The 115,343-nt window shown below is 63.7% G+C and carries 98 protein-coding genes, 1 tRNA gene, 1 other RNA gene and 1 riboswitch (1 of these 101 running past the window's edge); of the genes, 63 read left to right on the forward strand and 37 right to left on the reverse strand.

Features of this window, described 5'->3' with window-relative positions; translation table 11 throughout:
* Nucleotides 1–153: 153 nt before the first annotated feature.
* Both OU02_RS02230 and OU02_RS02235 read right to left on the reverse strand, forming a co-directional pair.
* Nucleotides 154–729 carry a 3'-5' exonuclease gene (locus OU02_RS02230; RefSeq protein ID WP_033488595.1) on the reverse strand — a complete coding sequence of 192 codons (576 nt, stop codon included), beginning with the start codon at nt 727–729 and terminating at the stop codon, nt 154–156.
* 169 nt (nt 730–898) lie between these two features.
* Nucleotides 899–1,543 (reverse strand): GNAT family N-acetyltransferase, encoded by a 645-nt coding sequence (locus OU02_RS02235; RefSeq protein WP_033488872.1) that lies wholly within the window; start codon nt 1,541–1,543, stop codon nt 899–901.
* A 229-nt stretch (nt 1,544–1,772) separates the two neighbouring features.
* Between OU02_RS02235 and OU02_RS02240 the strand changes: the two genes are divergently transcribed.
* The 11 genes from OU02_RS02240 (at nt 1,773) to OU02_RS02290 (ending at nt 12,642) form a co-directional block, all read left to right on the forward strand.
* Complete coding sequence (locus tag OU02_RS02240) at nt 1,773–3,179, forward strand: APC family permease (RefSeq protein ID WP_033488596.1); 1,407 nt, start codon at nt 1,773–1,775, stop codon at nt 3,177–3,179.
* Between the two features lie 271 nt (nt 3,180–3,450).
* Entirely contained in the window at nt 3,451–4,428 is a 978-nt protein-coding gene (locus OU02_RS02245) for a ketopantoate reductase family protein (protein ID WP_033488597.1), read from the forward strand.
* An 83-nt stretch (nt 4,429–4,511) separates the two neighbouring features.
* Nucleotides 4,512–5,384 (forward strand): MetQ/NlpA family ABC transporter substrate-binding protein, encoded by an 873-nt coding sequence (locus OU02_RS02250; protein WP_033488598.1) that lies wholly within the window; start codon nt 4,512–4,514, stop codon nt 5,382–5,384.
* Between the two features lie 3 nt (nt 5,385–5,387).
* The gene (locus OU02_RS02255) at nt 5,388–6,512 is read left to right on the forward strand and encodes a methionine ABC transporter ATP-binding protein (protein ID WP_080720498.1); all 1,125 of its coding nucleotides are present in this window, start codon (nt 5,388–5,390) and stop codon (nt 6,510–6,512) included.
* Nucleotides 6,509–7,168 carry a methionine ABC transporter permease gene (locus OU02_RS02260; RefSeq protein WP_033488599.1) on the forward strand — a complete coding sequence of 220 codons (660 nt, stop codon included), beginning with the start codon at nt 6,509–6,511 and terminating at the stop codon, nt 7,166–7,168. Before OU02_RS02255 ends, OU02_RS02260 begins: the two co-directional genes overlap by 4 nt.
* 48 nt (nt 7,169–7,216) lie before the next feature.
* The gene (locus tag OU02_RS02265; RefSeq protein WP_033488600.1) at nt 7,217–8,401 is read left to right on the forward strand and encodes a pyridoxal phosphate-dependent aminotransferase; all 1,185 of its coding nucleotides are present in this window, start codon (nt 7,217–7,219) and stop codon (nt 8,399–8,401) included.
* A 96-nt stretch (nt 8,402–8,497) separates the two neighbouring features.
* Complete coding sequence (locus tag OU02_RS02270; protein WP_026644171.1) at nt 8,498–9,154, forward strand: amino acid ABC transporter permease; 657 nt, start codon at nt 8,498–8,500, stop codon at nt 9,152–9,154.
* Nucleotides 9,141–9,815 (forward strand): amino acid ABC transporter permease, encoded by a 675-nt coding sequence (locus OU02_RS02275; RefSeq protein ID WP_033488601.1) that lies wholly within the window; start codon nt 9,141–9,143, stop codon nt 9,813–9,815. The genes OU02_RS02270 and OU02_RS02275 overlap by 14 nt, the downstream gene beginning before the upstream one ends.
* Nucleotides 9,808–10,629 (forward strand): amino acid ABC transporter ATP-binding protein, encoded by an 822-nt coding sequence (locus tag OU02_RS02280; RefSeq protein ID WP_033488602.1) that lies wholly within the window; start codon nt 9,808–9,810, stop codon nt 10,627–10,629. Before OU02_RS02275 ends, OU02_RS02280 begins: the two co-directional genes overlap by 8 nt.
* 37 nt (nt 10,630–10,666) lie before the next feature.
* On the forward strand, nt 10,667–11,596 hold the full coding sequence (locus OU02_RS02285) for a cysteine ABC transporter substrate-binding protein (RefSeq protein ID WP_033488603.1): 930 nt from the start codon (nt 10,667–10,669) through the stop codon (nt 11,594–11,596).
* A gap of 152 nt (nt 11,597–11,748) precedes the next feature.
* Entirely contained in the window at nt 11,749–12,642 is an 894-nt protein-coding gene (locus tag OU02_RS02290) for an SPFH domain-containing protein (RefSeq protein WP_033488604.1), read from the forward strand.
* A 4-nt stretch (nt 12,643–12,646) separates the two neighbouring features.
* Here the strand turns inward: OU02_RS02290 and OU02_RS02295 are convergent, their stop codons facing one another.
* Both OU02_RS02295 and murI read right to left on the reverse strand, forming a co-directional pair.
* Nucleotides 12,647–13,507: a patatin-like phospholipase family protein gene (locus OU02_RS02295; protein WP_033488605.1), complete on the reverse strand. Its 861-nt coding sequence runs from the start codon at nt 13,505–13,507 to the stop codon at nt 12,647–12,649.
* 52 nt (nt 13,508–13,559) lie between these two features.
* The gene (gene murI, locus OU02_RS02300; protein ID WP_033488606.1) at nt 13,560–14,351 is read right to left on the reverse strand and encodes a glutamate racemase; all 792 of its coding nucleotides are present in this window, start codon (nt 14,349–14,351) and stop codon (nt 13,560–13,562) included.
* A 122-nt stretch (nt 14,352–14,473) separates the two neighbouring features.
* Here murI and dapF point away from each other — a divergent pair, with 122 nt between their 5' ends.
* Nucleotides 14,474–15,382, forward strand: a complete 909-nt coding sequence (gene dapF, locus OU02_RS02305; RefSeq protein ID WP_033488874.1) for a diaminopimelate epimerase — start codon at nt 14,474–14,476, stop codon at nt 15,380–15,382.
* 13 nt (nt 15,383–15,395) lie between these two features.
* Here the strand turns inward: dapF and OU02_RS02310 are convergent, their stop codons facing one another.
* Nucleotides 15,396–16,061, reverse strand: a complete 666-nt coding sequence (locus OU02_RS02310; protein WP_152593130.1) for a vitamin K epoxide reductase family protein — start codon at nt 16,059–16,061, stop codon at nt 15,396–15,398.
* Nucleotides 16,062–16,227: 166 nt separating this feature from the next.
* On the opposite strand from OU02_RS02310, the gene OU02_RS02315 reads away from it, so the two are divergent.
* Nucleotides 16,228–17,133, forward strand: a complete 906-nt coding sequence (locus OU02_RS02315; protein ID WP_033488607.1) for a PHP domain-containing protein — start codon at nt 16,228–16,230, stop codon at nt 17,131–17,133.
* A gap of 9 nt (nt 17,134–17,142) precedes the next feature.
* On the opposite strand, the gene OU02_RS02320 is transcribed toward OU02_RS02315, so the two are convergent.
* Together OU02_RS02320 and OU02_RS02325 are read right to left on the reverse strand one after the other, a co-directional pair.
* Entirely contained in the window at nt 17,143–17,370 is a 228-nt protein-coding gene (locus OU02_RS02320; RefSeq protein WP_033488608.1) for a DUF3107 domain-containing protein, read from the reverse strand.
* Nucleotides 17,371–17,428: 58 nt separating this feature from the next.
* Entirely contained in the window at nt 17,429–18,853 is a 1,425-nt protein-coding gene (locus OU02_RS02325) for a phosphotransferase (RefSeq protein ID WP_129990165.1), read from the reverse strand.
* A gap of 101 nt (nt 18,854–18,954) precedes the next feature.
* Between OU02_RS02325 and OU02_RS08820 the strand changes: the two genes are divergently transcribed.
* Both OU02_RS08820 and OU02_RS02330 read left to right on the forward strand, forming a co-directional pair.
* Nucleotides 18,955–19,095, forward strand: coding sequence for a hypothetical protein (locus OU02_RS08820; RefSeq protein ID WP_155270060.1), 141 nt, complete (start codon nt 18,955–18,957; stop codon nt 19,093–19,095).
* Nucleotides 19,076–20,566: an ATP-dependent helicase gene (locus OU02_RS02330; protein ID WP_033488609.1), complete on the forward strand. Its 1,491-nt coding sequence runs from the start codon at nt 19,076–19,078 to the stop codon at nt 20,564–20,566. Before OU02_RS08820 ends, OU02_RS02330 begins: the two co-directional genes overlap by 20 nt.
* A gap of 14 nt (nt 20,567–20,580) precedes the next feature.
* On the opposite strand, the gene OU02_RS02335 is transcribed toward OU02_RS02330, so the two are convergent.
* A complete protein-coding gene (locus OU02_RS02335) occupies nt 20,581–22,044 on the reverse strand; it encodes a zinc-dependent metalloprotease (protein WP_033488610.1) in 1,464 nt (487 codons plus the stop codon).
* Nucleotides 22,045–22,205: 161 nt separating this feature from the next.
* On the opposite strand from OU02_RS02335, the gene OU02_RS02340 reads away from it, so the two are divergent.
* Nucleotides 22,206–23,063 carry a YlbL family protein gene (locus tag OU02_RS02340; protein WP_051918282.1) on the forward strand — a complete coding sequence of 286 codons (858 nt, stop codon included), beginning with the start codon at nt 22,206–22,208 and terminating at the stop codon, nt 23,061–23,063.
* Between the two features lie 89 nt (nt 23,064–23,152).
* A complete protein-coding gene (locus OU02_RS02345) occupies nt 23,153–23,575 on the forward strand; it encodes a DUF3052 domain-containing protein (protein WP_033488877.1) in 423 nt (140 codons plus the stop codon).
* 39 nt (nt 23,576–23,614) lie between these two features.
* Here the strand turns inward: OU02_RS02345 and OU02_RS08490 are convergent, their stop codons facing one another.
* The gene (locus tag OU02_RS08490; protein WP_051918250.1) at nt 23,615–24,106 is read right to left on the reverse strand and encodes a hypothetical protein; all 492 of its coding nucleotides are present in this window, start codon (nt 24,104–24,106) and stop codon (nt 23,615–23,617) included.
* 91 nt (nt 24,107–24,197) lie between these two features.
* Nucleotides 24,198–24,271 (reverse strand) — tRNA-Val (locus OU02_RS02355).
* 187 nt (nt 24,272–24,458) lie between these two features.
* On the opposite strand from OU02_RS02355, the gene OU02_RS02360 reads away from it, so the two are divergent.
* From OU02_RS02360 to OU02_RS02385, 6 genes are all read left to right on the forward strand, one after another.
* The gene (locus OU02_RS02360; protein WP_051918249.1) at nt 24,459–26,108 is read left to right on the forward strand and encodes a DivIVA domain-containing protein; all 1,650 of its coding nucleotides are present in this window, start codon (nt 24,459–24,461) and stop codon (nt 26,106–26,108) included.
* The gene (gene dxr, locus OU02_RS02365) at nt 26,108–27,289 is read left to right on the forward strand and encodes a 1-deoxy-D-xylulose-5-phosphate reductoisomerase (protein ID WP_033488612.1); all 1,182 of its coding nucleotides are present in this window, start codon (nt 26,108–26,110) and stop codon (nt 27,287–27,289) included. The genes OU02_RS02360 and dxr overlap by 1 nt, the downstream gene beginning before the upstream one ends.
* Nucleotides 27,290–27,391: 102 nt before the next feature.
* The gene (gene ispG / locus OU02_RS02370) at nt 27,392–28,573 is read left to right on the forward strand and encodes a flavodoxin-dependent (E)-4-hydroxy-3-methylbut-2-enyl-diphosphate synthase (protein ID WP_033488613.1); all 1,182 of its coding nucleotides are present in this window, start codon (nt 27,392–27,394) and stop codon (nt 28,571–28,573) included.
* A gap of 101 nt (nt 28,574–28,674) precedes the next feature.
* Nucleotides 28,675–30,297, forward strand: a complete 1,623-nt coding sequence (locus tag OU02_RS02375; RefSeq protein WP_033488614.1) for an alpha/beta hydrolase family protein — start codon at nt 28,675–28,677, stop codon at nt 30,295–30,297.
* 23 nt (nt 30,298–30,320) lie between these two features.
* Complete coding sequence (gene recO, locus OU02_RS02380) at nt 30,321–31,040, forward strand: DNA repair protein RecO (RefSeq protein ID WP_033488615.1); 720 nt, start codon at nt 30,321–30,323, stop codon at nt 31,038–31,040.
* Nucleotides 31,041–31,045: 5 nt separating this feature from the next.
* Nucleotides 31,046–31,840 carry an isoprenyl transferase gene (locus OU02_RS02385; RefSeq protein WP_033488616.1) on the forward strand — a complete coding sequence of 265 codons (795 nt, stop codon included), beginning with the start codon at nt 31,046–31,048 and terminating at the stop codon, nt 31,838–31,840.
* 18 nt (nt 31,841–31,858) lie between these two features.
* On the opposite strand, the gene OU02_RS02390 is transcribed toward OU02_RS02385, so the two are convergent.
* The 9 genes from OU02_RS02390 to thiM all read right to left on the reverse strand — a co-directional run bounded on the left by OU02_RS02390 (nt 31,859) and on the right by thiM (nt 42,466).
* A complete protein-coding gene (locus OU02_RS02390) occupies nt 31,859–33,082 on the reverse strand; it encodes a nucleoside hydrolase (RefSeq protein ID WP_033488617.1) in 1,224 nt (407 codons plus the stop codon).
* A gap of 43 nt (nt 33,083–33,125) precedes the next feature.
* The gene (locus OU02_RS02395) at nt 33,126–34,190 is read right to left on the reverse strand and encodes an ABC transporter substrate-binding protein (RefSeq protein WP_033488618.1); all 1,065 of its coding nucleotides are present in this window, start codon (nt 34,188–34,190) and stop codon (nt 33,126–33,128) included.
* 53 nt (nt 34,191–34,243) lie between these two features.
* Complete coding sequence (locus tag OU02_RS02400) at nt 34,244–35,059, reverse strand: ABC transporter permease (protein WP_051918248.1); 816 nt, start codon at nt 35,057–35,059, stop codon at nt 34,244–34,246.
* A 230-nt stretch (nt 35,060–35,289) separates the two neighbouring features.
* Nucleotides 35,290–36,888, reverse strand: a complete 1,599-nt coding sequence (locus OU02_RS02405; protein ID WP_051918247.1) for a glycoside hydrolase family 32 protein — start codon at nt 36,886–36,888, stop codon at nt 35,290–35,292.
* 36 nt (nt 36,889–36,924) lie between these two features.
* Nucleotides 36,925–38,253, reverse strand: coding sequence for an MFS transporter (locus tag OU02_RS02410; RefSeq protein ID WP_033488619.1), 1,329 nt, complete (start codon nt 38,251–38,253; stop codon nt 36,925–36,927).
* A gap of 219 nt (nt 38,254–38,472) precedes the next feature.
* Entirely contained in the window at nt 38,473–39,528 is a 1,056-nt protein-coding gene (locus OU02_RS02415) for a LacI family DNA-binding transcriptional regulator (RefSeq protein WP_033488620.1), read from the reverse strand.
* A 71-nt stretch (nt 39,529–39,599) separates the two neighbouring features.
* Nucleotides 39,600–39,962: a thiamine-binding protein gene (locus tag OU02_RS02420; protein WP_033488621.1), complete on the reverse strand. Its 363-nt coding sequence runs from the start codon at nt 39,960–39,962 to the stop codon at nt 39,600–39,602.
* Nucleotides 39,963–40,019: 57 nt separating this feature from the next.
* Nucleotides 40,020–41,573 carry a bifunctional hydroxymethylpyrimidine kinase/phosphomethylpyrimidine kinase gene (thiD, locus tag OU02_RS09195; protein WP_238551948.1) on the reverse strand — a complete coding sequence of 518 codons (1,554 nt, stop codon included), beginning with the start codon at nt 41,571–41,573 and terminating at the stop codon, nt 40,020–40,022.
* Between the two features lie 2 nt (nt 41,574–41,575).
* Nucleotides 41,576–42,466 (reverse strand): hydroxyethylthiazole kinase, encoded by an 891-nt coding sequence (gene thiM, locus OU02_RS02430; RefSeq protein ID WP_033488622.1) that lies wholly within the window; start codon nt 42,464–42,466, stop codon nt 41,576–41,578.
* A riboswitch (TPP riboswitch) is annotated at nt 42,458–42,565 on the reverse strand. Its footprint overlaps the gene before it by 9 nt.
* A gap of 139 nt (nt 42,566–42,704) precedes the next feature.
* Here thiM and OU02_RS02435 point away from each other — a divergent pair.
* From OU02_RS02435 to priA, 15 genes are all read left to right on the forward strand, one after another.
* A complete protein-coding gene (locus OU02_RS02435; protein ID WP_033488623.1) occupies nt 42,705–44,180 on the forward strand; it encodes a glycine--tRNA ligase in 1,476 nt (491 codons plus the stop codon).
* 163 nt (nt 44,181–44,343) lie between these two features.
* Entirely contained in the window at nt 44,344–45,573 is a 1,230-nt protein-coding gene (gene dusB, locus OU02_RS02440) for a tRNA dihydrouridine synthase DusB (protein WP_080720496.1), read from the forward strand.
* Nucleotides 45,574–45,727: 154 nt separating this feature from the next.
* Nucleotides 45,728–46,972: a cell division protein FtsZ gene (gene ftsZ, locus OU02_RS02445; protein WP_033488624.1), complete on the forward strand. Its 1,245-nt coding sequence runs from the start codon at nt 45,728–45,730 to the stop codon at nt 46,970–46,972.
* A gap of 34 nt (nt 46,973–47,006) precedes the next feature.
* Nucleotides 47,007–47,477 carry a cell division protein SepF gene (locus tag OU02_RS02450; protein ID WP_033488625.1) on the forward strand — a complete coding sequence of 157 codons (471 nt, stop codon included), beginning with the start codon at nt 47,007–47,009 and terminating at the stop codon, nt 47,475–47,477.
* 53 nt (nt 47,478–47,530) lie between these two features.
* Nucleotides 47,531–47,821, forward strand: a complete 291-nt coding sequence (locus OU02_RS02455; protein WP_033488626.1) for a YggT family protein — start codon at nt 47,531–47,533, stop codon at nt 47,819–47,821.
* A gap of 115 nt (nt 47,822–47,936) precedes the next feature.
* Complete coding sequence (locus OU02_RS02460) at nt 47,937–49,481, forward strand: DivIVA domain-containing protein (protein WP_033488627.1); 1,545 nt, start codon at nt 47,937–47,939, stop codon at nt 49,479–49,481.
* A 20-nt stretch (nt 49,482–49,501) separates the two neighbouring features.
* Nucleotides 49,502–50,026, forward strand: coding sequence for a signal peptidase II (locus OU02_RS02465; protein ID WP_033488884.1), 525 nt, complete (start codon nt 49,502–49,504; stop codon nt 50,024–50,026).
* A 2-nt stretch (nt 50,027–50,028) separates the two neighbouring features.
* Nucleotides 50,029–50,973, forward strand: coding sequence for an RluA family pseudouridine synthase (locus OU02_RS02470; RefSeq protein ID WP_033488628.1), 945 nt, complete (start codon nt 50,029–50,031; stop codon nt 50,971–50,973).
* Nucleotides 50,974–51,484: 511 nt separating this feature from the next.
* Nucleotides 51,485–55,045, forward strand: a complete 3,561-nt coding sequence (dnaE, locus tag OU02_RS02475; RefSeq protein ID WP_033488629.1) for a DNA polymerase III subunit alpha — start codon at nt 51,485–51,487, stop codon at nt 55,043–55,045.
* Between the two features lie 102 nt (nt 55,046–55,147).
* On the forward strand, nt 55,148–56,530 hold the full coding sequence (gene hisD / locus OU02_RS02480; protein WP_180326993.1) for a histidinol dehydrogenase: 1,383 nt from the start codon (nt 55,148–55,150) through the stop codon (nt 56,528–56,530).
* Nucleotides 56,527–57,714, forward strand: a complete 1,188-nt coding sequence (locus tag OU02_RS02485) for a histidinol-phosphate transaminase (RefSeq protein ID WP_033488631.1) — start codon at nt 56,527–56,529, stop codon at nt 57,712–57,714. Before hisD ends, OU02_RS02485 begins: the two co-directional genes overlap by 4 nt.
* A gap of 9 nt (nt 57,715–57,723) precedes the next feature.
* Entirely contained in the window at nt 57,724–58,323 is a 600-nt protein-coding gene (gene hisB / locus OU02_RS02490; protein WP_033488632.1) for an imidazoleglycerol-phosphate dehydratase HisB, read from the forward strand.
* Nucleotides 58,323–58,976, forward strand: coding sequence for a hypothetical protein (locus OU02_RS02495; RefSeq protein WP_033488633.1), 654 nt, complete (start codon nt 58,323–58,325; stop codon nt 58,974–58,976). Before hisB ends, OU02_RS02495 begins: the two co-directional genes overlap by 1 nt.
* 35 nt (nt 58,977–59,011) lie before the next feature.
* On the forward strand, nt 59,012–59,659 hold the full coding sequence (gene hisH, locus OU02_RS02500) for an imidazole glycerol phosphate synthase subunit HisH (protein ID WP_033488634.1): 648 nt from the start codon (nt 59,012–59,014) through the stop codon (nt 59,657–59,659).
* A gap of 51 nt (nt 59,660–59,710) precedes the next feature.
* Complete coding sequence (priA, locus tag OU02_RS02505) at nt 59,711–60,439, forward strand: bifunctional 1-(5-phosphoribosyl)-5-((5-phosphoribosylamino)methylideneamino)imidazole-4-carboxamide isomerase/phosphoribosylanthranilate isomerase PriA (RefSeq protein WP_033488635.1); 729 nt, start codon at nt 59,711–59,713, stop codon at nt 60,437–60,439.
* An 8-nt stretch (nt 60,440–60,447) separates the two neighbouring features.
* Here priA and OU02_RS02510 read toward each other — a convergent pair whose 3' ends face one another.
* Nucleotides 60,448–61,902 (reverse strand): DUF2252 domain-containing protein, encoded by a 1,455-nt coding sequence (locus tag OU02_RS02510; protein ID WP_033488636.1) that lies wholly within the window; start codon nt 61,900–61,902, stop codon nt 60,448–60,450.
* Nucleotides 61,903–62,011: 109 nt separating this feature from the next.
* On the opposite strand from OU02_RS02510, the gene glnA reads away from it, so the two are divergent.
* Together glnA and OU02_RS02520 are read left to right on the forward strand one after the other, a co-directional pair.
* Nucleotides 62,012–63,349: a type I glutamate--ammonia ligase gene (gene glnA / locus OU02_RS02515; RefSeq protein WP_033488637.1), complete on the forward strand. Its 1,338-nt coding sequence runs from the start codon at nt 62,012–62,014 to the stop codon at nt 63,347–63,349.
* Nucleotides 63,350–63,939: 590 nt separating this feature from the next.
* A complete protein-coding gene (locus tag OU02_RS02520; RefSeq protein ID WP_033488638.1) occupies nt 63,940–64,170 on the forward strand; it encodes a hypothetical protein in 231 nt (76 codons plus the stop codon).
* A 222-nt stretch (nt 64,171–64,392) separates the two neighbouring features.
* On the opposite strand, the gene OU02_RS02525 is transcribed toward OU02_RS02520, so the two are convergent.
* The 3 genes from OU02_RS02525 to OU02_RS02535 all read right to left on the reverse strand — a co-directional run bounded on the left by OU02_RS02525 (nt 64,393) and on the right by OU02_RS02535 (nt 70,118).
* Nucleotides 64,393–65,334, reverse strand: a complete 942-nt coding sequence (locus OU02_RS02525; protein ID WP_238551945.1) for a hemagglutinin — start codon at nt 65,332–65,334, stop codon at nt 64,393–64,395.
* 37 nt (nt 65,335–65,371) lie between these two features.
* Entirely contained in the window at nt 65,372–69,421 is a 4,050-nt protein-coding gene (gene hrpA, locus OU02_RS02530) for an ATP-dependent RNA helicase HrpA (protein ID WP_033488639.1), read from the reverse strand.
* A gap of 64 nt (nt 69,422–69,485) precedes the next feature.
* Nucleotides 69,486–70,118 (reverse strand): class I SAM-dependent methyltransferase, encoded by a 633-nt coding sequence (locus tag OU02_RS02535; protein ID WP_033488640.1) that lies wholly within the window; start codon nt 70,116–70,118, stop codon nt 69,486–69,488.
* A gap of 138 nt (nt 70,119–70,256) precedes the next feature.
* Here OU02_RS02535 and hflX point away from each other — a divergent pair, with 138 nt between their 5' ends.
* The 3 genes from hflX (at nt 70,257) to OU02_RS02550 (ending at nt 73,867) form a co-directional block, all read left to right on the forward strand.
* Nucleotides 70,257–71,732 carry a GTPase HflX gene (hflX, locus tag OU02_RS02540; RefSeq protein ID WP_033488887.1) on the forward strand — a complete coding sequence of 492 codons (1,476 nt, stop codon included), beginning with the start codon at nt 70,257–70,259 and terminating at the stop codon, nt 71,730–71,732.
* Nucleotides 71,733–71,880: 148 nt separating this feature from the next.
* Nucleotides 71,881–72,843, forward strand: coding sequence for an L-lactate dehydrogenase (locus OU02_RS02545; protein WP_033488641.1), 963 nt, complete (start codon nt 71,881–71,883; stop codon nt 72,841–72,843).
* Nucleotides 72,844–72,934: 91 nt separating this feature from the next.
* The gene (locus tag OU02_RS02550) at nt 72,935–73,867 is read left to right on the forward strand and encodes a cation diffusion facilitator family transporter (protein ID WP_033488642.1); all 933 of its coding nucleotides are present in this window, start codon (nt 72,935–72,937) and stop codon (nt 73,865–73,867) included.
* Between the two features lie 3 nt (nt 73,868–73,870).
* On the opposite strand, the gene lexA is transcribed toward OU02_RS02550, so the two are convergent.
* Nucleotides 73,871–74,560: a transcriptional repressor LexA gene (lexA, locus tag OU02_RS02555; protein ID WP_033488643.1), complete on the reverse strand. Its 690-nt coding sequence runs from the start codon at nt 74,558–74,560 to the stop codon at nt 73,871–73,873.
* A gap of 151 nt (nt 74,561–74,711) precedes the next feature.
* On the opposite strand from lexA, the gene OU02_RS02560 reads away from it, so the two are divergent.
* Together OU02_RS02560 and nrdR are read left to right on the forward strand one after the other, a co-directional pair.
* Entirely contained in the window at nt 74,712–75,044 is a 333-nt protein-coding gene (locus OU02_RS02560; RefSeq protein WP_241434868.1) for a LysM peptidoglycan-binding domain-containing protein, read from the forward strand.
* Nucleotides 75,045–75,137: 93 nt separating this feature from the next.
* Nucleotides 75,138–75,590, forward strand: coding sequence for a transcriptional regulator NrdR (gene nrdR, locus OU02_RS02565; protein ID WP_033488644.1), 453 nt, complete (start codon nt 75,138–75,140; stop codon nt 75,588–75,590).
* Nucleotides 75,591–75,645: 55 nt separating this feature from the next.
* Here the strand turns inward: nrdR and serA are convergent, their stop codons facing one another.
* Both serA and OU02_RS02575 read right to left on the reverse strand, forming a co-directional pair.
* Complete coding sequence (gene serA / locus OU02_RS02570; protein ID WP_033488645.1) at nt 75,646–76,845, reverse strand: phosphoglycerate dehydrogenase; 1,200 nt, start codon at nt 76,843–76,845, stop codon at nt 75,646–75,648.
* Nucleotides 76,846–76,855: 10 nt separating this feature from the next.
* Entirely contained in the window at nt 76,856–79,117 is a 2,262-nt protein-coding gene (locus OU02_RS02575; RefSeq protein ID WP_033488646.1) for a HelD family protein, read from the reverse strand.
* A gap of 262 nt (nt 79,118–79,379) precedes the next feature.
* On the opposite strand from OU02_RS02575, the gene mraZ reads away from it, so the two are divergent.
* The 12 genes from mraZ (at nt 79,380) to OU02_RS02635 (ending at nt 93,647) form a co-directional block, all read left to right on the forward strand.
* Nucleotides 79,380–79,835 (forward strand): division/cell wall cluster transcriptional repressor MraZ, encoded by a 456-nt coding sequence (gene mraZ, locus OU02_RS02580; protein ID WP_225532120.1) that lies wholly within the window; start codon nt 79,380–79,382, stop codon nt 79,833–79,835.
* Entirely contained in the window at nt 79,836–80,897 is a 1,062-nt protein-coding gene (gene rsmH / locus OU02_RS02585) for a 16S rRNA (cytosine(1402)-N(4))-methyltransferase RsmH (RefSeq protein WP_033488647.1), read from the forward strand. It abuts the gene before it with no gap.
* Nucleotides 80,898–80,900: 3 nt separating this feature from the next.
* Nucleotides 80,901–81,353, forward strand: coding sequence for a cell division protein FtsL (ftsL, locus tag OU02_RS02590; protein WP_033488648.1), 453 nt, complete (start codon nt 80,901–80,903; stop codon nt 81,351–81,353).
* A complete protein-coding gene (locus tag OU02_RS02595) occupies nt 81,353–83,149 on the forward strand; it encodes a peptidoglycan D,D-transpeptidase FtsI family protein (RefSeq protein WP_033488649.1) in 1,797 nt (598 codons plus the stop codon). The genes ftsL and OU02_RS02595 overlap by 1 nt, the downstream gene beginning before the upstream one ends.
* A 40-nt stretch (nt 83,150–83,189) precedes the next feature.
* The gene (locus OU02_RS02600) at nt 83,190–84,071 is read left to right on the forward strand and encodes a hypothetical protein (RefSeq protein WP_033488650.1); all 882 of its coding nucleotides are present in this window, start codon (nt 83,190–83,192) and stop codon (nt 84,069–84,071) included.
* A 39-nt stretch (nt 84,072–84,110) separates the two neighbouring features.
* Nucleotides 84,111–85,589: a UDP-N-acetylmuramoyl-tripeptide--D-alanyl-D-alanine ligase gene (locus tag OU02_RS02605; protein ID WP_033488651.1), complete on the forward strand. Its 1,479-nt coding sequence runs from the start codon at nt 84,111–84,113 to the stop codon at nt 85,587–85,589.
* Between the two features lie 57 nt (nt 85,590–85,646).
* The gene (gene mraY, locus OU02_RS02610) at nt 85,647–86,744 is read left to right on the forward strand and encodes a phospho-N-acetylmuramoyl-pentapeptide-transferase (RefSeq protein ID WP_033488652.1); all 1,098 of its coding nucleotides are present in this window, start codon (nt 85,647–85,649) and stop codon (nt 86,742–86,744) included.
* Between the two features lie 53 nt (nt 86,745–86,797).
* The gene (gene murD / locus OU02_RS02615) at nt 86,798–88,228 is read left to right on the forward strand and encodes a UDP-N-acetylmuramoyl-L-alanine--D-glutamate ligase (protein ID WP_033488653.1); all 1,431 of its coding nucleotides are present in this window, start codon (nt 86,798–86,800) and stop codon (nt 88,226–88,228) included.
* Nucleotides 88,209–89,534: an FtsW/RodA/SpoVE family cell cycle protein gene (locus OU02_RS02620; protein WP_080720494.1), complete on the forward strand. Its 1,326-nt coding sequence runs from the start codon at nt 88,209–88,211 to the stop codon at nt 89,532–89,534. Before murD ends, OU02_RS02620 begins: the two co-directional genes overlap by 20 nt.
* A gap of 36 nt (nt 89,535–89,570) precedes the next feature.
* The gene (murG, locus tag OU02_RS02625; protein ID WP_033488655.1) at nt 89,571–90,755 is read left to right on the forward strand and encodes an undecaprenyldiphospho-muramoylpentapeptide beta-N-acetylglucosaminyltransferase; all 1,185 of its coding nucleotides are present in this window, start codon (nt 89,571–89,573) and stop codon (nt 90,753–90,755) included.
* 85 nt (nt 90,756–90,840) lie between these two features.
* Nucleotides 90,841–92,382 (forward strand): UDP-N-acetylmuramate--L-alanine ligase, encoded by a 1,542-nt coding sequence (gene murC, locus OU02_RS02630; protein ID WP_033488656.1) that lies wholly within the window; start codon nt 90,841–90,843, stop codon nt 92,380–92,382.
* On the forward strand, nt 92,379–93,647 hold the full coding sequence (locus tag OU02_RS02635; protein WP_238551940.1) for a cell division protein FtsQ/DivIB: 1,269 nt from the start codon (nt 92,379–92,381) through the stop codon (nt 93,645–93,647). Before murC ends, OU02_RS02635 begins: the two co-directional genes overlap by 4 nt.
* Nucleotides 93,648–93,662: 15 nt before the next feature.
* Here the strand turns inward: OU02_RS02635 and OU02_RS02640 are convergent, their stop codons facing one another.
* On the reverse strand, nt 93,663–95,138 hold the full coding sequence (locus OU02_RS02640; protein WP_033488657.1) for a glycoside-pentoside-hexuronide (GPH):cation symporter: 1,476 nt from the start codon (nt 95,136–95,138) through the stop codon (nt 93,663–93,665).
* A 389-nt stretch (nt 95,139–95,527) separates the two neighbouring features.
* Here OU02_RS02640 and lacZ point away from each other — a divergent pair, with 389 nt between their 5' ends.
* The gene (lacZ, locus tag OU02_RS02645; protein WP_051918280.1) at nt 95,528–98,710 is read left to right on the forward strand and encodes a beta-galactosidase, LacZ type; all 3,183 of its coding nucleotides are present in this window, start codon (nt 95,528–95,530) and stop codon (nt 98,708–98,710) included.
* A 19-nt stretch (nt 98,711–98,729) separates the two neighbouring features.
* Here the strand turns inward: lacZ and OU02_RS02650 are convergent, their stop codons facing one another.
* Nucleotides 98,730–99,734: a LacI family DNA-binding transcriptional regulator gene (locus OU02_RS02650; protein WP_033488658.1), complete on the reverse strand. Its 1,005-nt coding sequence runs from the start codon at nt 99,732–99,734 to the stop codon at nt 98,730–98,732.
* Nucleotides 99,735–99,899: 165 nt separating this feature from the next.
* Between OU02_RS02650 and ssrA the strand changes: the two genes are divergently transcribed.
* Nucleotides 99,900–100,299: a transfer-messenger RNA gene (gene ssrA, locus OU02_RS08500) on the forward strand.
* A 1,030-nt stretch (nt 100,300–101,329) separates the two neighbouring features.
* Here the strand turns inward: ssrA and dtd are convergent.
* The 6 genes from dtd to OU02_RS02685 form a co-directional block, all read right to left on the reverse strand.
* Nucleotides 101,330–101,809, reverse strand: coding sequence for a D-aminoacyl-tRNA deacylase (dtd, locus tag OU02_RS02660; RefSeq protein ID WP_033488660.1), 480 nt, complete (start codon nt 101,807–101,809; stop codon nt 101,330–101,332).
* Nucleotides 101,810–101,833: 24 nt separating this feature from the next.
* Nucleotides 101,834–102,730, reverse strand: coding sequence for a carbohydrate kinase family protein (locus OU02_RS02665; RefSeq protein WP_033488661.1), 897 nt, complete (start codon nt 102,728–102,730; stop codon nt 101,834–101,836).
* Between the two features lie 5 nt (nt 102,731–102,735).
* Complete coding sequence (locus tag OU02_RS02670) at nt 102,736–103,983, reverse strand: ROK family protein (protein WP_051918245.1); 1,248 nt, start codon at nt 103,981–103,983, stop codon at nt 102,736–102,738.
* 162 nt (nt 103,984–104,145) lie between these two features.
* Entirely contained in the window at nt 104,146–104,835 is a 690-nt protein-coding gene (locus tag OU02_RS02675) for an NAD(P)H-binding protein (RefSeq protein ID WP_033488662.1), read from the reverse strand.
* A gap of 168 nt (nt 104,836–105,003) precedes the next feature.
* Nucleotides 105,004–105,531, reverse strand: coding sequence for an NUDIX hydrolase (locus tag OU02_RS02680; RefSeq protein WP_033488663.1), 528 nt, complete (start codon nt 105,529–105,531; stop codon nt 105,004–105,006).
* Nucleotides 105,528–107,111: an aminopeptidase P family protein gene (locus OU02_RS02685; protein ID WP_033488664.1), complete on the reverse strand. Its 1,584-nt coding sequence runs from the start codon at nt 107,109–107,111 to the stop codon at nt 105,528–105,530. Before OU02_RS02685 ends, OU02_RS02680 begins: the two co-directional genes overlap by 4 nt.
* A gap of 167 nt (nt 107,112–107,278) precedes the next feature.
* Here OU02_RS02685 and OU02_RS02690 point away from each other — a divergent pair, with 167 nt between their 5' ends.
* The 3 genes from OU02_RS02690 (at nt 107,279) to OU02_RS02700 (ending at nt 110,655) form a co-directional block, all read left to right on the forward strand.
* The gene (locus OU02_RS02690) at nt 107,279–107,845 is read left to right on the forward strand and encodes a GNAT family N-acetyltransferase (RefSeq protein WP_033488665.1); all 567 of its coding nucleotides are present in this window, start codon (nt 107,279–107,281) and stop codon (nt 107,843–107,845) included.
* Between the two features lie 585 nt (nt 107,846–108,430).
* Nucleotides 108,431–108,709: a hypothetical protein gene (locus OU02_RS02695; protein WP_130015276.1), complete on the forward strand. Its 279-nt coding sequence runs from the start codon at nt 108,431–108,433 to the stop codon at nt 108,707–108,709.
* A 398-nt stretch (nt 108,710–109,107) separates the two neighbouring features.
* The gene (locus OU02_RS02700; RefSeq protein ID WP_033488667.1) at nt 109,108–110,655 is read left to right on the forward strand and encodes a bifunctional folylpolyglutamate synthase/dihydrofolate synthase; all 1,548 of its coding nucleotides are present in this window, start codon (nt 109,108–109,110) and stop codon (nt 110,653–110,655) included.
* 226 nt (nt 110,656–110,881) lie between these two features.
* Here OU02_RS02700 and OU02_RS02705 read toward each other — a convergent pair whose 3' ends face one another.
* The 3 genes from OU02_RS02705 to OU02_RS02715 all read right to left on the reverse strand — a co-directional run bounded on the left by OU02_RS02705 (nt 110,882) and on the right by OU02_RS02715 (nt 114,817).
* Nucleotides 110,882–111,838: a hypothetical protein gene (locus OU02_RS02705; RefSeq protein WP_033488668.1), complete on the reverse strand. Its 957-nt coding sequence runs from the start codon at nt 111,836–111,838 to the stop codon at nt 110,882–110,884.
* 361 nt (nt 111,839–112,199) lie between these two features.
* Nucleotides 112,200–113,267, reverse strand: coding sequence for a lipid II:glycine glycyltransferase FemX (locus OU02_RS02710; RefSeq protein WP_080720493.1), 1,068 nt, complete (start codon nt 113,265–113,267; stop codon nt 112,200–112,202).
* Between the two features lie 17 nt (nt 113,268–113,284).
* Nucleotides 113,285–114,817 carry a UDP-N-acetylmuramoyl-L-alanyl-D-glutamate--2,6-diaminopimelate ligase gene (locus OU02_RS02715; protein WP_033488669.1) on the reverse strand — a complete coding sequence of 511 codons (1,533 nt, stop codon included), beginning with the start codon at nt 114,815–114,817 and terminating at the stop codon, nt 113,285–113,287.
* Between the two features lie 117 nt (nt 114,818–114,934).
* On the opposite strand from OU02_RS02715, the gene OU02_RS02720 reads away from it, so the two are divergent.
* Nucleotides 114,935–115,343: the 5' portion of a sigma-70 family RNA polymerase sigma factor gene (locus OU02_RS02720; RefSeq protein WP_022857994.1), read on the forward strand. The gene runs 281 nt beyond the window's last position; only the first 409 of its 690 coding nucleotides appear in the window; it begins with the start codon at nt 114,935–114,937; its stop codon lies off the right edge, out of view.

Raw genomic sequence — 115,343 nt, forward strand, 5'->3', positions numbered from 1 at the left:
CCAACCGGTGGGCTTTGCCATATTCTGCCACACACCAACAAACTCCAACTAGATAGAGATATGTAAAGATATGCTGATACCAGCAGAGGGGTGTCTCCTACAGCTGTTCTGGCTGCAGGAGACACCCCTCTTTTTGCATATACGTGAGGTTATTCAGCCCTGCGTGGTGGGCAGGAGCGCCACATCACATGAGATATAGCGGCGCTGCCATTCAAGGCACTGATACGTCTGTGTGGCGTCGGAAAGCGCGCGATGCTCTTCGGTGTCCGCAATGCCGTACCGGCGGATCAGATCCACCAGACGATGGCGTTCGGTGGGGAAGAGGCACTTGTCGATCGTCATCGTGTCGAGCGTGGGGCGCCGGAAATTGCTGACGAACTGCAACGTGCGGTGCTCGGCTTCGACGAGGAAGCCCATATCGAAGCGCACATTGTGTCCGATGATCATATCGTCGCCGATAAAGTCGATGAAATCCTCGAGCACATCCTCGATGGGCGGCTGATGCTCGACCATGGCATTCGTGATGCCGGTTATCTGGGTGATGCGCGGGGAGATGAGCACTCCCGGATTGACGAGCTGCGCATATCGGTCGGTGATACGGCCATCGCGGATTTTCACTGCACCGATTTCGGTGATGCGATCACGTTGCGCGCTCAGACCGGTGGTCTCGAGATCCAAGGCGATGTAATCCTTGGGAAGTTGTTCGGCAGGCCGAGTGACCAGAGGCATAACTGCTCCTTTTCCATAACCGCATCGCCATAGCTCAACCATGGAGCGTGACTGTGGCGTATCGTTGTAAGCTCTATAGACGTCTCTTCAAGTCACGAGTCTAACTCATGCAATGTGGCAAACCGCAATACCAGGGTGCTTCTTCGCAAAGAATTCTCATTGTTTTGCATTACTGCGCAAGTACACGGAACTGTCCAGTACTCGTGCCGTTGTGGTCAAGATAGCTCGTCGTCTCGGCCATCGCCCGGCGGATGCTGTTCGAAGTAGTCTCATCCGCGTTGTCTGCATTGAGCATAAGGCGCATCTGGTGCCACAACGCATTGCCATGGTTCGACGCGCTCACACCCTCGTCGATGAAGCCGAAGGATTCATAGAACCCAACAAGGCGTTCCTTGCACGTCAGCACGATTCCCGAACGGTGGCTGATTGCGGTGTCGAGGATCACGCGGCGCATCAGGTAGGCCGCACATCCACGGTGCTGGTACACCGGCGCGGTCTCGACGCCGAAGAGCATCTGCCACGCCCCGCGCTCGTCATGCAGTTCCGCGCGGCTGTACATGTCGTCACGCAGGTCACGTTCATCGGTCGCCATGCCATTGATGAAACTCACCAGCATGCCGTCTTCGAGTTGGGCGGGGAAACATGTGTCTCCCGCTGCGGAGTCTGGATTGACGAGCAGCCAGAAATGCTTGGGGAAGCGCTCGATGCGGTTGGCGAGGCTTTCGATGTCGGCGGCCTCCTGCGGGGGAAAGCACGCGGCTTCCACACTCGCCAGGGCATCAAGATCATCTAACGTGGCGTGACGCACAAACATGCCCACCATCGTCTCTCAAGGCGTAGTCAAAATGTTGGATGCAATGTATCTGTGAGCGTACAGCGCAACAACGGCTACAAACCTCGGTACGTGGGATTCGTCGGCATCCGTGCAACGACGTATGCAGACGCTTATAGGAAAATGTGCCGTTTTTGCGTCGGGGGTCTGCGCGCGGCGAGCTATATTGCAAGAAGCAAAGGCCTACATAGATGAAGAATCGAGGAGTATCATGGCTGCGAATACCGCCGGATCAGTCAGTGCAGGGAAAGGGGGCGCCGTGCGGACGGCAGCACAAGGCAAGACCCTCCCCAAGCGCACACTTACCACCAAGGACCTCATTGTCTTTGGCATGATCTTCATGGTGCCGATCGCCCCGTTCTCGATCATCGCCTCGGTGGCCGCCGTCTCACACGGCATGCCGGCCATCGCCTACCTGATCGCCATGGTGGCCATGCTGTTCACCGCGCTCTCGTTCGGCATGATGGTGCCGCTGTTCCCCTCGAGCGGCAGCATCTACATCTACGCTTCGCATGAGATGAGCACCGGCGTGGGCTTCGTGGTCGGTTGGCTCATGATCCTGCAATACCTCATCACCCCAGCGCTCATGCTGCTCATGGCGGCCAATGCCTTGCACCAGTATCTGCCCGGCGTGCCCGTATGGGTCTGGTGTGTGGTGTTCCTGGCGCTGATCACGGGCATCGCCATGCGTGGCATGGGCGCCACGGTGCTTGTGGACAAGCTCGCTTTGGCGGCTGAGCTCATCGTGCTCGCGTTGTTCTTCGTCTTCGGTGTCATCTACGTGGTGCGCCACCCCGAGATCGCGCATTTCTCGGGAACCGCCTTCTTCAATCCGTCCAAGTTCGACATGGGTGCGATGATGAGCGCCGTCTCGCTGTGCGCGCTGTCGTACGTGGGATTCGGCTCGATTGTGACGCTTGACGACGAGTGCGTGCAGCCGAAGAAGGGGCCGGGCAAGGCGATGATCGTCATCGTGCTGATCCTCGGCTTCCTGTACATGTCGATGAGCTTCCTGACGATGTGCATGGATCCTTCCGGCGATATCATGATCGCCAACCAGAACAGCGGCTTCTATACGGTGGCCGGACTCGCCGGCAAGTGGCTCGGTGTGTTGTGTGCCGTGGCGAATGCGCTCGCCCTCGGCCTGTTCACCTCGCTTTCGGGCATGACCGCGATTTCGAGCCTCATGTACACGATGGCTCAGGACGGTGGCCTGCCCAAGTTCCTCGGCACCCTGAACAAGAAGACGAACGTGCCCACAGGCGCCACATTGTTCACGGCCGCGGTGAACCTCGTGTTGATCGCCGTGTTCATTTTTGTGGGGCAGAACACCGCGGCCAAAGTGAGCAACTTTGGCGCGTTGTCCACCTACTTCATGCTCAATGTGGTGGTGATCTGGGGTCTGGGCATCAAAGGCCGCCAATACAAGGGACGCACGTTCTGGCGCTCGATCCTGTGCCCATTGATCGGCGCCATCGTGACCTTTGTGATTTTCATTTCGCTCGGCGCCAACGTCTGGATTGTCGGCGTGATCTGGACGGTGCTCGGCATCGTCTATTACCTCGTGTGGACCAAGGGCATGCACCACACGATGGATCTGGAGCGCTCCGTGGCCTAGCGGGCATGATGCCATCGGTGCGCGATATAGCTTCGATGCATCGCCCGGTATAGGGCAGGATTATCAGCGGGCGTGCGCAGTGGGAAAATCCACTGCGCACGCCCGCTTTTTGCATTGCGGCCAGGCCTTGCGCCGCCTCGGTTCTAGCGCAGCGTATCAATTCTTCGTATAGCCACGCCGTGGTGCCGCCGCCGCAGGTCACGTACATTATGAGTCGTCGCGGCCGCCCGTTCGGGCGGGGACTACAAGGAACGCAGAGGATGGGAGACGAATGAAGTATACGGTAATCGGTGCGGGCGGCATGGGCGTGCAGTTCGGCGTACTGCTGCAGGAGGCCGCGGGATGCGATGTGGATTTCATCGACGCCTGGGACGAGAACATCGCGGCGATCCGCGCCCAGAACGGCGCGTATGTCTCGCAGGACGGCCAGGGCCGCCATCTTGTGCCCATCGACATCCATTACCCGGAGGAGTACGACGGGGACCCCGATGTCTGGATCGTGTTCGTCAAACAGCAGCAGCTTCCGGGAATGCTCGAACGGTGCGCGCCGCTGTTCCGCGGCCATCAGTCCGTGTTCTCCGCGATGAACGGCCACGGGCACTTTGAGCAGCTCAACAGGTATTTCCCCGCAGACCGCATCTATGGGGGAACCGCGCTCATCGGCGCATACGTGTATGGCCCGGGCGATTTCAATTTCACGGGCGATGCGCATGCCAAAGCGATGAATCTGTGCGCGTATGACGGCCATACGCCCGAAAGCGACCCGGTGGAACGCGCCATCGTCGAGGATTTTCGTGCGGCGACCTTGAATCCCACCGTGGTTCCGGATTTCGAAGGTATGTGCCTGGCGAAGATCGTGTTCAATTCCGTGCTCAACACGCTGTGCACGATGTATCGGATCCGTTTTGGGGAGTTCGCGGCGCACCCCAGTGCCCAGACGCTCACCGAGCGGTTGGTCGACGAGGCGTACAGCGCCGCCGAGGCCGCGGGCATCACACTGCTGGGCACCCGGGAAAGCGAAGTGGACACGATCATGCGCACCGCTGGTGTGGCACATCCAAAGCACTATCCATCGATGTACCAAGACCTGACACGGTGCCGTCCGACAGAAGTCGACTACATCAACGGCTATCTGGCACAGCTCGGACGCGAGCACGGCAGGCCTTGCCCGCTCCATGCATTCCTCACGGACGAAGTGCATCTGGCGGAACACGCCTATGCGATTCACCATCCGACAACCAGCCGGTGAGCAGACCGCCGGCTGAACCCACGAAACCCCATACACAAGGCCCCGAGGGGCATAGAAATCCATATATAGGGAGGAAACACACCATGACCATCAGCACTCGCCGAACCCCGGTCTCGATCCTCGCTGCGGCGCTCGCGGCATGCACGTTGTTCTCCACGGCGGCGTGCGGCGGGAACGCAGCCGCCTCCACCGGCCAGATCGCGAAACCGCAGGACGGCGCCACCACGGCCATCGAAGTGGGGGTATGCGCCGGACCTTACGGCGACATGGTCGAGGATGTCATTGCGCCACTGCTCGAAGACGACGGCTACACACTCACCACAAAAGAGTTCAATGACTACGTCCAGCCGGACAAGGCCCTCGCCGCCGGAAGCATCGATGCGAACCTCATGCAGCATGGCAACTATCTGGCGAAGTTCAGTGCCGACAACAACCTTGATCTCGTGTCCCTCGGCCAGGTGCCCACGCTTGGCCTGGGGGTGTATTCCAACACATACGACTCAATCGATGAGATCGCCGACGGGGCCAGCATCGGCATCGCGAACGATGCCTCCAACCTGGCGCGCAGCCTCGGCGTGCTCGAGCAGCAGAGGCTCATCACGCTCGATGGCGATGTGGACGCCACGAAGGCCTCGACCGACGACATCGCATCCAATCCGAAGCACCTCACGATCAAGCCGCTGGACGCGGCGCAGCTCGCCCGTTCCCTCGACACCGTCGATGTCGTGCTCGTCCCGGGCAACTACGCGTGGGCGGCCGGCCTCAAGGCCCAGGACGCGCTTGCGTTTGAACAGCAAAGCGACGGCGTGATCAACGTCTTCGCCGTGAGCGGCGCCAACAAGGACTCCGATTTCGCGCAGAAGGTCCATCAGCTGCTCATCAGCGAGGAGTTCAAAGAGGCGATCGCCTCGAGCGAATTCAAGGATTTCGGCAAACCAACGGCGTGGAAGGAGTAGGCCATGGCCGCCATCATCACACTTGACGACGTCTCGGTCACGTTCCATGAGGCGGGCCGCGCCATTGAGGCGGTCAGGCATGTCAGTCTCGAAGTCGAACAGGGCGAGATCTTCGGCATCGTTGGATTTTCCGGCGCGGGGAAAAGCACGCTTGTGCGCACCATCAACCTGCTCGAGCGTCCCACCTCGGGCCGTGTGCTCATCGATGGGCGCGACATCACCGGCTTGAAGGGCGGCGCGTTGCGCGACCTGCGCAAATCGGTCGGCTTCGTGTTCCAAGGATTCAACCTCATCGGCAATGCGACCGTGGGTGCGAACATCGAGTTCGCGCTGCGCGCGGGCGGCGTGCCCAAGGCGCGGCGCCGCGAGCGCACGCGGGAACTGCTCGAGCTCGTCGGTCTCGCCGGCAAGATGGACAGCTATCCATCCAGCCTGTCGGGCGGCCAGAAGCAGCGTGTATCGATAGCGCGCGCCCTGGCGAACAATCCGCGCATACTGCTGTGCGACGAGGCGACAAGCGCGCTCGATCTGGAGACGACCGAAGGCATCCTCGCATTGCTCAAACGGATCAACACGGAACTCGGCGTCACGATCGTCTTCATCACCCACCAACTCGAGGTCGCGCAGCGCGTCTTCGACCGTGTGGCCGTGATGGAGGACGGCGCGATCATCGAACAGGGAACGACATTCGATGTGTTCGCCGAACCGCGGCATGGGACGACGCAGGCGCTCGTGGAACGGTTCCTCGGCGTGGCCATTCCGGAACGCCTCGTGCCGCAGCTGCCTGCCGGCAGACTCGTCGAGCTGCGGTACAAAGGCGACCATGCGTTCGAGCCGCTCATCAGCGCGGTCTCGAACAGGCACGGCGTGGCGGTCAACGTGCTGCACGGCAACGTCGAATATTTCGGCACACAGCCGATCGGCACGCTCGTCGTGCTCGTCTCGGCCATCCGCGAGGGCCAGCGGGGCGCGCGGGACGTCGAGGCGGCGCTTGACGAGTTGCGCGGGAAGGTCTTCGGATTCCAGGAACTGACCGACGCGGCCGTCGAGGACGCGCTCGGCGCGCAGTACAGCGGAGGCGCGCACGGAACAGGACAGGGGACGACACGGCGGGAGGTGCTCGTATGAGCGGCACATGGGAGATTCTGCACGACCATCTGGGCAAGGCGTTGTGGGACACATGCACGATGGTCGGCATCGCCACGGTCGTAGGCGTGGTGTTCGGCACGGCGCTCGCGGTCGTGCTGTATCTGACACAGGCGCGGCTGTTCACGCCGAACCGTCTGGTCAACACGATCGTCGGTTTTGCCGTGAACGCCATCCGGTCGCTGCCCTTCCTCATCCTGCTCGTCGTGCTGATCCCGCTCATCCAGCTGTGCATCGGCGACCCGTATACGCCCGCCGGTGGCGCCATCGCGCTGTCCATCGCGGCGATTCCGTTCTTCGCGCGCATCGCCGAAAGCGCGTTCGCCGAAGTCGACCCGGGACTGCTCGAGGCGGCGGTCTCGACGGGGGCGCCCCTGCGCCAGATCATCTCGGGCGCGGTGTTCCCGCAGGCGTTGCCGAGCTTCATCCGGGGCATAGTGCTCACGGTGATCTCGTTGCTGGGCTATTCGGCGATGGTCGGCACGATCGGCGCCGGAGGCATTGGCGATCTGGCCATCCAATACGGATACAACCGGTACGAAACCGGCGTGCTCATCGCAATCGTCGTGCTGCTCGTGCTGCTCGTCCAGCTCATCCAATGGGCCGGCGACCGCCTCGCGCTCAGGTTCACGCATTGACGGCGCACGGTCCGTTTCCATCATCAAACTGCAGCAAAAGGGGAATCCATGACCATGGCATTGTCGAGAATGGCCCGGTCCATACCGCCGAATGTGTTCGAGCGGATGGACCGCAAGGTCGCCGACGCGCGCGTGCGCGGCATTGATGTGATCGATCTGTCGAAAGGCAATCCCGACGGGTTCCCCGAAGCGCGCATCCGCGCAGAGGCCAAGGCGGCCGTCGACGACCCGGCGAACGCACGCTATACGCCGTTCGACGGCAAGCCGTCGTTCCTGCAGGCCGCAGCAGGCTGGTATGCGCACGAACACGGCGTGACGCTCGACCCCGAACGCGAGCTGTTCGCGGTCGAGGGTGCCGTCGACGGGCTCAGCGCGGCGTTCGCCGTATTGCTCGACCCCGGCGATGTGGTGGCATTCGCCGACCCATACTACCCGTCATACCATTGCATGGCCCAGATGCTCGGCGCACAGGAGCTGCTGCTGCCCGCGCGTGCCGAGCTGGGGTGGCTGCCCGACCTCGATGCAGTGCCAGAAGAGGCATGGGACCGCGTGAAGCTGCTCGTGCTGAACTACCCGAACAATCCCACCGGCGCGCAGGCCCCGCCGCGGTTCTTCGCCCGCGCGGTGGAGCTGGCCACCCGCCATGGGTTTACCATGGTGCATGATTTCGCCTATGCCGGCTTGGGCGTGCATGGGGACCAAGGGAGCCTGCTCGCGGTGCCGGGCGCGCGCGACGTGGGACTCGAGATCGTCTCGCTGTCGAAGATGTACGCGATGGCCGGCTGGCGCGCAGGATTCGTGGCCGGCAACGAACAGCTCGTCTCCGCGGTCAAACGCTACCACTACCAGATGGGCTCCATGGTCACTTCGTTCGTGCAGGACGCTGGTGCCGCCGCGCTCACCGGAGACCAAGGGTTTGTGCGCGAACAAGCCGCACGGTATGCGGCACGGCGTGCGATCGTGGCCAGCGGTCTGCACGCCGCCGGCTACTGCGTGTTCGCGTCACAAGGAGGATTGTATGTATGGGTGCAGGCGCCTGCGGCGATGACGGGCGAGGCGCTCGCGGCGCGCTGGCTCGACGAGGCAGGCGTTGCGGCATTGCCCGGCAGTTGCTTCGGTCGTGCCGGTGAGCAGTATGTGCGACTGAGTCTGCTCCAGCCGGAACAACGGCTGCGCGAGGCCGTGGCGCGCATAGGCACGCTTGCCTCCGGCGTGGAAAATCAGCACGCTTGAAGCGAATATGCTTCACAAAACAGATACAATTGGTTCGCAGTGGCCTGTGCGCCACCAGCCACAAGCCGAGGGTCTTTGAAAGGAGGGGATCGTCGTATGCTCGATTGGGCGTTCGTTTCGCGGTACGCGCCGTTCTTTGTGACCGGCGCGGAAATGACGCTGTTCATATCGGTGTTCGGCATCGCGCTCGCCATACTCACCGGATTGGTGTGTGCGGCGATCGAGACCGCGCGCATACCGGTATTGCGCCAGATCGTCCGCGTGTACATCGAGGTCAGCCGCAATACGCCGCTGCTTGTGCAATTGTATTTCCTGTATTTCGGCTTGCCGAAACTGGGGTTTGTGTGGTCCGCGGAGATGTGCGCAATCATCGGCCTGGGCTTCCTCGGCGGATCCTACATGAGCGAGGCGATGCGCGCCGGACTCGAGGCGGTGCCGCAGATCCAACGTGAGAACGCCTATATGCTGGGCCTCAGTTCGAGGCAGACGATGCTGCACGTGGTGATTCCGCAGGCGATCAGCACGTCGATCCCCGGCGTGGTGGCCAACGTGATCTTCCTGATCAAAGAATCCTCCGTCGTTTCGGCAATCGCCCTCGCTGACGTGATGTACATGGCCAAGGATCTCATCGGCATGTACTACACCACGTATGAGGCACTGTTCCTGCTGATTGTGACGTATTTGATCATTCTGCTGCCGATTTCAATCATCGGTACGTGGTTGGAGCGGAGGTTCGATTATGCAAAGCGCTAGCATCCTGCTCCAGCCGGGCGTTATGCCGCGCCTGTTGCAAGGCCTGTGGGTCACGATATGGCTTGCGGCGGTCTCCGTGGCGTTGAGCGTGCCGGTGGGTCTTGTCACCGGCTGGCTCATGACATTGCGCAATCCGGTGATCCGGGTGATCATGCGGATCTACTTGGATTTCATCCGCATCATGCCGCAGCTCGCGTTGCTGTTCATCGCGTTTTACGGATTGGCGCGCGCATGGAACTGGAACCTCGACGCAACCGGTGCATGTGTGTTTGTGTTCGTGCTGTGGGGAGGCGCCGAACTCGGCGACCTCGTGCGTGGCGCGCTCGAATCGATTCCGGCGATCCAATACGAATCCTCGTACATGCTGGGCCTGAGCAATTGGCAGACCTTCACCCATGTGATCCTGCCGCAGGCCGTGCGCAGGCTGCTGCCGGCCTCGGTGAACCTGGCCACGCGCATCGTCAAGACCACGTCGCTGGCCACACTGCTTGGTGTGGTCGAAGTGATCAAGGTGGGCCAGCAGATCATCGACGCACACCGCTTCGATTACCCGGCCGGCACACTGTGGGTCTACGGCGTGATCTTCGCGATGTATTTTGTGGTGTGTTGGCCACTTTCGATGGCGGCACGGTATCTGGAAAAGAGGTGGGCGAATGAGTGAGCCAATGCTCGCGGTCGACAATCTGCTCAAGCACTATGCGGGGGCGGAGCGCAATGTGTTCGACGGCATATCGTTTGACGTGCCGAAAGGCAAGGTGCTCGTGATCATCGGGCCATCCGGCTCGGGCAAATCCACGCTGTTGCGATGTGTGGGCGGCCTCGAGCCGATTCAGGGCGGCACCATCGCGCTCAACGGCGAGGTGATCGACCGCGGCGAACCCGGCAACGAAAAGTCGGGGCGAGCCAAACGCTCGAGCCAGTTGCGCACCAAAATCGGCATGGTGTTCCAAAGCTATGACCTATTCCCGAACCGCACCGTGCTCGGCAACATCACCATGGCGCCGGTCATGGTGCAGAAACGGCCCAAGCAAGATGTGGAGCGCGAAGCGATGGAACTGCTCAAGCGCGTCGGCCTCGCGGACCGCGCACAGGCCAGGCCGCACGAGCTTTCGGGCGGTCAACGCCAGCGTGTCGCCATCTGCCGTGCACTGATCGAACATCCCGAGCTCATGCTCATGGACGAAGTGACCGCGGCGCTCGACCCCGAGATGGTGCACGAAGTGCTTGACGTGGTGCTCGAATTGGCGGATGCGGGGCAGACGATGCTCATTGTGACGCACGAGATGCAGTTCGCGCGTGCGATCGCCGACGAAATCATCATGATTGAAGGCGGCGGCATAGTGGAGACATCCGACGATCCGGAAGCGTTCTTTGCCCACCCGACCACACAACGCGCGCAGGAGTTCCTGCGCACCTTCGAATTCAGCCGCCACCGCCATACAGAAGAGGACGGCGCCGGCGCACAGACGGCGTGACGCCGCAGGCGCACGCACCAACAGAGAGGAACAACTCATGACAACAGCAGTATGGAAGAATGTGGGCAAGACCCTTGCCGCAGCCGCCGCGAGCGTGCTGCTCGTGCTTGGCGCCGCCGCATGCGGCCCGAACGCGGGCACGCCGAGCGAGGCGGCCGGTACCGACGCCGGTTCGAGCGCGCAGGGCGGTTCGGCCGCCAAGGCGCGCACCCTCGACGAGATCAAGAAGTCGGGGGAGCTGCGCGTGGCGGTGTTCTCCGACAAGGCCCCGTTCGGCTATGTGGACAAGGACGGCAACTACGCGGGCTATGACGTGGTGTTCGCGGAACGCCTTGCCAAGGACTTGGGTGTGAAGCCGGTGTACACGTCGGTCGACCCGGCGGCGCGCGTCGATGTGCTCAGCTCGAACAAGGTGGACGTGACGCTCGCCAACTTCACCGTGACGCCCGAGCGCGCGGAAAAGGTGGACTTCGCGAAGCCGTACATGAAGGTCTCGTTGGGCATCGTTTCGCCTGAGGACGCGCCGATCAAGGATGTGAAGGACCTGGAGGGCAAGACGCTGATCGTGGCCAAGGGCACGACCGCCGAAACGTATTTCGAGAAGAACCACCCCGAAATCAAGCTACTCAAGTTTGACCAGTACGCGGATGCATACAACGCGCTGCTCGACGGCCGCGGCGATGCGATGAGCACCGACAACACCGAGGTGCTCGCGTGGGCCAAGGCGAACAAGGGCTATGTGGTCGATGTGACGAACCTAGGTGATGTGGACACGATCGCGCCAGCGGTGCAGAAGGGCAACACGGAATTGCTCGACTACATCAACGAAGAGATCGAGACGCTCGGCAAGGAGCAGTTCTTCCACAAGGATTACAAGGAGACGCTCGAACCGGTCTACGGTGACGCGGCGAACCCCGACGACATCGTGGTGGAAGGTGGCGTGGTCGAAGAGGCGAACGCCAAGTGACACCGGCTCCCGAAAGCGGGAACGATGACCGTGGTTTGGCCCCTGTCCGGCTCGTGGCCAGGGGGTCAAACCACGCTTGAGGCCATTGTTATGATGGTGGGCGATGCGTCTGTAGGCCGTTGTTGCAGCCGCATCTCAGAAAGGAACTGGCTATGGGTTTGGGAATCACACTTGCAGTCATCGTTGTGCTGATCATCATCGTGGTGGCATGCACTGCATACGTGGTGCCGCAGCAGCAAGCGTACATCATCGAACGGTTCGGCAAGTTCCACGCGGTTAGATTCGCCGGCATCCACTGCAAGCTGCCGCTTATCGACCGCATCGCGATGAAGACGAACATGCGCGTCTCGCAGCTCAATGTGAAGATCGAGACGAAGACGCTCGACAACGTGTTCGTGGAGATCGTGGCCTCCACGCAGTACCGCGTGAACGCCGAGAATGTGGCCAAGGCCTACTACGAGCTGCGTGACCCGCAAGGCCAGCTGCGCTCGTACATGGAGGACGCGTTGCGTTCGGCGATCCCCACACTCACGCTCGATGACGCGTTCGCGCGCAAAGACGACGTGGCGGCCGACGTGCAGCAGACCGTGGGCAACGAGATGGCCCGCTTCGGCTTCACCGTGGTCAAGACGCTGATCACGTCGATCGACCCGAGCCCGCAGGTCAAGACGGCGATGGATTCGATCAATGCCGCCCAGCGCGAAAAGGAAGCCACGCGCCAACGCGCGGAGGCCATGCGCATCCAGATCGAGACGCAGGCCGCCGCGGAAGCGGAGAAAGTGCGTCTGCAGGGCGAAGGCCAGGCCAACTACCGCCGCGAGATCGCCAACGGCATCGTCGACCAGATCAAGAGCCTGCAGGAAGTGGGCATGGACATCACCGCCGTGAATAATGTGGTGTTGTTCAACCAGTACCTCGACGTGCTGCGTGCGCTTTCCGAATCGAACAACGCGAAGACCGTGGTGCTGCCCGCTTCCACGCCCGGTGGCTATAGCGAGGTGTTCGACCAGATGACCAAGGCGATGGTCGCATCGCAGGAATCCTGACGGTTCAGACGGCGAGGAAGTCGGCAATGCGCCCTGCCTGGCCATAGCCGGCACGGTACATGCGCTCAAGGCCCTCATAGGTCTTCGACAGCGTGGACAGGCCATACAGCTCTTCCGGGGCGAGGATCAGCACCTTGCCCTCCGATTCGTACCGCTTGGCCAGATCGACCTCGCTGTTGTACGTTTTGTAGCGTTCCAACAGGCGTTCCGCCGCCTCGGGGTGGCTCCGGCGCAGGATATGCGCTGGGGCCACATCCTTATACTGTTCGCGGATCACATCTTTCGGTCGTGTCAGCACAAGCACGATGCGGTCGCAACCGTCGTCAACCGCCTTCTGCACCGGCACAGGGTCGGCGATGCCACCGTCGAAATACGGCACGCCGTCGATCACATACGGCTGGCAGGCCACCGGCACGGCCGAACTCGCCTTGAGCACATCGTAATCGTCGTAATGCATGTCGTCTTTGGTGAAGTACTTCGTCGAGCCATCGCGCGCGTCGCATGCCACGACGGTGAATTGCGACGGGTTGGCGGCGAAGGCCTCGTAATCGAGTGGGTTTTCGCCGTCATGGTTGCTCAACGTGCCATACACGTAGTCGAGATTCGCGAAATTGTGGTTGTGGATGAACGAATTGACGCTCGCGTATTCTTTACGGAACGCATACTGTGTGTAGAACGTATGGTTGCGCCCATGCTGGTGCGCGAGGAACGATGTGAGGTTCGCGCTGCCGGCCGAAACGCCGTAGCAATGGTCGAACGCAACACCTTCCTCAAGGCAGCGGTCGAGCACACCGGCGCCGAAGATGGCGCGGAATCCGCCGCCGACGTCGATGATTGCAGTGGTATGGGGGGTCTGTTCACTCATAATCGCCTCATGTGTTCTGTGAAGTGTCTGGAGACTCGGCCGGCGTCACGTGTCACGCGGCGCACGGTGGCGCGTCAAGCAGTGTCTGCGCAAGCTGTGTGACGCGCGGGGAGGGGTCGGAGTTGGTCAGTGTGACGGATCCGGTTTGGGCCCGTGGCGCCAATGCGCCGAGGGACTCGAGGATGACGTCGAGATGGTGCACGGTGCCGTGGTTGCCGTCGATGATCGCGGTGGATTCGGGCAGCAACTCACGGAAATAGTCACGGTAGAACACGAAATGCGTGCAGCCGAGCACAACCGAATCCACAGTGGACAGGTCGTATCGGTCGAAATAGCCGTGCAGCGTGCGCATGACGAGGTCGTGGTCTCCGAGCTGGCCGTGTTCCACGATGTCGACGAGCTCCGGGCATGGCTGTGGCCAGATGGTGTTGTCTGATTCGAAGCGGTGCATCAGTGCTGCGAACTTGTGTTCGCGCAACGTGAGCGGTGTGGCCGCCACAATGACCCGTTGCGGAACGCCATGCCCGCGGTCGCATGCCACCTTGAGCGCCGGCTCCATACCGATGATCGGCAGGTTGTATTCGTCACGCAGTTCGTCCACGGCGGCCGACGTGGCGGTGTTGCAGGCGATGACAATCGCTTTGGCACCTTGTTCCACAAGGTGTTCCACGATGGTGCGCGACAATGCGCGCACCTCCTGGGGGGGTTTGGTGCCATAGGGGGCATGCGCTGAATCGCCGAAGAAAAGGATGCGCTCATGGGGTAGCTCCCTGCGGATCTGCCGCACGACGGAGATGCCCCCCAACCCGGAATCGAATACGCCGATCGGTGCCGATGAACTCATCACACTGTCCTTTCCATATGCCCGCATGTCCGGGCATCGAGTGTCATTATATGTCGCGGCGGTGGTGCGCGCCTATGACACAATGGTCGGTTGTGCGGAATACGGGCGAGTACAGTGAAAGCATGACCATTGCACAGACATTGACCAAAGCACAGGCGACCGGCAACGATTTTCTCATGTTCGCCGACGACCATGGTGCCTATGACCCGCAGCCGAAGGAGATCGCGCATGTGTGCAACCGGCACTTCGGCATTGGCGCGGACGGCGTGATCCGCGTCACCCATCCTGAATATGTGGCCGACCTGACCGATGCCCAGCGCGAGGCACTTGCCAAGGCGCACGTCGACTGGTTCATGGACTACCGCAACGCGGACGGCACACTGGCGCAGATGTGTGGCAACGGCGCGCGCGCGACGGCGCTGTTCATCCAGGCGATGCACCTGGCGGTCGTGGCCGACGGCCAGCCGCTGCGGCTGGGCACACGCGCCGGCGTCAAAACACTCACGCCGCTCGCGGACGGTCCCGATCTGGGCACCCAGCTGTTCCGCGTGGACATGGGGCCGTGGTCGGTCGGCGAGGAGGACGCCTATACGGTGACGGTCGACTCGTCGATCGGCGCGGGCAAAGGCACGTTCGTGGACATGGGCAACCCGCATGTGGTGACCGTCGTCGAAGACGCGTTCACGTCGCTGCCGGTGCTCGACAACATCAATCTGAGCGTGCAGCCGGTTGTGGAGCCGGGCATCGACGAAGGCCAGAACGTGGAGTTTGTGCGCATCGACGAGATCGACGCCGCAACCGACATCGGCGAAGCCACGATGCGCGTGTACGAGCGCGGCTGCGGCGAGACGATGTCGTGCGGCACCGGCCTATGCGCCACGGCGATCGTGCTGCGCGCCAAGACCGACATCAGCCACTGGCATATCAAGGTGAAGGGCGGCACGCTGCGCGTGGACGTGACCGACGACAATGTGATGTTGACGGGTTCCGCCGCGCTTGTGGCCACCGTGCAGATGATGCAGGCGTGCTGACGGAGCGGATCTGCTAGAACGTGAACAGGTAGGCGCCGTCTTTGACGAGGATGAGCGTGATGAGCGCGACGATCCACACCGCGTCGACCATCAGATCGAAACCCAGCCGGTAATACTTGCGCAGGCCACGGGCATGTGCGGGCAGACCCTGCACCGTGACCGTGGCATGGCTGAGCGCCATGAACTGCAACGTTGTGGCGAAGCACAGCACAAGGCACCACGGGCATAGCGCATTGATCACGAACAGCGACTGCGATGTGAGCCAATACGAATAGGCGAGCGCCGCCACGCCGCCCAGCCATGTGCATGTGGCGAACCAGGCGGGCATGCGCATGCGGGCAAGCCCGATGACGGCGATCGTGACGAACACGGATTCGGCGGCGATGCCGAAGAAGGCGTTCGGGAAACTCATCTCGCCGAATTTGACGATTTCCGACTGCCACGACTGCGCCACGGTCGTGCATGAGAGCTTGGCGTTCACATCGCAACTGAGTGCCTGGTCGGGGTTGCGCGCCATCTGCAGCGTTTCTGCGGAGAGGATGAACGAGACGAGCAGGGCGGCCGCCGAAGCCACGAGCATGACGAGATAGAGCCATGTGGCCCTATGCCTCCATCCGCGGGGTTCTTCGGGTTCCACCGGTGTGCTGGCGCCGGTTGCTGGTGCGCTGTCTTGCGTCATGATGGGTTCCTTCTTCATACGTCATACCACGCACTGGTGCATGGATTGCAATGCATACCACGTTACCGCACGCGGAGGGCCCGGCATGGAGTCGGTGGTTCGATCCGGCTGGCGTTGTTCACGATGCGGATACCGTTTGAGGTGCCCAATGGTTAGGATGGGAACCATGAGAGAGCCAATGATGCCGATGCGCCCGCCGATCCATGGCTGGGATCTGCACTGCCATACCGTGTTTTCCGATGGGACCGAGACGCCGCGGACCTTGGTGCGGGAAGCGAAGCAGGCCGGCTTGCATGGCGTGGCGATCACCGACCACGATACAACGGCTGGCTGGGCGCAGGCGCAGCAGGCGTCGATGGACTATGGGCTGCCGTTGGTGCGCGGCACGGAGATCACCGCACAGGACGGCCGTGTTTCGGTGCACATGCTGGCATACCAGTACAATCCGCGCAACCGGCATATCTGTGACCTGTTCACGGCGACGCGCGCGGCACGCCTCGAACGGGTCAAGCGCATGGTGGCGCTGCTGTCACGGGATTACCCGATCACATGGGACGATGTGCTGGCGCAGGTCAAGGAAGGCAGCAACACCACAATCGGACGGCCGCATATCGCCGATGCCCTGGTGGCCGCGGGCGTGTATGCCACGCGCTCGGATGCGTTCGCCGATGCAATCAGCTCGCACAGCAGGTATTACATTCCCACGCCATCGCCGACGACGACGCAGGTGGTGCAGGCGGTCAATGAAGCGGGTGGGGTGAGTGTGGTCGCCCATGCCGCCGACCCCAGCCGCAATCGCGTGTTGTTGAGCGACGCACAGATCGGCAGGCTTGCGGAAGAAGGCCTTGATGGCCTGGAAGTGTGGCACCGGGGCAATCCGGACGCCGGACGTCAACGGCTGCTCGGATTGGCCCAGCGCTACCATCTGCTCGTCACCGGAGGTTCGGATTGGCATGGGGCCGGCAAGCCGAACGCCTTGGGTGAGAACCTGACCGATGACGAGACAGTGGCGAAGATCGTGGAACGCGGCGCGATTCCACTGTGGAATGCTTGCGGCTCCAAGGAGCCATAAGCATGATGCCTAGTTGAGGGCGCCGAACCCGACCGCGTGGCGGGTCTCGGAACCGATGATCGCATAGCCGAGGGCGTCGGCGGGCACAATGATGTGGCGGTCTTTGGTATCGGTCAGTGTGATCGGCTCGTGGTTGGCGATCGCCTTGTTGATCGCGGCGCCCACCTGATCGGCCGGTTCATCGGTGTTGAAGGTGACGGCGCCGGCGACGTTGCGGATTCCCAATTCGATTTCCATGGTTGTTGCTCCTTGCTGTGGTTGTATGGGCATTGTACGCGCGGGTGCGCGCGGAAGGTCACGATTGTGTCATGTCGTCGTCGGGCGTTGCGGCGATGTGCGCGGACGACGTGTGCGGATGCGCTCCGTTGAGCCCGGCCTGGGCGTCGCGCATCGCGCGCTCCTCACGCTCGAGGAGCGGGATGAGCATCGTCTTGGTGTCGGCAGGCCCTGGCTGGGCGACGTGCGCATCGGTGGACTGTTGCACCGCGGCTTCGCCGGTGGCGTCGGTATCGATGCGTTCGCCAATGCCGATGACGATGGTCTCACTCGACGCCGCATACTGGCGGGACGCGGTGTCGTCGGCATCGATGACGCCGATCGCGTCAATCGAATGCGAATCCGTGCGGTCGTCGACGGCGGCGCGCACCGCATGCTCGTTCGTCGTGTCGTGGTCGGCGGTCTGGTCGAACGAATCGGACGGCGCGGCGGCCGCGGCTGTGGAGGGGAGGGAATCGCGGCGCTGCTGGTCTTCGCGCAGCAGTGTGTTGACGGTGACTGTGCTCGGCGGCTTGCCCGCGCCGCCCTCGGCTACGCCATCGCGGCGGCGGTGCATCGTGGCGCCGAGCTGGTGGGCAAGACGGTCCACCTGCGCCTTGAACTGCATGATGCGCGCGTTGTCGCCTTGGTTGAGCGCTTGGATGAACTCGCCGACTTGATCCATCTGCACCCACAGATTGGCGCGCAGCATAATCAGGTCGTCGAGGCGGTTCCCCAGAATGCGCCCGTACGCGGAGATGACGGCGTTGCGGTGCGTCTCGTCGAGTTTGGAGAAAATCCACGCCAAATCGCGTGCGGGGTCGTTGATCTGCATCTCCTGCCAATTGGTGATCGTGGTGATCGTGGAGCCGGAGAAGATGAAATCACCGTCGGAGAATCCGCCGTGCACCGGGCACGTGGCGAACGACCATAGTCCCTCGGTCTCGAGGATATGCGCCCAGCTGTCGGTGATCTCCTGTGGCACATGCCCGGCTTGGCGCAGGCGGCGGATCCAGGCGGTGAGCTGCGCGTGAATCTGGCCCGTGGTGAACGCCGGGTATTTCGCATTGACTAGGAACGAAGGGCGCAGGCGGTGGATCGCGCCGATCGCGGTGCCGATGCTGGCGCAATCGCCAAGCGTGAGCAGATCCAACGAGCGCGCCACACCGTCGGGGTGCGTGGTGACGAGCACGGCGGTCTCGTCGGGGTCTCTGTCGGCTAGGTCGAATGCCACCACATGGTCGGTGGAAAACCCGAGTCCGGCGAGTTCGCGAGATTGGTCGACGACGCGCGCCGCGCGCACACGGCCGGCCAGACGCTTCTTGCCCTGTGGCAGGTTCGTGGCATAGACGTTGTAGAAGTTGCCATGCACGTCTTGCACCACGGCCTGGTCGATGCCAGCGGCCTGATCCGTCTCGTTTTTCTGCTCGCTGTCGCGTACCCCTACCACGGCGACGTTCGGCATCGTAGCCGAGGCGAGGGCCGCCAACATCAGATTGCTTCGTTCAGTCACACACGGTATTTTTCCATGCGGAGGGTACAATTCGCAAGCATTGCAACGCTTTCATGCCTGATTCGAAGACGCGCCCGACGGTCTCGCACCGTGTTCACACACAGCTGAGCGCGACCGGCCATACGCCGGCGCGTTCCGCTCGAACCCCGGGCGCCGCCGTGCCACAATGGGGCCATGGCAATTTCGGCGAATGAGATTCTCGACGGGCTCGACGACGCACAGCGGCGGGCCGCGTGCAGTGTGGACGGGCCGGTGCGCATCATCGCATGCGCCGGTGCGGGCAAGACGCGTACGATCACGCGCAGAATCGCATATGCGTGCGCGACTGGCGCGTGGGAGGCGTCCCGCGCGCTCGCGGTCACGTTCTCGGTCAAGGCGGCGCAGGAGATGCGCACGCGTCTGCTCGATCTTGGGGTGGGCGAGGACATGCACATCGCCACGTTCCACGCCGCCGCGCTGCACCAGTTGCGCACGATGTGGCCCGATGTGTGCGAGGGGCCGTTCCCTGTGCTGTCCGAATCGCCCCGCGACCTGGTGGGGGCCGCGCTGTTCCGTGCGCTCAACATGCAGGCCGAACGCAACGTGATTCAGGATGTGCACGCCGAAATCGACTGGTGCAAGGTCTCGCTGATCGCCCCGGAAGATTATGCGCGCGTATGCGAAGCCACCCACCATGCGCCGCCCGCGCCATTGGACCCGCAGTCCTTCACACGTGTCTACGACCAGTACGAGCAGGAGAAGGCCGCGCGCATGGAGATCGATTTCAATGACATCCTGCTCGTCACCGCGCATATCCTCGACACCTACCCCGAAGTGGGAGAGCAGATGCGGTCGCAGATCGGCTGGCTCACGGTCGACGAATACCAAGACGTCTCACCGCTGCAGCACCGGTTGATGCGCAGCTGGCTCGGTGAGCGTCGCAATGTGTGCGTTGTGGGCGACCCGGCGCAGACGATCTACTCGTTTGCCGGCGCCACAAGCTACTATCTCAACCATTTCGCGCGCGAGTTCCATCCGCTCGCCGCGGATATCGCACTCGACACCGATTACCGCTCGGCACAGTCCATCGTCGCACGGGCAAACACCGTACTGGGCAAATCCGCGCAACGCGAGGACTATCTCAAGCTCAAGGCGGTGAGGGAAGGGTCGCGGCGTGTGCTGAGCGCGGCGTACGAGACCGATGCGCAGGAGGCGCAGGCCGTCGCCGCGCGCATCGCCCGACTCGTGGGGCAGGGCGCCCGGCCGGGGGATTTCGCAGTGCTCACACGGCTCAACGGCCAGCAGCGTGTTGTGGTGAATGCATTGAAAGAGCAGGGATTGCCATACCAGGTGCGCAGAAACTCCGGGTGGCAGCAGTCCGTGCTCCAGCCGGTCCCCACGGTGGAAGGTGCGCCGGTCGGCGATGCGGAGGCGCTCGATCAGGGGCGTGTCACGGTCTCGACGATCCACGCGTCGAAAGGCCTCGAATTCGACCATGTGTTCCTCGTCGGGCTTTCGGAAGGATTGATGCCCTACCGGGCTTCCGACGATGTGGAGGCGCTGGAAGAAGAACGGCGCGTGCTCTATGTGGGAGTCACGCGCGCGCAGGAATCACTGTATCTGTCGTATGCGAAGAGACAGGACGAGCGCGCGGGCCGGGTACGCCAACCCACGCGCTTCCTGTAAGTGGCTGTAGCCGGTCAGCCCTGCTGATCCGGGTCCGATGCATCGGAGCCGTTGGCTGCGGGGCCATCGTCGTCAAGCAATCTGCTCAATTCGGCGTCCCAATCGATCGAGCTGCCCTTGCGCGGTTCTTCCTCGGCAGTGCCAACGGCGCTGGTGTCGTCATCGTTCGGCAACGCGGGGAGCATATCGGGGTGTCCCCACATGGCGTCGCGCGCCTCAAACCCTTGCTCGTTGGTGATCCGCTCCCACTGCGCCGCAGCCTCGCGCACGCGCTTGGGGCGCAGCTGCAAGCCGAGGAGGTTCTCGAACGTCAACTCGGCGGGACCACCGACCGCACGCTCGCGACGCATCATCTCACGCAGCTGGTCGAGGTGCGGCAGATGCGCCATGCCGGCGCGCCACACCGCGCAGTCGACCCAGCCCTCGACAAGCGCGAGTAGGGTCTCGATGGACCGCAGCGCCTCGCGCTGTTCCGGCGTGTCGGTGATGCCGACGTTCGCCAGATTGACCGCTCCCGAAAGCGATTCGGGGTCGAACGCCGAAGCGTCGCGCAGCTGCTCTTCCATCGCATCGAGGTCGATGGTGATGCCACGGGCGTATTTGCCGATGAGCGCGGTGAACCGCGGCATGAGCCACGGCACCGAGGCGTAGAGGCGCGCGTACGCCTGTTCGCGCAACGCGAGGAATTCGGTGACTTCGGACGCATCGAATTCGAGCGACGTGGCATAGTCGTCGACGTTCTGCATGATCAGGCCGCCAGCCGGATTGCCGAGCATGCGGATGCCTTGGTCGAAGCTGCCGCGCACCTCGAGACTCAGCGCGCCGGCCGCTTGCCCAAGCTGCATGGCATACGACGTGTTCGCGAACAGCTTCATCAATTGTTTGGGGTCTTTCATGCCGTCCGGGATCGGAATGGGCACGGGCCCCGCGTACATTCCCGTGATCTCGCCTTCGAACGCGTCGCCAAGACGGTCCGAGATGACGGCGCTCAACGCCTCGTTCATCGAGGCGGCGACCGGGGCGGCGAACTGCGCCCATGCGTCGATGGTGCCTTCGACCCACCCGGCGCGTGTGAGCGGTTCGGCCTCGCCGGCAGGGGGATTGAACGCGGTGGCGATGTCGAGCCACAGATTGGCTTCGCTTGTCGCGCGGCGCATGGTGGCGCCTTCCTCCGCGGTCACAGAGGATTCGCTGCCCGACGAGTTGACACGCTGCAGCGCGATCGATTTGGCGAGCTTGACGTTGATTGGCCCTTCGCTGATCGTCTGTTGCATCTCGCCGAACGAGTTCATGCCACCACCCATGAACGCCTGCATGAGCGACTGCACCTGCTGTGGGTCCGGCAGGCTTTCGGCGCCACGGCTGAGCAGCTGCTCGCGGATCTCTTCGGGCAGGTTGTTGAATTGCGAAAAGGCCATCTCGCCCTGGACAGGGCCGAAACAGTTGATGAACCATTGATGCAGTGCGTTCTCATCCATGGTGGTGACCCCCTTTAGGTCTTGTCGATGAATCCGGTTTCTACTATGCATCAATACGCGCACAGGCGTAATAATTCCAATTTGCGCCATACTATGGGAGCATGACTCAACACAACACAGAAGGGCGGATGCCGCTCGGCGCTGCCGCCGACGCACAGGGTATGCAGGACGCCCAGAGTACGGCGCCATCCGCGCATGTGGGCGTATGGCCGCTGCTCCGCACACATTGGAGCGGACGGCCCGCGCGGTTCTTCGTCGGTGCGGTGGCCATGCTGCTCGCGGTACTTGTGCTGATGGTGCCGAGCGCATATGTTGTGGAGACTCCGGGGCCCACCCAGGATGTGCTCGGCGACAGCAACGGCACACCGGTGATCCAGGTCGAGGGCGCGAAGACCTACCACAGCAAAGGGCGCCTGCTGCTCGTCACGGTGAACGCTGCCGGCGTGCCGGGCTACCCGGTATCGAACGCGGAGGCACTGTGGGCGTGGGCCGACCCGAACATGGAGCTGACACCGCAGGAGGCCGTGTTCCCAGTGGGGCAGAACGCCGAGCAGTACCAGCAGGAGTCGGATCAGGAGATGGAATCCTCGCAGGACGCCGCCGTGACCGCCGGCCTCGATTATGCGCAGCGTCTGGGGGTGGATGTGAGTGGCGCCAATGTGACGATGCATGTGGATGACATCGGCGGCCCCTCCGCCGGCATGATGTATGCGCTGGGGCTTGTGGACATGCTCACGCCCGAGGATGAGTCAGGCAAGCAGACCGTGGCCGGCACCGGCACAATCGACGACGAGGGCAAGGTGGGGGCCATCGGCGGCATCGACCTGAAGATGCGTGGTGCCAGACGCGACGGCGCCGCATGGTTCCTGGCGCCCGCGGACAATTGCGCGCAGGTTGTGGGCAAGGTGCCTGCGGGGTTGCGTGATGTCAGGGTCTCCTCGTTGGATGACGCGTATGCCGCGCTGGTGAAGATAGGCAACGGGCAGGCGGATAGTCTGCCACATTGCACCGTTGAATAAAACTGCACGCCCGCATCGATTATTTTGCGCGCGGTATGAAGCGCCGCTTACGAAATACGCTGTTCGCCGGTGTTGGTATATTGGCGAATGTGAATCAAACAGCATCAGACAACGCTGAGGAGTTCGGCTTCCACACCGGCGACCTGATCCAGGAATGGCTTTGGGACGATGATGTGGATGATACGATCAGGGAAAAAATAGAGACGTTGACCGGAGAAGAGCTGGTTGACGAGGATTACGATTCCGCGGTTGACGGCGTGATCATCTGGTGGCGTGACGGCGACGACGAAGATGCCCTGTCAGACACCATCGTGGATGCGTATGCGGTGCTGGGGCAGGACGGCCCGTTTTGGGTGCTCGCCCCCAAGCCCGGCCGCAGCGGTGCGCCGGCCGCCAATACCGTGCAGAACGCGGCGAAGACCGCAGGCATGAACGCGTCCACGCCGCTCACTGTGAGCGACGACTGGAACGGCATTCGCCTGCGCGCCTTCGGCAAGAGCGCGAACCGCTGAGCGTACCGCACCGATTTGCGCGTGGCCGGCACGGGCGTGCTAGACAAGCCACGCGCAGATCAAGAGCACCACGGACGCCACAAGCAACACGATGGCGTTCATGGCGCGCGGCAGGCGGTCGCGTAGGATCAGCGTCGCCACGCAGGCGACCATCGCAAAGGCGGCGAGGCCGAACGAGACCCATTTGATCGGCTGGCCAAGGGGATTGATCACGCCGAACAGGGTGAGAAACACGGGGACAAGCACGCCTAGGGCGACCACGAACAGCACAAGCGCCGTGATCTTGTCGGCAAGTGTCCATTCCCGGACGTGTCGGTTGTGCTCGGCGTTGCGCTCGACAGTGGCGCCGAGTTCGTTGATACGCCGGTCGAGTTCGATGCCGCGCCACTGTGATTCCTGTTCAAGTCGCGTCACTTGTTGTTCGAGTGCGCTGATGCGTTCTTGGAGTTCTTCATCATGGTGGGAGTTGCCGGGAATCATCTGCTGCAGGGATTTCCAAGCATTCGGCCATACGTCAAGCGGGTTGTTCATGTGGCGATTATACGGTCGGGCGGCCAAGCCGCGCGCGATGGCGCTGAGAGGGGAATCGCACGCCCAACGGCGCATCCGCGTGGTGGGGAAGTGGGCGATGAGGGATTCGAACCCCCGACATCCACCGTGTAAAGGTGGCGCTCTAACCAACTGAGCTAATCGCCCGCGCATCCATACTGTACAGGCACGGGTGAAGAAACCGCCGTGCACCGCGCATAATCGTTGCAACACCGCGATTGCTGCGCGTGTTGCCCGTGCCGGCTGTTGCGTGGGCGTGCACTGTGTGCGCCACAGCCGTCTCAAACATCGCGTAATCTAATGGGGAATAGTGTGTATCTGAGGAGGACAGTCGATGGTGCAGCATCAGGAAGAAACCGACGGCACGACGACGATCGCGCGCGTGGGCAAGCGCAAAAAGGGGTATGACGTCCATCAGGTCGACGCTTTCCTGGAGCAGGCGCACGCGTTGTATGAGGCCGATGGCATTCAGCTGCACCGCAGCGACATCCAGGACGCCTCGTTCGACATCGTCAAGGGCGGCTATGCCATTCCGCAGGTGGACGCCGCGCTTGAACGCCTCGAGCAGGCCGTGACCGACAAGCAGACCCAATACGACATCACCCAACTCGGGCGCGTGGCGTGGAAGGCGCAGACCGAAGCGCAGTTCCAGGAACTCGACAGGCATGCGCAACGCGCCTTAGGTGAGCGGTTCGCCCCGGGCAAGCCGAAGACGCCGTCGTACGACCGCAAACAGGTCGACCGGCTCGTCGACCGTGTGCTCGTCAAGGCCGAAGCCGAGCTCGAGCGCATCAGTGCCGGTTCGGCCGCCGCGCAAGGCTCCGAAGCCGACCCCTCGCTCACATCGCAGTATGTGGAAGACGTGAGCTTCACGCAGCGCAAAGGCAAGCGCGGGTACGATGAGCGTCAGGTGGACTATTACCTCAACGCGTGCGTGAACCTGCTTGCCAGCCTCGAATCGTACGAGCGCATCGCGGATTACGCCGCCCCGGCCGCGCCTGCAGCGCACGCGGCGGCGCCGAGCACGCCGGCCCCGCTCATCGCGACGGATCAGGCCAACCCACAGACACAGCACTACGGTGTGGCTGTGGAATCGGACCTGCCAGAGGGCGCGGCGTCCGGCGATACGACAGCCGCCGCGGCACAGCCGACGCAGTCGTTTGACGAACTGAGCCGCGCGGAACAGGAGATTTTCGCACAGGCTCAGGAAGCGGGGGCTGTTATGCCGCCGTCGTTCGCCGCGCGTGCCGTGACCGCGGACGCCGCCGCACCCGCCGCGGCGCACATTGACGAAGGCAGCGTGACCGAGGTCTTCACGCCGATCAGCGACACCGTCACCGACGTCGATGCCGCACCTGCTGCCGACCCGGTCAAGCATGCACCGACGCTTTCGGACATCAGGCCGATCACACCGGCCCCGCGCACGATTCCCGAGCACGAGAAAGCAGCCAGTGCGATGGATGATGCAATCAGCACGATCCCGCACATCGCCGAGATCAGCGATGAGACGACAATCGCCGCCCCGGGCGAACCATTGCGTGACTTGAACTCGCCGTCGCTGGCCGCGCTGGCGTCACTCGCCGAAACCACGCATACGACTCCGGAGCGGGAGAACTCCGCCATCACTTCCGGCGTGCAGCCGCTTGCGGTGCCGAAGCTCTCGAGCATCCTGCCCGATCTGCCGCCAGTGCAGCCGATCGCAGCCCCGACCCCAGCCCCAACGCAGTCGGTGCAGCCGGCGGTCCAGCCCACGCCGAATGCAGCCGCTCCGGCCTCCGCGACGCCGTCGGAGACTCCGGTGCCCACCCCGGCCCAGGCGGATGCGCCGGCCACTGCACCCATGAACACGGCCCAGCCCGGCGACTACCCGGGGTTCGCTCCGAGCGACGGCATTGACATTGAGATTCCCGACCTGTCGTTCCCCACGATTTCCACGGATGAGCCGCTCATCATCGACGGCAAACCAAACGAGAAGCAGGCGTGATGCAGCACCAGACAGTAGTCATCCTCGGTTCCACAGGTTCGATCGGCACACAGGGGCTCGACGTCATCGGCAGGCACCGCGAGCGGTTCACCGTGGCAGGGCTCGCCGCAGGCGGGTCGAATGTGGACCTGCTGGCGCAGCAGGCCGCGCGGTTCCGTGTACCCGAAGTGGTTGTGGCGGATCCGGATGCGTTGGAGCCATTGCGCGAAGCGCTCGCCGCGCATGGCGCCTCCGGCACCCAGGCGCGCGCTGGTCGCGACGAAGTGACCGCGATCGCAGGGCTCGGCGCTTCGGTCGTGCTCAACGGCATCACCGGATCGATCGGTCTGGAGCCGTCGATCGCGGCACTGCGGGCCGGTTCGCAGCTGGCGCTCGCCAACAAGGAATCGGTTGTGGCGGGCGGCCACCTGTTGTTCAGCGCCCAGACGCGTGACGGGCAGATCAATCCGGTGGATTCCGAACATTCCGCGATCTGGCAGTCGCTGCGCGCGGGCACGCACAGCGAGGTCTCACGGCTCATCGTCACCGCGTCCGGCGGTCCGTTCCGCGGCTGGACGCGCGAACAGATGCGGGACATCACCCCCGAACAAGCGCTCAACCACCCCACATGGCACATGGGCCCGGTCGTCACGATCAATTCCTCGACCCTGATGAACAAAGGACTCGAGGTCATTGAGGCGAGCCGCCTGTTCAACATCGAACCGGACCGCATCGAAGTCACCGTGCATCCGCAGTCGGTCGTGCACTCGATGGTGGAGTTCTGCGACGGCGCCACCATCAGCCAGGCCTCGCCGCCGGATATGCGCCTGCCGATAGCGCTTGGCCTTTCCGCGCCTGAACGATTGAGCGACGTGGCCCAAGGCTGCGATTGGACACAGGCCGCCGAGTGGACCTTCGAGCCGCTCGATGACGAGGCGTTCCCCGCCGTCGAACTGGCGCGGCACTGTTTACGCTCGTCGGAAAAACACACCGCGGTGCTCAACGCTGCCAACGAGCAGGCGGTTCACGCCTTCCTCAATCATCACTTGCCATATCTGGCGATCGTGGATACTGTGTCTGAAGTGCTCGATGAGATGGACGGCGAGTTGCGTGGCGACCCCCAGTTTGCCTCGGTCGCAGACATGGTGGAACTCGAGCAGGAAGCCCGCGTACGTGCGGACACCCTCATTGCGCAACGCTGAACGGCCACAGATCGGGTAATGGTGGCGGCCGCCATAAGGCCGCGCGGTTTGGACGAAGGCCGTAGGCGGATTTCCAGTCGATTGAAATGAGGAACAGCACCAGTGGATAAGCCATTTCGTAAAACAGGCGAACCGTCGATCAGTGAAAGCCCCCTGCATCCGCGGCGCCAGTCGCGCCGCATCATGGTCGGGCCCGTGCCGGTGGGTGGCGGGGCACCGATTTCGGTGCAGTCGATGACCAACACGAAGACCGCGAATGTGGGTGCCACACTGCAGCAGATCGCCGAACTCACGGCCGCCGGATGCGACATCGTGCGCGTGGCGGTGCCCAGCCAGGAAGACGCCGACGCGCTGCCGCGCATCGTGGCCAAATCGCCGATCCCAGTGATCGCCGACATCCACTTCCAAAGCCGGTATGTGTTCCAGGCGATCGACGCGGGCTGTGCGGCGGTGCGCGTCAACCCGGGCAACATCCGCAAATTCGACGAAGTGGGGCCATCAATCTGCAAGGCCGCGACCGACGCGGGCATCTCGCTGCGCATCGGTGTGAACGCCGGTTCCCTTGACAAGGAGCTCTACGCGAAGTACGGCGGCCCCACCCCGGAGGCGCTTGTGGCTTCCGCGATGAAGGAAGCCCGCATGTTCGAAGACGTGGGCTTCCACGACTTCAAGATTTCGGTGAAGCACCACGACCCGGTGACGATGGTGGAGACCTACCGCCTACTCGCCAAACAGGGCGATTGGCCACTGCACTTGGGGGTGACCGAAGCCGGCCCCGCATGGCAGGGAACTATCAAGTCCTGCCTGGCCTTTGGCGCGCTGCTGGCCGAAGGCATCGGAGACACGATCCGCGTCTCGTTGTCCGCGCCACCGGTCGAAGAAGTCAAGGTGGGTTGTAAGATCCTCGAATACCTCGGGTTGCGCGCACGGCATTTCGACATCATCTCCTGCCCGAGCTGCGGCCGCGCGCAGGTTGATGTCATCTCGCTCGCCAACGAGGTGACGAACGGGCTTTCCGGCATCACGGCGCCGATTCGCGTTGCCGTGATGGGCTGCATCGTCAACGGCCCAGGCGAGGCGCGCGAAGCCGATCTGGGTGTGGCCTCCGGCAACGGCAAGGGGCAGATTTTCATCAAGGGGAAGGTCGTCGAGACCGTGCCGGAAGACCGCATCGTCGATACACTGCTCAAGCATGCGAACGCCATCGCCGAGCAGATGAAGGCCGACGGGCTCGTGGCCGACCAGTCGTCCGGTCCTGTCGTGGTGCCGGTTGTGGGCGAATAATGGCCCGCTGTTTGGGCAGACACCGGTAGGATGGTTACGTGAGTCAGCAACGCACATCGGATGTACAGCAAGCAGGGGCCTTCAGCCGCGGCAGGCGGCTGATGGTCAGCCTGCCCATTTTCATCATCCTGCTGGGCATCCTCATGATCGCCTCGAACAACACGCGCATTCCCGCCCAGAACGATCCGCGCGGGCAGACCTTCGCCACGCTCACCGCCGACACGCAGGTCACATTCGACTCACCAAAGCCACTGCCGGGCATCGGCACCTATAAGGTGACGAGCCGGCACGTCGAAATCGACGCGAAACAGCCATCCACCGGCGAAGTGCAGCGCATCCGTGTCAATATCCGCGAACCGCAGGACGCCGGAACCAGTCTGCCCGGCATGGTGTTCATGCATGGCGCCGGCCATGGCGGCACATGCGACGACTCGTTCGGCGACATCGCCACGAGCATGAGCTCGGCCGGCTTTGTGACGGCGGTCATCGACAAGCCGGTATGGTCCACGAACGACCTGACGCGTGACTACCCGGCCTCGGCCGCCGTCTATGACCAAGCCATCGACGTCATCCGTGACCTCGACCAGGTCGATGCGCACAAGGTCGGCATCTACGCGACGTCGGAAAGTACGTGGATCTCGTCGTACCTCGTGGCGATGGACCATGACATCGCATTCCAGATCCTGCTGTCGCCAATGGTGTTCTCACCCCGGCACGCCGTCGCGTTCCTCGCCATACAGAACTTCGCCCTCGCCGGCGCCAACGACGGCTACCAAGCCATCGTTCGGCGCATACTCTCGTTGGACATGGGCATGTTCGGCCTGACCAACATCGACCTGCACACCGCCATACCGCAGGCGTTCTCGATTCCCACGCTCGTGGCATACGGGTCGAAAGACGTGATGACGGCGCAGGTGCAGGGGTTCAAAGACATCCTGGACCAAGCGCACCGCGCCGGCAACTGGAATGTGAGCCTACGTAGCTACCCGGTGGCGAACCACGTGCTCCGTCTCGGTGACGAAGCGCAGACCGGCACACCGTTCGCCGACGACTACGAGCGCGACGCTGTCAGCTGGGCGGTCGGCACCGCGCGTGGACTGACCCAGACGAGCGAGCCGATCGCCGGCGCGCCTCTCTACCAGTCCATTGCGGTGCCGCTCGGACTGCACTCACGGCGTGCCATGACGTTCTACGGCATGCTTGTGCTTGGGCTGATGATCATCATGATGCTCGTGGCGGCCATCGTCGGCGTCGTCGCCCTCATCACGCATATCCGCAACCGCATCAAGCACCGTGGGCCAGCGCTGGGGTTCCAATACCGATTCGGCGGCTCACTGCTCACGCTCACGATCATCACGATGGCCTGCATGCTGTTGTTCGTCGGCGGTCTGGGCGAAGTCGTGCTCGCCGTCGTGCATCTGTCATGGGGCAGTGCGCCGCAGGAGGACGCCGGCATGATGTACTGGAGCTGGCCGGTCGTGCAGATAGTCTGCATCGGCGTGGTATGGGCATGGTCGCGCGTGTTCGCCGGCATGATCGAAGTCGCGTCGATGCGCGGACTGCTCACATGGCCAGTGAAGCGCGGCACCATCAGACGCATCGTCAGCGGTGAGGAGCCGGTCGTGGCCACCACGCGGCTCGGCCGCGTGCTGTTCTGGACCACGACCGTGGCCATGCTGCTCGTGTTGCTGAGTTTCTCGTTCTGGGGTCTGTTCCTGTTCTGATCGACTGCGCGGAGAGGGGAGTCATGGCGCTGTACAGCGACGAAGGCATCGTGTTGCGCACGGCGAAACTCGGCGAAGCCGACCGCATCATCACGCTGTTCACCCGTGGGCACGGCAAAGTGCGCGCGGTCGCCAAAGGCGTGCGTCGAACCAAATCGCGGTTCGGCGCACGCCTCGAACCATTCATGCGCGTCTCGCTCCTGCTCGCCGAAGGCCGTTCGCTCGACAGCGTGTCGCAAGCTGAATCCATCGCCGCGTACGCCGGATCGATCAGCGGCGACTATGAAGCCTACCGCGCGGCGAATGTGATCTGCGAGACGCTCAACGACCTCGTCACGACCGAACACGAACCACAGCCCGCGCAGTACCGGCTCATCGTCGGCGCATTGCACGCGCTCGCCGCACGCGTGCACCATGCACAGACGATTTGCGAATCGTATGTGCTGCGTGCACTTGCGCTCGCCGGTTGGACGCCGCGCCTGCACGCGTGTGTGGTGTGCGGGCAGGCCGACGGGCTCACGTTCTTCTCATCCGCGGCCGGCGGAGCGATGTGCACGGCGGACCATACGCCGGAAGCGAAGCCGGTCAGTGCTGGCGTCTTGCGGCAGCTGCGCGCGCTGCTCGACGGCGATTGGCGCACCCTCGACGCGCAGCCGCTCGAACCGGGTACCGAGCGGCTCGTCGAGGACTGGGCGCAGTACTATCTTGAGCGGCCGATTCGTTCGCTGCGCTTGCTAGATTAAGCGGTATGGCATTCGAACACGTGGACTATACGTCATTGGACATTCCTGCGGCCCCGTTTTCCGATCCGGCGATCGTACCGGACTTTCCCAAGAACAAAGTGCCCAGGCACGTGGGTGTGATCATGGACGGCAACGGGCGTTGGGCGCAGCAGCGCGGACTGGTCCGCACCGAAGGGCACCAGGCGGCGGAACCCGTGGTGTTCGACACCATCGCCGGCGCGATCGAAGCGGGCGTGCGGTACTTGAGCCTGTACACGTTCTCCACCGAAAACTGGAAGCGCTCACCGCAGGAGGTGCGGTTCCTCATGGGGTTCTCGCGCGACATCATCCACCGGCGTGTGGCCCAGATGGACGAATGGGGCGTGCGCGTGCGCTGGTCGGGGCGCCGCCCGAAGCTGTGGAAATCGGTCATCGACGAACTTGAGGTGGCCATGGAGCGCACGAAGCACAACAAGGTCATCGACGTGGTGTTCTGCATCAACTACGGCGGGCGCGCGGAAATCGCCGACGCGTGCGCGGCCATCGCGCGTGAGGTGCGCGACGGCCGCATCAAAGGCGACCGTGTGACGGAGAAGATGGTCGCCGAGCATCTGTACAACCCCGACATCCCCGACTGCGACCTGGTGATCCGCACGTCGGGCGAGCAGCGCACGAGCAACTTCCTGCCGTGGGAGGCCGCATACGCTGAGCTCGATTTTGTGCCGGAGCTGTTCCCCGATTGCGGGCGCGCGGTGCTGTGGGATTCCATTGAGCGCTATATCCACCGCGACCGCCGTTTCGGAGGCGTCAAGAAACAGTAAGCGGAGGAGCACGCGCGTTCAGCCGAAGGATGCGAGGAATCCCCGGATCGTGTCGGTGAACCTGTGGACGAATCCGTCGCCGTCCACACTGAGCGCCACATGCACCGGCGGGGCATTGTCGACGACGCCGCGCGGATTGCCGATCGTGCGCCCACGGACGCCGCTGCCGTCCCCGGTGCGTGTCTCGACGATCATCGGCAGGTCGAGGGTCGACACGAGGCCCGGGTCGATCGCGACGGCCGCGGCAAGCGGGTCGTGCAGGGGCATGCCCGCGGCGAAGATCGGGTCGCTCTCGCGGTTCGCACGGATCGAGAACCCCGCGATGCCCGCGAGCAACGAGGCGATGCGGCGGGAGCCTGCTGTGGCCGCGGCGGTCCACTGCGCCACGTCGGCGTCGCCGAACAGGCAACGGTGCGTCACGTCGAGCCCGACCATCGTCGTGTCGGCGTGGGCGCGGAGCACACGGTCGGCGGCCTGGGGGTCCTGCAACACATTGGTCTCGCAGACGAGGTCGTAGCAATTGCCTTCCTGCGTGAGCGTGCCTCCCATGAACACGATGCGCGCCCGTGAGACGGCGTCGGGATCGGCCCGCAGCGCGGTGTCGACATCGGTGAGCGGTCCTGTCGCGACGATTGTCAGGTCATGGCCGTACTCGCGCGCGGCGTCGACGATCATGCGCGCGCCCTCAGTCACCGGTGGGCAATCCCCGTCGGGATGCTTGGGAAGCTCAGGCGTTGCGATGCCGGTGTGCGCGAAGAAGCCGGGCATCGCAGGCAATGCGCAATGGGGGTCGCCGACCGGATAGCCGCCGACGGAGACCGTGTGCCCCTGCCGCGCGAGTGCCTCGATGCGCGCCGCGGTCAATTCGACGATGCCACTGCCGGTGGAGGCCTCCACACTGTCGGGCGCTGTGGCCGGCGCAGGGGATTGGGCTGGACCTTCGGCTCCCGCCGCCTGCAGATCGCCCAATCCGTCGTTGCCGTGGAAGCGCGCACAACCGGCGTCGGCCACGAAATACCTCGCCCATGACGGATGCCGGGCGCCCGCGGCCACCGGTATGTCGGGGCGCCCGAGCATGTCGAGCAGCATGCGCGTGTTGCGTTCGGCCTGCTGTTGCAGGACATTGCCGTAGGTGGCGCTGACGCCGTCGATGCGTGCGCCTGCGGCGACGAGGTATGCGAGCGCGAGCGCGTCGTCGATGCCGGTGTCCATGCTGAGCACAAGATGCGGTGCGGTGGTCATGGTCTGGTCACTTCCCACGTTTGGTTGCGGTTGCCCTGGCGTCTCAGTGCGCGCCGCTGGCGAGGAATTCGTCGGTGGCGAGGTCGTGCGATTGCGGTGCGGTGTGCACGGTCTTGCCGGTCGCGTCGGTGTAGGCGTCCGATTCGGCGAGGAAATCGAAGTACTGCTGCGTGCCGTCGTAGTCAATCGCGCCCAGTGTGGCGGTGCCGTTCTCGATGCTTTTGCGGTCGCCCCAGTATTGCCCATCGATGATCGTCTTCATCGACTCCTTGACGAAGGCCTCGTCGAGGTTCGCCTCCGGGGCGTCGTGGACGAGGATCCCGGCGGCCTCGTCGCCGTCCTCATATGCGTCGATGTAGCCGCGTTGCGTGGCTTGGACGAAGCGTTTCACCAGGTCCGGATCGCTGCTGATGAGCCGGTCGCTGGTGATGATGCCGATGGAATCGGCGTTGCCGGGCACGCCGTAATCGGGTTCGCTGAAGCAGCGCAGTTCGGGCCCGTTCATCTTCGCCTGCACGCCTTCCCATGTGGAGTAGAAGCCGCCGAAGTCGGCGCGCCCTGACGAGAGCGTCGCGAAAGTGGAGGTGCCGACAGTGACTTTGTCGAAGTCGCCTGTGCCGCCATCGGTTTCGATCATGCGGCGCACGACGGCATCCGACTCGTTGGAGCCGAAGGTGGCGAAGACCTTGCCGTCGAAGTCCTTGGGGCGTGTGATCGCGTCGTTCGAAGCGAGCGCGCACCAGATCGCGCTTGTCTTCTGCTGCACTTGCATGACCTGCTTGAGCTGCGCGCCTTTGGTCGCATAGGTGCTCACGTTCGTCAGGTTGGACAGCGCGAAGTCGGCGACGCCGTTGTTGACGGCCTGTTCGGCTCCCGACTGGGCGACGGCGACGATGTCCACGTCGAGTCCGGCTTCGCGGTAGTAGCCCTTGTGTTTGGCCACATAGACGCCGATGTGGTTCGTGTCCGGCGCCCACGACAGCATGAACGTGACCTTGTCCAGGCCGCTGGCGTCCGGTTTTGGAGCGCCGCATGCAGTGACGGCGAGCACGGCGCATAGCGCGGCGAACGCGGCGCCTATGCGGGTGGTGAATCGGTGGTTCGTCATGGGATCTCCTTCTCCTTGGTGATGAATGGGGGCAATGGGCCTGCGGGCGCCGCTCACTGCGCGTCCGGGTCCTCGTCGTCCGCCGGTGAGCCGATGGTGAGCCGTTCGACCGCGCGCACGGCGAGCAACAGCAGGCCTGTCATGACGATGATGACGAAGGTCGCCGTGAAGATGAGCGGTGTCTGGAACGAGTTGTAGGCGGCCTGCAGCCAGATGCCGAGCCCAGTGCGCGCGCCGAGGTATTCGGCGGTCGCGGCGGTCGCGAACACATAGGCCGCCGAAACGCGCACGCCGCCGAAGATCTGTCGTGCCGCGACGCGCAGGTCCACGTGGAACAGCGTCCATGCGCGCGACGCGCCGCAGGTCATCGCGACGTCATCGTAGAAACGCGGCACCGCCTGCAATCCGCGCATTGTCTGCACGACGATCGGGAAGAGGGCGAACACGGCGACGATGACGATCTTGCCGGCTGGTTCGAAGCCGAACCAGATGAGGAACAACGGGGCGATCGAGATGAGCGGCAGCGTCTGTGCCGCGGTGAGCAGCGGGAATAGCGCCGCATACGCCGTGCGAGAGCAGTGGATGCCCACACCGAGCAGCACGCCGGCGAGACATGCGATGAGGAACCCGGCCACGCCTTCGGTGAAGGTCATGAGCGCCGCGGGCCACAATGTGGAGGATGAACGGACCGTCGCCGCGACAATCTGGCTCGGTGACGCGATCATCGTGGCCGGGGGATGCGTGGCGTCCACCCAGATCTGCCAGACGGCGACAATCGTCACGACCGCGGCGATTGTCGGCCAATACCGCCGGATGGCGTGGCGGAGGCATTGTGTCCCACGGCCCTGCGTTCGCCCATGGAAAGTCATCGGCACCTTACTTCCTGCATGCCAACCCGGCATGCTCGAAGGCCGTCGGCATCAGGCAGCAAGGTGAGGAGTCTGCCGCCGCACGGCCAGAAAAGCTGATTCGCCGCGTCCGGTGGATGCGACAACGCCCGATGATAGCCCGTACGGTGGGCAATGGCAAGGAAACGCGGCCGCCGGCTGTCCCCGGGAATGCGCCTGGGGACAGCCGGCGGCCGCGTTGCAGGGGAACGTCAGGAGTCGAGTCCGATGTTCATCAGCGTGTGGACCTTCAGCGAGTCGATCTTCATCGCCCCGGATTCGGCGACGAGCTTGATGGCGCGAGGCCCCTCCGCCGCGAAGGAATAAGAGCTGAGCACCTGGTGGCCGTCGTTGACGTAGACCTCCACGCAACCGCGGTCGATGAACACGCGCAGGTCGAGCTTGCCGCTGGCAAGCTCTTCGTCGCTCAGCGGGGCGGTCCGGTATCCCTTGTCGCCATTGGCGACGTTCTGCCGGTCCACGACCACGCGGCCGAGCTGGTCGTCGTAGACGACGGAGGTGTAGTGGCCGTCCTCGGTCGCGTGCACATGCAGTCCGGCGCGTTCCGCACCGGTGGCCTCCAAATCGATCGTCATCTCGATTTCCACGGCCTCCGCGTCGTCGGCGAGCGTCGTCTCCTGATTCGCCTCGACGAGCATTTCTCCGTAGTTCGTCGTCGTGACGCGCAGCCCCTCGAACTCCTTGCACGGCGCCGTATGCAGGTCGCCGTCCTCGCCGAGCGTGATTTCGCGCATGAGCGTCATGTTGCCGCACCAGCCGTCCTGCTCCATCGGGATCGGCGGTGTGAACGGGCTCATCCAGCCGAGCATGAGCTGACGACCGTCGACGGTGAAGGACTGCGGCGCGTAGAAGTTGTGCCCGCAGTCCCACAGGCGGAACTCGGTCTCGGGTTCGAACATGCGTCCGGGGGCCCAATTGCCGATCATGTAGCCGGCGTTGTTGAGGTTGCGGTTCATGAACCCCTTTGGCTTGGCGCCCATCGCGGAGAAGCCGATGACCCATTTCTCATTGCCGTCGGCGTCGGTGATGGGGAAGAAGTCGGGGCATTCGAGCATGAACACGTCCGGGTCAGGGTGTTCGAAGAGCACGCGGTCGAAGCTCCAGTGGACCATGTCGTCCGACGTGTACAGCCACATCTGGCCGCGCTTCTCCTTTGAGGAGACACCGAAGGTCATGTACCATGTTTCGCCGGTCTTCCACACCTTCGGGTCGCGGAAATGATGGTCGACCTCATCGGTCGGGCAGTCGATGATCATGCCGCGCTTCGTGAACGTCGTCATGCCGTCGTCGTTCGGCTCGGCGAGCATCTGGACCTGCCAGTCGCCGCCGGTGTTGTCTTTGCCGTTGGCCCAACGGTGGCCGGTGTAGTAGATCTTCGGCTTGCCGTCGTCGCCGATGACGGCGCTTCCGGAGAACACGCCGTGGCGCTCCTGTTCGAGGCTCGGGGCGAAGGCGATCGGCTCGCGTCGCCAATGCAGCATGTCGGTGGACGAGACATGGCCCCAGTGCATCGGGCCCCATTGCGTGCCGTACGGATGCAGCTGGTAGAAGACGTGCCAACGCCCGTCGTAGCGGCACAGGCCGTTGGGGTCATTGATCCATCCGCCGTTCGACGCGATATGGAAGGTGGGATACCAGCGGTCGTTGCGCACTTCGCGCAGCGCCTGCACGCCGGCTTCGGCGCGCGCGAGGGCCTCTGCGTGGTCGGCGATCGGGGTGAGCGCCGGATCGGGCAGTTCGCCGGTCCCGGAGTTGGTTTCGGTGGGTGTGTTGAGGATGGTCGGTGCCATGATGGTCCTTTTCGAAGTGGTGCGGATTGGGGGGCGTCACATGTCCTCGTCGTCGGCGGACAGACGCGCCTCGTCTTGGGCGAGCGACGGCAGTGGCTTCCTGGAGTCGCGGATGAACGGGTCGCCGTCCACCTGCTCGTCGTCCCGCTTGATGACGAAGAAGCCGTAGATGACCGCGCACAGCACGATGCCGGAGACCGTGAGGAACGTCGTGCGGTCACCGAGCCGGTCATGGAGCATGCCGAGCGGGGTGGAGAAGACGACTTGGCCGATCTGCGAGGCGATCTGGAAGCCGACCATGTACAGGGTGGCCGAAAGCTTCGGGTTGAAGTGCAGGGTGAAGTAGCGGAAGGCCGGCAGGCAGAACAGCGGTACTTCGATGGCGTGGAACATCTTGACGATCGAGATCATGACCGGGTCGTGGAAGATGCCGCACAGGCCGATGCGCAGGAACATGACGGTGCCGCCGAGCAGGAGCGCGTTGCGCACGCCGACCTTGCGCATGATGATCGGCACGACGCCCATCATGGCCGATTCGCAGAACACCTGCACGGAGTTGAGGATGCCGTAGACGGTGTTGCCGGTCGCTTCGGTGGGGAAGAGCGAGGCGTAGTAGGTGGGGAACATCTGCTGGTCGAAGACGGTGTAGAACGTGTTGGTGAGCAGCATGAACACGATGAGCACCCACAAGGCCGGCATGCGCAGGACCTTGACCATCTCCTTGAGTGAGGGGTTGGTGGGTTCCGCATCGGGCGCCGCCGCTTCCTTGAGCGCTTCACGCTGGTCGGCCGGGTACCACGTGAGGTACACGATGAGCATGCCGACGCCGAACGCCGAGCCGAGCCAGAAGTTGATCATCGGGTTGATGTTGAACACGATGCCCGCGACGAGCGCCACAATCGCATAGCCGAAGGAGCCCCAGGCGCGCGACTGGCCGTATTCGAAGTTGAATTTGCGGCTGTAGCGTTCGGTGACGGCCTCGATGAGCGAACATCCGGCCATGAAGCCCGCGGACAGCACGATGGATCCGATCACTGCGGCGGCCATCATGTTGGTGCGCATGAGCGGCGCGTAGATGAACTGCACGAAGGGCCCGACGAGCGCCGCGATCGCGGAGATCACGAGCACGAGGTGCCGCTTGAGGCCCAGGTTGTCCTGGATGAGGCCGTAGCAGAACATGAGCACAAGGGTGGCGAGTGAGTTGATCGAGTAGATGGTGCCCACTTCAGCGCCGTTGAGGCCCATGGAATTGAGCCAGCGCTGGAAGAAGGACCACCAGATGCCCCAGGAGCAGAAGAAGAGGAAGATACCGAATGAACTTTGCAGGTAAGAGGGGTTCTTCCACAGTTTCGCGGTGCGAGTCATGATGAAACCTCGTTGTTCGGTGCCGTCGTCGGCGTGGCTGGTTGTATCTCGGTGCTTCGTGCCGACTGCAGTGCCGGCGGTGAAGTCGACGGTTTCAGTATAAAGCGTCAAACGATTTACGTCAAACGATTTACAGAAGCATGTCGAACATGGTGTTCCGCTAGGGGTGAAAAGTCAATCGTTTGACGGGTTATGTGCGCGCGTGTTGTCCAACGGCGCTCAGTCCTTCGGTGTGTCGCGCACGGAATCACGTTCAATCAACGTGCAGTGGATCATCGCGGGCGTAGGGGTGTCGAGCGGCGGCATCGGGGCGGTCGTGTGGGGCCACTGCATCTCGGCACGAGGGGAATCCGAAAGCAGCGAGATGAGTTTGGTCGCCGCCCAGTACCCCATTTCGTAATGGGGCAGCTCGACCGTGGTCAGTTGCGGCGAGAAGGTCTCGCTCACCACAGGGTGGTTGTCCACGCCCACCACTGAGACGTCCGAACCGATGGCGAGTCCGCGGCGCGCGGCGCATTCGTAGACGTACCAGGCGCGTGAATCGTTGAAGCAGAACACGCCGTCGGGGCGCTGCTCGTCGAAGAGACGCCCCACGGTGTGCAGCGCCTCGTCGTTGTACAGCACGTCGCACACGAGTTCTTCCCGGTATGCGATTCCGGCCCCCTCCAAGGCCTGCCGGTAGCCTTCGAAGCGCAGACCCTGCGCCACAAGCGGCGCGGTGCAACCGATGTAGGCGATGCGTGTGAGCCCGGCATCGATCAGTCGTTGCGTGGCGTCGCGCCCTATGCGCACCTCGTCGGGCACGATCGAGGGGAACCGGTTGCGTGCGTCGGTCGCGTCCGCGAGCACAAGCGGGTAGGAGGCGAGCGTCTCGGGGATGTCGGTGACGCGGTTCGACATCGTGGAGAACAGGAAGCCGTCCACGCCGTACCGGTGCAGGGTGGCCACTTCCTGCTCCAGGTTGCCCCTGCCGTCGGCGTTCACCGTGGTGAGCAGATACCCCGCTTCGCTCGCCGCCTCCTGCGCGCCAAGGATGATGCCGCCCGCGTAGGGGGTCGTCGCGACCTCCATGCTGATGAATCCGAGCATGCGCGTGCGGCTTGTGCGCAGGGAACGCGCGAGCGGGTTCGGACGGTAGTCCAATGCGCGCGCGGTGTCGCGTACACGCTGCGCGATCTGCGGCTTGACCCGCCCGCTGTCGCGCCCGTTAAGCACGAGCGAGACGGTGGATACCGAGACACCGGCCTGTTGGGCCACTTCCTTCATCGTCGTCATGGTCTCTACGATAGGACGGCAGGTGGAATGCCGCCTGCCGTCCTATCGTTCTGGGTGGGGAATCCCCACCGCTACGCCTTGTCGATCAGTTCGTCCACGAGGCGCGGTTTCTCCTCGAGCTGCCCGCTGAATCCGGGGCGGATGTCGAGTTTGAGACTGACGCCGGTGCGGTAGCCCTGGCCGGCGAGTGCCATCGCGGCGTCGCGCACGACGCGCAGCACATCGTCGAGATCGCCTTCGATGTTGGTGAACATGGCGTTCGTCTCATTGGGCAGGCCCGATTCGCGGATCACGTCCACGACCTGCGCCACGTAATCGCTCAGTTCGGCGCCCACGCCGCTGGGCGCGATCGCCACCGCGGCCACGGTGTTGATGACCGGCTTGCCGGTCTCGGGGTCCAGCGGCACTTCCTGCCGTTCGGCATAACGGTCCATGATGCTCCTGTTCGTTCCATCGGCGGTGAGCGCCGATATGTGATGTATGGGGATAGGTCAGTGCTGCGCCCAGCCGTGGTCCATCGGACCCGATCCGGCGCCAAGGTCGAGCATCGCGCGCAATGCGCCGCTCACATACGCCTTCGCATGCGCAATCGCCTCGTCGAGCGGTTCGCCAAGCGCGAGGTGCGCAGCGATTGCCGACGACAGCGTGCAGCCGGTGCCGTGGGTGTTCGGGTTGCCGATGCGTTCGCCGGGGAACCATCGCGTGTCGCCGTTGGGAAGTGCGAGCACGTCGTTGGCATCTTGCATGCCATGGCCGCCTTTGACGAGCACCGCGCAGCCGAACCGCCCGGCGAGCGTCTGCGCCGTGCGCTCCATGTCTGCCCTGGAAGCGATGTCCGCGCCGGCGAGCGCCTGCGCTTCGGGGATGTTCGGCGTGATGAGCGCGGCGAGCGGGAAAAGCTCGCGCGTCATCGTGCGTATGGCGCTGCTGTCGGCGAGCGAGGAGCCTGACGTGGCGACCATCACCGGGTCGACCACGACATTCCCGGCGCTGTGGTCGCGCAGTGCCGCCGCCACCGTCTCGATTTGTTCATCACCGACGATCACGCCGATCTTCACGGCGGCGGGTCGTATGTCGGTGAACACGGAATCGATCTGCGCGCGCACGACGGGCGCGTCGACCGGTGCGATGAGCTGCACGCCGGTCGTGTTCTGCGCAGTGATGCCAGCCACGACGCACATGCCGTACACGTCGTTCGCGAGCATCGTCTTCAGATCGGCGGCGATGCCTGCACCGCCCGACGAATCGGTCGTCGCGATCGTCAGCGCGGCGGGCAGCGTGTGCGTGTCGGCCACGTGCTGCGCATAGCCGTGCCGCGTGTCGCCGCGCACGGCGAGCCACGCGTTGACGAGGTCCTGGGTGGCCTGCTCGGGGTCGCCTGCTGCGGCGATTGCCGACACCACGAACCAGCCGTCGGCATGGGTGCTGGCGAGCATTGGCACATCCTGCACATGCACGCCACCACCCACGACGAGCGGGTAGAGGCTCGCCTCGCACAGCGCGTTGATGCTCTGTGCGCTCTGGGTGCCGGTGGTGCCGTCGGCATGGGTGACGATGCAGTCCGGTTTGGTGGCCGTTTCGTGCAGTGGGCCGGCGCCCAGATAATCGATTGTGCCGGCGGGCAGCGCGTTGGCTGCCATGACCTCGTCGAGCGTTTTCGCGGACAGGCCGATGATCGCGTCGTTGCCCAGCAGGCGGCGCGCCTCAAGCGGGCTGAGGTCCTGTTGGCCGATGTGCACGCCGTCGACCTTGATGCCGCGGTGGCGGGCCTCAAGGGCGGCGTCCACGCGGTCGTCGATCACGAACGCGACCGTGTGCTCGAGATGGTGCCCGCGGATTTCGTGCGCGATCGCCTCGGCCATCGAGACGATCTGCGCGACGTCGGCGTGTTTGGCGCGCAACTGGATGAAGCTCGCGCCGCCGTCGAGCGCTTTGGCCACCACGTCGAGCAGTGTGCGCCCCGCGCAGTCATCGGGGCCGACGACGAAGTAGAAGCGCAGGTCGAACGATCCGCGCATCGAGGGGTAGGGGAATGCCGCAGCCATGCTCAGGCCTCCCAGATGGTGGACGACGCCACGTCGTCGGCGTCGATGTTCCATAGCGCGTCAAGGAAGGCGGTCTGGAACGAGCCCGGCCCGTTAGACGCGGCCGCCGCGCGTTCGCCGGCGCGCTTGAACAGCAGCGAGGCGGCCAATGCGGCCACGAGCGGATCGGACACGCACAGGTATGTGGCGACCACGCCGCCCAAGGCGCAGCCGGCGCCGGTGATTTTGGTCATCATCGGGTCGCCGCCGGGCAGGCGGTAGGTGCGTTTGCCGTCGGTGATCAGGTCGGTTGCGCCCGAGACCGCCACGGCACCCAGGCCATCGACGTCCTTGGCGCGCAGATACAGGGCCAGGCGTTCGGCGGCGCGGGCGGCGGTGTTCACGTCATCGGTGGATTCCACGCCGGCCGGCCCATGCGCGCCGTCGTCGGCGGGGCCGGCGTGCTCCGGGTTCCACATCGATTCGAGCGTGAGAATCTCGGAGGCGTTCGCGCGCACGACCGCCGGCGGCGTATCGCGCATGCCGTCGAGGATCTGGGTGCGTGTGGCTCCGAGCCCGGCGGCCACGGGGTCGAGCACCCAACGGTGGTGCTTCTCGTGCAGCGCCTTGGTGATGTCCGCAAGCGCGTCCTTGTAGAACGGCAGCAAGGTGCCGACGTTGATGTAAGTGGCTCCGCTGATCGCCGCGATGTCGACCACATCGTCGGGCAGGAAGCTCATCGCGGCGGTGCCGCCGGCGGCGAGCTGCGCGTTGGCCACAAGGTTGATCGTGACGAAGTTGGTGAACGACTGCGCCAGGGGCGTGTCCGCGCGCACCGATTCGACGGCGGAGCGGATGGCTTCGCGAAGCGGGCTCGAGGCCGGCACAGTGGTGGTGGATGGTGAATGATTCATAACAATGCTCCCTACGATGGCGTTACCCAAACAGGTTCAAAGGGTCAGGCGGCATGCCTCTCTCAACTTCCCCACATGGAAGTTCCCCTGCACGTACCGAACCTATAGGGCGCTTGGGACAGGGCCTTGGCCGCACGGCGTTTGACGGTGTTCCACATCCGGCGTCAGGTGTCACCGTGTGCCGGTAGGCTTGGACGCTTGTACAAGACCCCAAACCGTTCAAACCAGAAGGTGCATTGTGGCTAATTCCAAACTTGATGAAGTCGTCTCCCTCGCCAAGCGTCGAGGCTTCGTATTCCCGGCCGGCGAGATCTATGGCGGCACACGTTCCGCCTGGGACTACGGTCCGCTTGGCGTGGCGCTCAAAGACAACATCAAGCGTGAATGGTGGCGTGCGATGGTCGTCACGCGCCCGGACGTGGTGGGCGTCGACACGTCGATCATCCTGCCGTCCGCCGTGTGGGTGGCCTCGGGCCACGTCTCGGTGTTCAACGACCCGCTCATCGAATGCCTCACATGCCACAAGCGCCACCGCGCCGACAAGCTCGAGGAGTCCTACGCCGAAAAGCACAACGACCAGATGCCGCCGAACGGCCTGAAGGACATCGTGTGCCCCGACTGCGGCACGCGCGGCAACTGGACCGAACCGCGTGACTTCAACATGATGCTGCGCACGCACCTAGGCCCGGTCGAAGACGACAATTCGCTGCACTACCTGCGCCCGGAAACCGCGCAGGGCATCTTCGTCGACTTCAAGAACGTCATGACGAGTTCGCGCTCCAAGCCGCCGTTCGGCATCGCGAACACCGGCAAGAGCTTCCGCAACGAGATCACGCCCGGCAACTTCATCTTCCGCACACGCGAATTCGAACAGATGGAGATGGAGTTCTTCGTCGAACCCGGCACCGACGAGGCATGGCAGCAGTACTGGATCGACGCGCGCACCCAATGGTACCTCGACCTCGGCGTGAAGCCCGAGAACCTGCGCCACTACGAGCATCCGAAGGAGAAGCTCGCCCACTATTCGAAGCGTACCGTGGACATCGAATACCGCTTCGGCTTCCAAGGCTCCGACTGGGGCGAGCTCGAAGGCATCGCGAACCGCACCGACTTCGATCTGGGCGCACACGCCGAGCATTCCGGCGAGGACCTGAGCTACTTCAACCAGGCGACGGGCGAAAAGTACATCCCGTACGTCATCGAACCGGCGGCCGGCCTGTCGCGCTCGCTCATGGCGTTCCTCGTGGACGCCTACGACGTGGACGAGGCGCCGAACACGAAGGGCGGCGTCGACAAGCGCACGGTGCTGCGCCTCGACCCGAGGCTCGCCCCGATGAAGGCCGCCGTGCTGCCGCTGAGCAAGAAGCCCGAACTGCAGTCGATCGCGCAGGACCTGGCCAGTGACCTGCGCCTCAACGACTGGATGATCGACTACGACGAGTCCGGTGCAATCGGCCGCCGTTACCGCCGTCAGGATGAGATCGGCACACCGCTGTGCATCACCGTCGATTTCGACACGCTCGACGACCATGCGGTCACGATCCGCGAACGCGACACGATGCAGCAGGAGCGCGTGGCGCTCACGAACGTGGCCGAATATGTGGCCAAGCGCATCAACGACAAGCGCACGCGCGTGCCGATGAAGCCCGTCGAGATGGGTGGCGAGGCATGGCCCGACAGCGTGCGCATCGCCACCGCCGGCGGCCTGTACTGACCGCACCGGCGCCGCCGCGCGCCATGGCCGCAATTGCCCACGGACGCCCCGCGTGCCGTGGGCAATTGCGATGCCGGAGGCACACGGACGCATACCGCACAGCTTTCAGGAATCTCTCAGGCCGCGTCTGTACGCTGGCTCGCGACCGCTCGAATGGGGATGCATGCACGAAACAGTAGTGAATACAGCCAATGAGACGACGCAACTCGATCCGAGGACGGATAGCGCGCCGTCCCGGCTCGACCATGCGCTCGCGCCGGTGCGTCTCGGTCCGCTGACCGTCGGCACGCCTGTCATGCTCTCGCCGATGGCCGGCGTGACGAACTGGCCGTTCCGCGTATTGTGCGAGGAATATGGGCCCGACGGGCTGTACGTGGCGGAGATGATCACGGCGCGCGCACTGGTGGCGCGCAATCCGAAGGCGTTGCGGCTATGCCGCTTCGCGCCGAGCGAGCATCCGCGCTCGCTGCAGCTGTACGGCGTGAATCCGGCGATTGTGGAACGGGCGGCCCGCATGGTGGTCGACGAATCGATGGCCGATCATGTGGACCTCAACTTCGGCTGCCCTGTGCCGAAGGTCACGCGCAGGGGAGGCGGCTCCGCACTTCCATGGAAGACGGACCTGCTCGAAGAGATCATCCACCGCGTGGTGCGCGTGTGCACACCAGCCGGCATACCGGTGACGGCCAAATTCCGTGTTGGCATTGACCACGACCACGAGACCTTCCTCGAATCCGGCCGTATCGCACAGGGCGAGGGCTGCGCCGCCGTGACGCTGCATGCGCGCACGACGGCCGAATATTACGGCGGCCACTCCGATTGGACGCGCATCGGCGAACTCGTGGAGCATCTGGACATCCCCGTGTTCGGCAATGGCGACATCTGGGGCGCCGACGACGCCGTGGCGATGATCCGCGAGACCGGCTGCGCTGGTGTGGCGATCGGCCGCGGCTGCCAGGGTCGCCCGTGGATCTTCGCCGACATCCGCAATGCCTTTGCAGGCATCGACGCGCGCGTGCGCCCCACGCTCGGTGAGGTCGGCGCCGTCGTGATGCGGCATGCGCGTCTGCTCGTCGAATTCTTCGATGGCGACGAGCGGATGGCGGTGCACGACCTACGCAAACACATCGCGTGGTATCTCAAAGGCTTCCCGGTCGGAGGTTCCGTGCGTGCCGCGTTCATGGGGTGTGAGAGCCTCGCTGAAGTGCAGGGGATCATTGACGGATTGGATCAGGACGCGGTGCTGCCCGACCGCATTGTGGATAAGCCCAGAGGCCGTGTTCGCTTTGCGAAAAAAGTCCATCTTCCCTACGGCTGGCTGGACAGCCGGCGGACCACGCATGCCGAGCGTGAGCAACTGTTTGGAGATGATCCGATGGATGCGGAGTATTGATGCAACGCTCACCGGAATGTCGAAGAAAGACCCATACCAGCACACAACCGCATCTGCTGTATTGCGCAATGGATTGAAAATGGTGAAACCCGTAACATTTATCGACCCGTCTGCGATAGAGTAGAGCAAGATACGTAAATGACAGGAGAATACCGTGAGCGAGATTGCCCAGACTGACAATTTCAACGACAAAACCAATATTAAGGTCGTCGGTGTCGGTGGCGCGGGCGGCAACGCAATCAACCGCATGATCGCAGAGGGGCTGCAGAATGTGGAATTCGTCGCCATCAATACGGATGCGAAGGATCTGCTGCGTTCGGACGCCGACGTCAAGATTTCGCTGAACGACGCCTCGAGCCGTGGCCTCGGCGCCGGCGCCGACCCGGAAAAGGGCGCCAAGGCGGCACAGGACCACCAGTCCGACATCGAAGAGGCCGTCAAGGGCGCCGACATGGTGTTCGTGACCGCCGGTGAGGGCGGTGGCACCGGCACCGGAGCCAGCCCGCTCGTCGCGCGCGCCGCCCGTCAGCAGGGGGCGCTCACGATCGCCGTCGTCACCCGCCCGTTCTCGTTCGAAGGCCCGCAGCGCGCCGCTTCCGCCGCGATGGGCATCGAGAACCTGCGCAAAGAGGTTGACGCGCTCATCATCATCCCGAACGACCGCCTGCTTGAGCTCGCTGACCGTTCGATCGGCATCGTCGAGGCGTTCAAGACGGCGGACACCGCGCTGCTGGCCGGTGTGCAGGGCATTACCGACCTGATCACGATGAACTCCTACATCCATGTGGACTTCTCCGATGTCACGTCGATTCTGCGCGACTCGGGCACCGCCATGTTCGGCATCGGTTCGGCACGGGGAGAGGACCGCGCCACACAGGCCGCCGAGATCGCGATCAGCTCCCCGCTGCTCGAGGAGAGCATTGACGGCGCCAATGGTGTGCTCATCAACATCGCCGCCGGCACCGACCTCAAACTGCAGGAGGCCACGCAGGCCACCGAGCTCATCCGTCGTTCGGCGCACCCGGAAGCGCAGATCATCTGGGGTCTGGCACTCGACGATGCCTACGGCGATGAGATCCGCGTGACCGTGATCGCCGCCGGCTTCGATTCGAAGGGTGAAAAGCCGAAAACGGCCGCCACGCCCTCCAGCCCGTTGACGCACACGCACACCGAAGCCCCGGTGATCAAGCCGGTGAGCAACACCGGCAGCCTGCCGGCCATGGTGACCTCCCCGGCCCCGAACGCCACGCCGATTTTCCAGACAGCGCCCGCGGAACAGCCCACCCAGCCGGTTGTGCCGCAGACCCCCGAAACGCCGGTGTTTGATCCGACCACGGGTCCGGACTATTACGGATCCAACGACCCGGGCGATCTCGATCTTCCGGAATTTCTGCGTTAAAGCACACTGAGACGAAGCGGAAAGGAACACCACAATGCCAGGGTTCATGAAGCGTACGATGTCTTACCTCGGTATGTCAGACGTCGTGCCCGAGGACGAAGACGAGTTCGTCGAGGAAGAAGAGAGCGAATCGTCATTCGATTCGGACCGCTCCGTAACCCCCATCCCGTCCACGGCGCCCGCAACCGCATCCACGAGCCGCAAGACCGCGGCCCCGTTCCAAGGGCGTGTGAGCCGCATCACCACCATCCACCCGAACTCGTATGAGGACGCCCAGATGGTGGGACGCGCATTGCGCGACGGTGTACCGGTCGTGCTGAACCTGACGGGCGTGTCCGAGGCTGTGGCCTACCGCATCGTCGATTTCTCGTCTGGCGTGGTCTTCGGTGTGGCCGGTTCGATTGAACGCGTCACGCCCCGTGTGTTCCTGCTGAGCCCCGCCCGCGTGGACATCGTGGCCGAAGAACCAGAGCAGAGCGCCACGCGCGATTTGTTCTCGGAGTGAACAATGCAGCCGTATCCCGAAGCATGCTCCCAGCCTTACGGTAGGCTGGGAGCATGCTTGCTTCATTGGTCTCTGTTTTGTTTCACATCATTGACTGGCTGATCGAAGCGTACATCACCGTATTGTTTGTCCGGATGATTCTTGATTGGGTGATGGTGCTCGCGCCCCGCTGGCACCCGAGTGGCATTGTTGCTTCGCTGGTACGCATTGTGTATCAGCTCACCGAACCGCCATTGCGTTGGCTCCGTAGATACGTCAAACCCATCCCGATGGGACCGATCTATTTCGACACCAGTTTTTTGGTGCTATATTTCGTGCTGATTATACTACGGGTGTTGATCTGACAGGAATCTCGGCAAAGAATATAGTGCGGAAACGCTGTTATCGCAGGTTTCGTGATAGCATCTGACATTAAGACTAACTTAGCCGGGCGCAAGCCCAAAGCGAGGTGGAAGATATATGGCTCTTTTGACGCCTAAGGATATTCGGGAACACACCTTTCAGACGGTGCGTTTCAAGGAAGGGTATGACGTTGACGAGGTAGACGATTTCCTCGATCAGGTCACCGAAACCGTTGAGGCTTTGGGTAAGCAGGCCGTTTCCGGCGGTCAGTCCACACAGGCCCTTGGACCAGATGTCTCAGCCCTCAATACCAAGATCTCTGAGCTGACCGCACAGGTGCAGTCGCTTTCCCAAGAGAACCAGGCGCTCAAGGCCGCCGCTGCACAGGGGCAGGGCGAACAGGCGCAGGCGCAGATCGCCCAGGCGAATCAGGCCGCTCAGGCCGCGCAGGGCAAGCTCGCGGAAACCGAAGAGAACAACCGAGCCCTCGCCGCACAGAACGAACAACTCAAGTCGCAGGTCGAACGCCTGTCCGCGCAGATCGACCAGCTCACCGCCCAGGCCGCGCAAGACGCGAACCAGCCGGATCTGGCCGCCGAACTCAACTCGGTGCGTCAGGAGCGCGACCAGTTCCGCGCCGACACCGAGAACCTGCGCCGCGAGCTGAGCTCCGCGCACGAGCAGACCGTGCGCGCCCAGCAGCTTGACGCACAGGTCAAGGAATTGGGCAAGCAGCTCGAAGAATCCAAGCAGCGCGAAGAGCAGCTGCGCAACCAAGTGGCCAAGGTCGAGCCCGACACCGAGACCGGCAGCCTGCAGAAGATCAAGAGTGCCGCCGCCGCGGCCAACAGCGAGCCCGAGCGCGCCACCGCGATGCTCACGCTCGCCATGCAGCTGCACGACCAGTATGTCGACAAGGGCAAGGCCACTGCGAAGGAAATCACCGAGCAGAGCCAGCGCAAGTACGCCGAGACGATCGAGAAGGCGAACGAGTATTCGAGCCGTACGCGTACCGAAGCCGACGAATACAAGCAGCGTACGCACGAAGACGCCGACGCCTACAGCAAGCACACGCGCGAAGACGCCGACAACTACAGCAAGAGCGTGCATGACCAGGCCGACGCGTACAGCGAGAAGACGCGTCAGGAAGCTGACGCCTACAGCGACAAGACCCGCGAAGACGCCGACACCTACATGCAGAACAAGCACGCCGAAGCCGACCAGTATGTGGCCGACAAGACGACCGAAGCTAACAACTACGCCGAAACGAAGACGAACGAGGCCAACACCTACGCGGATTCCAAGGCGCATGAGGCCGACCAGTACGCCAAGCAGAAGCAGCAGGAAGGCGACTCCTACGCCCAGCAGAAGAAAGACGAGGCCGACCAGTATGTGGCCGACCGCCATCAGGAGATGGAGAAGTTCGAAGCGGACGTCAAGGGCCGTGCCGACGACTACAGCCAAACGACCCGCTCCGCGGCCGACGACTACGCCAATCAGGTGCGCGCCAACCTCGAGAACCAGTCCAAGGTCATCGAGGGCAACATCCAGGGCCTCAAGCAGTTCGAGACCGAGTACCGTGCGCGTCTGACCGAGTTCCTCACCCAGCTGCAGGCGCAGGTCTCCGACACGAACAACTACAATTCCCTCGAAAACAACTGAGACGGATTGTGACTGAACACATTCAGCGGCAAAGACGGCCACGCACACGCGCGGCCGTCTTTGCGTGTATCACCGTAGTGGCACTGGTGGCCGACCAGCTCACCAAGTACCTCGCCCAAACGTATCTGGCCGGACACCGTTCGATCAGTGTGATCCCCAACATGCTCTCCTTGACGCTTGTGCACAATCCCGGCGCGTCGCTGGGCATGGGGTCGAACATGACATGGCTCATCGCCCTGTTGGCGATTGTGGCGTGCATCGCGCTCGTGCTGCTCGCGTCGAAAACCGATTCGATGCTGTGGACGGTATGGTTCGCCTTGGCGTTCGCCGGCGCGTTTGGCAATCTGATCGACCGCTTTGCCTATGCGGACGGGTTCCTCAACGGCAAAGTCGTGGACTTCCTCGATTACGGCTGGTCCATAGGTAATGTGGCCGACATCTTCCTGATGGTCGCCGGGGTGGGCATTGTGGTCACGATCCTGTGCAATGTGCCGTTCCGGTCCACTGACACCACCGAGGATGGCGCCACCGGCGAAAGCGAGTAGGCATGGGCACAATCATTCCCGCACCTGATGCGTTGATTGGCCGGCGGTTCGACGTGGCCGTGGCCAAGATGATGGGGATTTCGCGTGCCAAGGCGTCCGACCTCATCGAGACAGGCCAAGCCACGATTGTTGGGCGCACAACCAGTAAATCCGACATCCTGCAGTTGGGCGACCTCGTGGAGATCACCCTCAGGGAACGCGAGGAGCGGCCCGAACCAGTGGCCACCGATATGGCGATCGCCTATGAGGACGACGACGTGGTCGTCGTCGACAAACCGGTCGGCGTGGCAGCCCACGCCTCCGTGGGGTGGACAGGACCCACCGTGCTGGGGTCGCTGCTCGACCGCGGCGTGCATATCACGAGCCTCGGCGCGCCGGGCCGCCAAGGCATCGTCTCACGACTCGATGTGGGTACATCGGGCCTCATGCTCGTGTGCAAGTCAGATCTGGCCTACACCGAGATGCGCCGCCAGTTCGCCGAACATGAGGTGGTGAAGACCTACCATGCCTTGGCGCAGGGCAACCTCAAAGAGAACAAGGCCACCATCGACGCGCCGATCGGCCGCGCCAAGGTCTCCGATTTCCGGTTCTGCGTGACGCCAGCGGGCAAAGACGCGGTGACGCATTGGGATGTCATGGAGCGCTTCGGTGAGGCGACACTCGCTTCGGTCAATCTCGAGACCGGTCGTACGCACCAGATCCGTGTGCATTTCTCGTCGATCGGGCACCCGCTTGTGGGTGACGCGATGTACGGGGCGAATCCCCGGCTCAGTGAGGAACTGGGGCTGGAGCGCCAATGGCTGCACGCGATGCAGCTCGAGTTCCGGCACCCGCGCACGCATGTCACCACGGTCGTCACCTCGCACTATCCGGCGGACCTGCAGCATGCGCTTGACATGATGCGCGCGCATCACGCAGATCACTCCACGCCGTCCACGCCACAATAGTGCAGATGGTGAATCCGACAGTGGCACCCGCGGCGAGCATCCCAATCGGCAAGAGGCCGAACATCACCAGGATCATCGCGGGGCTCGTGTGCCCCGCGAACAGCGACTGAACGCCGAGCGCGAACAGCACGACCGTCACAATCACGGTGATGAGACATGCCACGGCGCCGATCGCGCAGCCACGCGCGCGTGCGCGCAAGGTGGCCGGGTCCCGTGCGGTCCGGGCGTGCACCGTGGCGAAGTGGGGCGTCATCTGCATGGGCTGGGGGTATGGCGCCGGTGGTGTGTACGGCTGGGGAGCGGGTCCGGGCGCCGGCCGGTTGGTCTGTGTCGTGTGTTCCATACGCCCACGCTAGCGGAGCGCCTTGCACGGTGCAAACCGTGCGCGGGCATGTGCATGGACGGCCCGAACGGCGTGTCGCCACGCCACGCGCCGCACCATGCGCATGGCGCGCAGCCGGTGCCGCGGACCCTTGCGCACCGTCATGCGAAACGGGTAGATTTGAACCTTATGGCTCAATCCGCAAACTTTGTTCAGCTGCACAACCACACGCATTATTCGCTGCTTGACGGCGCTTCGAAGATCCCGGATTTGGTCAGGTGCGCCAAGGACCTGGGCATGCCGGCGGTCGGCATCGCGGACCATGGCAACATGCATGGCGCGTATGAGCTGTGGAGCGAGGCGGTCAAGCAGGGCGTCAAGCCGGTCATCGGCATCGAGGCGTATGTGACGCCGGAGACGGCGCGTGGTGACAAGTCGCGTGTGCACTGGGGCACCGAGGCGCAGAGAAGCGATGACGTGTCGGGTGGTGGCCTCTATACCCATCTGACATTGTGGGCGGAGAGTGACGAGGGTCTGGTCAACCTGACGAAGGCGTCGTCGGTGGCCAACCTCGAGGGCCGTGTGATGCGCTATCCGCGCATGGACAAGGACGTGCTCGCCACGTACAGCAAGGGTGTGATCTGCGGGTCGGGCTGCCCGTCGGGGATCGTGCAGACGCGGCTGCGTCTGGGCCAGTTCGATGAGGCGCTGCGCGCCGCCGGCGAACTGCAGGACATCTACGGCAAGGAGAACTTCTACATCGAACTGATGGACCATGGGCTCGAGATCGAGCGCCGCGTGACGAACGACCTGCTCGACATCGCCAAACGGCTCGGCGCGCCCCTGCTCGCCACGAACGACTCGCACTACGTGCACAAGGAGGACGCCGGCGCGCAGGATGCGATGTTGTGCATTAATTCGGGGTCCAAGCTTGATGAGCCGGGGCGGTTCAAGTTCGATGGCGAGGGCTATTACATGCGGTCGGCCGAGGAGATGCGGGAGTTGTTCCGGGACCTGCCCGAGGCGTGCGACAACACGTTGGAGGTGGCGGAGCGGTGCAATGTGATGTTCGACGACCATGAGGACGGCGCGTTCATGCCGCAGTTCCCGTGCCCCGAGGGCTGGGACGAGACGTCGCTGTTCTTGCGGAAGGTCGAGGAGGGTCTGGAGAAGCGGTATGGGGGCGAGGTGCCGGAGCGTGTGCTCGGGCAGGCGGATTATGAGTGCGGTGTGATCTGCCAGATGCAGTTCCCGGGTTACTTCCTGGTGGTGGCGGATTACATCCAGTGGGCCAAGGACCATGGGATCATGGTCGGCCCCGGGCGTGGTTCGGCGGCGGGTTCGATGGTCGCGTACGCGATGGGCATCACGGAGCTCGACCCGTTGGAGCATGGCCTGATCTTCGAGCGGTTCCTCAACCCCGAGCGTGTGAGCCTGCCGGACATCGATGTGGATTTCGACCCGGAGGGCCGGTTGGAGGTCATCGACTACTGCCGTGAGAAGTACGGGCATGACAAGGTCGCGCAGTGCGTGATCTACGGCACGATCAAGACCAAGCAGGCGCTCAAGGACTCGGCGCGCATCATGGGCTACGAGTTCGCGATGGGCGAGAAGGTCACCAAGGCGTTGCCACCGGCCGCCACCGGCGGCAAGGACGTGCCGCTGCACGACATCTTCGACCCGAAGGCCAAGCGCTACGCCGAGGCGCGTGAGTTCCGCGAGCTGTACGAGTCGGACCCGGACGCCAAGCGTATCACCGATGAGGCGATGGGCATCGAGGGCCTGATCCGCCAGACGGGTGTGCATGCGTGTGCCACGATCATGGGCTCGGAGCCCATCACGGACACGTCGCCCCTGTTGGAGCGCACGGACGGGACGATCACGACGACGTTCGAGTACCATACGTGCGAGACGCTGGGCCTGGTGAAGATGGACTTCCTGGGGCTGTCCAACTTGACGGTGATCGGCGACACGTTGAAGAACATCGCCGCCAACGGCAAGGAGCCGATCGACTACACGAAGATCCCGCTCGACGACAGGGAGACGTACGAGCTGCTGTCGCGCGGCGACACGCTGGGCGTGTTCCAGCTGGATTCGGACGGCATGCGCGCCCTGCTCAAGAGCCTCAAGCCGGACAACTTCAACGACATCTCCGCGCTGATCGCCCTGTACCGTCCAGGCCCGATGGATATGGACTCGCACAACAACTACGCCAAACGCAAGAACGGCCTGCAACAGATCACGCCGATCCACCCCGAGGTGGCCGAACCGCTCAAGGAGGTGCTCGACGAGACCTACGGCCTGATCGTGTACCAGGAGCAGGTGCAGTCCGCCGCGCGCATCCTGGCGGGCTATTCGCTGGGCAAGGCCGACGTGCTGCGCCGCGCGATGGGCAAGAAGAAGCCCGAGGTGCTGGCCCGCGAGCAGGTCCCGTTCTTCGCGGGCATGAAGGAGCACGGGTATTCGCAGGAGGCCGCGCAGGCGGTGTGGGACATCCTCGTGCCGTTCTCCGGCTACGCGTTCAACAAGGCGCATTCGGCCGCCTACGGGCTGATCTCGTACTGGACCGCGTATTTGAAGGCGCACTACCCGGTCGAGTTCATGGCCGCCCTGCTGCAGGGCGCGGCGAGCAACAAGGACAAGACCGCGCTCTACCTGGGCGAGGCGCGGCGCATGGGCATCAAGGTCCTGTCCCCGGACGTCAACGAATCCGTCTACGCGTACTCCGCCGTCGGCGACGTCGTGCGCTTCGGCCTCGGCGCCATCAGAAACGTCGGCGAGCAGGCGGTGAACGACATCATTGAGGAACGCAACGGCAAGCGCGGCAAATACGTCAACTTCCTCGATTTCGTGCGCCGTGTGCCGCTCAACGCGCTCAACAGGCGGCTCGTGGAATCGCTGATCAAGGCCGGCGCCTTCGATTCGATCGACCCGAACCGCCGCGCCCTGTTCACCGTGCACGAGGCTGCGATCGAATCGGTCGTGGATCTCAAGCGCAAGCAGGCGGCCGGCCAGTTCGACCTGTTCGCCGATGTGGACGGCGACGGCGAGGACGAGGACGCGATGGGCGACGCCTCGATCAGCGTGCCCGACGTGGAGGAGTGGGACAAGAAGACCAAGCTCAACTTCGAACGCGAGATGCTGGGCCTGTATGTGTCCGACCACCCGCTTTCGGGCATGCAGTCCGTGCTCGCGAATCTGCGCGAGATGTCCATCGCGCAGTTCATCGACCGCGCAGACCGTCTGCCTGAGCGCACACAGGTCGTGCTCGCCGGGCTGATCACCAATGTGGACCGCCGCATGTCGAAGAAGGGCAATCCGTGGGCGATCGTGACAATCGAAGACATGGAAAGCTCGATCCAGTGCATGATGTTCGGCAAGGTGTACGAGGCGGCGGCGGCCGATTTGGCCGTGGACACCGTGGTGCAGATGCGCGGCACGCCCGAAGTGCGCGACGAGACGGTGAGCATGCGCGCCACCGAGATGCAGGTGCCTTCGCTCGAGGCGGAGGACGAGCGGCCGGTGATCGTGGCGCTGCCGTTGCATGCGCTGCAACGCGACCGCCTCGAGCAGCTCGGCTCGATCCTGTCGAACCATCCGGGCTATTGCGAGGTCAAGCTCGCCGTCTTCGACGACAACGGCAACGCGCGCGTCCTGACGATGGGCGACCGGTTCCGCGTCACACGCGACACGAGCCTGTTCGCGGACATCAAGGTCGTGTTCGGGCCGAACGCATTGCTCGGTGCATGACGGCAAGGGCTCGGGTAGCCACATCGTGAGATGCGGCGGCGCGTGAATCATGCTCGTGACAGGCCATTGTTACGATAGTGCGGTATGAGTGCTGAAAACTACATGCGCATCATTGACCTGCGCGGAAAAACCCTGACCCGTGCCGAAATGCTCGCCGCGATGCCGCGCGCCAAGATGGGCACCGACGAAGCCACCGAACTGGTGCAGCCGATCCTCGACAACGTGAAGCGCAATGGTGCCAAGGCGTTGCGCGAGTACGCCGAGCGGTTCGACCACGTGGTGCCGAAGAAGCTGCGCGTGCCGGCCGACGTGATGGACGCCGCGGTGGCGCAGCTCGACCCCGAGGTGCGCGCCGCGATCGAGGAGTCGATCCGCCGCGCCCGCGCCGTCGCACAGAACCAGGTTCCCGAGGACTTCCACACCGACTTGGCCGAAGGCGCGCGCGTGTCCGAGCGCTGGATTCCGGTGCAGCGCGTGGGCCTGTATGTGCCCGGGGGCAAGGCCGTCTACCCGAGCTCGGTCATCATGAACGCCGTGCCGGCGCAGGCGGCGGGTGTCGAATCGCTCGCGATCGCCACGCCGCCGAACCGCAACGACCCGGATGGTTGGCCGAACAAGACGATCCTCGCCACATGCGCGATGCTCGGCGTCGATGAGGTGTACGCCGTCGGTGGCGCCCAGGCGATCGCGATGTTCGCATACGGCGCGACAGACATGGACGACCCCACGAACCCGGTGCTGTGCGAACCAGTCGACAAGATCACCGGCCCGGGCAACATCTTCGTCGCCACGGCGAAACGCCTCGTCTCGGGCATCGTCGGCATCGACGCCGTCGCCGGCCCGACCGAGATCGCGATCATCGCCGACAAGGGCGCAAACCCGGAGTTCGTGGCGGCCGACCTGATTGGACAGGCCGAGCACGACGAGCTCGCCGGTTCGGTGCTCATCACCGACAGCCCCGAGCTCGCCGACGCCGTGCAGGCGAGCCTGCTCAAGCGCGTGCCGCGCACCGAGCACGCCGAGCGCGTCGCGACATCGCTGCGTGGCCAGCAGTCGGGCATCATCCTCACCGATTCGACCGCCCAGTCAATCGACGCCGCCAACGCGTACGCGGCGGAACACCTCGAGGTGCAGACCGCTGACCCTGATGCGGTGATCGCCAGGATCCGCAACGCCGGCGCCATCTTCCGCGGCCCGTATTCGCCGGTGCCGCTCGGCGACTACATGTCCGGGTCGAACCACGTGCTGCCCACCTCGGGCACCGCGCGCTTCGCCGCCGGCCTTGGCGTGCACACGTTCATGAAGCCGGTCGAAGTGATCGAATACGACGAGCAGGGACTCAAGGAGCTCGCGTCGCGCGTCAACGCGTTCGCCGTCTCCGAAGACCTACCCGCGCACGGCGAAAGCGTGCTGACGCGCTTCGTGGCCGACCCATACGACAAAGAGACGCTCACGAGCCAGGAAGAGGAGGCAGGCCTTCGATGAACGAAGGGATGATTCCCGCGGATCTGCCATTGCGCAATGACCTGATCGGCGAGGAGCCGTATGGCGCCCCGCAGATCGATGTGCCCGTATGCCTCAATGTGAACGAGAACCCCTACCCGCCAAGCCATGCGGTCGTGCGCAGCATCGAAAAACGCATCCGTGAGGTGGCGCCCACACTCAACCGCTACCCGGACCGTGAGCATATGGAACTGCGCCAGGCCTTCGTGGACTATCTGGCACGGGAATCCCAGGCCTCGCTCACGACCGACCAGGTGTGGGGCGCGAATGGGTCCAACGAGATCATGCTCCAGCTGTTCCAGGCCTTCGGCGGCCCGGGGCGCACGGCGCTCGGCTGCGACCCCACGTATTCGATGTACCCGGAGTATGCGCGCGACACGTTCACCCAGTGGCACACGGCCCCGCGCAACGCCGACTTCACCCTCGACGTGGACCGCACGATCGAGGCGATCCGCGCGATCAAGCCGTCCATCGTCATGCTCACGAGCCCGAACAACCCCACCGGCACGGCGCTGCCGATGACCGACCTGAAGCGGATCCTCGACTTCTGCCAGAACGCGAGCGTCGCGGGCGCCGCGCCCGGCGTGCACCCGATCGTCGTCGTCGACGAGGCGTACATCGAGTTCCGCGACCCGGGCACGCCGTCGGCCACAACGCTCGTCAATACGTACGCGAACCTCGCGGTGAGCCGCACGATGAGCAAGGCATTCGCGTTCGCCGGCGCGCGCGTGGGGTACATCGCGGCGAGCGCGGGCATCATCAACTGCCTGCGCATCGTGCGCATGCCCTACCATCTTTCGGCGGTCACGCAGGCGGCGGCGCTCGCCGCGTTCGACCACACCGACGACCAGCTCGCGCAGGTCGGCCATCTGCGGGAGCTGCGCGAGCGGACCGCGCAGTGGCTCAGGGAGCAGACGTACAAGGGCGAGCCGCTCGAAGTGGCGCCGTCACAGTCGAATTTCCTCATGTTCGGCGGGCATTTCGACGACCGCGGCATGATCTTCGACGAGATGCTGCGCCGTGGCGTGCTCATCCGCGTGGTGGGGCCGGACGGCTGGCTGCGCGTGTGCATGGGCACCGACGACGAGATGGCACGGTTCCGCGAGGCGCTCACCGCATCGATGCGCGCCGTCGAGGAACAGACGAACCAAGCGAACCAGCAGTAAGGAGCGAGCATGGCACGCACGGCCACGATCACGCGGCAGACAAGCGAATCCACGATTGAACTCAGTCTCGACCTCGATGGCACGGGCAAGACTGATATCCAGACGTCGGTGCCGTTCTACAACCATATGATGACGGCGTTGGGCAAGCATTCGCTCATCGACCTGACGATCCGCGCCACCGGCGACACCGACATCGACGCGCACCATACGGTGGAGGACACGGCGATCGTGTTCGGCGAGGCGCTCAAGCAGGCGCTCGGCGACAAACGCGGCATCCGCCGCTTCGCCGACGCCACGGTGCCGCTCGACGAGGCGCTCGCCAAGGCGGTCGTGGATGTGTCGGGCCGGCCGTACTGCGTGTGCACGGGGGAGCCGGAAGGCTTCCAGTACGCGATGATCGGCGGGCATTTCACCGGCTCGCTCGTGCGCCATGTCATGGAGTCGATCGCGTTCCATGCCGACATCTGCCTGCATCTGCACCTCATCGCGGGCCGTGACCCGCACCATATCGCCGAAGCCGAGTTCAAGGCGCTCGCGCGCGCGTTGCGGTTCGCGATCGAGCCCGACCCGCGTGTCGACGGCATTCCGAGCACGAAGGGCGCGTTGTGATGGCGGACGAACCTGACGAGCCCGAACGGCAGGGCAACGACGGCGGGCATTTCGACGACGCCGAACTGGAGGCGATGCTCGAGAACTTCGAAGAGGAGTTCCACGAGGGCGAAGGCGGGTCCGGCGCCAGCGAGCCGTCCGATGCCGAAGGCGACGGGCCGTCGTTCGAAGACGAGCTCGAAGGGCTGCTGGGAGACAAGGCGAAGGCGGCGTTCATCTGCACACGGCTCAACTCGGCGGAGCTGCTGGCCGCATTCTGCCAGATTTCCGATATCTCCGCCGAGTGCATCGGCTCGGAACAAGGCGCCGTGGCCGTGCTGCACAACCTCGACGGCGATGGCCCGGAGGCCGCGGTGAAGGACCTGACGAAGGTCGTGGGAGGCCTGTCCGGGTTGCTCGTGGTCAACCGCGCCGACAAGGTGGAGGCGACGGTGTATTACAACGGGCAGGCCGGAGAGCAACTGCCGCCGCCTTTCGTGTTCCCCTCGCTCGCCCCGTTCGTCGAAGACGTGATGCTGGGCATCTCGACGGTGCAGGACGTGCTCGCCCAATCCGACGACGTCGTCTCGTCGGATGCCATGGGCCAGACCCGCGCCTACGGGATCATCGCGAAACACACGCACATGGGCAACGGGCAATCGTCGATCGAATGACCGCGCTTGCAGCGAATCATTGGAAGGAGAAAGCTATGAAGACGGTTGTCGTGTTCGACTACGGGTTCGGCAACGTGCGGTCCATGATGCGCGCGCTCGCGGACCAAGGGCTCGATGTGACGCTCACATCCGACTACCGGCAGGCACTTGAGGCGGATGGTCTTGTGGTACCCGGTGTGGGCGCATACGGCGCCTGCATGGAGGGACTGCGCAAGGTCAGTGGCGACCGGGTCATCTACGACCGGTTGCGCGCCGACCGCCCGGTGCTCGGTGTGTGCGTTGGCGAACAGATCATGTTCACCGAAGGCGAGGAACATGGTGTCGATACCGAGGGGCTCGGCCTCATCGGCGGCGCGGTGACGCGTCTGGACGCCGACGTGGTGCCGCATATGGGCTGGGACACCGTGCAGGCTCCCGAAGGCTCAATCCTGCTCGACGGCGTTGAGCACGAACGGTTCTATTTCGTGCATTCATACGCCGCATGCGAGGTCACACCGGCCGATACAAGCGAATACGAGATCGATTTCGCCGACGCGCCCGAGCGTGTGGCATGGTGCACGTACGGGCGCAGCCGTTTTGTGGCGGCGTATGAGCACGGCCCGCTGTTCGCCACGCAATTCCACCCCGAGAAATCCGCGCAGGCAGGCGCACGGCTGCTGCGCAACTGGGCGAACGTGCTGTGAGTCCCGCACCTGTTGACCAACCGACCAACCCAACCACCGAAGGAACACATTATGGCATTGACACTGCTTCCGGCCGTCGACGTTCGTGACGGCAAGGCCGTCCGGCTGCGCCAAGGCGAGTCCGGCTCCGAAACGGATTACGGTTCGCCGCTCGACGCCGCCCGTACATGGGTGGACGCCGGCGCGCAGTGGATCCACCTGGTGGATCTGGACGCGGCCTTCGGCACCGGCGACAATCGTGCGCAGCTGCGGCAGATCGTTGCTGAACTGGGCGACGCGGTGAACATCGAGATGTCGGGCGGCGTGCGCGACGACGCCTCGCTCGACGCGGCGCTTGAAGCTGGAGCCGCGCGCGTGAACATCGGCACCGCCGCACTCGAGAACCCCGAGTGGACGGCGCGCGTGATCGCCAAGTACGGCGACCGCGTGGCCGTGGGCCTCGACGTGCGCGGGCACACGCTCGCCGCACGCGGCTGGGTCAAGGAAGGCGGCGACCTGTTCGAGACGATGCGCTTCCTCGACGACGCCGGCTGCAGCCGGTACGTGGTGACCGACGTGACACGCGACGGCATGATGAGCGGCCCGAACATCGACCTGCTGCGCGAAGTCGCCGAACGCACCGACGCGAAGGTCACGGCTTCAGGAGGCATCTCCAAGCTCGCCGACCTCGAGGCGATCAAGACGCTCGACGATCTGGGCGTGGATTCCGCCATCCTGGGCAAATCGCTGTATGCGGGGGCGTTCACCCTGCAGGAGGCCCTTGCCGTCGCGGCGGACTGACCTCCGGCTCATTTCTTTGAGCAGGGCAGTTCGCCGTCCTTGATCATCTGCTTGAAGACGTGGTAATCCTCTTCGTTCTGGTCCGCATAGGAATCGGCGAACGAGGTCATCGCGTCGTCGAACGTGTCCGTGCCGCCGAGGTAGTTCGCGATCGCGATGCCGTCGCCGGTGCGGGCATGGGCGTGCGCCAGGCACCATGCGCACATGCGCCCCAGATCGTTCAACGCCACGTCGTTGAGGTGGTTGATGTCGATCGACCCCTTGCCGTTCCACAGCTGGCGCACGTAATAGTCACGTGGCAGGCCGTCGTTCGCCAGGAATTTGGTCCAGCCGAGCATGATGTCGGCGGTCGTCTGGATCAGTTTCTGGCCCTGCACCACGCGTTCGCCATGAGACGCGTACGGGCTGCGGCCCACAAACCGTTCGAGCACCGAATCGGTGGCCTCCTTCATCTGCAGCATGAGCGGGTCGTGTATGTCACGGCCCGTCAGGATCGACACCCATGCGCGTGTGCCGACGGAGCCGACGCCCACGACCTTGCGCGCCGTGTCGTGGTACGTGTATTGGCTCAACACATGCCGGCGGTCCTCGTACAGCGAATCGCGGTATGAGTCGAACAGCTGCCGCAGCCGCTCACGCAGCGCGTCCAGGTCGTTGTATCCCTCAAGGTCGCGTATGGGGACGAGCTCGGGCGGCATCGACTGGAACCGCAGCGTGTCCCCGTCGAGCACGGTGAGCTTCGCGGCGGCGCCGTCGGAGTCCTTGGCGCGCGCCTTCATCACCGCCGCGCGCAGCGTGCGGTTGCGGTGGCCGCCCTGCGCGCTTTCGAACTGGTCGAGCGTGTGCTCCACGTCCAAGTGGTCGTACCACATGTCGAGGTAATCCATTTGTGCGAACTGGTCGATCATCTGCCGGTAGGTGCGCACGCACGCGCGCACCGCCTTCTGGCGGTCCTTCGAATAGATGTTGTTGGCGCGCCCGCAGATCTCGACCGATGCGGCGAGGCGTTTGATGTCCCATTCCCATGGCCCCATGGTCGTTTCATCGAAATCGTTGATGTCGAACACCAGATGGCGCGTGGGGGAGTAGAACAGGCCGAAGTTGCCGATGTGCGCGTCGCCCACCGCCTGCACGGGAATACCGGTCACCGGGGTCTGTGCCAGGTCGTTGGCCATGATCAGCGCGGTGCCGCGGTAGAACGTGAACGCGGAATCGCTCATGCGGTAGTACCGCAGCGGGATGAGGCTCTGCAGACGTGTCTTCGACTGCTCCTCGAGCAATCCGATGACCTCGCGCCGCCCCGGGTGCACATGCCAGATGGCGTGCGATTCGAGAGGCGCCCGTTCGCGTGCGGCCAGTCCTGCGCGCGCCCGCTCCTTCGGTGTGGCAGCCTGATGCCATGTCATGTCGATGATGGGGTTGTCGGCGGTCGAATCGACGATCGTGCTCGTGTATGCGCTCATACCGCCACGATAGCGCAGCGGTGGCACGGCCGGGATACCGAGCCCATGCCGGTCCGCGGAACGGCATGTTAACGTGCCACGTAACATCGTCATGGAACGATGGGCTGTTATGGATAAGCAGCAAGAGTTCGCGCTCCGTACCGTTGAGGAGCGCGACGTACGTTTTATTCGCCTGTGGTTCACCGACGTGCTGGGCACCTTGAAATCAGTGGCGATTGCGCCTGCGGAGCTGGAGGCGGCGTTCGAGGAGGGCATCGGGTTCGACGGCTCGGCCATCGAGGGCATGACGCGCGTCTCCGAAGACGACATGATCGTCAAGCCCGACCCGAGCACATTCCAGATCCTGCCGTGGCGCGGAGGCCCGCAAGGCACGGCGCGCATGTTCTGCGACGTGCTCACGCCCGAAGGCGAACCCTCGCTCGCCGACCCGCGCCATGTGCTCAAGCGCGCGCTGTCCAAGGCGAAGGACAAAGGTTTCACGTTCTATGTGCACCCCGAGATCGAGTTCTACCTGTTCGAGCGCCAGGACGACTATTCGCAGCCGCCCGTGCCGATCGACCAAGGCGGCTATTTCGACCATGTGCCGCGCAGTCCCGGCATGGATTTCCGCCGCGCGACCGTCAACATGCTCGAACAGATGGGCATCTCGGTCGAATACTCGCACCATGAGGCGGGGCCCGGCCAGAACGAGATCGACCTGCGGTACGCCGATGCACTGACGATCGCCGACAACATCATGACGTTCCGCACGGTGGTCAAGGAGATCTCGCTCGAACGCGGCATCCATGCGAGCTTTATGCCCAAGCCGCTCGCCAACGAGCCGGGCTCCGGCATGCACACGCATCTGAGCCTGTTCGAAGGCGATGCGAACGCGTTCTACGAGGCAGGCCAGGAATTCAACATGTCGATCACCGCGCGCCAGTTCGCCGCCGGCATCCTGCACCATGCCGCCGAGATCTGCGCGATCACCGACCAGTTCGTCAACTCGTACAAGCGCCTGTGGGGCGGCAACGAGGCGCCGAGCTACATCTGCTGGGGGCACAACAACCGTTCCGCGCTGCTGCGCATCCCGCAGTACAAGCCGGGCAAGGGCAATTCCGCACGCATCGAGTTCCGTGCGCTCGACCCGGGCGCCAACCCGTACCTCGCCTATTCGGTGCTGCTCGCAGCCGGCCTTGACGGCATCGAACAGAAGATGCAGCTGGGCGAACCGACGAGCGACGACGTGTGGGAGCTCACCGACGCCGAACGTCAGGCCATGGGCATCCAGCCGCTTCCCGAATCGCTCGACGAGGCGCTGCGCATCATGGAGAAGTCCGATTTCGTGGCCGATGTGCTCGGCGAGCACGTCTTCGAGTACTTCATCCGCAACAAGCGCAAGGAGTGGGAGGAGTACCGCGGACAGGTCACCCCCTTCGAGCTCAAGGAATACCTCGCCAAGCTCTGAGGGTGTTGTAAGCAATCGTGTGTGGGTGAGAACGGTGTGCCATTGTCCCGAAAGACGATCGGAACGTACCGGACGCATATAGGCTGGATGCCACAAGACATTCCCGTGATCCCCGGTTTTACCGTGCATGAGTCGGTGTCGTACCATGCATGGCTGGGGAAAGTGCCGGAGCCCCAGATGGATGAGAGCTGTTCGACCATGTCGTGGTATTGCATGAAGGCCGAATGCTGTGGCAGGGTGCTATGGCGGACTATCTCGGCATCGCTGGAGGCCCGGCTCCGACCGCGGCATATGACGCCTTCAACGTCATCCTCGACGGGCAGGGGGATGACCGGTGAATGGCCTCGCGAACGATCCCGCACGCCTGCATGTGCAAAGCCGCTTGGGACCTGTCGGCGGTGCGAAAAGGGCAGGTGTTCCAATACCCCAACGCCCATTCGCATTGGGGCATCGGGCGCGAGCTGCTGCCGACAATGGTATGGGGGATGGCCTGCATGGCCGTCATGCAAGGCCTCTGCGCGCGGTATGCGCCCCGGTGCTCACGTATACCGCGTTGGCGGTGCTGTGCATCGCGGTGTTGGAGGTGGCGCATGTTATTGGACGCCTATACCGATTTCGCGCCGACCGAGATCGATGGATGCGGCATAACGGAGACCTTGCCGGCCTACCAATGGGCTGTCGGGGCGCTGGACAGGCGGCTGAGCACAGTAGAGGAGGGCGCTGGTCCCGCGTTCGCTCCCCAAGACGCAGCGCGCATTTCACGCGCGATCAGCGACGCGCGCGCGGAATGCCGGGCGCAAGCCATGAAGCGGGGGGACTGATGGCGTTATGGTGCAAGGCGCATCATGCCTGGTTCGCAGGCATCGCGCTGCTTGCGGCGGTGACCGCCGAGCTATGTTTTGGGGGACTACTCATCGGCAGGGCAGTCCCCGTTGGCGGTCCCCCCGACCTTGCCGCAACTGCTCGTGGTGCTCGCATTGGTCATCGTCATGGTATGGACGCCGGCACATCCCGAGCGCCGCATCGCATGACCACGTAGGCTGCTAGGCACGCGGGTCGCCGAACCATCCCGAATAGATGATCGAGAAATTGCGGTTGCCGTAGGTGGAACACGCGTCGCCTTCGCCGGCGCCCGCTTCGAGCGCGGCGAGGTTGGGTTGGTATGGCGTATAGATGTACAGCAAGGCGGTGGCCGTGTTCTCGATGTAGACCTCCGAGCCGCCGCATGAGGCATCCGGGTTGAACCGCACATAGTTGAGCGCGCCCGCATGGAACCCGTATTCGTCCTCGTGCCGCACGTAATACTGATAGCGTTCCGCCGAACCGAAGACCTGACGGAAGAACCCGGCATACTCCGGGTCGCAGCTGTCGTCGTCCGGGCAGCTCAACCCCATGGCGGCCTTGAACCGGAACTCGTTCGGGGCCTGCGTGGCGGTGACGAGCTGCTGTTCCTTCTGCAGCATCGTCAGGAGCACTTTCGGCGAGACGTTGCAGGCCACGGCGGCGTCGGCGATGATCGCGGACGCCTGCTGTTTGGACGATCCCTTGTACTCGGCGCAGTAGTCACTCGCCGCACGTGGCTCGGTGCTGAACGCCGCGTTGCGCAGGCAGCCGCGTTCGGTGCACTCGGCGCCCTTCTCGTCAAGGAACGCCTGGATCTCCTTCTGGTTCATCGCGGAACCGTTGAAGAACTGCGTGTTCGAGATGATGTTGCCGGGGTTGAAATCGAACCGCTCCACCAGCTGCTGCTGTTCGGCGCGCGCCTGATGGACCTCGACGCGCCAGGAGACGAAGCGCACGAGGCTGATGACGAGCGCGAGCGCCGCAATCGAGGCGAGCAGCCCGATCGTGGCCAATGCCGTGCGCTGCCGCACGTTGCCATGTTTCCATGCACGAGTCACGGCCTTGGTCGTGGACCGTATGCGCTGGATGGGGTGGTGGCGCGTATGCGTGCCTTTGGATGGGGTGGTGTTGTTCGAAGCCATGGGGCCGTCCTTGGGAACCTTGTGGATTGCGCGTGGCTCAGCGCAGTGCCTTGGTGATGCGCTGCACGCTGACCGGCTGGTTGGTGCCGAGTTCCTGCGCCCACAGTGAGACGTAGAACTCCTCGAGCATCCACCGTGCGCGGCTGGCCTTGGCCATTGACTCGTCGCGCGCGGAACCAGCCGGCAACGCCTTGGCACGTTCGAGCGCGGCATCCACGAGCTGTTTCGCCTCGTCGGCCTGCCATGCCCAGCGCACATCGCGGTTCTTGTCGGTCTTCGCTTTGCCCAGGCGCATCAGGTCGGCGCGCAGGTATACGGGGATGCGCGGCAGGGCGAGCGGGGGTGTGCGTCCGATGAACCCGGGGTTCACGAGCGTGGCGGCGTGTTCGCGCACCGATTGCAGCACCGAGAGCATCGGCAGGTCGGCCACTCCGGAGACGGCCTTTTCCACCTGCGCGTACTGTGTGAGGATCTCCACCACGTCTTTGGCCACGGCGTAGACAGTGTCTTCGTACACCTGCTCCACGCCGGCCACGGCCTGGTCGAGCGCGTCGTCGGAGTCGACCTTGTCGATGTCGGGCAGCAGACGTTTGACGGCGGCGAGCTGCAGGTCGTCGACGAGCGCGGCGGTGGACTTGTACGGCGCGGCGGCCAGGCGCAGCGTCTCGGCGCCGAGCCAGCGTGATGAGATGCGTTCGCCGGGCAGCTTGAGCCGGTCGAGCGCCGCATGCCATAGCAGATCGGCGCGTGATTGCGTGGTGGCGCCGGCCTTGTGCAGCAGGTTCGCCTGCGTGACGGCCTTGCCCTCGTCGGCCGCGCGCTCGGCCTGCTTGCGCACCACGGTGCGGGCCGAAGCCTGCGCTTGGCTTGCGAACCGGCGCTGCAGGTCCTCAAGCGTTTTGCCGCTCGCCACGCGTTTGACCGCATTCGGCGCATTCCGCCGGCCACGCTCGCGTTTGGGGCGTGGCGCGGGCTGCTCGATCACGAATGTCATGCGTAGGTACGGCGGCAGTTTGGGCATCAGCCCGTCGAGCACCTCGGGGTGGATTTGCGCGCCGACTACACTGATCGCGGCCTGCGTGAACACATGCGCGAAATCGGGCCAGGGGCCGCCGTCCGGCGTCTCGGCCGGCTGTTCGCGCGTGCCCGAACCCGGGTCGGCAGGGTAATGTGCGTCGATCCAATCCTCGATTTTGGCGGCCGTGTCGGGCGCCGGCACGAACTGCACGCGCAGCTGCTTCGGCAGCGCCTTGATCATCGCCACAATGAGCTCATTGCGCAAGCCCGGCACGTTCCAGCTGAACTGCGCGGCGCTGATGCGCGAGAGCGCGGTCATCGGGATGTGCACGCTCACGCCGTCGTCCGGATCCGCCGTGTCGTAGATATAGCTCAAGCGCAGCGACAGCACGGTCCCATCCGATCCGACGGTGGTCCAATGGTCGGGGAAGTCGTCCAGGCTCACCGATTCGACGTCGTTGAGGCGTTCCACCTCCTCGGGGTCGAAATCGAGCAGGGTGGGGTGTTCTCCGTGCTCCGTCTTCCACCAGCGAGCCAGCTCGGCCACGTTCGTCACGTCTTGCGGCACGACACGCTGGTAGAAGTCGTAGAGGTCCTCGTCGCTCACCGTCTGGGCGATCTGGCGTGTACGGCTCGCGTCGTCCTGCGCGTCTTCGACGATCGCACGGTTGCGCGCGATGAACCCGTCGTGGGGGAAGCGCTGCTGGATGTCGCCTTCCACAAGGCCCTGCCTCAGCAGGAAATCACGGGCTTCCAGCGGATTGATGCGCCCCCACTGCACATGCTTGCCGCGCACGATCGGCAGGCCATACAGCAGCACCGTGGCTTCGGCGACCGCGCTGCCGCGCGAAGCGGACCAGTGCGGGTTCGCATACGTGGTGCGCGTGAGGTCCTTGGCGAGCGGTTCGGCCCATGCCGGGTCGATCTGCGCGCAGTATCGCGCCCACAGGCGTCCCGTCTCCACGAGTTCGGTCGTCATGATCCACGGCGGTGTCGAAGAGGAGGTCGCGGAAGCGGGGAAAATCGCGAAATGCGTGCCGCGTGCGCCCTGATAGTCGTTCTTTGCCATCTTCTGGGCGCGTTTGAGCGCACGGGCGCGGGCGGCTCCCTTGAGATTCGCGTAAGCCGAGGCCTTCGGCTCGCGCACCACCTGCATGCCGAGCATCGACAGTAGGCCGGCGAGCATCGACGTGTGGATGCCCTGCGCGTCCCACGAACAGCACAGCGAGTGTGCGGCCTGCTGGTTGATCGGCAGCGCGCGGATCCGCTCGTCAGGGCGGCTGACGGGAATGGGCTCGCCCACGGTGAACTTGAGCTCGCGGCACAGCGACCGCAGTTGCGAGACGAGGTCCTTCCACTGGCGCATGCGCAGGAAGTGCAGATATTCGGTTTTGCACAGCCGGCGCAACGCGTTGTTGCTCAGTTCGCCGTCGGCGCCGTACGCGCGGTCCCACAGATTGAGCGCTGTCAGGAAATCGCTCATGGTGTCCGCGTAGCGGTTGTGCAGGCGGTCCGCTTCATCGCGTTTGTCTTCGGGACGTTCGCGTGGATCCTGCAGGCTCAGGAACGCCACGATCACGATCAGCGCGGCAAGCGTGTTCGGGGTCGTGGCATGTGCCGCCTCGATGAGCATACGGCCCAAGCGCACGTCGATCGGGATGCGCGCGAGCTGTCGGCCGATATGCGTGAGGCGGATCTGCCCGCGCTTGCGCGAGATCGCACGCAGTTCGGTGAGCTCGTTGAAACCGTCGGAGACCGCCTTCATGTCCGGCGGGTCGATGAACCCGAATCCGGTGATGTCCTCGGCCGTCCTCGCCACGCCGACCGACAGCATGTGGAGCACCACGGCGCCGAGCGACGTGCGCAGGATCTCCGGTTCGGTGAACCGCGGGCGGCTCTCATAATCCTCGGCCGAATACAGGCGGATCGCGATGCCGTCGGCGATACGGCCGCAACGGCCCGCGCGCTGGTCCGCGCTCGCCTGCGAAATCGGCTCGATCGGCAGGCGCTGCACCTTGGCCGTCTTCGAATACCGTGAGATGCGCGCCGTGCCCGGATCCACCACATACCGGATGCCCGGCACGGTGAGCGATGTCTCCGCCACATTGGTGGCAATCACAATGCGCTGGTGCCGGTGCGACTCGAACACGCGGTGCTGGTCCTTCGCGCTCAGACGCGCGAACAGCGGCATGATCTCTATCGCGTCAGGCCTGCGCATGTCCGCGCACCGCGGGCCGAAGGCATGGCGGATCGACTGTTCGAAATCGCGGATGTCGCGCTCGCCGGACGCGAAGACGAGGATGTCGCGCGGGCCTTGGTCGTGCGCCGAGATGGTCACGAGTTCGACGCATGCACGCGCCACGGCCGTGGGCATGTCCATCGCCTCGGTGTCCGGATTGCCGGCGTCTGTGCCGGACGCGCGGTCGGCGAACCCCGGCACATGGCTCATCAGCGTGGGCAGGCCACCGAGGGGCTCATAGCAGATCGTGACGGGGTAGGTGCGCCCCGAGACCTCGATGACCGGCACGGGCTTGCGCAGCGCGTCTTCGAAGTGCTTTTGGAACTTGACCGAGTCGATCGTGGCCGAAGTCACGATGAGCTTGAGATCGGGCCGTTTTGGCAGCAGCGCGGTGAGATAGCCGAGCAGGAAGTCGATGTTGAGCGTGCGCTCATGTGCCTCGTCAATCACGATCGTGTCGTAGCGGCTCAGGTTCGGGTCGCGTTGGATCTGCGCGAGCAGGATGCCGTCGGTCACCACGCGCAGGCGCGTCTTCGGTGAGCTTTCATCGGTGAAACGCACCTGATAGCCCACTTCGTCGCCCAGCCGCACGCCGAGTTCGCTCGCGATGCGTTCGGCCACGGTACGCGCGGCGAGCCTGCGCGGCTGCGTGTGCACAATCTGGTGGCCGTGCGTGCCGCGGCCGAGTTCGAGCAGGATTTTCGGCAGCTGTGTCGTCTTGCCGGAGCCGGTCTGGCCCGAGACGATGACGACCTGTGACGACTGCACCGCCTCGCGGATCGCCTGACGTGCGCCGCTGACCGGCAGTTCTTCTGGATATTCGAATTTCATGAGGGGAAACGGTCACTCTTTCAATGGGAAGCCATGGGAAGCAATCGGTCGGATTGGCGGTGGCTCACGGCAGGCGGTGGACTTCGATGACGCGGTAGCCTTTCGAACTCGCGTGCTTGGCCACCGTGAACGTGCCGGGAAGGGCTTGCCCCAGCCAACGCATCAGCGAATCGGACCCGAGGTTTTTCTGGACCACGAGATACGCGTATCCGTCGGGAGCGAGCCGCGGCAGCCATGTCATAAGCAGCGTGTGCAGCTCCTGCTTGCCGATGCGGATCGGTGGGTTCGACCAGATGAGCTCGAACTCGAGTCCCTCGGGCACATCAGCGGCCTCACCGGCGTGGATGTTCGTGCAGCCGTTGAGCGCCGCGTTGCGTTCGGTCAGCTCGATCGCGCGTTCATTGACATCAATCGCGTAGACGTCGGCTTCGGGGGATTCGAGCGCGAGCGCGAGGCTGATGGCGCCCCAGCCGCAGCCGATGTCGAGGAAATCGCCGTGCGCGGGCGGCGTCGGCGCATGACGGAGCAGCACGGACGTGCCGAGGTCCACGCGGCCGCCCGAAAAGACGCCGTTCGATGTCTCCACGTCGGCCTCGTGGCCGCGCAGCGTCACATGCTTTTCATGCCGCACGTCCGCCGACGAAGGCGACGCGGTGAAATACTGTTCCGCCTGCTTGTGTGGGTCCTGTGCGTTCATGGCGCCTCGTTTCGGTTCTGGTGTATACTTGCGTGTCTGCTGCTTTTCGATGATAGTAAGGCAGACGTAAGTTTTCACGAACAGTGTGAGGTGTCTTTGACCGAATCGACCCAACCATGGCAGGGTGACCAGAAATTGATGGACCGGGATGCACAGGGCGCGCATGGCCTGCTCGCCGACCAATCCGACGTGCTGCTCGACGACGACGGCATGGGTGCGCAGGCGGACGACGAGATCTGGCGTGAGCGCGAATCACGCAACCAGCTCAAGCATGTGGTGGGCTTGGGCGAGCTCGAGGACGTCACCGAAGTCGAATACCGCAAGGTGCGCCTTGAGCGCGTGGTGCTCGTGGGGGTCTGGTCGTCACGCAACGGGTCGCAGCGCGAGGCCGAGGAATCCTTGCGCGAGCTCGCCGCGCTCGCCGGGACGGCAGGCGCGCAGGTATGCGACGCCGTGTTGCAGCACCGGTACCGCCCTGATTCCTCCACGTATGTGGGGGCGGGCAAGGCGAAGGAAATCGCGCAGATCGTGGCGGCGAACGACGCCGATACGATCATCGTGGACGACGACCTGCCGCCCAGCCAACGCCGTGCGCTCGAAGACGCCACGAAGGTGAAGGTCGTGGACCGCACCGCGGTGATCCTCGACATCTTCGCGCAGCACGCCACGTCGCGCGAAGGCAAGGCGCAGGTCGAGCTCGCGCAGCTGCAGTACATGCTGCCCCGCCTGCGTGGTTGGGGCGCGGCGCTGTCCCGGCAGGCGGGCGGCCGCGCCGCCGGCGCCGATGGTGGCATCGGCTCGCGTGGTCCCGGCGAGACGAAGATCGAGATGGACCGGCGTGTCATCCGCACGCGCATCGCACGCCTGCGCAGGCAGATCGCGCAGATGGCGCCGGCGCGCGAGGTCAAGCGCGGCTCGCGCAAGCGGTATGCGCTGCCCACGATTTCGGTCGTCGGGTATACGAACGCGGGCAAATCGTCGCTGACGAACCGGCTCACCGGTTCGGATGAGCTCGTGGAGAACGCGCTGTTCGCCACGCTCGACACCGCCGTGCGACGTGCGCGCGCGAAGGACGGCCGGTTCTACGCCTATGTGGACACGGTCGGGTTTGTGCGCCGGCTGCCCACGCAGCTCATCGAGGCGTTCAAGTCGACGCTCGAGGAGATTGGCGAATCGGACGTGATGGTGCACGTCGTGGACGCCTCGCACCCAGATCCGTTCGGGCAGATCGACGCGGTGAACGAAGTCCTCAAGACCATCGACGGCGTGGACCGGCTGCCCGTCGTCACCGTGTTCAACAAGGTCGATCTGATCGATGCCGTGACGCGCGAGCGCCTCGAACAGCTTGCTCCGGGCGCGTTCTTCGTCTCCTCGGTCACCGGCGAGGGCGTCGACGCGCTGCGCGCGCAGATCGAGGGGATGCTGCCGGCGCCGGGCGTGCATGTGGAGGCGCTGCTGCCCTACACGGCCGGTTCGCTCGTCTCGCAGATCCGCGAATACGGCAATGTGGACGCGGTGGAATACCGCGACACCGGCATCCTTCTGCAGGCGGACGTGGACGAGCGGCTCGCCGCGCGGATCATGGACCAAGCGCTCGAGGATCCTGTGGACTGATGCGGCGCCGGCCGTGGCCTACACCGCCGCGGCCGGCACACGCCGCCCCTTTATCGCATTGTGAACAAATTGTGGTCTGCTACAGTGAAGATGAATGAACCATGGTTCCGTCACAAGCGGATAATCTATGCATAAAAGAGGTAGACACATGTCCGATTCACCAATTAAGCCTACAAAGCTTGCCATCGTCGGCGCCGGCGCCGTCGGCTCCACCCTCGCCTTCGCCGCGGCGGAACGTGGCATCGCCCGTGAGATCGTGCTCGAAGACATCGCAAAGGAGCGCGTCGAAGCCGAAGTGCTCGACATGCAGCACGGCTCCAGCTTCTTCCCGACCGTGTCGATCGACGGCTCCGACGATCCGGAGATCTGCCGTGACGCCGACATGGTGGTCATCACCGCAGGTGCGCGCCAGAAGCCGGGCCAGTCCCGTCTGGATCTGGCCGGCGCCACGATCAACATCATGAAGTCGATCATCCCGAACCTCATCAAGGTGGCGCCGAACGCCATCTACATGCTCATCACCAACCCGGTGGATGTGGTCACGCATGTGTCGATGAAGCTTTCGGGCCTGCCGTCGAACCAGATGTTCGGCTCGGGCACCAATCTGGATTCCGCACGCCTGCGCTTCCTGATCGCCCAGCAGACCGGTGTGAACGTGAAGAACGTGCACGCCTACATCGCTGGTGAGCACGGCGATTCCGAGGTGCCGCTGTGGGCTTCCGCCACAATCGGCGGCGTGCCGATGTGCGATTGGCAGCCGCTGCCGGGCCACGATCCGCTCGACGCCGATGTGCGTGAGCAGATCCACCAGGAGGTCAAGAACGCGGCGTACAAGATCATCAACGGCAAGGGTGCCACGAACTACGCCATCGCCATGTCCGGCGTGGACATCGTCGAAGCCATCCTCAACGACACCAACCGCATCCTGCCGGTTTCCTCGCTGCTCGATGACTTCCACGGCATCTCCGACGTGTGCATGTCGGTGCCGACGCTGCTCAACCGCGAAGGTGTGAACTCGCGCATCAACACGCCGGTTTCCGACCGTGAGCTTGCGGCGCTCAAGCGTTCCGCCGAGACGCTCAAGGAAACCGCCGCACAGTTCGGATTCTGATTTTCACAGACACAACCAGATGCGTTCAGGGAGGTCGGGCGAGCCCGGCCTCCTTTTGCGTTATGGCACCGTATGGGGGAGAGACGACTCAATGGCACATCAACATGGGGCGGGGGCGGGCGCGCATGCAGCCGGCCACTATCAGCGCCTGCTGACCACCTTGGTGCTCACCGGCACCATTTTCGTGGCGGAGGTGATCGGGGCGGCGGTCACCGGATCGCTTGCGTTGCTTGTGGATGCGGGGCATATGCTCACCGATGTCTCGGTGCTCGCGGCCTCCACCGTCACCGCGTTCATGATGCGGCGCAAACCCACGAAGTCACGCACATGGGGTTGGGCGAGGCTTGAGGTGATCACCGCGGCGGCCGGTGGCATGCTGCTGCTGTTCGTGGGGTTCTATGCGCTTGTGGAGGCGGTCATGCGCCTCGCCGGGCAGGAGGCCGACGGCATCAAGGACATACGCCTGCTGCTGTTCTTCGGCATTCTGGGCCTTGCCGCCAACATCGGGTCGATTGTGGTGCTGCGTGCGCAGTCGGGCGACAACATGAATATGCGCGCCGCGTTCTTTGAGGTGGTCAACGATGCGCTCGGCTCGGTGGCGGTGGTCGTCTCGGCCGTGGTGATGATGGCCACCGGCTGGGACGGCTTCGATGCGGTGGCCGGCGGTGTGATCGCGCTGATGATGATTCCGCGGGCATACGTGTTGGTGCGCGACGCGATGCGCGTGCTGTTGGAAGAGACGCCGAGCGGATTGGATCTGGACGAGGTGCGCGCCCATCTGGAGGGTGTGGGCCATGTGATCGCGGTGCATGACCTGCATGCGAGCACGGTGGCTTCGGGCATGCCGATCCTGACCGCGCATGTGGTTGTGGACAAGCGGATGACGATGGAGGAGGCCGGCCACGTGCTCGAACAGCTGCAGCTGTGCCTGTGCGAGCACTTCCCGGTATCGGTGCCGCACACCACGTTCCAATTGGAGCCGGAAGGCTACAAGGGGCCGGGGTCGGCGCAGATCCACGCGTGACTGTCACATCTTGCGCAATACCGTGACGACTTTGCCCATGATCTGGGCATGGGTGCCGTCGATCGGCGCATAGTTGGGGTTGTGGGGGATGAGCCAGATATGGCCGTTCTCGTTGCGGAAGGTCTTCACGGTGGCCTCATCGTCGAGCAGGGCCGCCACGATGTCGCCGTTCTCGGCGGTCTGCTGCTCGCGCACCACCACGAAGTCGCCGTTGCAGATGGCGGCGTCGATCATCGAATCGCCATGCACTTCGAGCATGAAGAGCCTGCCGGTGCCCGTCAACCGCACGGGCAGGCGCATGACGTCCTCGACATGCTGCTCGGCGGTGATCGGCGCGCCGGCGGCGATCGCGCCCACAAGCGGCACATCGGTGGACGCCAGGAACGACGCCGATTGGGCGTCGGGGAAGGGACTGACAGGTACAGCGGTGGGGGAATCATCCACGACTTCGATGGCGCGGCCCTTGTTCGGATCCCTGCGGATGCACCCCTTGGACTCCAGCACGTTGAGCTGATGCTGCACCGACGATGTGCTCTTCAATCCGCACGCCTCGCCGATCTCGCGCAATGACGGGGCGAAACCGTGTGCGGCGTGCAGTGCGCGGATCGCGGCCATGATGCGCTGCTGGCGCTCCGTCAGGTCGGGTGCGCGGCGCTCCGCGGCCGCGTTCGGGTCGTGTTCGATGCTGCTCATGGTGGGTCCTTTCGTTATGGCACAACAGTACCGTGCCGCACGGAGAAAATCAAACAGATGTTCGAACGCAGGCTTGACAAGTTCGAACATCTGTGCGAATATCGAAACCGCAATTAGAACAAACGTTCGAAAGAAGGTTTCGATGAGCGCGTTGGCATCACATATCTCACGGTCATCCGGTGCAGTGCAGGCGGCGGGGGCCAAGGCCCATGTGCGCATGTGGCTCATCGTGCTGGCGGTGTTGGTGTGCCTTGGGGTCGCCCTCGCGTCCCACATGCCCGGCATCGGCGAGCAGGCGGCGTATGCGGGGTATGAGTCGACGGAAGTCGTGCATTACACCGTGCGGCCCGGCGATACGTTGTGGTCGATCGCCGACCGGTTCACCGATGCGCCTGCGGCGCAGGTGGTGGAGTGCCTCAAAGCCGTCAACGGCCTCGATGACAGCCGCATCGTGGCCGGCCAGCATCTGATCATCCCCGTCTGAGTGGCCATGGGCCCGGGGTTGGCGGTGCGCGGCGAGCGGAACAGGGGTGCACCCGTTGAACAAAAGGCCGAACGTCAGGCTATTGTGGGTGGTATGCATTGCCCATTTTGCCAGAATCCCGACACCAAGGTGATCGATACCCGTATCAGTGACGACGGCCATTCCATTCGCCGGCGCCGCGAATGCCCCAAATGCGGGGGCCGTTTCAGCACGATGGAGACTGCCATGCTGCTGGTGCGGAAACGCTCGGGCAATGTGGAGCAATTCGACCGCAACAAGGTGATTTCCGGCGTGCGCAAAGCATGCCAAGGCAGGCCGATCGACGAGGAAAGCCTCAAGCACCTCGGCCAGCAGGTCGAGGAGAGCCTGCGTGCGCAAGGCATCGCACAAGTGCCGTCGGAAGAGATCGGCAGGGCCATCCTCAAACCGTTGCGTGAACTCGACGAAGTGGCCTATCTACGCTTCGCCAGCGTCTACCAGAACTTCGAGGGACTTGAGGACTTCCAGCGCGCGATTGACGAGTTGCGCGTCGAAGACCGCGCGTGAGGTATGGCAAAGGCCCGGAGATTTCAAGCTCCGGGCCTTTGCCATACCTCATGGCCTATTCGATGACGCGCATGCGTATTGTGCCCGTCAGCGACGCCAATGCCTCGAGCGTACGCTCGTCCGGCTTGTTGGCCACATCGGTCACCACATACCCCAGGTCGCCTTCGGTGCCGAGCGCCTGCGCCGAGATGTTGATGCCCTGCTCGCCGAGCACCTGGTTGACCGAGGCGAGGATGCCCGGCAGGTTGGCGTGCAGGTGGGCGATGCGTGCGGCCCCGCGGTAGTCGCTCAAGGTGATCTGCGGCAGATTCACGCTGAGCATCGTGGAGCCCTTGAGCCAGTAGTCCTCAAGACGCTGCGAGACGAACTGGGCGATGGCCTCCTGCGCTTCGAGCGTGGAGCCGCCGATGTGCGGGGTGAGGATCATGTTGTCCTCGTCGGCGAGCGGCGTGACGATGGGGTCGCCGCTCTTCTTCGGTTCGACCGGGAACACGTCCACGGCGGCGCCGGAAAGGTGCCCGCTGTCGAGGTGGCGCTTGAGCGCGTCGAGGTCCGCCACGAATCCGCGTGAGCAGTTGATGAAGATCGCATCCTGCTTCATGTGCGCGAACTCGTCTTCGCCGAAGAACCCTGTGTTGGATTTGCGGCCGTCCACATGGATCGTCACGGCGTCGGACTGCTCGAGCAATTCATTGAGCGTGTCGCAGCGCTGGGCGTTGCCCATCGCGAGCTTTTCGTCGAGGTCGTAGAACACCACGCGCATGCCGAGCGCCTCGGCGAGCACCGAAAGCTGCGAGCCGATGTTGCCGTAGCCGATGATACCGAGCGTCTTGCCACGCACTTCGTGTGAGCCGGACGCCGATTTGTCCCACAGCCCGTGCTTGAGGTGGTGCGTATGCGCCGGGATGCGGCGCATCAGGCAGATGATGTCGCAGATCACCAATTCCACCACGGACCGCGTGTTGGAATACGGCGCGTTGAACACCGCCACGCCACGGCGGCCAGCATGGTTGAGGTCGACCTGGTTGGTGCCGATGCAGAAGCAGCCGATCGCGGTGAGCGTGGGGCGTGCGTCGAGCACCCTGGCGGTCACAGCCGTCTTCGAGCGGATGCCGAGCAGGTCCACGCCTTCGAGGGCCTCGATGAGCTCATCCTCGGCAAGCGCGCCCTTCATCGTCTCGACTTCGAACCCGTGGTCGCGCAGGGATTGGGCGGCCAGGGGATGGATGTTTTCAAGTAATAGAGCTTTCGGCATATGCACCACCTTACAAATCGAGCAGCGTTTCGTCTGCTTGTGTCCGGACTATAAGCAGACGCTGCGTGGGGCGGGTGAGCGCCACATACAGGTCGGAGGCCGCGGAGAGCCGCGTGGGCGCCTCCTGCTCGATGAGTCCTGGTTCCACAACCATAACCGCATCGTATTCAAGGCCTTTTACCGATTGCGCGCCGCACACCATGATCTGCTCTTCGAACCGGACGCCACTGCGCGCGAGCGTGCTGTGCGCCACGGCTTCGTGCACGGCGGCCCGTACGGCATCGCGCAGTGCGTCGGGGACGATGACGGCCACGCGGCCTGTGCCGTCGCCCACAAGGTACGACCCGGCCAGATCAAGGGTCTGCTCGGCGACCTCGGCGTACAGCGACGCACGGTCCGCCACGCTCACGCGCTGCACCGAATCGGGCACCGAACGGATCGCCTTGACGGTGGAGATGTAGAGCCCTTCGCCTTCAGCGAAACGCGCGGCGAGGTCGGAGACCTCACGCGGGTTGCGGTAGTTGATCGTCAGCTCGTTGAGGCTCCAGTTGCGGGGGCCGAACAGCGCGTTCATCGACGTGCGCCAGTCACGCGTGCCGCCGAGTGCCGAAGTCTGCGCCACGTCGCCCACAATCGTGAACGAGCGCGATGGGCAGCGGCGGATGAGCATGCGCCAATCCATGGCGGTCAGTTCCTGCGCCTCGTCGACGACGATGTGCCCATAGGTCCATTCGCGGTCCGCGGCGGCGCGCTGTGCGACCAGCTCCGACGAGTCACCGCGCATGTGGTCGGCGAGCATCTTCGATGAGACGATGCCCGACCCGATGCCCGCCTGCGCGAGCGTCTCCTGGGCGTAGCGCTCCTCTTCGGCGCGCTGCGCGTCGCGCAGCGCTTGGCGCGCCTGTTCGTGCGGGTCGGGACCCAGCAGTTCGAGCGCTTCGTCGAGCAGTGGAATGTCGGACAGCGTGAGAGGGGCGCCCTTGGGCCGGGTGAGCATGCTGACCTGCGCGTCGCTGAGCCACGGTGCGAACCGGCGCAACTGCGCGGGCTTCGAGAACAGCTGGTCGAGCAGCCAGCGGCCGTCCATCGGCAGCCACGCCAGGTTGAGCGTGACGCGCAGTTTGTCGTTCATGCGCAGCTGCGCCATGATGTCGTTGAGTTCGGCCTGCTCGGGCGTGTAGTCGAGCTCTTCGACGACGCGCGTGCGCACCATCGACAGCATCGACGAGACGAAGGTCTCGCGGGCCTTGTTGTGCGGCTGCCGCGTGCGGCGCGCATCGGCGATCGCCGTCTCGAAGTCGGAGGCGCGCAAGGGCACCGACACTCCATTGACCGTGATCGCGGGCAACTGCGAGGGCACGCGTTCGCGCGCGGCCACCGCATTCGCGATCGCCTTGGCCATGCGCCGTTCGCCCTTGAGCTGGGCCACGTGCGGTTCGTCGACGCGCTGTGTGACGACGCCGGGGATCAGCTCGCCGATCGTGCGGCTCACCACGCCGGTCTCGCCGAGGGAGGGGAGCACTTGGTCGATGTAGTGCAGGAAGTCCTCGCTCGGGCCCACCACAAGCACGCCGGAGCGTTCGAGTCGGTGGCGGTGCGTGTACAGCAGGTAGGCGGCGCGGTGCAGCGCCACGGCCGTCTTGCCGGTGCCGGGGCCTCCCTGCACCACAAGGGCGCCGGCGAGATCGGTGCGGATGATCCGGTCCTGCTCGGCCTGGATCGTGGCCACGATGTCGGTCATCTTGCCGGTGCGTCGCGAGCCCAGCGATGCCAGCAGCGCGCCTTCGCCGGTCAGCGTGCCCTGCTCGCTCGCCGTGTTCACATGCGCCGAATGCACGTCGAGCACCTCATCCTCGATGCCAGCCACGGTACGGAAGTGCAGGGTGATGTGCCGGCGCATCACGATGTCGCCGTGGTGCGACGGCGTGGCCTCATAGAACGGGCGTGCGGCCTCGGCGCGCCAGTCGGTGAGGATCGGCTCGTGTCGTTCGTCGGAAAGGCCGATGCGCCCGATGTACCGCCGTTCGCCCGCGGTGTTGTCGATCCTGCCGAACACGAGGCGGTCCTCGACGGCGCGCAATTGCGCCAGACGGTCCTCGTACATCGTGGCGAAGGAGTCACGCTCGGTGCGCTGCGTGGGCGAACCGTGCGACCCAGCGGCACGCACGTCGCTCAACCGCTCCCTTGCCTGCGCACGCAGCGCGTCAAGGCGCGCGTATGCGCGGTCCGTCATGCGCTGCTCTTCCTGCAACTGTGCTGAATACTGTGACATTTGAACGTTGGTCCCCTGTCTGAAACTTGAGCCACACAAGCGTAGCAAACGGCGGCTACGAGCGCCACATCGTGTGGAAACGGTGCATGGTGGTCACGCCGACGGCGTGTTTTGGCGGCGGGTGGGGATTTTAGGTGAGCGGTGGGGTAAAGTGGGTACCTGAAGGCAGATGCGGACATATTGAGGTGCGGTTCGGAGGTGACTGATGGCAAGCCTGACCGATGCGCAGTTGCCATCGACTGACGAGCCCGCCCCCGATCCGATGTCGCTGGAGATGCCACCGATGCTTTTGGGCACATACACCCCCAAGATCGACGCCAAAGGGCGTGTGGCGTTGCCGGCAAAAATGCGTGCGCAGCTGGGCCGCGGCATGGTCATGGCCCGCGGCCAGGAGCGCTGCGTGTACGTCTTGCCCCAACGGGAGTTCCGGCGCATCGCCATGCAGATGCAGAAGACGTCGATGGGCAGCAGGGCCGCACGAGAATACCTGCGCATGTTCCTGTCGGGCGCGGTTGACCAGGACCCCGACAAGCAGGGACGCGTGCTGATTCCGCAGATGCTGCGCGACTATGCCGGCCTTGGCGACGAGATCGTCATCATCGGCGTTGGCACACGGGCCGAGATTTGGAACAAGCAGGCGTGGGAGGATTATCTGACCGCACATGAACAGGGTTATGCGGACATCACATCCGACGTATTGCCGGAACTGGAGTGGTAGATGACGGATTACGCGCACATTCATCAGCCCGTGCTGCTCGAGCAGTGCGTGGGCCTCGTCGCGCCCGCATTGCGCACGCCGGGCGCGCTCGCCGTCGACTGCACGCTTGGACTCGCCGGCCACAGCATCGCGTTCCTCAAAGCCGCCCCACAGGCGCGCCTGATCGGCATCGACCGCGACATCGAGGCACTGCGTATGGCCACCGCGCGCATTGAGCAGGAGGGGCTGGGCGGCCGGTTCATTCCCGTGCATGCAGCGTTCGATGATTTCTCGCGCGTGCTCGAGGAGCGAGGCATCGACACCGTGCAGGCCGTGTTCATGGACCTGGGGCTCTCGAGCCTGCAGATCGACGAGCGCGAGCGCGGCTTTTCGTACGCACACGACGCCCCGCTCGACATGCGCATGGACGTCTCGCAGCCGCTGACCGCGCAGATGGTGCTCGAACGCTACGACGCCGCTGCGTTGACCCGCATCTTCAAAGCGTATGGCGAAGAGCGTTTTGCGCGCCAGATCGCCCACGAGATCGTGCGCTCGCGCGCGGACGAACCGCTCACGAGTTCGCGGCAGTTGACCGCGCTTGTGGACCGCGTGATCCCGCAGGCCCACCGCGGCAGCGGCAACCCCGCCAAGCGCGTGTTCCAGGCGCTGCGCATCGAGGTGAACGGCGAACTGGAGAAGCTCGCGCGCACACTGCCGCAGATCGCCAACCGGCTTGCGGTGGGCGGCAGGCTTGTGGTGGAGTCCTACCACTCGCTCGAAGACAAGACGGTCAAATCGTTCATGATGCAGGGCACCCGGGTGGATGCGCCTGCCGACATGCCTGTTGTTCCAGACGACATGCAGCCGTTCTTCGCGCCGCTCACCAAGGGCGCGGTGATGGCCGACGACGAGGAGCGCGAGCGCAATCCGCGTGCCGCTTCGGTGCGTCTTCGCGCCGTCGAATTGGTCCGTCCGGTGCCGCAGCGTTGGCGCCGGCGGTTTGATCACGAGGCGGACGGTTCCATGCAGCGCGCGGGGGCGCGCCATGGCGTCACTGGGCACCGCCGGGGAAGGAGGGGCTGATCCATGGGATCCGCAGCACGTTCCACACGTTCGAATGCGGCGCCGGCTGGGCGCCAAAGCCACGAGGCGCGCAGCGCACAGCGTCCGCAACTGCATGTGGTGTCGAACCGCAGCGCCAGCGGGGCCGCGAAACGCGGGGTGGCGGCGTTCTGGGAGTGGACCAAATCACGGTCCACGCCGCTTGTGCACATTGTGGTGGCGGTTGTGTTCCTCGGCGCCTGCCTGCTGGGGGCGCTGCTGCTGCGCACACAGATGAGCTCCAACTCGTTCGAGGCTTCGCGCATCGAACAGCACATCACGATGCTGCAGCAGGATGTGGAAGACGACCAGGCCAAACTCGCGCAATTGGAAGCCACGTTGCCTGAGCGCGCGCAGAAGATGAACATGGAACCCGCCAAGGGTTCGCTGTCGATTGACCTGCAGGGATACCAGCCCGCCGGGGAAGGGGCACACTGATGCGTTCATTCTCGTGGTCCCGACTGTCCCGGCGTGTCAGGCAAGCCTCGGTCATGGGCATCGTCATGTCGCTTGTGGCACTGCTGTGCATCGGGCAATTGGTGCGCATCCAATTGATCGACGGCGCGAGCACCGCCCAGGCCGCCACGCAGAACCGCACAGTCAAAGCATCGCTGAGCGCCAAGCGCGGCAAGATCACCGATACGAACGGTGCGGTGCTCGCGCAAAGCGTGGAGCGCTACACAATCGTCGGCAATCCACAGGCGGCACAGGATTTCGAACCCACCACCTGCACCACGCGCACAAGAGACTACTGCCACGCGCTCGATGGCAAGCCGCTGCAGACAACCGGCGCGGCCGCTGTGGCGCAATTGCTCGCACCGGTGCTCGGCATGAACGCGGCCGAGCTCGGTGGCAGGCTTTCGGGCACTGGCCAGTACGCGATTCTCAAAAAAGACGTGACCCCCGAAGTCAAGCGTAAAATCGCCGACCTGCATCTCGGCGGCATTGTGTACGGCGAACTGAGCAACGAGCGCATCTACACGAACGGCACGCTCATGGGTGCGCTGCTCGGCGGTGTGGACGACGAAGGCAAGGGCGTGGCCGGCATCGAGCAAATCGAGGACAAGACGCTGACCGGCACCGACGGCTACCAGATCTACCAGCAGGGCAACGGAGGCGAAGAGATCCCCGGCACGATGACCGATTCGAAAGCGGCAGTGGACGGCGCGGACGTACAGCTGACGATCGACCGCGACATCCAGTGGCGTGTGGAACAGATCCTCAAGGACAGCCAAGCGAAATACAAGGCGGCGTGGGGCATCGCCGTGGTGCAGGACGTGCAGAGCGGGCAGATCCTGGCGCTCGCCGACACCGACCAGATCGAAGCCGGCAGCGACGACGCCAAACTCAATGTGGCGCGCTCGGTGAGCCAGACCTTCGAACCGGGTTCCGTGGGCAAGGTCTTCACCATGTCGGGGCTCGTGCAGGAACATCTGCACCAGATGTCCGACAAATTCACTGTGCCCGATTCACTGACGCTCGACGGGCAGACCTACAAGGATTCGTTCAACCACGGTGCAGAGCATTGGACACTCGCCGGCGTGCTCGAACAATCCTCGAACATCGGCACAATCCTCGCCTCTGACTCGTTTTCGGACCAGAAACGCTACGAGTACCTGACCAAGTTCGGCATCGGCCAGCCAAGTGGCCTCAATCTGCCGGGCGAATCGCAGGGCCTGCTCACCCAGCCGCAGACATGGGACGGCCGTACGCGCAACACCGTGCTCTTCGGGCAGGGGTACACCGTCAATGCGCTGCAGATGACGAACGCGATTGCGGTCATCGCCAACCAAGGCGTGCTCAAGCCGCAGTCGATCATCAAAGCCATCACCACCCCCGACGGCAAAAGCGCCACGCCCGAACAGAAGGAATCCACGCGTGTGATTGACGAAGAGGCCTCCAAGCAGATCCTCAACGCCATGGAATCCGTGTCCGAACACTATTCCTCGCAAGGATTCGCCGGAGTGAAGGGCTACCGTGTGGCCTCCAAGTCCGGTACCGCCGAAGTGGCCGGCCCCGACGGCAAGCTAAGTTCGCTCATCAGCGATTACTCCGCGATCATCCCCGCCGACAACCCCCGCTTCGTGGTGACGGTGGTGCTCAAGGACCCAGAAGGCAGCTATGGTGGTCTGACGGCGGGCCCGGTGTTCGCGCAGATCGGCGAATTCCTGATGCAGAAATACGAAGTGCCGAACTCCCCACAACGCAAGAACGCGATTCCGGTGGAATGGTGAACGAACAGCAGACGACGACTATCCGACAAGAGGAGCAACGATGAGCGCAATCAGTGAAACGACGGCACAGCGGCTGACGCTGGGCATGCTCGAGGACCGTTACGGATTCTCTCTCGTGCCCGGCTTCGCGCGTGATGTGACCGTGACGTCGCTCGCCAACGACGTGGACTCGGTGACGCCCGGCGCGCTGTTCATCCCCGGTGAGCGCATCGAGAAAGCGCGCGTGGCGCTCGCCGTGCAACGCGGCGCCTACGCGATGCTGCTGCCCACATCCATGCGCAATGCGATCGACGACCAGCAGATCCCGATCCTGTTCGCCGATCCCACGCCGCGGCAGATCGGTGAACTCGCCGCGAGCATCGCCGGTATGCCTTCGGAATCGATCGCCGTCTTCGCGGTCGCAGGCGCCGGCAACGAGCGTCTGCGCGAAGACGTGGATGCGATCGCGCAGTTCCTGCATATGCTCGGCAACCCGGTGGGCACCGTCTGCAAAGGCGATTCGCAGTCGCTCGAACGGTTCCTCGACCTGACCTACCCGGTCGACGCCTTTTCGGTGCAGCGCGTACTGTCGGTGTGTGTGGAAGACGGTGTGGCAGCGGTCATCATCGCGCTCGACGACGAGACACTCGCCTCCGGTTCGCTCGAAAGCGTGGGGGTCGACGTGATCGGCGTCGACGGCGAGGAGGCTGACGCGGATATCGAGCAGGCGCTCGCACAGGTGCGCGAACGGTACGGCTGCGTGATGGACGACAACACGCATGTGGCCGTGCGCACCGATGAGACCGATATGATGGCGATCCAGGCCGACTTGGGCACCGGCCCATCACGCCCGCTTTCACTCGCCATCGCGATGGTGCTCGCGGCCGGCATCCGCAAAAGCAGCATCCGCAGCGCGTTGCGCGTGTCGAGAGAACTGAACTGAACCGGCGGTTCCATACCGCGCAGTGCAAGGAGAATACATATGATGAAGATGACGTTGCGGCAGGTCATGGCCAGTGTGGACGGCCATGCAGCGCCCGGTGCCGTCATGGACGAAGGGACTGAAGTCACCTCGGCCGTAACCGATTCGCGTCTCGCGCAGTCCGGCTCGCTGTTCGTGGCGATCGCAGGCGAGCACGTGGACGGCCATGATTACGTGGACGCGGCCGCGCGCAACGGCGCTGTGGCCGCGCTCGTACAGCACGCCGTGCCGGACGCGGGCATCGCGCAGATCATCGTGGAAGACGGTGTGGCCGCGTTGGGTGAGCTCGCCAAGGCGAACCTGCGGATGCGCCGCAATGGGGCCGCCCCCTTCACGATCATCGGCATCACCGGTTCGGTGGGCAAGACGACGACGAAGGACCTGTTGAAGGCGCTGCTCTCCACGCTTGGCGAGACCGTGGCGCCGGTCGGTTCGTTCAACAACGAGATCGGGCTACCGCTCACCGCGCTTGAAGTGGGGGAAGGCACCCGCTATCTGGTGGCGGAGATGGGCGCCAACCACCTTGGGGAGATCGCTCATCTGACCACAATCGCGCCGCCCGACATCGCGATCGTGCTGAAGGTGGGCGTGGCTCATCTGGGTGAATTCGGATCGGTCGAGCATATCGCACAGGCGAAAAGCGAGATTGTGCGCGGGTTGCTCAACGACGGCGTGACGGTGCTCAACGCCGACGACGCCCGCGTGGCCCGCATGCAAGACATCGCGCCGGGCAAAGTGGTGTGGTTCGGCATCGAGCATGCGCAGGCGCATGAATGCGACAGCTATGTGGCCGCGGACGACATCAGCCTCGACGATCTGGGGCACCCGGTGTTCACGCTCGTCAGCGAAGCCGGTGTGGAACAGCGTGTGAAACTCGGCATCACGGGACGGCACAACATCATGAATGCCCTCGCCGCCGCAAGTGTGGCGCGCTTGGAGGGCATGCCACTCGAGCACATCGCCGCCGTGCTCAATTCGGTGCATGCCATCAGCGCGCACCGCATGGCCGTAAGCGTGGTGCAGGAAGGCGATGTGCGGTTCACGCTCATCGACGATTCGTTCAACGCGAACCCTGATTCGATGCGAGCCGGCATCGACGGCATGATGTCCTGGCATGCCGGCGACGCCACGCAACCCACCCGTGTGGCGGTGCTCGGCGCCATGCTCGAACTCGGCGGTGACGAGACGCGGGCCCACCATGACATCGGCATCTACGCCGCCCAGAGTGGCGCCGACGTGGTCATCGCGGTAGGTGGGGGGAATGACCCGCACCTCAATGCACTGGCCCGCGACCTCGCCGACGGCGCGCGCACCGCGATGGACGCAGACGCCGTGTTCTGCGTGGACACCACCGACGAGGCCGACGGCATCGTGCGCGACCTGGGCCGCACGCATGCGGACATGGTCGTGCTGCTCAAAGGGTCGCATGCCTCGGGCCTGAGCTCACTTGCCACCCGATGGAACGAGGAACGCGCGTAAGGCGCGCGATGCGGCGTGCACGCTCCGCGCGCCCACAACGAATAGGAGAACCGTAAGGTGATAGCGCTCATCATTGGAATAGTGGTTTCCCTCGTCATCACGATGATCGGAACACCAACGCTCATTCGCGTGGTGCACAAACTGCACTACGGCCAGTACATCCGGCAGGACGGCCCGCAGTCCCATCAGGTCAAGCGCGGCACACCGACGCTCGGCGGCGTCGTCATTGTGCTCGCCGTCCTGCTCGGCTGGGGCGCCAGCGCGTTGTACCGGTATTGCACCCAGCACATCGTGCCGTCGTGGTCCGCGGTCCTCACCCTGTTCGCCATGGCCTCGATGGGACTGCTCGGCTTCATCGACGACTTCGCGAAAGTGCGCAAGAAACAGAACGAGGGACTCACCGTCAAAGGCAAGTTCATCGGCCAGTTCATCCTGGCCACGATCTATGCGGTGCTCGCGCTCATGCTGCCTACCAAATCGGGGTTCCCTAGCGCGCAGGCTGGCATGAGCTTCATCGAAACACCATTCCTGAGCTTTGATTTCGCGGGGCGGTTCCTCGCCATCGTGTTGTTCGTGATCTGGGTGAACTTCCTGATGGCGGCATGGACGAACGCCGTCAACCTGACCGACGGCCTCGACGGCCTGTGCGCAGGGTCGTCGATGGTCGCGTTCGCTGGATACGGCATCATCGCGTTCTGGGAAAGCTACCACCTGCGTGGATCGGGCCATCCCGGCTTCACCTATGCGGTGTCCGACCCCTTCGATCTGACCATCATCGCATGCTGCGCGGCCGTGGCATGCCTGGGATTCCTGTGGTACAACTGCAACCCGGCGTCGATCTTCATGGGCGACACCGGTTCGCTCGCCCTCGGCGGCCTGTTCGCGGCCATGTCGATCGCCACGCACACCGAATTCCTCGCCATCATCCTCGGTGGCCTCTTCGTGATCGAGACGCTCAGCGACATCATTCAGGTCGGGTACTTCAAGATGACACACAAGCGCGTGTTCAAAATGGCGCCGATCCACCACCATTTCGAATTGTGCGGGTGGACGGAAGGCAAGGTCGTCGTGCGGTTCTGGATGGTGGAACTCCTGTTCGTGATCATCGGCCTCATGATCTTCTACGCGGACTGGGTCGTGCGCTCGGGGCTGTGACCGCGGCGGCGCGACCATACGTGGCATCGGTAACGTCAGGGAAAGGACGAGACATGGATCTCAACAGCAGCACAGTCGTAGTGGCGGGCCTGGGCATCTCCGGGCAGAGCATGGTGGATATTCTGCGTGATCGCGCGGCGCGAGTGATCAGCGTCGACGAGCGCAAGGAAGACGCCGACTTGCACTCCTTCGACGACATCGTGTGGGACGACGTGGACCTCGTGTGCACGTCGCCGGTCTTCACGCCGCGCACGCCGTTCATCGTCGAAGCGCGCAAGCGTGGCATCCCGGTGATCAGCGAAGTCGAACTCGCGTGGCTGCTGCGCGTGGCCAACACGCGCACGGGCGAGCCGGCACCATGGCTCGGTATCACCGGCACGAACGGCAAGACCTCCACCACGGAGATGGTCTCGGTCATGCTCACGGCCTGCGGGTTGCAGGCGCCGGCCGTCGGCAACATCGGCAAAGCGGTCTCGCAGGCCGCGCTCGACCCCGCGAACGACGTGCTGTGCGTGGAGTTGAGCTCGTTCCAGTTGCATTTCACCTATTCGCTCGCCCTGACCGGGGCTGCGATCACGAACATCGGCGCCGACCATCTCGATTGGCATGGCGGCCTTGAGCGCTACGCCGAAGACAAATCGAAGGTCTTCGACGGCGCGCGCCGCGTCATCGCCTACAACGCGCAGGACGCGCGTGTCACCGAACTCGCTTCCGAAGCACGCACCGCCGAAGGCTGCGTGCATGTGGGGTTCACCCTCGCCGAACCGCAGGCCGGGCAGATCGGCGTGCGCGACGGGTGGATTGTGGATATGAGCGGCATCGCCGGCGGCGAAGTGGGTGAGGAGACCCGCATCGCGCGCGTCGCCGACTTTGCGCACCTGACTGAGCCGGACGGCACGGTCTACCCGCACCTGCTCGCCGACGCGCTGACCGCGCTGATCCTGGTGTATGCGATGGATGTGGACCATGCCACGGCGGTGAAGGCGTTGCAGGGCTTCAAGCCTGGGGGCCACCGCATCGAGGAGGTCGCGCGGTTGACGACCGACGGCGCGCCGGTGCGTTTCGTGGATGATTCCAAGGCCACGAACGCGCTCGCCGCGCAGGCCTCGCTCAAGAGCTTCGCCCCCTCAATCGTGGTGTGGATCGCCGGCGGACTCGCCAAGGGCGGGCGCTTTGAAGAACTGGTGGCGCAGGAACGCGACCGCATGAAGGCCGCCGTGATCATCGGCGTGGATCAGGAGCCGATGCTTGAGGCATTCCGCGCTTGTGCCCCCGATGTGCCGCTCACCGTGATCGACCCCGCCGACGCCGGGTCGGTTATGAGGCGCGCAGTGGAAGCGGCGGCCGCCCTCGCTGACCCGGGCGATGTGGTGTTGCTCGCGCCGGCATGTGCCTCGATGGACCAGTTCGTCTCGTACGCCGACCGCGGGAACCAATTCGCCAGCGAATCGCGGCGTTGGGTGGATGAGCATGCCGCAGCCTGAGCGCAAGGCGCGCTCCGCTTCCTCGCGGGGCGTCAGCACGACACCCCGGCAATACACGGTACGCACCAGGGCGAGCCAGAGCACCGCCGCGCATGAGACGCCGTCGGCGCATACCACCCGTGCCCAAGGGCATGCCGCTGATTTTTCGGCCTACCGTGGCTGGCGCATGCTGCTCAACCCGATCTGGTGCTACCACGGGTTTGCCATCAGCGTGTTCATGCTCATGGTGTTCGGCCTGATCATGGTGTTTTCAAGCTCCTCGGTGAGCATGGTGGCGGTGGGCGCCACGCCATGGAGCCAGGCCTTGGACCAAGCGAAATACTGCATCATTGGCCTTGTGGCCTTCATGATCACCTTGGCGCTGCCGTACCGTGTGTATGCCAAGGTCTGCATGCCGCTCGTGGGCGTGGCGGCCTTCATGCAGATGCTCACGCATACCCCATTGGGCGTGGAGGTCAATGGCAACAAGGGGTGGATCAACCTTGGCGTCGCCACGTTCCAGCCCGCGGAGCTGGTCAAGTTCGTGCTGTGCATCACACTGCCCAAACTGCTTGTCGAAGTCGGCAAACGCCATGAGCGGGGCGCTCCGGTGCGCATCAAGGATTATCTGCCGGTGTTCGGCATATACGGCTTGCTGCTCGTGCTGGTGCTTTCAGGCAAGGACCTTGGCACGACGATGATCCTGGTGTTCATTGGCCTTGTGGCGTTCTGCTTCAGCGATTTTCCGCGCAAATGGCTCGGCATGCTTGCCGTGGGCCTGGCCGGGGCCTGCGTGCTGTTCGCGGTCATGAGCCCCAACCGCATGCGCCGCATTCTGGCCACGTACCAAGGATGTTCGGCGAGCGATATGCAGGACGCCTGCTATCAGGCCATACACGCCAAATACGCGTTGGCCTCCGGCGGGTTCCTGGGTGTGGGCCTAGGCAATTCACGTGAGAAGTGGAACTACCTGCCCGAAGCGCACAACGACTTCATCTACGCGATCATCGGCGAAGAGACCGGGTTTGTGGGCGCCGTGCTGGTACTGATGCTGTTCGCGGTGATCGCATGGTGCATGATCGTCGTGGCGTTGCGCACGCCGAACCGTTACACGTCCATGGCGCTGTTGTGTTTCACGGTGTGGATCGTGGGGCAGGCGCTCGTGAACATAGCCGTGGTCGTGGGCATCCTGCCGGTCATGGGCGTGCCGTTGCCGTTCGTGTCGGCGGGTGGTTCATCGCTTATCCTATGTTTGGCGGCGGCAGGCGCGTCGATGAGCATGATGCGCTCACAACCGCAGATCGCGGCCGAACGGCAACGGTCGTAACGCATTCGGAACCGTAGGCGTATGCAAAGGAACACCATGAAGACAGAAGCAAAGCACATCCTGCTCGCCGGTGGCGGCACGGCGGGTCACGTGAACCCATTGCTCGCCGTGGCCGACGCGATCGCCGCGCGCGATCCGGAGGACACGTCGATCATCGCCTTGGGCACCGCGGTGGGACTTGAGGCCGATCTGGTGCCGCAAGCCGGCTACCGGCTCGAAACGATTGAGAAGGTGCCGTTTCCGCGGCGCCCCAACAAAGCCGCTTTGCAGTTCCCTTTCAAATGGAAACGTGAAACCGGCAAAGTCAGGAAGCTCATCGAGGATGAACATATCGATGTGGTGGTGGGCTTCGGTGGCTATGCTTCGGCTCCGGCATATGCGGCCGCGCACCGCATGGGTGTGCCGATCGTGATCCACGAGCAGAACGCGCGCGCGGGCATGGCCAACAAACTTGGCGCCAAATGGGCCACATTCATCGGCACCGCATACGACGGCACCGGCCTCAAGGCCGGCGGTGAGGGTGAGGTGGAGCGCGTCGGGTTGCCATTGCGCCCCGCAATCGCGCAACTGGCCGCACGGTTGCAATCCGACCGCGCACAGGTGCGCCGCGACAGCGCCCGCGAACTCGGACTCGACCCAGACAGGCCAATCATTGTGGTGACCGGCGGCTCGCTCGGCGCGGTCAGCCTCAACCGGGCGGTGGCCCAAGCCTCGGGAACGCTTGTGCGCGACGCGCAGATTGTGCATCTGACCGGCAGGGGCAAGATCGACGAAGTGCGCGAACTCGTGGCACAGCATGCGGGCGAACAGGTGCTGACCGGTCTCGGCGACGACGCACAGCCGGGCTGCGACTACCATGTGGCGCAATACCTTGAACGCATCGACAAGGCCTTCGGCTGCGCCGATCTGGTCATCTGCCGTTCGGGCGCCGGTTCAGTGAGCGAACTGGCGGCACTCGGCCTGCCCGCCGTCTACGTGCCGCTGCCAATCGGCAACGGCGAACAGCGGTTCAACGCACAACCGGTGGTCCAGGCGGGCGGCGGCCTGCTCGTGGACGACCGCGATTTCACCGCATCATGGGTCGAAACCCATGTACCGCAGTTGCTCGCGGACCCGCAGACCCTGCAGGACTATGGGCGCAACGCGTGGCAATACGGCATCCGCGACGCCGCCGACCGCATGGCGCAGCGCATTCTCGCCATCGCGGGAGCCGCACACTGACGCCGGCGAACGCCCACCGCACGCCACAGGCAATACAACAGCAAGACCGGCACAAGACACCAGACACAATATTTGAGGAGTTCACGTGAGCAGCACGCATGACGCACAGACGGTGACGCTTGACCCCACCATCGCGCAGTTCGACGACCAACAGACCGTGGCCGACCTGGGCCGCACCCATTTCATCGGCATCGGGGGAGCGGGCATGAGCGTGCTCGCCGAAATGCTGCACCAGCACCATGTGGCCGTCGATGGTTCCGACAGCCAGCGCGGCCCGAAAACCGACCGACTCGAATCACTCGGCATCCCCGTCGAAATCGGGCAGCGTGCTGGCAATGTGCAAGACGCGCGCGTCGTCGTCTACTCGAGCGCCATCAAGCCCAGCAATCCCGAAATCGTGGAGGCGCAGGCACAGGGCGCGCACATCGTGCACCGCAGTGACATCCTTGCACTGCTCATGCACGGCACACGCGCCGTCACCGTGGCCGGTGCGCACGGCAAGACCACCACGAGCTCGATGCTCGCGCACATCCTGCTCCACGGGGGCGAAGGTGCGCTCGCCGACCCGAGCTACGCGATCGGCGGGTCGATCCAAGGCCCGGACGGCACCGTACTTGACGGCGGCCATGCCGGCACAGGCGACGTGCTCGTGGCTGAGGCGGACGAATCCGACGGCAGCTTCGGCAAATACCGCCCCACCATCGCCATCGTGACGAACGCCGAAGCCGATCATCTCGACCACTACGGAGATGAGGCACATTACCGGCGCGCGTTCGCCGAGCACATGAGCCACGCCTTGGACCATGTGATCGTGTGCGCCGACGACAGCAGTGCGCTCGCCGTGCTGCGCGCGCTCGACCCGGCGGACGGCGCGCGCGCCATCGCCTACGGCACGAGCGAACGCAGCGCATTGGGTGATCTGAACGGCGCGCAATACGTGCACATCACTGCCGAACAGGAACATGCGGGCAGTGGCAGTGAGCAGTTCACGCTCGACATCCCGGCCGCAGTGGCGGGCGAAGACCTGGCACTGCCGGTCACGCTCGCCGTGCCGGGTCTGCACAACGCGCGCAATGCTACGGCGGCGATTCTCGCGGCGGTCGAGCTGGGCATGCCCGCGCAAGACGCCGCGCGCGCCGTGTCGACGTTCCTGGGCGCGGCACGCCGGTTCCAGATCCGCGGCAGCGTGGGCGGCGTCACAGTCGTCGACGATTACGCACACCATCCGACCGAAATCGGCGCACTGCTCGATGCCGCGCGCCGGCGTTACCCCGACGCCACCATCCATGTGCTGTTCCAGCCGCACCTGTTTTCGCGCACCAAGTTCTTCGCGCCGCAATTCGCGCAGGCGCTCTCGAAAGCGGACGATGTGATTGTGACGGGCGTTTTCCCCGCACGTGAACGGCAGGAGGATTTTCCGGGCGTCGATGCGCACACCATCGCCGATGCCGCCACGGGCGGCGAGGCGCAGATCGACGTGGTGGAAGACATGGCCACGGCGGCGCAGATGATGGCGATGCGCGCCAAGTCGGGCGACGTCATCTTGACCGTCGGCGCCGGCGACATCACCACGATGGGTCCGGTCATTGTGCACGTGCTCGAAGCGCACCACGGCAAGGATGCATGATGGCCGGCCGTTCCGTCAGCTCCACACCGTCTGGTGAGACCCCCGACAAGCCGACGCGCTCCATGCGCTCGGGCCATGCCGCGCCCGCCAAACGCGTCGCACGGTCGGCGAGTTCGGGCGCCGGTGCACAAGCCGAGAGCCACAGGGTGGCCCGCAGCGCGTCATCAGGGGTGCGCGCCGCGCATGGGCCCGGGTGCACCGCCAAGTCGGTGGCTTCCGGCGGTGGCGCGGCCAACCACTCGGCACGGGCATCGGCGACATCCAAACTCCGGAAGAAGCGAGCATCCGTACGCTCGGTGTTCGCCGCGGCAGGCAATGCCGTAGCGCGCCGGCGGTCGGCGAAGCAGGCGCGCACACAGGTCAAAAAACCGCGCATCGTCGAGGAACGCATCGGTGCGACGAGCCCGGGCGCGTTCGTGGACGCGAACAACCTGCCGAGCGAGGATATGGTGGCGAAGACGCTGCAGGAGACGGCGGGTACAATCGGCGTGGCCACACGGCCCAAGGTCGTGGATTTCGCGGCGCGTCAGAAGGAGCAGCGGAAGGCCGACACGCGACGCATCGCCGCACGTGTGGCTGTGGTGTGTGCCGCGATGGCCGCGGTGATTGCGCTTGTCTGGCTGCTCTTCTTTTCGCCGGTATTGCGGTTGGAACCCAACAACATCAGCGCGTCGGGCGCGAACGAATGGGTGAGCAACGAGCAGATCATGGCGATTGCCAAGCGGCAGGCGGGCAAATCATTGCTTGTGGTCTCCGACAGCGCGGTCGAGCAGAAGCTTTCGCAGATTCCAGGCGTCTCGTCGGCCACTGCCGAGAAGAAATTCCCCAACGGCCTGCATGTTTCGGTCACCGCGCAACGGCCGGCCGCCATGCTCAAGGAGCCGTCGGGAAGCACCATGACGGCGGTCGACAGCAAGGCGCGCAAACTCAACGCGGTCAACGGGGCAGCACAATCCGTGCAGGGCATTCCGGTCATCGAAGTGGACGATGTCGGCAAGGCGCTCAGCCGGCGCGCGGTGCAGTCGGCGCTCGTGATTCTCGACGCATTGCCCGAATCCATGCGCAACGCCATCGTCAAGGTGCAGGCGAACACGCAGGATTCGATCACAACGCAGCTCGACAACGGCATCAGCATCGTGTGGGGCGACGATTCGGATCTGAAGCTCAAGATGGCCATCGTCGACAAGATCATGAACGACCCGAACGTGATCGGCGACAAGAAGCAGATCAACGTCTCCGCCACGGCGCGCCCGATCATCAAATGATCCTGGGGCCGCCGACTACCGCGTGGTGTCGGCAAGACGCGCCTCGAGTTGCTCGACAATCTGCGCATGGCGCTTCTCATCGATCCGCACGCGGGCCAGGAACACCACGAGGCTCAACACAATGCCCACGGACGGCACGATGTACGCCCATGTCGTGAATGTGTGGATGTTGCGCGCGGTCATGTCGGCGGCGGAGGCCGATCCGACCATGCCCGCGGCCACGGCGACGAATCCGACGATGCCGTTCGAGAACGCGCCGGCGATCTTGTCAAGCATCGGGCGCACGCTGAGTGTCACGGCCTCGTTGCGCCGCCCTGTCTTGAGCTGGCCATATTCAATCGAGTCGGTCATCGTCAGAATTGCCGTCATCTGGATCGTCTGCGCGGGCAGATAGAACAGCACGAGCGCGATGAGCACGACCGCGAGATTGCGCGGCGCCGCGATGAACATCGCATATCCGGCGATCATGAGGGCCATGCCCGTGGTGAACAGCCACCGCCGTGGAACCACGCGGTTGAGCAGCGGGTAGAGCGGGGTCGTGAGCAGACCGGTGACCACGGGGACCACGCCGGCGAGCGCGAACTGCTCGGGCATGCCGAGCACGTAGGTGAACTGGTAGAACAGCACGCCGGTCGTCGCCACGTTCGACACGGCGTACAGCAGGTAGCTCAACGCCATCCACAGCAGCTGGTCGTTGCGGCCAATCGCCTTGAATGCGTCCAGCGGCTTGCAGTGTTCGTCGCCGCCGCGCAGTTCGTTGTGCTGTTCGCGTGTGCCGAACGCCACGGTCCATGCGGTGAGCAGGCCGAACAGTGCGATGATGAGTGCGAACGCGGTCCAGCCGGGCTGCCCTTGGGCATGCTCGCCGGTGAAGCGGAACGTGAAATAGCTGACAATGGGGATGACGATGACGGTGACGCCGTTGTAGCCGAGCGAGCCGGTGAGCGTGCCGAGCGACGTGTAGACGCCACGCTCGTGGGAATCGCTCGACAGCGCGGGGATCATGCCCCAATAGGAGATGTCGCGCGCGGAGTAGAACACGTCGAGCAGGATGAAGGTGACGACGAAGACGATGATGAACCAGGTCGTGTTCACATTCACGAGGCCGAAGACGCCGGTGAATACGACGACGAGCAGCACGGATGGCACAATGCCGCCGATGAATTGCCAGACGCGGAACCGGCCCCACCGTGTGCGTGTGTTGTCGACGATGTTGCCGAGCAGGGGGTCAAGGAATATTTCGGCGATGCGGATCGCCACGACGAGCGAGGTGATCAAGGCGATCATGCGTGCGGCGACCGCCTTGTCCGACCGTGCGAACAGCGCGGTCGTCGTATAGGTCATGAAGAACGTGCTCATCGCGTTGTAGAACGCCGCCTGCCCGAGGTTGCCGATCGCGAACGCGATACGTTGCCGTGCCGAGCCCTTGGCCTTGGTTTGCCTTTGGTGTGTGGCCGACTGCAGTGTTGGGCGAGGTGTTGTTGTGGTCATGTCATCCTCCCGTGATGGGTGATCCTCATTGATCTGTTGCGGAAGCTTACTTTACTTAGAGTGGTAAACAAGTTTATCGACATGTGATGGAAGGGCAGTGTTTTGTGTGCTTTGCTCGGCGTGTCTATTTATGTTGATATATCGCTATAGTGAGAGGAGATAATAGTGGCGATTGGCAATGGTGATTCCTTGCGATTATGGCATATGGTGAATATGTCTTGCGTATGTCTGGTAAATAGTTTACTATCGAGAACGCACGCGAACCGTGAGCGACGCAGCCCGCGGTCGCACCAACGCTACGATGAGGAGCAGGAATGGCACAGTCGGATACCACCACGCACATGCACACGCCGCGCGGCACGGCCTCGGATGCCGCTGGGAAAGGCGACATGGCGCCCACGACCGGAGGGGAGCACACGCGGCTTGACCAGCCAAGCGTGCGCTGGCTCGTCGATCCGGCCGTCTTCGCGGTCAACCGGTTGCCCGCGCACACCGACCACATGACCGTCGACGGCGCGTCCGGCACGTTGCGGCAGTCGCTTGATGGGGTATGGCGCGCGCGGGTCGTGCCGTCGCACCTCGACCGGTTGCCGATGGAAAGCACGGACGAGCACTGTCGGACCGCGCACATCCCGCCGGCGTTCGCCTCGTCGCGTTTCGACGACGCGGGATATGCGGATGTGAACGTGCCCGGCTGCCTGGAGACGCAGGGACTCATGCGCCCGCAATACGTGAACATCCAGTACCCGTGGGACGGGCATGAACAACCACAGGCGCCACATGTGCCCAACAGCAATCTCGTGGCACTCTACCGCCGGACGTTCGACGCCGATCCACGCGTGCGGCAGGCGTTGCGCGCCGGCGAGCGCGTCTCGCTGACGTTCGACGGCGCGGCGACCGCGATCTACGTGTGGCTCAATGGCGCATTCGTCGGATATGCGGAGGATGCATACACACCGAGCGAATTCGATGTGACCGACGCGCTGGGCGAGGAGGGCAATACGCTCGCCGTCGCGTGCTTCCAGTACTCGAGCGCGAGTTGGCTGGAAGACCAGGACTGCTGGCGCTTCCATGGACTGTTCCGCGGCGTGCGCCTCGACGTGCGCCCGCGCGTGCATGTGCGCGACATGCAGGCGACCGCCGACTGGGATGTCGCGGCGCAGTGTGGTGTGCTCGACCTGCGGCTTGCGCTCGAAGGCGACGCCGCCGCACACAGCGCCGATGTGCGTGTGTGCGCGGTGGACGACGGGACGGGCATGCCGTTGTGGGAAACGACGCTGGACGTGGATCGGCAGGCGGCGTCGGCCGATGACGCGGTGCTGCGCGGGCGCGCCGCGATCGCCGACGTGCGCGCATGGAGCGCCGAGGAGCCGAACCGGTACCGCGTCGACGTGCTGGTGCGCGATGCCGAGGGGCGGCTGGTCGAGACCTCAAGCGCGGTGGTTGGATTCCGCCATGTCGAGATCGAGCATGGCATCTTCACCGTCAACGGCGAGCGGATCGTGCTGCGCGGGGTCAACCGCCACGAATTCGACGCACGGCTCGGCCGCAGCGTCACCGAAGAGGACATGCTGTGGGATGTGCGCTTCATGAAACGGCACAACATCAACGCGGTGCGCACCTCGCACTACCCGAACCAGACCCGTTGGCTCGAACTGTGCGACGAATACGGCATCTACATGATCGACGAAGCCAATCTGGAGACGCACGGCAGTTGGAATCTGCCCGGCGACGTGACGGATGGCAGGTCAATCCCCGGGGACGACGACATATGGCTCGCCGCCTGTGTGGACCGCGCACGCAGCATGGTGGACCGCGACCGCAACCATGCGTGCGTGATCGCGTGGTCGCTCGGCAACGAGTCGTACGCCGGCACTGTGATCGAACGGATGGGACAGGCCGTGCGCGCGATGGATCCGACACGCCCGGTGCATTACGAAGGCGTGCAGTGGAACCGTAAATACGACACCATATCCGATTTCGAATCGCGCATGTACGCCAAGCCGGACGACATCCGCGACTATCTGGAACATGATCCCGCCAAACCGTACATCTCGTGCGAATACATGCACGCGATGGGCAATTCCCTCGGCGGGCTGAGTGAATACACCGCCCTCGAACGGTATCCGCACTACCAAGGCGGCTTCATCTGGGACTTCATCGACCAGGCGCTGTGGCAGCGGCTGGACGACGGCACGGAGCGGCTCGCGTACGGCGGCGACTTCGGCGACCGGCCGAGCGACCTGAACTTCAGCGGCGACGGCATCGTGTTCGCCGACCGCACGCCGTCGGCGAAAGCGCAGGAAGTGAAAGCGCAGTATGCACCTGTGCGCATCAGCGTCGAGCCCGAACGCGTGCTCGTGCACAACGGCAACGTGTTCGCAGGCACGGGCGACAGCATGTTCGTGGCGCGCATGCTGATCGACGGGCGGGAAGTGTGGAGCACCGCGTGCACGCTCGACGTGCCCGCTGGAGAGACGCGCGTGCTCGACCTGGCGTTTCCGCCGGTCGAGGACGTGCTGCCGGCCGGCGGCGACAGCGCACTGCGCGCGCACGAGGTGGTCTACGAAGTGAGCCAACGGCTCGCGCGCGCCACCGCATGGGCTGAGGCCGGCCATGAGCTCGCCTGGGGGCAGTGCTCCCGGCCGCTCGACGCGCGTGCGCTCGCCGCATGGCGCACCCCGGCCGCGGTGGAATCCGGCGCACATGTCGCGCTGGGGCGTTGGAACGGCGGCATGCGGCTGGGGTCGCGTGAGATGCTATTGTCGCGCACACAGGGTGGCATTGTCTCGATGCGCGACGGCGAACGTGAGATGGTGTCTCGCGTGCCTCGCCTGATCACGTTCCGCCCGCTGACCGACAACGACCGCGGCGCGAGCAGCGGCTTCGACCGCGCGCAATGGTTCGGCGCAGGGCGCTATGCACGCGTGGTCACCGGCATCGGGCAGGTGGAATGGGATCCGGACCGTGGCGAGCTCACCGGCGAATACTGGTATGAGCTCGCGGACGGCGCGCGCACCACTGTGCCGGTGCGTTACAGCATCGATAGCGCGATGCAGCTGCACGTCGAAGCCACGTGGCCGGGCGAGGTGAACGCTCCAAGCCTGCCCCTCTTCGGCCTCGAATGGGTGTTGCCCGTACGCTATTCGCAGCTGGAATTCTATGGCCCCGGCCCGTGGGAGACCTACACCGACCGCGACCGCGCGAAAGTCGGCGCATGGCGTACGACCGCATTCGACGACATGCAGCCCTACCTCGTGCCGCAGGAGACCGGCAATCATGCGCATGTGCGCTGGGCGCGCGTCACCGACGAAGACGGCCATGGCCTGCTCATCGAATCCGCGCGCCCCGGCACGGATCTCGCGCTGAGCCTGCTGCCGTACGACACGCTGACCATAGAGGCGGCGACGCATCAGGATGAGCTGCCGAAGCCACGGCACATGTTCCTGCGCCTGCTCGCCGGGCAGATGGGCGTCGGCGGCGACGATTCATGGGGTGCGCCGGTGCACGACCGCTATCTGCTCGACGCCGCGCATGAACGGACGCTCGATGTGACGATGCGCCTCGTGTGAATCAGGCGCGCAAGCTCGCTCACTGCGGTTGCGGCGGCTGGAAGCTCGCGCGGCATATCAGCTTCGTTGAGATGAGGATGTGCCGGCACGTGCCCCGGTCGCGCGCAATCGCGTCGGTGAGTGTTTCGAGCGCGGTGTACACGAGTTCATGCCGGTCGATGTCAAACGAGCTCAATGCAGGTGCGGTGTATTGGCAGATCGGCAGATTGTCGACGCTCACCACGGCGATGTCGTGCGGAACGCGCACGCTGGCCGCGGCAAGTGCCTGCAGCACGCCAACGGCCATCGGGTCGGACGCCACCACAAGCGCATCGGGCAGTGCGTCGGGGGAGTGCTGTGCGAGCATGCGCTCGGCGAGCGCGCGGCCATTGTCAACAGTGAACGGTCCGCTGGCGTAGATCAGCGCGTCGTTGTCCAGGTGCAGGCGCCGACTCCAGTCGGTGAATGCAAGCGTGCGGATGTCCTCGGGTTGGTTGTGCAGGCCCATGATCGCGCCGATGCCGCCGATGAAGCCGATGCGCGTGTGGCCGGCGCCCTGCAGTGCGTCGAGCGCGTCGAGCATGGTCTGGCTCAGGTCGGGGCGCACCGAGTCGAACCAGTCGGGGGCCGGGTTCGTGTCGATGAACGTGCCGTACGGCAACGCGCGGCGCAACTGACCAAGCTGTTCGCGTGTGAACGTGGCGGGGCCGATCGCGATGAATCCGTCGTAGTCGTCGGCGGCGTCGATCAGTTCGTCGATCGATGCGAAGAACGCGAGCGTGGACCCCTGCTCTTCTGCGGCGGTGCGCAGTTCCTCGCGCAACGACTGGAAGTAGGCGTCCTGCAGTTCATCGATCTCCGGCGGGGCATTGAGCACGGCGATCATACGGCTCGTGAACGCGGTGTAGCCGAGTTGGGCGGCTGCGCGCATGATCCGGCGGCGTGTCTGCGCGGTGATGCGCAGCTTGGCGTCGCCATTGAGCAGACGCGAGACGGTCGCCTGCGAAACCCCTGCGAGTTCCGCGATCTGTTTGCGTGTGGCCATGCCGCTCTTCCCGCCTTCCTGTGTGCATATGTGTGGAACCGACTTTATTCGTACCTGCACCCAGTGGGGTGAGGGTGTCTGTCATGCGGTGCGTCTTGCGTGTGCTGGTGGGGTGTGCTATATTGAAAAGTCCGGCTTTGCGCCGGCGAGTTTGATAATTCAAAAGGGGCCGATCGGTTTCGACGGTGATCTGTTCGCTTCGGTGAAGCGTGCCGAGAATGCAGAGTCCGCTCGTGATGTTCTCTGTGAACAAAATAAGTGCTAAATCTAACCGCACTGAGTTCGCTCTCGCTGCCTGATTTTTTCGTCAGGACTTAACCAGCGAGCAGCTGCTCCGTTCACTCTCCCGTGTCTTCGGGGAGATGCTGAGCGTCGTTAAGAAGACTTGCCTGTGTCATTGCACTGCAGGATGACACAGGGACTTGTACTGTAGCTAGGCTCGCCATCTGTTGTCTGCGATATTGATGGGAGCCGAAAAACCGCCCTCTGTGGCCAGCAGACTACGCACGTAGAAGAACGAGGGTACGGTCACCGGACCGGGGTTCAATTCCCCGCGGCTCCACTTTTTCAAACCCGCCAGAAATGGCGGGTTTTCTTGTATTTCCAACGGTTTTCAGGCTTCCTCGTTTTCGCTCGTGCGCCCCGAAAAACGCCCTGATTCCTCATGAAGCGTGGGCAAAATGTGGGGAAAATGAGGGAGGGGGGAGGACCAACAAGTGTGTCGGGTTGGTCGCCCCATGTCGTGCCGGTGTGGAGGGCAGGATCTGGCTGGTGCCGGTGCCCAATGGCGGCTGTCGGTGGCTGAGGCCAGACGCGGTATGCTGTCGGAGTCGCGTGAGACAGCTGTTGGTGGCTGAGGCCAGACACGGTCGGCTGTCGGAGTCTCTTGAGACGGCTGTCGGTGGCTGGGTCTAGCCATGAGGGGCTATTGATTGCGCTTTGTATGGCTGTTGGTGTCTGGGTATCGGCGCCGACGGTCATGGCGATGACCTGAACGGCGAATTCGTCATGTACCTATCCATACTTCCGCTACGGGTAGTGCCTGTCGGATTACCCTTTCCCTACAATGTGCCATTTTCCAACGATTGTCAGCAGATTTTGTCTGCAAAGGCGCTAACCGTAGCGAAGAGGGCGCTAACCGTAGCGCAGAGGACACTACCCGTAGCGAGAAGGTAAACGCCGTTTCAGTTGGCGGTCGCCACACGCGGCGGTAAGAGATGGCAAGGATTGGGGCGCTTTTTTCTGGCTGGCACCACTCTCAACCACCAGCCGGTGGCACCCTCAAACCACCATAGGTGCGCCGGCACGCGAGCGCTCACTTTGCGTTGATCCGCTGGCGGTTCGCCAAGGCAAGCTCGCCCAGATAACGGTAGATTGGGACGATGTCGAACTTGCTGGGGAACTCAAGCTTCCCCTCGCCGAACGATTCGCTCTCATGTATGTGGCGCGTCGGTGGGATGTCACCGTGGAAAGATATTACGCTAAGAGCAAAACACCTAGATGGCCGGCAATGGTGCACGCCGTAGGTGCTGGCGCCGTTTGCTCCATTCCTGCCGTTGTGGATGCCGTTGCGGCCATATGGTGAGGCGTAGTGGTCACACTCCCAGTTCGTCGCTGTCGAACAGGATCGTCACCGGTCCGTCGTTGGTCAGTGACACACGCATATGCGCGCCGAATCTGCCAGTGTGCACGGGCAGCTCTTCGGCGCGCAACGCGTCGTTGAACCGCAGCCACTGTTCGCGTGCGCGCGCCGGATCCATCGCGCCGGTGAAACTCGGGCGGTTGCCATGCCGCACCTGCGCGTAGAGCGTGAACTGCGGGATGGACAGCACGGCGCCCCCAACGTCGCGAATCGAGCGGTTCATTTTGCCATCTGCATCCGCGAAGACGCGCAGTTTGGCGATTTTTGAGGCGAGCCAAGCCAGGTTCGGTTGCTCGTCGTGTTCGCCGAACCCGACGAGCAGCACGAACCCGCATCCGATGGACTGCGGGGCGAACGAAGTGTCGCGTTCGCCCGTCCGCTCATCAACGACGTCCACACTGGCTCGGCTGACTTTCTGCAATACGATCCTCATGACCCCAATCGTAGGGCCAGAGCGTCACATTCCGGCTTCGGTGAGGTAATCGGGCATCTGGTCCGGGTAGGTGGGCCATGCGCCGGTCTGCGTGCACACGAACGCGGCGGTGTTCACGGCGGCGCGGTGGGCCAGTCCCAGCGAGTCGCCGCACAGCAGACGGCCGGTAAACGTGCCGGAGAACGAGTCGCCAGCGCCCACGGTATCGACGACCTTGACGTGCGGGGTGTTCAGTGTGGAGATCTCGCCGTCGTTCGACATGATCGTGGAGAACGTGGCGCCGCCCGTCAAGATCAGGTAACGTAGGTCGTACTGCTCGATGAACCAGCGGCACGCTTCGTCGTCCGAGGTGTTTTCGATGCCGAACATGCCGCGCAGGAGCAGCAGTTCCTCGTCGTTGATCTTGAACACGTTGGCATAGCCGAGCATCTCTTCGATGAGTTCCTTCGAATACATGTCCCCGCGCAGGTTGATGTCGAAGAAGCGCAGCGCCTCGGGCTTGGTGTGCTTGAGCAGCTCGATGATCGTCTCATGCGATTCGGGGGAGCGCAGAGCGAGCGTGCCGAAGCTCACGGCGTCTGCCTGCTGCACGATGTCGATGAGCTGGTGCGTGTAGGAGATATGGTCCCACGCCACGTTCGGCATGATCGTATATTCCGGGATGCCGTTGCGCAGCGCGACCTCCACGGTGCCGGTGGGCCATGCATTGCGCTGCAGCACCGTGTGGATGCCGGCTTTCTCGGTGGCCATCGCGAGTTCGTCGCCGAGCTCATCTTCGCCCACGGCGCTGATCGAGTAGCTTTCGGCGCCGTTCATCATCGAATGGTAGGCGAAGTTGACGGGGGCGCCGCCTGCGCGCTTTCCGGAGGGGAGCATGTCCCATAGGAGTTCTCCGAGCGAGACGACGATTGGCTTGGTCATGGTGGTCACCTTTCTTGATGGTTGTTGTTGGTTGTTGCGTTGTGCGCAGTCTGTGGGGTGAAGAACCGCGAGGGGTGGTCCAGGATATGCATGATCGCCACGGCGGCGGCGCCTGTCACCGCGGCGTCGGTCGGCAGGTTCGACAGCTCGATCGCGGTCGACTCCACGAGCTCCGGCAGCACCCGTTCGGTCACGACCTCACGGACGCGGTCGAGCAGCGGTCCGCCCGCTTCGGCCACGATGTCGCCGATGACGATGCGCGAGGGGTTGAACGCGTTGCAGATCGTCACGCAGCCGTAGCCCACATAGGTGCCAATGTGTCTGACGAGTTCCCGCGCGCGCCCGTCACCGTGCTCGGCGAGCCGGAATAGCGCGATGCAGGCTTCGTGGTGGGTGAGTGAGGGCGCATCGGGCACGATTGTGCCGTCTTCGTTGAGCAGGTCGTGGATCGCGACGGCCGAACAGTACCGTTCCAGGCAGCCGACATTGCCGCAGTCGCACGGAATGCCATGCACATCGACGCTCACATGGCCGATTTCGGTGGCCGTGCCGAGCGCGCCGTTGATCACGGACCCATGGTCGATCACGCCGAGTCCGATGCCCTCGCCGAGCAGATAGTAGGCGAGGTTCTCGTTGTGCGGCTGTGGGTCGAAGAGGTATTGGGCCAAGGCGCCGGCGCGCGCGTCCTGCTCGATGATCACCGGAATATCGAATGCTTGTTCGAATTCGGCTTTGAAATTGACTTCGCGCCACTGCCGCATCGACGAGACGACCGCGGTATGGCCAACGCTGCGCAAGTACGGCCCGGGCACGGCCATGCCGATCGCCACGATGTTGGTGAACTGCCGCATGATCGCGCGGATGTGCTGCTTCACCGCTTCAATCGCCTCGGCCGGGGTGGGGTAATCGGTCGCCTGGTCCACCCAGACGGCCTGTGCGCTGCCGGCCAGGTCGAACAGGCCGATCTGGATGAGGCTGCGTGCGAATTTGACGCCGAGCACACGGTATTGCCCGGTATTGACTGCCAATCCGATTGATCGGCGGTTGCCTTTGCCTTCGAGTGGCCCGGTTTCGATGATCGCGCCGCTGGAGAGCAGGTGGTTGCTGATCTTGCTCAATGCGGCGGGGGTGAGGTGCAGCGCCTGCGCGATCTGCGCGCGTGAGGCGATGCCATGGTGGTACAGGTATTGCAGCGTGCGCGAACGGTTGTATTCCGAAAGGTTCTGCTGGTCGCCTGCGGTCTGCGTGGTCATGGCACCTCCTTCGGTGGCTCCGTGCACATCTCTGTGTTAACGATGTTTATATATTAACGCTGTTAATCAATGATGCAACACGACACGCCGTTGCGCCACGCAAAACGGGGTACAACGCAAAGCCGTACCCCGTTGCGGAATCCTGAATTCAGGAGTCTTCGATCACTCCGAAAGATGCTCGGTGGAGGCGGAACGGTACCACTCCGGCTTGTCGCCATCGGTGCCGGGCTTGTCGAGGCCGATCGAAGCGCGCATTTCCTCATCCGGGTTGAGCAGCAGCTCCACCACTTCGCTCGCCACGGACTTGCGTGAGACCTCGGTGCCGCGGAAGAGCTCTCCCTTCTCGGTGATCTCGAAGTCCACCTCGTCCTTGTCGGTGAGCCACGCCGGGCGGATGATCGTGTAGTCGAGATCGCTCGCCTCGATCACGTCCGCCGCTTTGCGGTAGTTCACCAGATAGTCGCCCAGGATGTTCGCGTTCCATGCGCCGAACTCACCGGGGACCTCGTTGTAGATGCCGAGCGACGAAATCCAGACCAGACGCTTGATGCCGGCCTTGTCCATCATGTCCACCACGGCCTTGGCCATCGGGATGATGTCGGCGCTGCCGCGTTGTGTGGCCGCCAGATTGGCGTACACCTCGTCGGCGCCGTTGATTGCGTTGAGCACGTCGTCCGCGTTCTTCGCGTCACCCTTGACGATGGTCACGCGCGGGTTGTCCTTGATGTCCGCGCCGAGTTCGTCCTCGCTGTGGATGAACAGTGTCAGTTCAATATCGTCATGGTCGAGCAGCATGCCTTCGGCAATGCGGGCGATGCGGCCGTTTGCTCCAAGTACGGCGATTGTGGTCATAGTCACCTCTGATCGTTCACGCATGCAATGCGTGTGGCGGTGTCTCCGCCGATCCGAGGCCCATCTTAAGCGCGCGCAGCCGCGCATTGGCCAAACCAGCCCCTGGCAAACATGGGAATTGACTGTGCGCGCATCGTCCATCAGTCGATGCGCGCACAGCAGGGCGGGTCACAGATGCTCGATGACGTCGCGGAACGCGAACTGCGCGTGCGCGCTGCCTTCCGCGCGGTGCTTCAGGAACTGTTGCACGTAGCCGATGCGTTCGCGCGAGCTTGCCGCGAGTGGCTCGGGAAGCGCGTCAAGTGAGAACCAGCCGACGGACATGCTTTCGTCGTCGCCTACGACCGGCTCGCTGTTACCGTCCGGCGCCACTTCGCACAGGAACAGATGGTCCATGTACCATGTCTGGTCGCCGTTGGGATAGGTCATGATCTCGTGGCCCGATTTGACGCTCACCAAATCGGTGACGATGACGTCGACGCCCGTCTCCTCCTTCGCTTCGCGCGCGACGGTGTCCGCGGGCTCCTCGCCGGGTTCGTTGATGCCGGTGACGAGCGTCCACTTGCCGTTGTCGGCGCGCTGTTCGAGCAGGATCAGACCGTCATCGCGGCGCACGTAGCCGGTGACACCGATGAGCCACAGCGGCATGTTCCCGATGCGCTCGCGAAGCTCGAGGATGAATCGCGGCGTGCTCATCGCGCGTCCTTTGTGCCCTCGGCGGCCATTTGCGCCATCCACGCCTCGACGTCGTCGATCTGCTTCGGGATGCCCGCCGAGATCCATTCGGGGCCATCCTCGGTCATCAGCACGTCGTCCTCGATGCGGATGCCGATGCCGCGGTACTCCGGCGGGATCATCAGGTCGTCCTCGCGGAAGTAGAGGCCCGGTTCGATCGTGAACACCATGCCCGGTGTGATTTTCGCCCCCTGATACGACTCGTAGCGGGCCTGCGCGCAGTCGTGCACGTCGAGTCCCAGATGATGCGCGACGCCGCATGCGAGCCAACGGCGGTGCTGCTGGCCTTCGGGCGAGAGGCTCTCCTCGACGTCGACCGGCAGAATGCCCCAGTCGTGCAGCCGTTCGGCGATCACACGCATGCACGCGTGATGGATGTCGGAATAGGTCGCGCCCGGCTTGGCCGCATCAAAACCCGCCTGCTGCGAGTCGAGCACCGCCTGGTACAGCTTTTTCTGGAAGTCGGTGAACTTGCCGTTTGTCGGGAATGTGCGCGTGATGTCCGCGGTGTACAGTGAATCGACTTCCACACCGGCGTCGATGAGCAGCAGTTCGCCCGCGTTCACTGTGCCGGTGTTGCGGATCCAGTGCAGGATCGGCGCGTGTGCACCGGACGCGATGATTGTGTCGTAGCCGACCTCGTTGCCTTCTTCGCGGGAAATCGCGTTGAACGCGCCTTCGAGGATGCGTTCGGAACGCGGCTTGCCAAGCGCGCCCGGCAGTTTGCGCAGAATATTGTCGAAGCCATGCTTCGTCGCGTCGACGGCGCGGCGAATCTCGCGCACCTCGAAGTCGTCTTTCTCCATGCGCGCTTCCGATGCGAACTCGTGCAGCTTGTCGTCGCGCACCGTGTTGCCGGCTTCATCGGGGAAGCCATGCTCCTCGCGCAGCTCATTCACCGTCGCGGTGACCTGCGGGTCGGTTTCGCGGATCACACGCAACTGCACGGCGCCGGCTTCGGTGCCGACGTTCTTGCCGAGCATGTCGGCGAGCTGGGCGATGTCATGCGTCTCGATGCCGGTCATCGCCTCGAGCTCCTTCAGTCCCGCGCGCGGGCCCACCCAATATTCGCCGTAATGCGGGTCCTTGAAGAAGTCCTGCGTGTAGTGGTCGGCGCGCGGGGCCACGAACAGCATTGGCGTGTGCGTGCCGTCCGCGTTCGGGTCGAGCACGAGCACGGCGCCCGCCTCGTAGTCCTGCCCAAGGCCGGTGTAATACGAGAATGCGGAATCCGGGCGGAACGCATAGTCGCAGTCGTTGTTGCGCACCTTCGGCTGGCCGGCGGGGATCACGAGACGCTCGCCCGGGAACGCCTCGCTCAGCGACTGCAGGCGCGCGGGGGTGAAGCCCGCGGACTCCAAGCGCGCGGTCTCAGGTTCGTTGTCGTCCCAACCGCTGCTCATGAAGTCCACGAACGCATCGGAACGCGGGCGCAGCGAGCGGTTGTTCACGCGGTCACCCATCGGCTGCTCGTCCCCGGGGGCCGCCGCCTCTTCGCGCGCCTCGTATTCCTTGTCCTGTTCGGTGATCACGTCGTTCATTCCTGCCCTTTCTTCGATGCTTGTGAATATGCAGTACCTGTCATTCAACATCGTAGTAACCATAGGGAATGTGTTCGCGGAACGTAGAGGAGGATATAACTCTGTCAACGCGGAGGGAGCATTGGAGAGGTCTTTGCGCGTCGCGTGCCAAAGGCTAGGATTGAGATATGAGTATCTATGACAGCTGCCCGGAATTGTGTGACGACGCCTACCGCATCCGGTTGATCGACCCCAAAGACGCCGACGATCTGCTCGTCGTGTATGGCGACAGGCTCGCGCTCCCGTTCTTCAACAGCGACAATTGCCACGGCGCGAATTTCTACTGCCGCACATTGCACGACGTACAGGAGAACATCAAGTATTGGCTCATCGAATACCATGAGAACCGCGCGTTCGTCCGTTTCGCAGTGGAATCCGTGGAAACCGGCGATGTGATCGGCACACTGGAAATATTCAAGCGCGAAGCCGACGATTACTACGACGACTGCGGTATCCTGCGCATCGACCTGGGCACGAAGTACGAGCAGGCCGAGGCCATCGAAGACATCCTCAATCTCGTCTCGGTGCCGTTCATGACATGGTTCGGCTGCTCGAAGATCGCGACGAAGGCGCCCATCTACGCGGTCGAACGCCGCGCGGCGCTCGCGAACGCCGGGTATGTCGCAAAGCACCACCCGCTTATCGGCCACGACGGCACGTGTTATTACGACTATTGGGTGATGATGCGCGACTGAAGGACGGCATCGCATTGCGCAATGAGGGGGAGATGTGAGCGTGGGGTCCCATGGCGTGCGTCCACGGCCGCGATTGATAAGAGAGCTCATCATAGTGGACGTTGTTGCTGTGGTTATGGTGGGCATATGGTGGCGGTGGCCAAACCTGCTCAATACATCGCCTGCAAAGGTCAAGATTTCCGCGTCACTGACCATTTGGGGGACAGCTCTGACTGGATTCACAATTCGTATGGCCTACGATGGAATGATAGAGCAGTGTGGCGCACGGGGGAGGCTCAAGATGTTTTGGCAGAAGCGATTGCGGGCGATTCGCGGATTTGTGGCACGGGCCACGGCAATCGCGGGTGCGTGTTTGCTTGTCGGTGCGTGTGGCGTACAGAAAACAGAGCCTGCTCGAGTGGATCCGGCAGATGGTGCCGGTTGGTGACATTGGAATGATGGCGATGTATCAGTCGCCATACTCAGACTCCGAATACAGCACTATGATGCAGACGCAGTGGTTCATGCCATAGCCACGGCAAGTAGTTACAAAGCCCGCGGCATTGCCTGATAATGACCGCGGACGGTGATGTCGAGTTCATTGACATGCGCACCTCGAAAATCACCAAGTCCTCGGAATCTCCACAGGTTTTCGATATAGGCACAGCGAGCTACAGCATCGTGGGGTCCGATGATTATGCATATCTGATCTTCACTCCCCACAGCGGTTCCAAAGACATTGCGAAGATATTCGTATACCGCAAATCCGACTGGAAATTCATACGCACAATCACTGCGCAAGGTACGCTCAACGTTTTACTGGGCAACCGCAAGGAGCTCCACCCGACGGCGTTCGCCGCGAATCCGACGATGAGCTGGGACTGATGCCACGCTGTAGGATCCGGGCAAGTGCGATGGATGATTTGTTGGTGAGTTTTGAGTTCTGAAATCGTTTGACTAGCTGCTTCTTGCGCATATGTTTATCAGACTCGAACAGATTCGAAAATTGACCATTTGGGGGATAGGGCTAGCTAGACATGATATTTATTTCCTGGATTGCTCCAGTCCACCGATGCATATGATGGATCCCGTGAGTCAGACGGCTCTATATCCAGTTGTTGCGTACGCACGCCACAATCGCCTCGGCCATGCGCGCCGTCGTACATCGTCGTTGCCCCCCCTTTTCTCCTTCGACCTCCACTATAGTTTGCGCGGGCGGCGAGCAGTCGAATGTGCGCATAGAATGGACACGGTTCACGTATTTCGAACAAACCGAGGTTTTCATGGCAGATGCACAACCCACCATCCACGACGTCGAACGCGACATCATGGGTCGTCCGAGCGAACGGAACACGACGAATCTGGATCTCAAGCGCATGAAGATGATCCTTGATCTGCTCGGCGATCCGCAGGATTCGTTCCGCATCATCCACATCACCGGCACGAACGGCAAAGGGTCGACGGCGCGCATGGCCGAGGCGATCTGCCGCGCGTACGGCATGCGTACAGGGCTCTACACGTCGCCTCACCTCGAACATGTCAACGAGCGCATCGCGATCGACGGGCAGCGCCTGTCCGACGACGATTTTGTGGAACTGTGGAATCAGGTGAAGGACTTCGTCGCGCTCGTCGACGCGAAGATGGACGCGGAAGGCGCGCCGCGCATGAGCTTCTTCGAGGTGCTCACCGCGATGGCGATCTGGAAGTTCGCCGATGCTCCCGTCGACGTCGCGATTGTCGAAGTCGGTATGGGTGGCCGCTGGGACGCGACGAACGTGCTTGACGCGGACGCGGCGGTCATCGGGCCGATTGACATGGACCATATGGCGTGGCTCGGCGACACGGTCGAGCAGATCGCCGCGGAGAAAGTGGGCATCATCAAGCCGGGATGCACTGCGGTCATCGGCCCCCAACCGCATGAGGATGAGGTCATGCCGATCATCGAGCAGGCGGCCGCGGAGAACCATGCGACGCTCGTACGCGATGGCGTGGAGGCTGAGGTCGTCGCGCGAATGCCGGCTGTGGGTGGGCAGATGGTCACGTTGCGCACGCCGAACGGCACCTACGCGGATGTGCCGCTCGACAAATTCGGCGAGCATCAGGCACACAACGCGCTCGCCGCACTATGCGCGGCGGAGGTCGTCATTCCGGTGACCGGCGCGCTCGACGGCGATCTCGTCGGTGAGGCATTGAGCTCGGTGAAGATCCCTGGACGCATCGAACAGGTGAGGAACTCGCCGACGATCATCATCGACGGCGGCCATAACGTCAACGCGGCCGAGGCGTTGCGCGCGGCGATCGAGGAGAATTACGACTTCACGCAGCTCGTCGCCGTCGTCGCGATGATGGAAGACAAGCAGGTCGAGGAGTATCTGGGCGTGCTCGAGCCGATCGTGTCCGAGATCATCGTCACCGAGAACTCGTGGAAGGACCGCGTGATGCCGGCGGAGCAGCTGGTGGACATCGCGCGTGACGTGTTCGGCCCGGAGCGTGTGACATGCATTCCGGACCTACCCGAGGCGATCCAGGAGGCGGTGAACCGTGTGGACGCCGAGGATGAGCTCGGCGTGGGCTATGGGCACGGTGTGCTGATCTGCGGTAGTTTCGTAACCGCAGGCGACGCGCGCATGCTGCTCAAGGAATCCATTCACCCCGATCTGAAGCTCTCCAAGTCGGAACGTGTGCATCAGCCGGCGGTGACGCCGGAGACGCGCGTTGATGCTGCCGTGGAGGACGCGGCTGAGCGCGAGTACGAATCGGATGCGGACACTGATTTCGATGTCTTCGACGTCAAAGGCATCCTCGGCGCCGATGACGACGCCGCTGAGTAGTCGATAGCGGTGTGCCGCGGCTAGCCACTAGACGCCAACTACCAGCTGCATACCCATGTTCGACAGTTGGTGTCTGAGGCTAGTCACGGACAGCCTTTTTTGGGCGCAATGCTGGTAGTTGGTGTCTAGCGACCAGACACAGGAAGTCGCCATAGCGATGATGGGTGGTTGTTGGTGTCTAAGCGCAGACACCAACAACCACTAAAAAGACATATGTCATGCATAGTCAATGCATGCGTGGAATGCCCGCATCATCAAGTTTTCTGTACAGCAGTTCGCGGTGAATGACGTCGTCGAAGCTGAAGTGCACAATCGTCGTGACGCCATGTTTCCGAAGATAATCGTCGCGTTTGCACTGTTTGTTTACGTGTGTGTTCACCTCGGTCCATGTGTTCCCGTATTTTGCCATGCCATCGTATTCACCCACGACCGTGACGTCTCCCGGAAGAAACCAGATGAAGTCGACGCGCAGGGGAAATTCAGGATTGTCCATATTGGGGAATTGGTATTGCAGGTGAGGCAGCATATACCCACCGGCAATCATCACGGCGCGTGCGCGTGATTCGCCACCATTGTCGCTCAGTGGGTCGGCATAGGTGAGAATACTGGCGATTTTGTTTGCCTCATCGAAGCGCGAGGTCGGAAACTGTGTCAATGACGCCATATCGACGCCGGACTTGGCCGCGGAATCGGCGATAGGGAGCATGCATTCGAAAGGCAGCAGTCTCGCACAATCAAAGAGCGTACGTGTGAGTGAAGTGACACGCACCCCGTTGAGAGTCACCGGCTGCATGTTGGGAACATACAACGTGCGTTTGGTGAATCCGGTCTTCGAAAAGACGCGTATGCCGCTGCGTGATGGCGAGGCTACCGTCAGTTCGTTGTCGGGGTGGATGTCGTATGGCTGTTCAAGATCGAACATGCACACCGCGCTTTCCGCGGCAAACACCCTATCGGGGTAGAGGCGTGCGAGCGTCCTCACCATGGTGCGTTTACGCTTGATGGGATTGAGCCCTTCCCACATTCCCCTCCGGATATACAGACGTGGATGTGGATTGGTGAGCTCACCGCACAAGACGCGACGTGCGAGTTTGCGTCGTTGATTGTCATCTGCCGCTGTTACGCACAGACCGTGCCGTTCGGCTTCGTCAAGAAGACGTTCGATGTCTGAATCCCTGTTCATGCATGCGACGATAGGGATCAATGGCCGCTAGACGCAATCCGCACGGGACTATGTGTACGGAAGGGTGTGTCGCGCTTGGAAAATGGCCGTTTATGCCTGTGTGCCGTACATCAGCATCCGCTATGACCGTGATTGATGTACGTTCGTGTCTACCAGATAGATATGGGCAGCCACTTGATTGATGGTTGGCGGCTGTGGGTGGTGAGCTACCAGACACGGACGGCTACCGATAGTGAGGTATATGGCTGTCGGTGTCTGGTAGGTAGATATGAACGGATGGTATAAGGCTATCTGGCGGCTGACCGTGTCTGGTGGCTAGACACGGTCAGCCATGCCGCAACTGCGGAATGACACAGAGTGGTTACTTGGCAGGGTCCGCCGGCTGCTGTTTGGTAGGAGACGGCTTGGCCGGGGCGGCCTTCGTCTTTTTCTTCGGCTTGAGCGCATGGCGTACGTTCTGCAGCATGCGCAACATGGCGTAGAACGCCTTCTTGATAGGGATATCGCGGCCTGCGGCGATCGTCACGGTGTCGGGGGCGAACTTTGTCTTGAAGTCGTTGAGCGATTTGAGGGAAGGCGCGAAATCGTTGCCGATGCCCATGAGGTCAAGCTTCTCGTACCCCTCCTGGCCCAAGGTGCAGGCCGCGAAGTAGAGCAGTTTGTCCGGCACATGCTGGCGGCGCACCGAGGTGAGCATGGACGCGTAGTAGTATACGGCGCTCTTGCCGTGGGTCGTCATGATGGTCCATGCCACGACCTTGCCGTCGATGCGCGCGGCGAACACGCGGCAATGATCCGGCCCAAGCGCCTTGATCATGTCGGTGTAATCGCTCATGGGTGCGGGTGTGAAGCCGTCGCGCTTGGCGGTCTCGACCATCACCGCGTAGTAATCGGTGAAGTCCTGTGTTGCTTGCGTGGTCTCATCCGCGACCTCGGCCGGGCTCTCACGCAGCGCTTTGCGCACATCGCGCCTGCCTCGCTTCTTCATGCGCGCAAGCAGTGCCTCATCGCCGCCGGTGATGTCAAGCACCACGGTCTCGTTGTACGGCACGGTGGAGAGCACGGGGGAGGTGCCCTTGTCCGTCCACGTATCGATGCGCAGGAACGCCACATGCTTGTCGTGCAGTTTCACAAAGTCGGCGAGCGCCTGGATCACCGCCTGCTCCTGTGCCTCGCTCGGCTTGGTCTTCCATGCCGGGCCGTGCACGGAGCGCAGGTAATGGTAGCCGTGTGTCTCCATGTCGATCAGCGAAATGACCGCCACAAGCGTGTCGTTGTCTCGGATGAGCAGGCTGCCCCACGGTGCGCGCCCGGCCACGCCGGATTGGAAATCAGCCCATACGGCGGTCTGTTCAATCGGCAGGTCGATGCCGTTGGCCGCCGCTTCCTTTTCCAGCGTCTGCGGCGTCACGCGTTCGATCGTAATCATCATGTTCCTTCCGGTTGTCATGCGAAGAGTCGGCGGATGATCTGTTCATCGCCTTCATACGGCACGTGTTTGTTGAGCACTTTGATCCATTGTTCGTCGCCTTTGCCGATGATCAGCAGCACGTCGAATCCTTCGCGCGCCCTTGCCGCGTCGACCGCCATCTGTAAGGCGGTGGGGCGGTCGAGCTCGATGATGCGCTCCACATGCGGGTCGGTCACGTAGTTGTACATCTGCGCGCAGATGTCTTCGAACGGTTCGGTGTCGGAGTCCTCCTGCGTGAGGATGATCGTCTGCACGCGGTGTTGCGCGGCGTCGATGATTTCTTTGCGCCGGTCGATCGCCTTGTTGCCGGCCGATCCGGTGATGAGCGTGATGTGCGGATGCTGGTCGCCGTACCGCTGCTCCACATAGTCGAGCAGCGCGTTCACCGAGGCGTAGTTGTGTGCGTAATCGACGATCGCGAGGGTGTTCGACTGTGAGTCGTGCGTCTCCTCCATACGTCCTGAGATGCGCACATCGCGCATGGAGTCGAGCACGCGCGGGTCGGAGACATCGACGCCCACGGCGTGTGCGAGCGCGATCGCGGCGGCGGCGTTCGCGTAGTTGAAGTCGCCGTTGATCGCGAGCGAAAGATCGCCGAGCGGCTGGCCGCCTGCGCGCATGGCGAACGCAGTGTGCTGCGCGTTCGCCGGCGTGGCGGTGACGTCGGCGGCTGGGTCGGTCAGTGAGAATGTGGTGACGGGGATCTGCGCGAGTGCGGCGTCCTGTTCGATGAGCGGCGCGAAGTCGCCAGGCACGCCGAGCACGAGCGCGTCGGCGTTGGCGACGATCCGGCGTTTGCAATACAGGTAATCCTCGAATGTGGGGTGTTCGATGGGGCTGATGTGGTCGGGGGAGATGTTGAGGAACGCTGCGGCGTCGAAGTTGAGGCCGTAGACGCGGTTGACTTTGTACGCCTGCGACGAGACCTCCATCACCAGGTACTGCATGCCGTACGAGACCGCTTTGCGCATCATGCGGATCGCGTCGAGCGATTCCGGGGTGGTCAGGTCGGACTCGTGGTAGTGCTCGCCGTCGAGGCAGTTGTCGACCGAAGAGAACAGCGCCGCCTTGCCGCCCGAGACGGCGTTGAGGATGGCGTGCGTCAGGTAGGCGGTCGTGGTCTTGCCTTTCGTGCCGGTGATGCCGATGAGCGTGAGCTCGTCCTGCGGATAGTCGTAGAAGGCCTGGGCGAGCAGGCTCAGCGCCTGGCTCGCGTTGTTGACAATCAGTCCGGGGGCCTGCGTGTAGTCACTGTAATCGTGCTCGGCCACGTAGGCGGCCATGCCCAGCTCGTCGGCGTGCTTGAGGTATTCGGGTTTGAACCGGCCCTTGCAGCACATGATCGCACCGTTGACGATGTGCTGGGTGCTGTAGGTGATCGCGGTGAACTCCTTGCCGGAGCCCTCCACGGTGACAGGATTCATCGTCCATTGGTCCGGGGTGATGATCTCCCTGAGCAGATGGTGCTCGTTCAGCAGTATTGCGGCCGATTGCAATGTCAACGTCATGCCATGATCTCCTTGGATTTCCGTAGCGTATGCATTCTAACGCGTGGCAATGAAGTACCCGGCGGCGCTCCACGCTCGCCGTGATGCCGCGGGCGGATCGCGCAGCGGTGCCGTAGAATGGGCAGCGTGAGCGAACAAGACAGCAAAGCCGAAACCATGGAAGAGAAGCGGGCCCGCTTCGAGAAGCTGGCGATGCCCGCGGTGAATGCGCTGTACCGGCAGGCGATGAAATTCACCAACAACCCCGAAGACGCGCAGGACTTGGTGCAAGACACGTTCGAGCGTGGGTTCAAGGCGTTCGACACGTTCAAGCCGGGGTCGAATTTCGAGGCGTGGATGACCACGATCGAACGCAACGCGTTCTTCAACCAATACGCCAAGGCCAAACGCCGGCCGAAACGCGCCAACGATTCGACGGGGGAGTACGACGATTGGGACATCTATGCGGCGTCCGAGCATGCGTCGCAAGGTCTGCGCTCCGCCGAGCAGGAGTATCTCGAGGCCTTCGCCCCCGAAGAGATCATGG

The organism is Bifidobacterium pseudolongum subsp. pseudolongum DSM 20099 (genome assembly GCF_000771225.1).
Taxonomy (GTDB): Bacteria; Actinomycetota; Actinomycetes; order Actinomycetales; family Bifidobacteriaceae; genus Bifidobacterium; species Bifidobacterium pseudolongum.

Excerpts from the sequence above, each read along its gene's own strand:
- OU02_RS02410 (WP_033488619.1), bottom strand. The coding sequence starts at position 38,253 with ATGACTCGCACCGCGAAACTGTGGAAGAACCCCTCTTACCTGCAAAGT.
- OU02_RS02260 (WP_033488599.1), top strand. The coding sequence starts at position 6,509 with ATGAGCGGCACATGGGAGATTCTGCACGACCATCTGGGCAAGGCGTTG.
- hisD (WP_180326993.1), top strand. The coding sequence starts at position 55,148 with ATGCGCATCATTGACCTGCGCGGAAAAACCCTGACCCGTGCCGAAATG.
- murG (WP_033488655.1), top strand. The coding sequence starts at position 89,571 with ATGAAGACAGAAGCAAAGCACATCCTGCTCGCCGGTGGCGGCACGGCG.
- OU02_RS02470 (WP_033488628.1), top strand. The coding sequence starts at position 50,029 with ATGGGCACAATCATTCCCGCACCTGATGCGTTGATTGGCCGGCGGTTC.
- OU02_RS02245 (WP_033488597.1), top strand. The coding sequence starts at position 3,451 with ATGAAGTATACGGTAATCGGTGCGGGCGGCATGGGCGTGCAGTTCGGC.
- OU02_RS02235 (WP_033488872.1), bottom strand. The coding sequence starts at position 1,543 with ATGTTTGTGCGTCACGCCACGTTAGATGATCTTGATGCCCTGGCGAGT.
- OU02_RS02315 (WP_033488607.1), top strand. The coding sequence starts at position 16,228 with ATGAGAGAGCCAATGATGCCGATGCGCCCGCCGATCCATGGCTGGGAT.
- OU02_RS02520 (WP_033488638.1), top strand. The coding sequence starts at position 63,940 with ATGTTATTGGACGCCTATACCGATTTCGCGCCGACCGAGATCGATGGA.
- OU02_RS02265 (WP_033488600.1), top strand. The coding sequence starts at position 7,217 with ATGACCATGGCATTGTCGAGAATGGCCCGGTCCATACCGCCGAATGTG.
- OU02_RS02665 (WP_033488661.1), bottom strand. The coding sequence starts at position 102,730 with ATGACCAAGCCAATCGTCGTCTCGCTCGGAGAACTCCTATGGGACATG.
- OU02_RS02335 (WP_033488610.1), bottom strand. The coding sequence starts at position 22,044 with ATGGATGAGAACGCACTGCATCAATGGTTCATCAACTGTTTCGGCCCT.
- OU02_RS02595 (WP_033488649.1), top strand. The coding sequence starts at position 81,353 with ATGCGTTCATTCTCGTGGTCCCGACTGTCCCGGCGTGTCAGGCAAGCC.
- OU02_RS02450 (WP_033488625.1), top strand. The coding sequence starts at position 47,007 with ATGCCAGGGTTCATGAAGCGTACGATGTCTTACCTCGGTATGTCAGAC.
- OU02_RS02685 (WP_033488664.1), bottom strand. The coding sequence starts at position 107,111 with ATGAACGACGTGATCACCGAACAGGACAAGGAATACGAGGCGCGCGAA.
- OU02_RS02545 (WP_033488641.1), top strand. The coding sequence starts at position 71,881 with ATGTCCGATTCACCAATTAAGCCTACAAAGCTTGCCATCGTCGGCGCC.
- OU02_RS02280 (WP_033488602.1), top strand. The coding sequence starts at position 9,808 with ATGAGTGAGCCAATGCTCGCGGTCGACAATCTGCTCAAGCACTATGCG.
- OU02_RS02340 (WP_051918282.1), top strand. The coding sequence starts at position 22,206 with ATGCAGGACGCCCAGAGTACGGCGCCATCCGCGCATGTGGGCGTATGG.
- OU02_RS02455 (WP_033488626.1), top strand. The coding sequence starts at position 47,531 with ATGCTTGCTTCATTGGTCTCTGTTTTGTTTCACATCATTGACTGGCTG.
- hisB (WP_033488632.1), top strand. The coding sequence starts at position 57,724 with ATGGCACGCACGGCCACGATCACGCGGCAGACAAGCGAATCCACGATT.
- OU02_RS02700 (WP_033488667.1), top strand. The coding sequence starts at position 109,108 with ATGGCAGATGCACAACCCACCATCCACGACGTCGAACGCGACATCATG.
- OU02_RS02390 (WP_033488617.1), bottom strand. The coding sequence starts at position 33,082 with ATGACCACCGCACCGCATCTTGTGCTCAGCATGGACACCGGCATCGAC.
- murD (WP_033488653.1), top strand. The coding sequence starts at position 86,798 with ATGGATCTCAACAGCAGCACAGTCGTAGTGGCGGGCCTGGGCATCTCC.
- OU02_RS02375 (WP_033488614.1), top strand. The coding sequence starts at position 28,675 with ATGGTCAGCCTGCCCATTTTCATCATCCTGCTGGGCATCCTCATGATC.
- thiD (WP_238551948.1), bottom strand. The coding sequence starts at position 41,573 with ATGGCTGCGGCATTCCCCTACCCCTCGATGCGCGGATCGTTCGACCTG.
- OU02_RS02275 (WP_033488601.1), top strand. The coding sequence starts at position 9,141 with ATGCAAAGCGCTAGCATCCTGCTCCAGCCGGGCGTTATGCCGCGCCTG.
- lacZ (WP_051918280.1), top strand. The coding sequence starts at position 95,528 with ATGGCGCCCACGACCGGAGGGGAGCACACGCGGCTTGACCAGCCAAGC.
- OU02_RS02310 (WP_152593130.1), bottom strand. The coding sequence starts at position 16,061 with ATGACGCAAGACAGCGCACCAGCAACCGGCGCCAGCACACCGGTGGAA.
- serA (WP_033488645.1), bottom strand. The coding sequence starts at position 76,845 with ATGCCGAAAGCTCTATTACTTGAAAACATCCATCCCCTGGCCGCCCAA.
- dapF (WP_033488874.1), top strand. The coding sequence starts at position 14,474 with ATGACCATTGCACAGACATTGACCAAAGCACAGGCGACCGGCAACGAT.
- OU02_RS02395 (WP_033488618.1), bottom strand. The coding sequence starts at position 34,190 with ATGACGAACCACCGATTCACCACCCGCATAGGCGCCGCGTTCGCCGCG.
- thiM (WP_033488622.1), bottom strand. The coding sequence starts at position 42,466 with ATGAATCATTCACCATCCACCACCACTGTGCCGGCCTCGAGCCCGCTT.
- OU02_RS02230 (WP_033488595.1), bottom strand. The coding sequence starts at position 729 with ATGCCTCTGGTCACTCGGCCTGCCGAACAACTTCCCAAGGATTACATC.
- OU02_RS02510 (WP_033488636.1), bottom strand. The coding sequence starts at position 61,902 with ATGAGCGCATACACGAGCACGATCGTCGATTCGACCGCCGACAACCCC.
- lexA (WP_033488643.1), bottom strand. The coding sequence starts at position 74,560 with ATGAGCAGCATCGAACACGACCCGAACGCGGCCGCGGAGCGCCGCGCA.
- OU02_RS02320 (WP_033488608.1), bottom strand. The coding sequence starts at position 17,370 with ATGGAAATCGAATTGGGAATCCGCAACGTCGCCGGCGCCGTCACCTTC.
- dtd (WP_033488660.1), bottom strand. The coding sequence starts at position 101,809 with ATGAGGATCGTATTGCAGAAAGTCAGCCGAGCCAGTGTGGACGTCGTT.
- OU02_RS02405 (WP_051918247.1), bottom strand. The coding sequence starts at position 36,888 with ATGGCACCGACCATCCTCAACACACCCACCGAAACCAACTCCGGGACC.
- OU02_RS02710 (WP_080720493.1), bottom strand. The coding sequence starts at position 113,267 with ATGATTACGATCGAACGCGTGACGCCGCAGACGCTGGAAAAGGAAGCG.
- ftsL (WP_033488648.1), top strand. The coding sequence starts at position 80,901 with ATGGGATCCGCAGCACGTTCCACACGTTCGAATGCGGCGCCGGCTGGG.
- hrpA (WP_033488639.1), bottom strand. The coding sequence starts at position 69,421 with ATGAAATTCGAATATCCAGAAGAACTGCCGGTCAGCGGCGCACGTCAG.
- OU02_RS02360 (WP_051918249.1), top strand. The coding sequence starts at position 24,459 with ATGGTGCAGCATCAGGAAGAAACCGACGGCACGACGACGATCGCGCGC.
- OU02_RS02640 (WP_033488657.1), bottom strand. The coding sequence starts at position 95,138 with ATGACCACAACAACACCTCGCCCAACACTGCAGTCGGCCACACACCAA.
- OU02_RS02690 (WP_033488665.1), top strand. The coding sequence starts at position 107,279 with ATGAGTATCTATGACAGCTGCCCGGAATTGTGTGACGACGCCTACCGC.
- dnaE (WP_033488629.1), top strand. The coding sequence starts at position 51,485 with ATGGCTCAATCCGCAAACTTTGTTCAGCTGCACAACCACACGCATTAT.
- OU02_RS08490 (WP_051918250.1), bottom strand. The coding sequence starts at position 24,106 with ATGAACAACCCGCTTGACGTATGGCCGAATGCTTGGAAATCCCTGCAG.
- OU02_RS02385 (WP_033488616.1), top strand. The coding sequence starts at position 31,046 with ATGGCATTCGAACACGTGGACTATACGTCATTGGACATTCCTGCGGCC.
- OU02_RS02680 (WP_033488663.1), bottom strand. The coding sequence starts at position 105,531 with ATGAGCACGCCGCGATTCATCCTCGAGCTTCGCGAGCGCATCGGGAAC.
- dxr (WP_033488612.1), top strand. The coding sequence starts at position 26,108 with ATGCAGCACCAGACAGTAGTCATCCTCGGTTCCACAGGTTCGATCGGC.
- OU02_RS02650 (WP_033488658.1), bottom strand. The coding sequence starts at position 99,734 with ATGGCCACACGCAAACAGATCGCGGAACTCGCAGGGGTTTCGCAGGCG.
- OU02_RS02290 (WP_033488604.1), top strand. The coding sequence starts at position 11,749 with ATGGGTTTGGGAATCACACTTGCAGTCATCGTTGTGCTGATCATCATC.
- recO (WP_033488615.1), top strand. The coding sequence starts at position 30,321 with ATGGCGCTGTACAGCGACGAAGGCATCGTGTTGCGCACGGCGAAACTC.
- OU02_RS08820 (WP_155270060.1), top strand. The coding sequence starts at position 18,955 with ATGCCTGATTCGAAGACGCGCCCGACGGTCTCGCACCGTGTTCACACA.
- OU02_RS02675 (WP_033488662.1), bottom strand. The coding sequence starts at position 104,835 with ATGACCACAATCGCCGTACTTGGAGCAAACGGCCGCATCGCCCGCATT.
- mraZ (WP_225532120.1), top strand. The coding sequence starts at position 79,380 with ATGTCGCTGGAGATGCCACCGATGCTTTTGGGCACATACACCCCCAAG.
- OU02_RS02330 (WP_033488609.1), top strand. The coding sequence starts at position 19,076 with ATGGCAATTTCGGCGAATGAGATTCTCGACGGGCTCGACGACGCACAG.
- OU02_RS02250 (WP_033488598.1), top strand. The coding sequence starts at position 4,512 with ATGACCATCAGCACTCGCCGAACCCCGGTCTCGATCCTCGCTGCGGCG.
- nrdR (WP_033488644.1), top strand. The coding sequence starts at position 75,138 with ATGCATTGCCCATTTTGCCAGAATCCCGACACCAAGGTGATCGATACC.
- OU02_RS02535 (WP_033488640.1), bottom strand. The coding sequence starts at position 70,118 with ATGAACGCACAGGACCCACACAAGCAGGCGGAACAGTATTTCACCGCG.
- priA (WP_033488635.1), top strand. The coding sequence starts at position 59,711 with ATGGCATTGACACTGCTTCCGGCCGTCGACGTTCGTGACGGCAAGGCC.
- OU02_RS02325 (WP_129990165.1), bottom strand. The coding sequence starts at position 18,853 with ATGCCGAACGTCGCCGTGGTAGGGGTACGCGACAGCGAGCAGAAAAAC.
- OU02_RS02285 (WP_033488603.1), top strand. The coding sequence starts at position 10,667 with ATGACAACAGCAGTATGGAAGAATGTGGGCAAGACCCTTGCCGCAGCC.
- hflX (WP_033488887.1), top strand. The coding sequence starts at position 70,257 with ATGGACCGGGATGCACAGGGCGCGCATGGCCTGCTCGCCGACCAATCC.
- OU02_RS02705 (WP_033488668.1), bottom strand. The coding sequence starts at position 111,838 with ATGAACAGGGATTCAGACATCGAACGTCTTCTTGACGAAGCCGAACGG.
- OU02_RS02420 (WP_033488621.1), bottom strand. The coding sequence starts at position 39,962 with ATGGACCGTTATGCCGAACGGCAGGAAGTGCCGCTGGACCCCGAGACC.
- OU02_RS02460 (WP_033488627.1), top strand. The coding sequence starts at position 47,937 with ATGGCTCTTTTGACGCCTAAGGATATTCGGGAACACACCTTTCAGACG.
- OU02_RS02620 (WP_080720494.1), top strand. The coding sequence starts at position 88,209 with ATGAGCATGCCGCAGCCTGAGCGCAAGGCGCGCTCCGCTTCCTCGCGG.
- OU02_RS02575 (WP_033488646.1), bottom strand. The coding sequence starts at position 79,117 with ATGTCACAGTATTCAGCACAGTTGCAGGAAGAGCAGCGCATGACGGAC.
- OU02_RS02670 (WP_051918245.1), bottom strand. The coding sequence starts at position 103,983 with ATGACCACGCAGACCGCAGGCGACCAGCAGAACCTTTCGGAATACAAC.
- OU02_RS02255 (WP_080720498.1), top strand. The coding sequence starts at position 5,388 with ATGGCCGCCATCATCACACTTGACGACGTCTCGGTCACGTTCCATGAG.
- hisH (WP_033488634.1), top strand. The coding sequence starts at position 59,012 with ATGAAGACGGTTGTCGTGTTCGACTACGGGTTCGGCAACGTGCGGTCC.
- OU02_RS02695 (WP_130015276.1), top strand. The coding sequence starts at position 108,431 with ATGCGCACCTCGAAAATCACCAAGTCCTCGGAATCTCCACAGGTTTTC.
- OU02_RS02525 (WP_238551945.1), bottom strand. The coding sequence starts at position 65,334 with ATGGCTTCGAACAACACCACCCCATCCAAAGGCACGCATACGCGCCAC.
- OU02_RS02605 (WP_033488651.1), top strand. The coding sequence starts at position 84,111 with ATGATGAAGATGACGTTGCGGCAGGTCATGGCCAGTGTGGACGGCCAT.
- dusB (WP_080720496.1), top strand. The coding sequence starts at position 44,344 with ATGCACGAAACAGTAGTGAATACAGCCAATGAGACGACGCAACTCGAT.
- OU02_RS02415 (WP_033488620.1), bottom strand. The coding sequence starts at position 39,528 with ATGACGACGATGAAGGAAGTGGCCCAACAGGCCGGTGTCTCGGTATCC.
- OU02_RS02295 (WP_033488605.1), bottom strand. The coding sequence starts at position 13,507 with ATGAGTGAACAGACCCCCCATACCACTGCAATCATCGACGTCGGCGGC.
- OU02_RS02635 (WP_238551940.1), top strand. The coding sequence starts at position 92,379 with ATGATGGCCGGCCGTTCCGTCAGCTCCACACCGTCTGGTGAGACCCCC.
- murI (WP_033488606.1), bottom strand. The coding sequence starts at position 14,351 with ATGAGTTCATCGGCACCGATCGGCGTATTCGATTCCGGGTTGGGGGGC.
- rsmH (WP_033488647.1), top strand. The coding sequence starts at position 79,836 with ATGACGGATTACGCGCACATTCATCAGCCCGTGCTGCTCGAGCAGTGC.
- OU02_RS02270 (WP_026644171.1), top strand. The coding sequence starts at position 8,498 with ATGCTCGATTGGGCGTTCGTTTCGCGGTACGCGCCGTTCTTTGTGACC.
- OU02_RS02600 (WP_033488650.1), top strand. The coding sequence starts at position 83,190 with ATGAGCGCAATCAGTGAAACGACGGCACAGCGGCTGACGCTGGGCATG.
- OU02_RS02400 (WP_051918248.1), bottom strand. The coding sequence starts at position 35,059 with ATGACTTTCCATGGGCGAACGCAGGGCCGTGGGACACAATGCCTCCGC.
- OU02_RS02240 (WP_033488596.1), top strand. The coding sequence starts at position 1,773 with ATGGCTGCGAATACCGCCGGATCAGTCAGTGCAGGGAAAGGGGGCGCC.
- OU02_RS02715 (WP_033488669.1), bottom strand. The coding sequence starts at position 114,817 with ATGACGTTGACATTGCAATCGGCCGCAATACTGCTGAACGAGCACCAT.
- OU02_RS02495 (WP_033488633.1), top strand. The coding sequence starts at position 58,323 with ATGGCGGACGAACCTGACGAGCCCGAACGGCAGGGCAACGACGGCGGG.
- glnA (WP_033488637.1), top strand. The coding sequence starts at position 62,012 with ATGGATAAGCAGCAAGAGTTCGCGCTCCGTACCGTTGAGGAGCGCGAC.
- OU02_RS02550 (WP_033488642.1), top strand. The coding sequence starts at position 72,935 with ATGGCACATCAACATGGGGCGGGGGCGGGCGCGCATGCAGCCGGCCAC.
- OU02_RS02485 (WP_033488631.1), top strand. The coding sequence starts at position 56,527 with ATGAACGAAGGGATGATTCCCGCGGATCTGCCATTGCGCAATGACCTG.